This is a genomic window from Altererythrobacter rubellus (assembly GCF_030284385.1).
In the GTDB taxonomy this organism is placed as follows: Bacteria; Pseudomonadota; Alphaproteobacteria; order Sphingomonadales; family Sphingomonadaceae; genus Erythrobacter; species Erythrobacter rubellus.
Genome location: NZ_CP127221.1, coordinates 56237 through 169974 on the forward strand (window position 1 = coordinate 56237; position 113738 = coordinate 169974).

At 57.8% G+C, this 113738-nt stretch carries 106 protein-coding genes, 2 tRNA genes, 1 pseudogene and 3 riboswitches (2 of these 112 running past the window's edge); of the genes and pseudogenes, 49 read left to right on the forward strand and 60 right to left on the reverse strand.

Translation table 11 applies throughout. The features are described 5' to 3' along the window. Together QQX03_RS00290 and QQX03_RS00295 are read left to right on the forward strand one after the other, a co-directional pair. Window positions 1-1193, forward strand: partial view of an FAD-binding domain-containing protein gene (locus QQX03_RS00290; RefSeq protein WP_285975902.1) — the 3' portion only. Its footprint begins 16 nt before the window's first position; 1193 of the gene's 1209 nt are visible here — the last part of the coding sequence; its start codon lies off the left edge, out of view; the stop codon is at window positions 1191-1193. A gap of 42 nt (window positions 1194-1235) precedes the next feature. Continuing rightward, window positions 1236-1676, forward strand: coding sequence for a GFA family protein (locus tag QQX03_RS00295; protein ID WP_285975903.1), 441 nt, complete (start codon window positions 1236-1238; stop codon window positions 1674-1676). Window positions 1677-1679: 3 nt separating this feature from the next. On the opposite strand, the gene QQX03_RS00300 is transcribed toward QQX03_RS00295, so the two are convergent. Further along, on the reverse strand, window positions 1680-1991 hold the full coding sequence (locus QQX03_RS00300) for an HPF/RaiA family ribosome-associated protein (protein WP_285975904.1): 312 nt from the start codon (window positions 1989-1991) through the stop codon (window positions 1680-1682). A 383-nt stretch (window positions 1992-2374) separates the two neighbouring features. Between QQX03_RS00300 and QQX03_RS00305 the strand changes: the two genes are divergently transcribed. From QQX03_RS00305 to QQX03_RS00315, 3 genes are read left to right on the forward strand one after another with little or no spacing between them, the layout of a single operon-like run. Next, window positions 2375-2776: a hypothetical protein gene (locus QQX03_RS00305; RefSeq protein WP_285975905.1), complete on the forward strand. Its 402-nt coding sequence runs from the start codon at window positions 2375-2377 to the stop codon at window positions 2774-2776. A 25-nt stretch (window positions 2777-2801) separates the two neighbouring features. Continuing rightward, a complete protein-coding gene (locus QQX03_RS00310) occupies window positions 2802-3287 on the forward strand; it encodes a YaiI/YqxD family protein (protein WP_285975906.1) in 486 nt (161 codons plus the stop codon). A 25-nt stretch (window positions 3288-3312) separates the two neighbouring features. Then, on the forward strand, window positions 3313-3894 hold the full coding sequence (locus QQX03_RS00315; protein ID WP_285975907.1) for a lipocalin family protein: 582 nt from the start codon (window positions 3313-3315) through the stop codon (window positions 3892-3894). A gap of 129 nt (window positions 3895-4023) precedes the next feature. On the opposite strand, the gene thiC is transcribed toward QQX03_RS00315, so the two are convergent. After that, on the reverse strand, window positions 4024-5931 hold the full coding sequence (gene thiC, locus QQX03_RS00320; RefSeq protein ID WP_285975908.1) for a phosphomethylpyrimidine synthase ThiC: 1908 nt from the start codon (window positions 5929-5931) through the stop codon (window positions 4024-4026). A gap of 34 nt (window positions 5932-5965) precedes the next feature. After that, window positions 5966-6078, reverse strand: a riboswitch (TPP riboswitch). 185 nt (window positions 6079-6263) lie between these two features. Between thiC and QQX03_RS00325 the strand changes: the two genes are divergently transcribed. From QQX03_RS00325 to QQX03_RS00335, 3 genes are all read left to right on the forward strand, one after another. Next, the gene (locus QQX03_RS00325; RefSeq protein WP_285975909.1) at window positions 6264-6518 is read left to right on the forward strand and encodes a hypothetical protein; all 255 of its coding nucleotides are present in this window, start codon (window positions 6264-6266) and stop codon (window positions 6516-6518) included. Between the two features lie 147 nt (window positions 6519-6665). Then, window positions 6666-7784, forward strand: a complete 1119-nt coding sequence (locus tag QQX03_RS00330; RefSeq protein WP_285975910.1) for an NAD(P)H-dependent flavin oxidoreductase — start codon at window positions 6666-6668, stop codon at window positions 7782-7784. Next, on the forward strand, window positions 7781-9130 hold the full coding sequence (locus tag QQX03_RS00335) for a flavin-containing monooxygenase (protein WP_285975911.1): 1350 nt from the start codon (window positions 7781-7783) through the stop codon (window positions 9128-9130). Before QQX03_RS00330 ends, QQX03_RS00335 begins: the two co-directional genes overlap by 4 nt. Window positions 9131-9135: 5 nt before the next feature. On the opposite strand, the gene QQX03_RS00340 is transcribed toward QQX03_RS00335, so the two are convergent. Then, window positions 9136-10959: a DUF3604 domain-containing protein gene (locus QQX03_RS00340; RefSeq protein ID WP_285975912.1), complete on the reverse strand. Its 1824-nt coding sequence runs from the start codon at window positions 10957-10959 to the stop codon at window positions 9136-9138. An 86-nt stretch (window positions 10960-11045) separates the two neighbouring features. Further along, window positions 11046-12320, reverse strand: a complete 1275-nt coding sequence (locus QQX03_RS00345) for a metal-dependent hydrolase family protein (protein WP_285975913.1) — start codon at window positions 12318-12320, stop codon at window positions 11046-11048. Between the two features lie 140 nt (window positions 12321-12460). On the opposite strand from QQX03_RS00345, the gene QQX03_RS00350 reads away from it, so the two are divergent. The 7 genes from QQX03_RS00350 to QQX03_RS00380 all read left to right on the forward strand — a co-directional run bounded on the left by QQX03_RS00350 (window position 12461) and on the right by QQX03_RS00380 (window position 22816). Beyond that, a complete protein-coding gene (locus QQX03_RS00350) occupies window positions 12461-14530 on the forward strand; it encodes a S9 family peptidase (RefSeq protein ID WP_285975914.1) in 2070 nt (689 codons plus the stop codon). Between the two features lie 367 nt (window positions 14531-14897). After that, entirely contained in the window at window positions 14898-16106 is a 1209-nt protein-coding gene (gene crtY, locus QQX03_RS00355) for a lycopene beta-cyclase CrtY (protein ID WP_285975915.1), read from the forward strand. Then, on the forward strand, window positions 16103-17668 hold the full coding sequence (locus tag QQX03_RS00360) for a phytoene desaturase (RefSeq protein ID WP_285975916.1): 1566 nt from the start codon (window positions 16103-16105) through the stop codon (window positions 17666-17668). Before crtY ends, QQX03_RS00360 begins: the two co-directional genes overlap by 4 nt. An 8-nt stretch (window positions 17669-17676) precedes the next feature. Further along, window positions 17677-18258: an LOG family protein gene (locus QQX03_RS00365; RefSeq protein WP_285976916.1), complete on the forward strand. Its 582-nt coding sequence runs from the start codon at window positions 17677-17679 to the stop codon at window positions 18256-18258. A 121-nt stretch (window positions 18259-18379) separates the two neighbouring features. Next, entirely contained in the window at window positions 18380-19327 is a 948-nt protein-coding gene (locus tag QQX03_RS00370) for a phytoene/squalene synthase family protein (protein ID WP_285975917.1), read from the forward strand. A 10-nt stretch (window positions 19328-19337) separates the two neighbouring features. Continuing rightward, window positions 19338-21272, forward strand: a complete 1935-nt coding sequence (locus tag QQX03_RS00375) for an acetyl/propionyl/methylcrotonyl-CoA carboxylase subunit alpha (RefSeq protein WP_285975918.1) — start codon at window positions 19338-19340, stop codon at window positions 21270-21272. After that, window positions 21269-22816, forward strand: coding sequence for an acyl-CoA carboxylase subunit beta (locus QQX03_RS00380; protein ID WP_285975919.1), 1548 nt, complete (start codon window positions 21269-21271; stop codon window positions 22814-22816). Before QQX03_RS00375 ends, QQX03_RS00380 begins: the two co-directional genes overlap by 4 nt. 112 nt (window positions 22817-22928) lie before the next feature. Here QQX03_RS00380 and QQX03_RS00385 read toward each other — a convergent pair whose 3' ends face one another. After that, on the reverse strand, window positions 22929-24185 hold the full coding sequence (locus QQX03_RS00385) for a multidrug effflux MFS transporter (RefSeq protein WP_285975920.1): 1257 nt from the start codon (window positions 24183-24185) through the stop codon (window positions 22929-22931). A 112-nt stretch (window positions 24186-24297) separates the two neighbouring features. Here QQX03_RS00385 and dinB point away from each other — a divergent pair, with 112 nt between their 5' ends. Continuing rightward, window positions 24298-25431 carry a DNA polymerase IV gene (gene dinB / locus QQX03_RS00390; RefSeq protein ID WP_285975921.1) on the forward strand — a complete coding sequence of 378 codons (1134 nt, stop codon included), beginning with the start codon at window positions 24298-24300 and terminating at the stop codon, window positions 25429-25431. On the opposite strand, the gene QQX03_RS00395 is transcribed toward dinB, so the two are convergent. The 3 genes from QQX03_RS00395 to QQX03_RS00405 form a co-directional block, all read right to left on the reverse strand. Beyond that, window positions 25428-25916: an NUDIX hydrolase gene (locus QQX03_RS00395; protein ID WP_285975922.1), complete on the reverse strand. Its 489-nt coding sequence runs from the start codon at window positions 25914-25916 to the stop codon at window positions 25428-25430. The two genes, dinB and QQX03_RS00395, sit on opposite strands and share 4 nt — an antisense overlap. Next, window positions 25904-26527 carry a 6-phosphogluconolactonase gene (locus tag QQX03_RS00400; protein WP_285975923.1) on the reverse strand — a complete coding sequence of 208 codons (624 nt, stop codon included), beginning with the start codon at window positions 26525-26527 and terminating at the stop codon, window positions 25904-25906. The genes QQX03_RS00395 and QQX03_RS00400 overlap by 13 nt, the downstream gene beginning before the upstream one ends. 84 nt (window positions 26528-26611) lie before the next feature. Further along, the gene (locus QQX03_RS00405; RefSeq protein WP_285975924.1) at window positions 26612-27175 is read right to left on the reverse strand and encodes a hypothetical protein; all 564 of its coding nucleotides are present in this window, start codon (window positions 27173-27175) and stop codon (window positions 26612-26614) included. Between the two features lie 88 nt (window positions 27176-27263). Between QQX03_RS00405 and QQX03_RS00410 the strand changes: the two genes are divergently transcribed. From QQX03_RS00410 to QQX03_RS00420, 3 genes are read left to right on the forward strand one after another with little or no spacing between them, the layout of a single operon-like run. Then, window positions 27264-28058, forward strand: coding sequence for an SDR family oxidoreductase (locus QQX03_RS00410; protein WP_285975925.1), 795 nt, complete (start codon window positions 27264-27266; stop codon window positions 28056-28058). A gap of 10 nt (window positions 28059-28068) precedes the next feature. Next, complete coding sequence (locus QQX03_RS00415; protein WP_285975926.1) at window positions 28069-29136, forward strand: NAD(P)-dependent alcohol dehydrogenase; 1068 nt, start codon at window positions 28069-28071, stop codon at window positions 29134-29136. Window positions 29137-29148: 12 nt separating this feature from the next. After that, window positions 29149-29919, forward strand: a complete 771-nt coding sequence (locus QQX03_RS00420; RefSeq protein WP_285975927.1) for an enoyl-CoA hydratase-related protein — start codon at window positions 29149-29151, stop codon at window positions 29917-29919. A 2-nt stretch (window positions 29920-29921) separates the two neighbouring features. Here QQX03_RS00420 and QQX03_RS00425 read toward each other — a convergent pair. Continuing rightward, window positions 29922-29995 (reverse strand) — tRNA-Gly (locus QQX03_RS00425). Window positions 29996-30162: 167 nt separating this feature from the next. Between QQX03_RS00425 and QQX03_RS00430 the strand changes: the two genes are divergently transcribed. Genes QQX03_RS00430 through mmsB form a run of 6 tightly spaced genes read left to right on the forward strand, consistent with a single transcriptional unit; the run spans window position 30163 to window position 35930 of the window. Further along, on the forward strand, window positions 30163-31659 hold the full coding sequence (locus QQX03_RS00430; protein WP_285976917.1) for a CoA-acylating methylmalonate-semialdehyde dehydrogenase: 1497 nt from the start codon (window positions 30163-30165) through the stop codon (window positions 31657-31659). A gap of 16 nt (window positions 31660-31675) precedes the next feature. Continuing rightward, complete coding sequence (locus tag QQX03_RS00435) at window positions 31676-31990, forward strand: I78 family peptidase inhibitor (RefSeq protein WP_285975928.1); 315 nt, start codon at window positions 31676-31678, stop codon at window positions 31988-31990. Window positions 31991-32048: 58 nt separating this feature from the next. Next, a complete protein-coding gene (locus tag QQX03_RS00440; protein ID WP_285975929.1) occupies window positions 32049-33194 on the forward strand; it encodes an acyl-CoA dehydrogenase family protein in 1146 nt (381 codons plus the stop codon). After that, entirely contained in the window at window positions 33191-34237 is a 1047-nt protein-coding gene (locus QQX03_RS00445) for an enoyl-CoA hydratase/isomerase family protein (protein WP_285975930.1), read from the forward strand. Before QQX03_RS00440 ends, QQX03_RS00445 begins: the two co-directional genes overlap by 4 nt. Further along, a complete protein-coding gene (locus tag QQX03_RS00450) occupies window positions 34234-35028 on the forward strand; it encodes an enoyl-CoA hydratase-related protein (protein WP_285975931.1) in 795 nt (264 codons plus the stop codon). The genes QQX03_RS00445 and QQX03_RS00450 overlap by 4 nt, the downstream gene beginning before the upstream one ends. Before the next feature lie 35 nt (window positions 35029-35063). After that, on the forward strand, window positions 35064-35930 hold the full coding sequence (gene mmsB / locus QQX03_RS00455) for a 3-hydroxyisobutyrate dehydrogenase (protein ID WP_285975932.1): 867 nt from the start codon (window positions 35064-35066) through the stop codon (window positions 35928-35930). Here the strand turns inward: mmsB and QQX03_RS00460 are convergent, their stop codons facing one another. Further along, complete coding sequence (locus QQX03_RS00460) at window positions 35931-36683, reverse strand: Nmad3 family putative nucleotide modification protein (RefSeq protein WP_285975933.1); 753 nt, start codon at window positions 36681-36683, stop codon at window positions 35931-35933. A gap of 52 nt (window positions 36684-36735) precedes the next feature. On the opposite strand from QQX03_RS00460, the gene QQX03_RS00465 reads away from it, so the two are divergent. After that, window positions 36736-37536: an NTP transferase domain-containing protein gene (locus QQX03_RS00465; protein ID WP_285975934.1), complete on the forward strand. Its 801-nt coding sequence runs from the start codon at window positions 36736-36738 to the stop codon at window positions 37534-37536. 14 nt (window positions 37537-37550) lie between these two features. After that, window positions 37551-38861 (forward strand): lipopolysaccharide biosynthesis protein, encoded by a 1311-nt coding sequence (locus tag QQX03_RS00470; RefSeq protein WP_285975935.1) that lies wholly within the window; start codon window positions 37551-37553, stop codon window positions 38859-38861. On the opposite strand, the gene gcvPB is transcribed toward QQX03_RS00470, so the two are convergent. The 12 genes from gcvPB to QQX03_RS00530 all read right to left on the reverse strand — a co-directional run bounded on the left by gcvPB (window position 38862) and on the right by QQX03_RS00530 (window position 55953). After that, complete coding sequence (gene gcvPB / locus QQX03_RS00475) at window positions 38862-40481, reverse strand: aminomethyl-transferring glycine dehydrogenase subunit GcvPB (RefSeq protein WP_285975936.1); 1620 nt, start codon at window positions 40479-40481, stop codon at window positions 38862-38864. It lies immediately after the preceding gene. Beyond that, window positions 40478-41839 carry an aminomethyl-transferring glycine dehydrogenase subunit GcvPA gene (gene gcvPA, locus QQX03_RS00480; protein WP_285975937.1) on the reverse strand — a complete coding sequence of 454 codons (1362 nt, stop codon included), beginning with the start codon at window positions 41837-41839 and terminating at the stop codon, window positions 40478-40480. The genes gcvPB and gcvPA overlap by 4 nt, the downstream gene beginning before the upstream one ends. Before the next feature lie 22 nt (window positions 41840-41861). Next, the gene (gcvH, locus tag QQX03_RS00485; RefSeq protein WP_285975938.1) at window positions 41862-42233 is read right to left on the reverse strand and encodes a glycine cleavage system protein GcvH; all 372 of its coding nucleotides are present in this window, start codon (window positions 42231-42233) and stop codon (window positions 41862-41864) included. 3 nt (window positions 42234-42236) lie between these two features. Then, window positions 42237-43370 carry a glycine cleavage system aminomethyltransferase GcvT gene (gene gcvT / locus QQX03_RS00490; RefSeq protein WP_285975939.1) on the reverse strand — a complete coding sequence of 378 codons (1134 nt, stop codon included), beginning with the start codon at window positions 43368-43370 and terminating at the stop codon, window positions 42237-42239. 49 nt (window positions 43371-43419) lie between these two features. Beyond that, window positions 43420-43520, reverse strand: a riboswitch (glycine riboswitch). Further along, window positions 43521-43621: riboswitch (glycine riboswitch) on the reverse strand. It lies immediately after the preceding riboswitch. Between the two features lie 84 nt (window positions 43622-43705). Further along, entirely contained in the window at window positions 43706-44896 is a 1191-nt protein-coding gene (locus tag QQX03_RS00495) for a serine hydrolase domain-containing protein (protein WP_285975940.1), read from the reverse strand. A 10-nt stretch (window positions 44897-44906) separates the two neighbouring features. Next, window positions 44907-45860: a sulfite exporter TauE/SafE family protein gene (locus QQX03_RS00500; RefSeq protein WP_285975941.1), complete on the reverse strand. Its 954-nt coding sequence runs from the start codon at window positions 45858-45860 to the stop codon at window positions 44907-44909. Then, on the reverse strand, window positions 45836-48463 hold the full coding sequence (gene metH / locus QQX03_RS00505) for a methionine synthase (protein WP_285975942.1): 2628 nt from the start codon (window positions 48461-48463) through the stop codon (window positions 45836-45838). Before metH ends, QQX03_RS00500 begins: the two co-directional genes overlap by 25 nt. Then, window positions 48463-49512 carry a homocysteine S-methyltransferase family protein gene (locus QQX03_RS00510; protein WP_285976918.1) on the reverse strand — a complete coding sequence of 350 codons (1050 nt, stop codon included), beginning with the start codon at window positions 49510-49512 and terminating at the stop codon, window positions 48463-48465. The genes metH and QQX03_RS00510 overlap by 1 nt, the downstream gene beginning before the upstream one ends. After that, on the reverse strand, window positions 49512-50438 hold the full coding sequence (gene metF / locus QQX03_RS00515; protein ID WP_285975943.1) for a methylenetetrahydrofolate reductase [NAD(P)H]: 927 nt from the start codon (window positions 50436-50438) through the stop codon (window positions 49512-49514). The genes QQX03_RS00510 and metF overlap by 1 nt, the downstream gene beginning before the upstream one ends. Beyond that, window positions 50435-51424, reverse strand: coding sequence for an ArsR/SmtB family transcription factor (locus tag QQX03_RS00520; protein WP_285975944.1), 990 nt, complete (start codon window positions 51422-51424; stop codon window positions 50435-50437). The genes metF and QQX03_RS00520 overlap by 4 nt, the downstream gene beginning before the upstream one ends. Before the next feature lie 90 nt (window positions 51425-51514). Beyond that, the gene (gene ald, locus QQX03_RS00525; RefSeq protein WP_285975945.1) at window positions 51515-52600 is read right to left on the reverse strand and encodes an alanine dehydrogenase; all 1086 of its coding nucleotides are present in this window, start codon (window positions 52598-52600) and stop codon (window positions 51515-51517) included. Window positions 52601-52704: 104 nt separating this feature from the next. Continuing rightward, window positions 52705-55953 carry an amidohydrolase family protein gene (locus QQX03_RS00530; RefSeq protein ID WP_432762830.1) on the reverse strand — a complete coding sequence of 1083 codons (3249 nt, stop codon included), beginning with the start codon at window positions 55951-55953 and terminating at the stop codon, window positions 52705-52707. Window positions 55954-56084: 131 nt separating this feature from the next. On the opposite strand from QQX03_RS00530, the gene QQX03_RS00535 reads away from it, so the two are divergent. Then, window positions 56085-57392 (forward strand): APC family permease, encoded by a 1308-nt coding sequence (locus QQX03_RS00535; RefSeq protein WP_285975946.1) that lies wholly within the window; start codon window positions 56085-56087, stop codon window positions 57390-57392. A gap of 3 nt (window positions 57393-57395) precedes the next feature. Here QQX03_RS00535 and QQX03_RS00540 read toward each other — a convergent pair whose 3' ends face one another. Genes QQX03_RS00540 through QQX03_RS00550 form a run of 3 tightly spaced genes read right to left on the reverse strand, consistent with a single transcriptional unit; the run spans window position 57396 to window position 61476 of the window. Next, window positions 57396-58682, reverse strand: a complete 1287-nt coding sequence (locus tag QQX03_RS00540) for an acyl-CoA dehydrogenase family protein (protein ID WP_285975947.1) — start codon at window positions 58680-58682, stop codon at window positions 57396-57398. 3 nt (window positions 58683-58685) lie between these two features. Then, window positions 58686-60032, reverse strand: a complete 1347-nt coding sequence (locus QQX03_RS00545) for a phosphotransferase (RefSeq protein ID WP_285975948.1) — start codon at window positions 60030-60032, stop codon at window positions 58686-58688. A 16-nt stretch (window positions 60033-60048) separates the two neighbouring features. Beyond that, entirely contained in the window at window positions 60049-61476 is a 1428-nt protein-coding gene (locus QQX03_RS00550; RefSeq protein WP_285975949.1) for an aldehyde dehydrogenase family protein, read from the reverse strand. Window positions 61477-61663: 187 nt separating this feature from the next. On the opposite strand from QQX03_RS00550, the gene QQX03_RS00555 reads away from it, so the two are divergent. From QQX03_RS00555 to QQX03_RS00565, 3 genes are all read left to right on the forward strand, one after another. Then, window positions 61664-62356, forward strand: coding sequence for a glutathione S-transferase family protein (locus QQX03_RS00555; RefSeq protein WP_285975950.1), 693 nt, complete (start codon window positions 61664-61666; stop codon window positions 62354-62356). Between the two features lie 81 nt (window positions 62357-62437). Then, a complete protein-coding gene (locus QQX03_RS00560) occupies window positions 62438-63310 on the forward strand; it encodes a phosphorylase family protein (RefSeq protein ID WP_285975951.1) in 873 nt (290 codons plus the stop codon). 98 nt (window positions 63311-63408) lie between these two features. Beyond that, window positions 63409-64386 carry a quinone oxidoreductase family protein gene (locus QQX03_RS00565; RefSeq protein WP_285975952.1) on the forward strand — a complete coding sequence of 326 codons (978 nt, stop codon included), beginning with the start codon at window positions 63409-63411 and terminating at the stop codon, window positions 64384-64386. Here the strand turns inward: QQX03_RS00565 and QQX03_RS00570 are convergent. Continuing rightward, window positions 64383-64682, reverse strand: coding sequence for a YciI family protein (locus tag QQX03_RS00570; RefSeq protein ID WP_285975953.1), 300 nt, complete (start codon window positions 64680-64682; stop codon window positions 64383-64385). The genes QQX03_RS00565 and QQX03_RS00570 overlap by 4 nt on opposite strands. A gap of 166 nt (window positions 64683-64848) precedes the next feature. Further along, window positions 64849-64968: pseudogene (locus tag QQX03_RS00575) on the reverse strand (DUF6356 family protein); the annotation flags it as partial. Here QQX03_RS00575 and QQX03_RS00580 point away from each other — a divergent pair. Next, entirely contained in the window at window positions 64921-65262 is a 342-nt protein-coding gene (locus QQX03_RS00580; RefSeq protein WP_285976920.1) for an Lrp/AsnC family transcriptional regulator, read from the forward strand. The pseudogene QQX03_RS00575 and the gene QQX03_RS00580 overlap by 48 nt on opposite strands. A gap of 11 nt (window positions 65263-65273) precedes the next feature. On the opposite strand, the gene QQX03_RS00585 is transcribed toward QQX03_RS00580, so the two are convergent. Further along, window positions 65274-66356: a YeiH family protein gene (locus QQX03_RS00585; RefSeq protein ID WP_285975954.1), complete on the reverse strand. Its 1083-nt coding sequence runs from the start codon at window positions 66354-66356 to the stop codon at window positions 65274-65276. A 136-nt stretch (window positions 66357-66492) separates the two neighbouring features. Between QQX03_RS00585 and putA the strand changes: the two genes are divergently transcribed. From putA to QQX03_RS00605, 4 genes are all read left to right on the forward strand, one after another. Then, window positions 66493-69615 carry a bifunctional proline dehydrogenase/L-glutamate gamma-semialdehyde dehydrogenase PutA gene (gene putA / locus QQX03_RS00590; RefSeq protein WP_285975955.1) on the forward strand — a complete coding sequence of 1041 codons (3123 nt, stop codon included), beginning with the start codon at window positions 66493-66495 and terminating at the stop codon, window positions 69613-69615. 42 nt (window positions 69616-69657) lie between these two features. Continuing rightward, window positions 69658-70188 carry a hypothetical protein gene (locus tag QQX03_RS00595; RefSeq protein ID WP_285975956.1) on the forward strand — a complete coding sequence of 177 codons (531 nt, stop codon included), beginning with the start codon at window positions 69658-69660 and terminating at the stop codon, window positions 70186-70188. Window positions 70189-70422: 234 nt separating this feature from the next. Next, window positions 70423-70977 (forward strand): dCTP deaminase, encoded by a 555-nt coding sequence (dcd, locus tag QQX03_RS00600; protein ID WP_285975957.1) that lies wholly within the window; start codon window positions 70423-70425, stop codon window positions 70975-70977. Between the two features lie 88 nt (window positions 70978-71065). Further along, on the forward strand, window positions 71066-72247 hold the full coding sequence (locus QQX03_RS00605) for a saccharopine dehydrogenase family protein (RefSeq protein WP_285975958.1): 1182 nt from the start codon (window positions 71066-71068) through the stop codon (window positions 72245-72247). Between the two features lie 61 nt (window positions 72248-72308). Here QQX03_RS00605 and QQX03_RS00610 read toward each other — a convergent pair whose 3' ends face one another. After that, window positions 72309-74444 carry a TonB-dependent receptor gene (locus tag QQX03_RS00610; protein WP_285975959.1) on the reverse strand — a complete coding sequence of 712 codons (2136 nt, stop codon included), beginning with the start codon at window positions 74442-74444 and terminating at the stop codon, window positions 72309-72311. Window positions 74445-74617: 173 nt separating this feature from the next. Here QQX03_RS00610 and QQX03_RS00615 point away from each other — a divergent pair, with 173 nt between their 5' ends. Continuing rightward, entirely contained in the window at window positions 74618-75082 is a 465-nt protein-coding gene (locus QQX03_RS00615; protein WP_285975960.1) for a hypothetical protein, read from the forward strand. Window positions 75083-75197: 115 nt separating this feature from the next. On the opposite strand, the gene QQX03_RS00620 is transcribed toward QQX03_RS00615, so the two are convergent. The 4 genes from QQX03_RS00620 to QQX03_RS00635 all read right to left on the reverse strand — a co-directional run bounded on the left by QQX03_RS00620 (window position 75198) and on the right by QQX03_RS00635 (window position 77950). Further along, window positions 75198-75731: a hypothetical protein gene (locus QQX03_RS00620; protein ID WP_285975961.1), complete on the reverse strand. Its 534-nt coding sequence runs from the start codon at window positions 75729-75731 to the stop codon at window positions 75198-75200. Window positions 75732-76001: 270 nt separating this feature from the next. Next, the gene (locus QQX03_RS00625; protein ID WP_285975962.1) at window positions 76002-76775 is read right to left on the reverse strand and encodes a hypothetical protein; all 774 of its coding nucleotides are present in this window, start codon (window positions 76773-76775) and stop codon (window positions 76002-76004) included. A gap of 35 nt (window positions 76776-76810) precedes the next feature. Continuing rightward, entirely contained in the window at window positions 76811-77425 is a 615-nt protein-coding gene (locus QQX03_RS00630) for a hypothetical protein (RefSeq protein ID WP_285975963.1), read from the reverse strand. A gap of 90 nt (window positions 77426-77515) precedes the next feature. Next, window positions 77516-77950 (reverse strand): hypothetical protein, encoded by a 435-nt coding sequence (locus QQX03_RS00635; RefSeq protein WP_285975964.1) that lies wholly within the window; start codon window positions 77948-77950, stop codon window positions 77516-77518. 194 nt (window positions 77951-78144) lie between these two features. Here QQX03_RS00635 and QQX03_RS00640 point away from each other — a divergent pair, with 194 nt between their 5' ends. After that, on the forward strand, window positions 78145-78594 hold the full coding sequence (locus tag QQX03_RS00640) for a hypothetical protein (RefSeq protein ID WP_285975965.1): 450 nt from the start codon (window positions 78145-78147) through the stop codon (window positions 78592-78594). A 167-nt stretch (window positions 78595-78761) separates the two neighbouring features. Here the strand turns inward: QQX03_RS00640 and QQX03_RS00645 are convergent, their stop codons facing one another. Both QQX03_RS00645 and QQX03_RS00650 read right to left on the reverse strand, forming a co-directional pair. Continuing rightward, on the reverse strand, window positions 78762-80105 hold the full coding sequence (locus tag QQX03_RS00645) for a serine hydrolase domain-containing protein (protein WP_285975966.1): 1344 nt from the start codon (window positions 80103-80105) through the stop codon (window positions 78762-78764). Between the two features lie 169 nt (window positions 80106-80274). Then, window positions 80275-80349: transfer RNA gene (locus tag QQX03_RS00650), tRNA-Gly, on the reverse strand. A gap of 229 nt (window positions 80350-80578) precedes the next feature. Between QQX03_RS00650 and QQX03_RS00655 the strand changes: the two genes are divergently transcribed. From QQX03_RS00655 to QQX03_RS00670, 4 genes are all read left to right on the forward strand, one after another. Further along, window positions 80579-81487, forward strand: a complete 909-nt coding sequence (locus tag QQX03_RS00655) for a tetratricopeptide repeat protein (protein ID WP_285976921.1) — start codon at window positions 80579-80581, stop codon at window positions 81485-81487. A gap of 12 nt (window positions 81488-81499) precedes the next feature. Further along, a complete protein-coding gene (locus tag QQX03_RS00660; RefSeq protein ID WP_285975967.1) occupies window positions 81500-82105 on the forward strand; it encodes an LON peptidase substrate-binding domain-containing protein in 606 nt (201 codons plus the stop codon). 72 nt (window positions 82106-82177) lie between these two features. Then, window positions 82178-82429, forward strand: coding sequence for a TetR/AcrR family transcriptional regulator (locus tag QQX03_RS00665; RefSeq protein ID WP_285975968.1), 252 nt, complete (start codon window positions 82178-82180; stop codon window positions 82427-82429). 57 nt (window positions 82430-82486) lie between these two features. Further along, a complete protein-coding gene (locus QQX03_RS00670) occupies window positions 82487-82819 on the forward strand; it encodes a hypothetical protein (protein ID WP_285975969.1) in 333 nt (110 codons plus the stop codon). A gap of 98 nt (window positions 82820-82917) precedes the next feature. Here QQX03_RS00670 and QQX03_RS00675 read toward each other — a convergent pair whose 3' ends face one another. The 5 genes from QQX03_RS00675 to argB all read right to left on the reverse strand — a co-directional run bounded on the left by QQX03_RS00675 (window position 82918) and on the right by argB (window position 86489). Continuing rightward, entirely contained in the window at window positions 82918-83541 is a 624-nt protein-coding gene (locus tag QQX03_RS00675) for a MarC family protein (RefSeq protein WP_285976922.1), read from the reverse strand. A gap of 2 nt (window positions 83542-83543) precedes the next feature. Then, on the reverse strand, window positions 83544-84305 hold the full coding sequence (locus tag QQX03_RS00680) for a hypothetical protein (RefSeq protein WP_285975970.1): 762 nt from the start codon (window positions 84303-84305) through the stop codon (window positions 83544-83546). Next, window positions 84302-85195 carry a bifunctional methylenetetrahydrofolate dehydrogenase/methenyltetrahydrofolate cyclohydrolase FolD gene (gene folD, locus QQX03_RS00685; RefSeq protein WP_285975971.1) on the reverse strand — a complete coding sequence of 298 codons (894 nt, stop codon included), beginning with the start codon at window positions 85193-85195 and terminating at the stop codon, window positions 84302-84304. The genes QQX03_RS00680 and folD overlap by 4 nt, the downstream gene beginning before the upstream one ends. Window positions 85196-85206: 11 nt before the next feature. After that, the gene (locus QQX03_RS00690; RefSeq protein ID WP_285975972.1) at window positions 85207-85482 is read right to left on the reverse strand and encodes a YggT family protein; all 276 of its coding nucleotides are present in this window, start codon (window positions 85480-85482) and stop codon (window positions 85207-85209) included. A gap of 110 nt (window positions 85483-85592) precedes the next feature. Then, complete coding sequence (argB, locus tag QQX03_RS00695; RefSeq protein WP_285975973.1) at window positions 85593-86489, reverse strand: acetylglutamate kinase; 897 nt, start codon at window positions 86487-86489, stop codon at window positions 85593-85595. A 150-nt stretch (window positions 86490-86639) separates the two neighbouring features. Here argB and QQX03_RS00700 point away from each other — a divergent pair, with 150 nt between their 5' ends. After that, on the forward strand, window positions 86640-86849 hold the full coding sequence (locus tag QQX03_RS00700; protein WP_285975974.1) for a hypothetical protein: 210 nt from the start codon (window positions 86640-86642) through the stop codon (window positions 86847-86849). 9 nt (window positions 86850-86858) lie between these two features. On the opposite strand, the gene QQX03_RS00705 is transcribed toward QQX03_RS00700, so the two are convergent. From QQX03_RS00705 to QQX03_RS00760, 12 genes are all read right to left on the reverse strand, one after another. Next, a complete protein-coding gene (locus tag QQX03_RS00705) occupies window positions 86859-87023 on the reverse strand; it encodes a hypothetical protein (RefSeq protein WP_285975975.1) in 165 nt (54 codons plus the stop codon). A gap of 203 nt (window positions 87024-87226) precedes the next feature. Then, entirely contained in the window at window positions 87227-88285 is a 1059-nt protein-coding gene (locus QQX03_RS00710; RefSeq protein WP_285975976.1) for a ribonucleotide-diphosphate reductase subunit beta, read from the reverse strand. A 628-nt stretch (window positions 88286-88913) separates the two neighbouring features. Further along, window positions 88914-90266 carry a GntP family permease gene (locus QQX03_RS00715; RefSeq protein ID WP_285975977.1) on the reverse strand — a complete coding sequence of 451 codons (1353 nt, stop codon included), beginning with the start codon at window positions 90264-90266 and terminating at the stop codon, window positions 88914-88916. A 30-nt stretch (window positions 90267-90296) separates the two neighbouring features. Further along, complete coding sequence (locus QQX03_RS00720) at window positions 90297-90587, reverse strand: hypothetical protein (RefSeq protein ID WP_285975978.1); 291 nt, start codon at window positions 90585-90587, stop codon at window positions 90297-90299. Between the two features lie 11 nt (window positions 90588-90598). Continuing rightward, window positions 90599-90781 (reverse strand): hypothetical protein, encoded by a 183-nt coding sequence (locus QQX03_RS00725; RefSeq protein WP_285975979.1) that lies wholly within the window; start codon window positions 90779-90781, stop codon window positions 90599-90601. A gap of 29 nt (window positions 90782-90810) precedes the next feature. After that, entirely contained in the window at window positions 90811-90957 is a 147-nt protein-coding gene (locus tag QQX03_RS00730; protein ID WP_285975980.1) for a hypothetical protein, read from the reverse strand. Window positions 90958-91055: 98 nt separating this feature from the next. Continuing rightward, window positions 91056-93125, reverse strand: coding sequence for a ribonucleoside-diphosphate reductase subunit alpha (locus tag QQX03_RS00735; RefSeq protein ID WP_285975981.1), 2070 nt, complete (start codon window positions 93123-93125; stop codon window positions 91056-91058). Window positions 93126-93666: 541 nt separating this feature from the next. After that, entirely contained in the window at window positions 93667-94569 is a 903-nt protein-coding gene (locus tag QQX03_RS00740; protein WP_285975982.1) for a LysR family transcriptional regulator, read from the reverse strand. A 142-nt stretch (window positions 94570-94711) separates the two neighbouring features. Further along, window positions 94712-95596, reverse strand: a complete 885-nt coding sequence (locus tag QQX03_RS00745) for an alpha/beta fold hydrolase (protein WP_285975983.1) — start codon at window positions 95594-95596, stop codon at window positions 94712-94714. Between the two features lie 206 nt (window positions 95597-95802). Further along, window positions 95803-96255, reverse strand: coding sequence for an energy transducer TonB family protein (locus QQX03_RS00750; RefSeq protein WP_285975984.1), 453 nt, complete (start codon window positions 96253-96255; stop codon window positions 95803-95805). A gap of 272 nt (window positions 96256-96527) precedes the next feature. Beyond that, window positions 96528-98114 carry an L-aspartate oxidase gene (gene nadB, locus QQX03_RS00755; RefSeq protein ID WP_285975985.1) on the reverse strand — a complete coding sequence of 529 codons (1587 nt, stop codon included), beginning with the start codon at window positions 98112-98114 and terminating at the stop codon, window positions 96528-96530. Next, entirely contained in the window at window positions 98111-99049 is a 939-nt protein-coding gene (locus tag QQX03_RS00760) for an ABC transporter ATP-binding protein (protein ID WP_285975986.1), read from the reverse strand. Before QQX03_RS00760 ends, nadB begins: the two co-directional genes overlap by 4 nt. 91 nt (window positions 99050-99140) lie before the next feature. On the opposite strand from QQX03_RS00760, the gene QQX03_RS00765 reads away from it, so the two are divergent. After that, window positions 99141-99395, forward strand: a complete 255-nt coding sequence (locus QQX03_RS00765) for a zinc-finger domain-containing protein (protein WP_285975987.1) — start codon at window positions 99141-99143, stop codon at window positions 99393-99395. Between the two features lie 90 nt (window positions 99396-99485). Next, window positions 99486-99941 (forward strand): hypothetical protein, encoded by a 456-nt coding sequence (locus QQX03_RS00770; RefSeq protein WP_285975988.1) that lies wholly within the window; start codon window positions 99486-99488, stop codon window positions 99939-99941. 56 nt (window positions 99942-99997) lie between these two features. Here the strand turns inward: QQX03_RS00770 and QQX03_RS00775 are convergent, their stop codons facing one another. The 4 genes from QQX03_RS00775 to guaA form a co-directional block, all read right to left on the reverse strand. After that, window positions 99998-100975: an NAD(P)H-dependent flavin oxidoreductase gene (locus QQX03_RS00775; RefSeq protein ID WP_285975989.1), complete on the reverse strand. Its 978-nt coding sequence runs from the start codon at window positions 100973-100975 to the stop codon at window positions 99998-100000. Between the two features lie 98 nt (window positions 100976-101073). Further along, window positions 101074-101778 (reverse strand): endonuclease III domain-containing protein, encoded by a 705-nt coding sequence (locus tag QQX03_RS00780; protein ID WP_285975990.1) that lies wholly within the window; start codon window positions 101776-101778, stop codon window positions 101074-101076. Next, a complete protein-coding gene (locus QQX03_RS00785) occupies window positions 101756-102283 on the reverse strand; it encodes a metal-dependent hydrolase (RefSeq protein ID WP_285975991.1) in 528 nt (175 codons plus the stop codon). Before QQX03_RS00785 ends, QQX03_RS00780 begins: the two co-directional genes overlap by 23 nt. Window positions 102284-102303: 20 nt before the next feature. After that, complete coding sequence (gene guaA, locus QQX03_RS00790; protein ID WP_285975992.1) at window positions 102304-103893, reverse strand: glutamine-hydrolyzing GMP synthase; 1590 nt, start codon at window positions 103891-103893, stop codon at window positions 102304-102306. A gap of 229 nt (window positions 103894-104122) precedes the next feature. Here guaA and QQX03_RS00795 point away from each other — a divergent pair, with 229 nt between their 5' ends. Further along, window positions 104123-104425: a UrcA family protein gene (locus tag QQX03_RS00795; RefSeq protein WP_285975993.1), complete on the forward strand. Its 303-nt coding sequence runs from the start codon at window positions 104123-104125 to the stop codon at window positions 104423-104425. A 559-nt stretch (window positions 104426-104984) separates the two neighbouring features. On the opposite strand, the gene QQX03_RS00800 is transcribed toward QQX03_RS00795, so the two are convergent. Further along, the gene (locus tag QQX03_RS00800) at window positions 104985-106529 is read right to left on the reverse strand and encodes a class I adenylate-forming enzyme family protein (protein WP_285975994.1); all 1545 of its coding nucleotides are present in this window, start codon (window positions 106527-106529) and stop codon (window positions 104985-104987) included. A 157-nt stretch (window positions 106530-106686) separates the two neighbouring features. Here QQX03_RS00800 and gyrB point away from each other — a divergent pair, with 157 nt between their 5' ends. Genes gyrB through QQX03_RS00815 form a run of 3 tightly spaced genes read left to right on the forward strand, consistent with a single transcriptional unit; the run spans window position 106687 to window position 111069 of the window. Beyond that, entirely contained in the window at window positions 106687-109215 is a 2529-nt protein-coding gene (gene gyrB / locus QQX03_RS00805) for a DNA topoisomerase (ATP-hydrolyzing) subunit B (RefSeq protein WP_285975995.1), read from the forward strand. 20 nt (window positions 109216-109235) lie between these two features. Next, window positions 109236-110321, forward strand: coding sequence for an AI-2E family transporter (locus tag QQX03_RS00810; protein WP_285975996.1), 1086 nt, complete (start codon window positions 109236-109238; stop codon window positions 110319-110321). 10 nt (window positions 110322-110331) lie between these two features. After that, complete coding sequence (locus tag QQX03_RS00815; protein WP_285975997.1) at window positions 110332-111069, forward strand: M50 family metallopeptidase; 738 nt, start codon at window positions 110332-110334, stop codon at window positions 111067-111069. 21 nt (window positions 111070-111090) lie between these two features. Here QQX03_RS00815 and QQX03_RS00820 read toward each other — a convergent pair whose 3' ends face one another. The 3 genes from QQX03_RS00820 to QQX03_RS00830 form a co-directional block, all read right to left on the reverse strand. Beyond that, window positions 111091-111546, reverse strand: coding sequence for a hypothetical protein (locus QQX03_RS00820; RefSeq protein ID WP_285975998.1), 456 nt, complete (start codon window positions 111544-111546; stop codon window positions 111091-111093). Window positions 111547-111849: 303 nt separating this feature from the next. Continuing rightward, complete coding sequence (locus tag QQX03_RS00825; RefSeq protein ID WP_285975999.1) at window positions 111850-112479, reverse strand: lysophospholipid acyltransferase family protein; 630 nt, start codon at window positions 112477-112479, stop codon at window positions 111850-111852. 78 nt (window positions 112480-112557) lie between these two features. Beyond that, window positions 112558-113738, reverse strand: the 3' portion of a protein-coding gene (locus QQX03_RS00830) for a carboxyl transferase domain-containing protein (protein ID WP_285976000.1). It continues 427 nt past the right edge of the window; 1181 of the gene's 1608 nt are visible here — the last part of the coding sequence; its start codon lies beyond the right edge, outside the window — the gene reads right to left on this strand; the stop codon is at window positions 112558-112560.

A 113738-nucleotide genomic window follows, 5' to 3' on the forward strand; every position in this document is an offset into this window, starting at 1 on the left:
GGTTCACACCGAACATGGGGCGGCGCTATGCCAATCGGCGCAACCATGATGAAGGCAAAGCTGGTGGCAATGTGTCGCGGCTTTCCCCCTGGTTGCATGCTGGCGTTGTGAGCGAAGCTGAGGTGCTGCAGTCCGCACTTGGCCAGCATAGCCCAGAGGCCGCTGAGAAGTTCATAGCGGAAGTGTTCTGGCGGATCTATTTCAAAGGATATCTTGAGCAGCGGCCAAGCATTTGGCGCGCCTTTTGTGATCAGCGCGATGCGGCCCTCAGTTGCTTTGAATCGGATCCGGTCACGCATGGTTTGTTTGAGCAAGCAACAAGCGGCCAGACCGGCATACAAGCCTTTGACAATTGGGCACGCGAGCTCGGCGAGACAGGGTATCTGCATAACCATGCGCGTATGTGGTTCGCCAGCATCTGGATATTCACACTGAAGCTCGACTGGACTTTGGGTGCGGACTTCTTCCTGCGCCATTTGATCGATGGTGATGCGGCTTCAAATACGCTGAGCTGGCGCTGGATCGCGGGATTGCACACCAAAGGAAAGACGTACCTCGCTAGGCCGGATAATATCGCGCAGTACACGCAGAGCCATCCCGACGGGCCGCTATTGGCCCGCGGCCTTGCTCAAGACGCGCCGCCACTCACCGAACCTGAAAAGCACGCGCGCAGGCCTCTCGCGCTTCCTCCGGGCGCGAATACGATTCCGCAAACCTATGCGCTGTTGCTGCACGATGAAGCCGCTAGCCATGTGCCCTTCGATCTTCCGCATCCACCCGCACTAGTCATCTCCGCGGCTAGGCCTGATGACCGTTCTCCAAGACAGATCGGCGGGCTGGTTCGAGACTTTGCGATGCAATCCGTTCAGCATGGTGGTGAAGCCGCGGCAGAAACATTTGGCTGCCCACATGTCGGCTGGCAGTCCGGCAATTCACTCGCAAACATACTGGCCGATACAAAGCTCAACCACATCGTCACATCCTATCTCCCGATGGGATGGACACGCGACGCACTCTGGCCAGAACTCGCTCCACTCGCCGACAAAGGGAGTCTCATCCAGCTTACCTCCGCGCTTGAACGGGCGACCTGGCCACACGCCAAAGCCGGGTTTTTTGGCGTGAAGAAGATCATGTACAAAGCGATGCGCGAGGCGGGTGTGGCTGCGCGGCAATTGGAACTTTTCGAAGCTTGATCAATGGACTATCCTTTCGTTGAACAGAAAGGAACAAAGGCAATGTCAGGCACTCACGAACAAATCACAGGCCACTGTCTTTGCGGCGCAGTTACAGTCACCGCCACGCCCGCCAAGCCGCATCTGGAGGCATGCCATTGCGAAATGTGCCGTCGCTGGTGCGGCAGCGCCTATCTGGCCGTACAAAGCGACACCGCGCCGCGCTTCTCAGGCGAGGAGCATATTACCCGCTTCAAATCGTCAAACTGGGCAGAGCGCGGTTTCTGCAGCAAGTGCGGCAGCAACCTGTTCTACTGCTTTACCCCAACGGGCAGCTATTCCTTCCTGGCCGGTTTATTTGACGATCTTGGCGACATGACGCTGGGTGCAGAGATCTTTGTCGACGAACAGCCCGACTATTATTCCTTCGCGCAAGAGACGACCCGCAGGACCGGGCCAGAGCTGATTGCTGAAGCGAAAGAGGCCGGTTTTACCTTCGACTGATCGTTATATCACCTTGTCTGGGCGCTGATCATGCTTGTGGCGTTCTTCCCGGCCCAGCACACGTTCCAGCCGCTGTGCCATCGTATTGGCCGCCTTGCGCGCAGCCGTATCCACATCGGCCGCATGCTCGGTGACACCAATTGGCCGGTCACCGCGCGGACGCACTTCGATCGTGCATGTCTTGTCATCTGCGCCGCCTTTTCGGCCGTTTTCATCCGACACATGCACCTCGACCCGGGTTAACCGTTCTTCAAACCGCGCGAGTTTGGCACGTACCTGATTTTCGATCCGCTCTGCGACGTTGTCTGTACCCATTACGGAACTGTCCGAATTGAACTAAAATTGCATTATCTTGCGTTCCTCTCTCTAACTGCCCCTATCCTATAGATATGGGTATGAAGCGCGCCGGTTTCCAGCGATTTCGGCGGCGCGGACCCAATCCCCAATCCAACAACATGGAACACTTGGAACACTGTCCAGAGCGCAGAAAGCTCTCCGCCCGCACGAGAGGGAACGGGCCGCCACAGTAAGCCTATTGCAATCGGTTCGCAAAGAAATGACGTAGCAAGAGTCACGCCCGCATATGGGCAAATTTCGCGCGAGTAGGGAAGCCGGCGCATCCCCGGAGACGCCGCTCCATTGCGTGATTGCGGGCCAATGGCTAACGCTGGTCGCAAGCTGATAGGGGAGCTTAAACAGTGATCACCAATTTACCTGATACCTTGCTGCGTTACCGCATAGTTCTGGGTATACTTGCCTTGATCGTTTGCGCTGCCACATGGGCACTTGACCTCACTGAATTGGTCTATGAATGCCCGTTTTGCCGCGCGCAGCGCACCGTCATCGGCCTGTTAGGGCTAATCATCCTGTTGCCATGGTATCGCCATTGGCTGAGCCGCTACCTCGCCGCGATCTTCGCGGTGTTCGGCCTTGTGGTGGGATCGACGCAGCACTTTCGCGGCTGGGCACGAATTTCTGCAGGCGAATTCGAATGGGGTCAGCAGTGGTACATCAACCCATGGCTGCTGTCTGGCTGCGCGATTTTCATCATCATGGCCCTGCTTCTGTTGATCTGGCGGGACAGCCCGGCCGCTGAATAAGCCGGATTTGATGCTAGCGCGCGCCATGAACCTTCCAATCCCCGGGCCGATCACCATCCTCGTCGATGCCGATGCCTGCCCGGTGAAAGAGGAGATTTACCGCGTGGCCGACCGGTTCAAAGCCGAGGTGCGCGTGGTCAGCAACTCCCCCTTCCGCGTGCCGGTGAGCGATCGGGTGAAGCGGGTGGTCGTGAGCGATGGCTTCGACGCAGCGGATGACTGGATTGCGGAAAATGCGAACGCGCGGAGCGTGGTTGTCACCGCCGACATATTGCTGGCCGAGCGCTGCCTGAAGGCAGGCGCGAGCGTGCTCAAGCACAATGGCCAGCGGTTTGACGCCAGCTCCATCGGCAGCGCAATTGCGACCCGCGCGATCATGGAGGATTTGCGCGCCGGGATGGCCGGAATGGATGGAAGCATCGGAGGCGGCCCGCCACCCTTCAACAAGGCAGACCGCAGCCGTTTCCTGCAAGAATTGGACAATGTGCTGGTGAAACTCGCGCGGAACTAGCGCCGCCCTCACGGATTATAAAGGCATGGATCACCGGACATCACGTCAAGCCCTATTCGGCGGCGCATTCGCCGCTGCATCCTTGTTGCTGTCAGCCTGCGTCGGCTCGCCCGGTCCGGTTGGCAATGCCAGCGTGCCCGAACCGGCCAAGCCCGTCAGCCTGAGCGAATATCTCGGCAAATGGTACGAATACGGGCGCTATGAAGCACCGTTTCAAGAGGGCTGCGAAGCCGTGACGGCGGAATATTCGCTGCGCGATGATGAGAAGATCAAAGTGGTCAATTCGTGCCGCAAAGGCGCGCTTGATGGCGAGTTTGATCAGTCGACCGGCAAGGCCAAGGTGGTCGAAGGCTCGGACGGCGCGAAGCTCAAAGTGAGCTTCTTCGGCCCATTCTACGGCGATTACTGGGTGCTGGATCGCGGGGAGCCAGGCGCAGACGGGCTGTATGACTGGTCCATCGTGGGCGAGCCTAGCGGGCGGTATTTGTGGATGCTGACACGAGAGCCACAACCCGATGCAGAGCTGCGCGCGCTGCTGGAAGCGCGGGTCAAGGAATTGGGGTATGACTGGATTCTCGTGCGCCTGACACAGCAACCGGCGGGCTGATCTTCCGCGCGCAGGCAGAACAGTTTGCCGAATTCATGCGAGTTATCCGGAAAACAGGCGTAGGACGGGTGCGGGGCATTCCGCCCTTATTGGAAATGACATGGCCAAAGGCCAGTGCCAGCCTGCGCATCAGGCTTCGCCCTCCGGCAAATACAGCTTCTGGCCCATGTCCTTATACTTGGCGCTCATCTCCGCCATGCCTTTGAGTGCAGCCTGCTTGCTCGCCTCTGCCGCTTCCGCGCCTGATTGCCCGCTTTCAAGGAAGCTGTCCGCGCCCTGATTCTGCCGCCCTGCGAACTCGCGCACTTCCTGGCTGATCTTCATCGAGCAGAATTTCGGCCCGCACATGGAGCAGAAATGGGCGGTCTTCGCGCCCTCTGCCGGTAGGGTCTGATCGTGATATTGCTCGGCCGTTTCGGGATCGAGCGACAGGTTGAACTGGTCACGCCAGCGGAACTCGAACCGCGCCTTGCTCAATGCATCATCGCGCACCTTTGCCGCCGGATGCCCCTTCGCCAAATCTGCCGCGTGCGCGGCGAGCTTGTAAGTGATCACGCCGACCTTCACATCGTCCCGATCGGGCAGGCCAAGGTGTTCCTTCGGCGTGACGTAGCAAAGCATCGCTGTGCCGTACCAGCCGATTTGCGCTGCACCGATGCCGCTGGTGATGTGGTCATACCCCGGCGCAATATCGGTGACGAGCGGCCCGAGCGTGTAGAAGGGTGCTTCGCCGCACACCTCCAGCTGCTTGTCCATATTCTCCTTGATCTTGTTCATGGGCACATGGCCCGGCCCTTCGATCATGACCTGCACGTCTTCCTTCCACGCGCGGTGGGTCAGCTCGCCCAGAGTGTAGAGTTCTGCGAATTGCGCTTCGTCATTGGCGTCCGCGATGGAGCCGGGGCGCAGGCCGTCGCCCAGTGAATAGGCGATATCATAGGCCTTCATGATCTCTGTGATTTCGTCGAAATGCTCGTAAAGGAAGCTCTCCTTGTGGTGCGCAAGGCACCATTTCGCCATGATTGATCCGCCGCGGCTGACGATGCCGGTCACGCGGTTTGCGGCGAGCGGGACATAGGGCAGGCGCACACCCGCATGGATGGTGAAATAGTCGACACCTTGCTCTGCCTGTTCGATCAGCGTGTCTCGGAAGATTTCCCAGGTCAGTTCCTCGGCAATGCCGCCGACTTTCTCCAGCGCCTGATAAATCGGGACAGTGCCGATGGGCACGGGGCTGTTGCGGATGATCCATTCGCGCGTGTCGTGAATGTTGCGGCCCGTTGACAGGTCCATCACCGTGTCCGCGCCCCAACGGATTGACCAGACCATCTTGTCGACTTCGTTCGCGACGTCTGACGCGACGGCGGAGTTGCCGATATTGGCGTTGATCTTTACCAAAAAATTGCGCCCGATCGCCATCGGTTCGGTTTCGGGGTGGTTGATGTTGTTGGGGATGATCGCGCGGCCGCGCGCCACTTCATCGCGCACGAATTCCGGCGTGATCAGTTCCGGAATGCTCGCACCCCAGCTCTGCGTGCCAGCGCGGTTGGCGGCAATCAGCTCTGCGGCCATTTCGCGGCCCAGACTCTCCCGCTCGGCGACATATTCCATTTCGGGCGTGATAATGCCGCGGCGGGCATAGTGCATCTGGCTGACGTTCATACCGGCCTTAGCGCGCAGCGGGCGCTTAACCACATTTGGGAAGGCTGGCACACCGCCGCTGCGATCAGGGCCGAGCTGCCCATTATCTTCCGGCCTTACTTCGCGGCCGTCATATTCCTCCACATCACCGCGTGCCATGATCCAGTCACGTCTCAGCCCAGGCAGGCCAGCCTGAATGTCAATATTGGCTTCCTGGTCTGTGTATGGGCCGGAGGTATCGTACACCCGCAAGCTAGGTTCGCCGCCCTCAAGGTCAATCTCGCGCATCGCAACGCGGATGCCGGAGCCGGTGCGCGCGCCCACGTGGATTTTACGGCTGCCCCGAATTGACCCTGTCGTTACGCCTATTTCCAGCTTACTGTTGATATCGGCCATGCGAAGTCTCTCCTACTGACGGAGTGGGGACTTCAGGCGGGTTGCCCTCCGCTCCCTCCGCCGATGCTAATCGGTTCAGGTTCAACGAGTCGTGTGGAGCATACCCACACCTCTCAGCCATTTGTGCTGGCTCCCCGGGGATGAACTGAGTTTATACCTCTGCAAGCTCGCAGTAAAGCGTGGCCTGGGAGAGACTCTGAAAAATAGCGACAACGGCAAAGGCGGATAACCGCCCAATCGCTCCGATCGATCTAAGCTAGAATGCTCTTTATATTAATAACCGCTGGCACGCCCCCTTTGCCGAGCTACGCCGTATCGCACCGCTCAGCTACATGCCGGAAAGCCCCTTTGGCGCTTATTGGTCTGCCGCCACGCATGACCTTATCCAGCAAATCGAACTGGATCATGAGGCTTGGTCTTCATCCTGGCAGAAGGGCAATATCACGATCGCAGATGGTGTAGGCGATATCGATTTCCCCAATTTCATCGCGCAGCATCCGCCGATCGATACTGCGCAGCGCAAGGTAATCGCTCCCGGCTACACGACCCGGCCGGGGGAATTTCAGTCACCGGGCGACGTTGACTAATAATCGATGCAGCTGTGTGTCGACGGGCTGACTGGCGGGTGATCACGCTGGTCAGCCCGCTTTTTTTGCGCGCACACAACCCTCTCAAATGCGCGACTCGGCAACCTTGAATTCGCGCGCTAGTGCTATGATCCAAGGGAGAGATAAATGCCGTTTCGCATGTCAGATATGGTGGGATGTGAATTCCCGCTGTTTGCATTCTCGCATTGCCGCGACGTTGTCGCAGCGGTCAGCCGGGCCGGCGGCTTCGGCGTGCTGGGCGCGGTCAGCTTCACACCCGAACAGCTGGAGACAGAGCTTAAGTGGATCGACGACAATATCGACGGCATGCCATACGGCGTGGATGTGCTGATCCCGGAAGTGCAAGCGGTCGATCACTCAGTCACGGCTGACGAAGTTGTCGCCGCAATCCCGCAGCAATATCGCGACTTCACGCGCCAAATCCTGCGCGAGGCGGGGCTCGATGAGGGCGGCGCAGCGCCGCTAGGCGGCGCGCAACAGCCGAATACCTCTCTAGGGCAGGAACTGCTTGAGGTCAGCTTCAACCACCCTGTGCAGCTTATCGCCAATGCGCTGGGCACGGCACCGCCGCAGATGATCGAGGCAGGAAAGAAGCACGGCATTCCTGTCGCAGCGCTGGTGGGAGCCAAAGAACACGCCATGAAGCAGATCGACGCGGGCGTAGATATCATCGTCGCGCAGGGCGGCGAAGGCGGCGGACATTGCGGCGAAGTCAGCACAATAGTGCTGATCCCTGAAGTTTTGCAGGCGATCGAGGATGCCGGTGCGGATATTCCGGTGCTTGCGGCAGGCGGCATCATGAACGGGCGGCAAATGGCGGGCATGATGGCGATGGGCGCGGCGGGTGCATGGTGCGGCAGTGTGTGGCTCGCCACCACCGAAGCCGAAACGCACGAGATCTTCCGCGAGAAGATGGTTCAGGCGACCAGTCGCGACACGATCCGTTCAAAGCATCGCACCGGCAAATATTCGCGGCAATTGCGCAGCGGCTGGCACGCCATGTGGGAAGAGGCAGGCTTACCCGCACTGCCGATGCCGTTGATGATGTTGCTGTCAGAACCCGCACTTCGCACCATCGACAAGGCCGCGGTGAGTGGCAATCCGAAGGCGCAAGAGCTGTGCTCTTACTTTGTCGGGCAAGGCGTGGGGCTGGTTCGCGAAGTCACCTCCGCCGGACAGGTTGTGCAGGATTTCAAACAGGATTTCGTTGCGGGTTACGAGAACCTGGCGGGAGCGCTGGAATGAACGGTTCGCCCAAGGTCTGCATAATCGGTGCGGGTTGCAGCGGTTTCACGACTGCCAAACGGCTGAAAGATTTCGGCATACCCTTCGATGTATTCGAAGCCTCTGACGATATCGGCGGAACCTGGTATTACGACAACCCCAACGGCATGTCGGCCTGCTACAAAAGCTTGCACATCGACACGTCGAAATGGCGGCTGGCATTTGAAGATTTTCCTGTGCCCGATGATTGGCCGGACTATCCGCATCACGCGCAGCTGCTGAAGTACTTTCACGACTACGTCGATCATTTTGGCTTGCGCGAACACATCGCATTCAACACGCGAGTCGAGAAGGCGCAGCGGCGCGAGGGTGGCGGCTGGGATATCACGCTCTCGAACGGTGAGACGCGGCAGTATGACGCCTTGGCGGTTGCAAACGGCCACCACTGGGCTGCGCGGATTTCAGACTATCCGGGCGAGTTTACTGGCGAGCAATTCCATTCACACAGCTATCGCAGCCCGTTCGAACCCGCTGATTGTGTTGGCAAACGCGTGCTGGTGGTGGGCATGGGCAATTCCGCGATGGACATCGCTAGCGAGCTGTCGCAGCGCCCGATTGCTGAGCGGCTGTTTGTATCCGCGCGGCGCGGTGTGTGGGTGCTGCCCAAATATTACAACGGCCAGCCGCTCGACAAGAATCCGGCGCCTGCCTGGATGCCGAAATCGCTGAGCCAATGGCTCGGCACGCGGTTCATCAAGAAGCTGGTAGGCAAGATGAGCGATTATGGCTTGCCAGACCCCGAAATCGGCCCGTTTGAGAGCCACGCGACGGTATCGGGCGAATTCCTGCTGCGCGCGGGCTCAGGTGACATCGCGATGAAACCGGGGATCGAGCGGCTGGACGGCGATAGCGTAGTTTTCACTGATGGCTCGCGCGAACAGGTGGATGTGATCATCTGGGCGACGGGTTATGACATCAAATTCCCGTTCTTCGACGATCCCCAATTCACTGCTGACAGCGACAATCGCCCGCCGCCGCTGTTCAAGCGGATCATGAAACCCGATGCGCCAGACCTTTTTTATATGGGTCTCGCTCAGCCACTTCCGACATTGGTCAACTTTGCCGAGCAACAGTCAAAGCTGGTCGCAGCCTATCTGGCGGGCGAATATGCGCCCCCTTCCTCATCGGAAATGTATGACATTATCGCAGCGGACGAAGCCTATCACACAGGGCAATATTACGCCGCGCGGCGGCACACGATCCAGCTCGACTTTGACCACTACGTGCGCGACTTGCTCAAAGAAATCGAGCGCGGCAAGAAGCGCGCTGAAGGCGCAGGCAAACACCGATCGCTGGAATCTGCCTAAGCGGCTTAGCCGCCCACCCAAATCGGAGAGCTCCACGCGCGTTCTTGGATCGTCAGCTCCAGGCCATCACGCACAGGCAGCCCTAGCCGGTTTGCTTCCCAAGTTGACCAGCGACAAGTCGGCCGTTCGATCGCACGCAGATAGTAGAATGCGCGGCGATCAGGATTGTAATCCGGCTCTTGCCATCGCGCGGTCAATTGCGCCGCGCCATAGCTCGATGGGGTCGTGCAAGTATTGGTATCAACGCCAGAGCGCATTGCAGGGCAGCGATGCGTGCGCCTGTCCGGCGTGCCAACAGCGCAAGCAATGTCATAGACTTGTTCTTGCAGGTCGCCATCGTCATCGACCCATCCGCGAATAAGCTGCAAACGCTCCAGGCCTGCACCGTCAGGGTCTTTCATCGCTTCAGCAAGGAAGGTTGGCGCACCCTCCCCATGACTGCCCAGATCACCTCCCATGGGGACACCGCCCGCATAGGCGAGACGGGCAAAATCATCGCGATCAAAAATATCAGCAGGATAGCCATGGCCTGCAAACAACCGCGCTTTGATCCGCGGGCCGGATGTCGCGAACGTCTCTTTGCGGCGGAACGCGTCGTAGATGTCTTCGCGGTTGTTCTGCTCCGCCCAAACGCCCGCCAGCCCCGCTGCGCTCCATTTATAAAACGGCGTGGCGGCTGCACCTTCGAGCCCAAGGTCCGCATCCGATGCCACCACGCGGCGGCCCGCGGGCGTCCCGTCAAGCGCGCCGGTTTTGCCAAAGAATCGATCTTCATCGACAGGACCACCGCCATTATGTGTGTCGGAGGAACCGATCAGTCCGAACTCGTATGGGTTTACCCCCAATTGCCGCTCTAGCGTGAGGCCCCGTTGTAATGCTTGGCGAATATAGCTGCCAGACGTCCGGCCCTTGATATCGGTTCCGATCAGCGTCTCGTAGACTTCGAAATTGGCCCATTCGTCATTGGGCGAAAGCAAGGGGTGCGTGTCAGATGTGCCTTTAACCTGGCTCATCTCGACAATCGGTTCGTTGCGCATCCGCTGCCGCGCATATTCGGCCGTGATCGGGCCACCATCATAGGTCGTCATCTCGAACATCTTGCCGTTCGAGACATTGGAATTGTGCGGGATGGCGAGCCCTTCGATCCCTTTGCCACGTAAGGCATCGAGCCAGCTCCACAGACCTTCCGGATTTTGCGAATCGAAACTGTTGAACGGGAGATTGGGCCGATTCACACCACGAAACAGCACGATCCGGTGCAAATTCTGGTTGCTGGGAGCACTGGTGAACTCGTAGCCGTGAAAGGTCGTGAACTCGCCTGGCTTATAATATCGCTCTGTCGCGGCGTTGATCTCCGCCCATGTCGAACGCATCACGTCAACATCGTAAGCTTCCTCAAGCTTTTCGCCCGAACGCAGCGTACCCGCAATCTTTCCGAAAGCCTCCGAAATCTTCTCGCGAACGCTAGAGAACATGTCTGCGGCGTATTCCAGCAGCGAAAGCGGGTGGTTTTCATCATCCATCGCAGGGAGAACGCCAAGATACTCGGCGTGGTCGGTCACAGCGTAGAAATCGAGCGCGCCGCCTTTCAGCGCAATGTCGTAACCAGCCATGTGCCGGATCGTTTCCCCGCGCGCATAGCGATAGGCATCATCGGGCGTGGCACGAATGCCGAAGATGTAGGCGTCAAACGAATTGCGCGAATGAACATGCACATCGCCAAACAGTGCCTGCCTTCGTTCAGGTACATCAGCTTGCGCTGGAACGAGCGGCGTGACCATCGCAGCCCCTGCAAACAATGCTCCCGCGAAACGCATCAGGTGCGCCATTGACCCTCTCCCTTCTTCTCCCCGGAGAGAGAGTGCACTTCGCAAGAAAGATTGTCCAGCCTTTGGCTTGGCCCGGGATCAGGTGATCATTCGACCACGCGCCCTCGCACCATCACCCAATCGACATTCTCCAGCACGCTCACATCTTCAAGCGGATTGCCTTTCACTGCGATGATATCGGCTGAGAAACCCGGCGCGATGCGACCGATCTCGTCTTCCATGCCGAGCACTTCAGCGGCACCTGTGGTCGCGCTGGCAAGCACTTCCCTATCCGACATGCCACCATTGCGCATCAAGGCCAGTTCGCCTGCATTCAAGCCGTGCGAGAATACACCAGCGTCCGTGCCAAACGCCACTTTCACATCATACATGATTGCGCGCTCGATGATGCTTTCAGCAAAGGCGGCAACCTGCTGTACCTTGTCTTCTACCACTGGCGTATAAATGCCCTTGCCAAGCCTTTGCTTGATGCCCTGGAACGCCATTAACGTAGGGATCAGTACAGTCCCGTTCTCGCGCATCGCCTTGCCTGCCGCTTCATCAATATAGGTGCCATGCTCGATAGTCTGCACGCCGGCCTTTGCCGCCGCTTCGATCCCGCGTGCGCCGTGTGCGTGGGCCGCAACCTCCAGTCCCAATGAATTGGCCGCCTTTACAATCGCGCGCATCTCTGCGTCGGTAAAATGCGCTTCCAGCCCGCGGCCTTGCTGCGACAATACACCGCCGGTCGCGGTGATCTTGATCAGGTCAGCGCCATATTTCGATGCCAGCCTCACTTTCTCTGAACACTCAATCGGGCCAGTGCAGGAAAAGTCATTGTCCAGCGCATCATTCACATGCTCATTGAAGCCGTTGGTGTCTCCGTGGCCGCCAACAATTGCGATCGTACGCGTAGAGGCAATAATGCGCGGACCAGGCACAAAACCTTCAGCGGTTGCACGGCGCAAAGACTGCATCACCTGATCGCTGCGTGCACCCAGATCGCGAATGGTGGTAAATCCGGCAAGCGCTGTGATGCGCGCATTCTTGGCCGCAACAAATGAATACCATTCCGCCGGATTGACAGCAGCGTCGCGAAAATCACCACCCGGATCGCCGGATAGATGCGTATGCAGGTCGATCAGACCGGGCATGACAGTGTGTTCATCAAGATGCACCATAGTGGCGCCTTCTGGCGTTGGCGAAAAGCCATCCACAATGCTGACGATTTTTCCGTCAGTCACCGTGATCGTGGCCGGCCCGCTTGGCCGGCTATCCGCATCGGTTAGCACCGCCCCTGCATGGATAATTGTAGTGTCGGCCAGCGCCGGGCTGCTCATTAAAGCCACTGCTGCCGCCATCAGTCCCGAGAAAACACGCATATTTATCTCCCTTTCGGGACCTGTGTTGCGCGTTCTGCATTGAGGATACAAGGGGCGGATTTGCCCGTTCCGTCATTTGAATTTCCCCGCATTGCCGCTATCAGGCGCGCAACAGTCAATCACGAGAGGACAATTTTCTTATGAATCGCATGGCTTTGAGTGCTGCGACTCTGCTCGCATCTGTCTCTATTGCGGCGACCGCTTCAGCCCGCCCGATGACGCCGGAAGATGTCGCCAAGATCGAAAGCATCGGCGCTATCGCTGTGTCGCCTGATGGAACACGCATCGCTTACACTACCGCCAGCCTACCTGATGTAAGCGAAGGCGAAGACAATGGCGGCTTCGAGCAAGTCCTGAAAGTTGCAACCGGCCCGAACACGTCAACAGTATATCTGCGGGAAGATGTCAGCCCGAGTGGCGTTCAATTCAGCCCCGATGGCAGCATGGTCAGCTTCACCTGGAGCGCTGAAGGTGAAGATAACGCCGTATGGGGCGTGCCAGTAGCCGGCGGTACCTATCGCAAACTTGCGGAAATCGCTGATAGCGATGTCCTGTCTTATGTGTGGGGCCCGAATGGCAACAGCATCTTCATGCTGGCCACCGCGGAAGAAGACAAACAGCGCACCGAGCAACGTAAAGCTGGTTTCAATTCTGTCGTCTATGAAGAAGAGGCACGCCTGCGCCGCCTGTTCGAAGCCAAGGTTGGCGAAGAAGTGGACGCGGAACCACGCCAGATTCCTGTCCCTGCCTACGTGACCGGTTTCGACATCACACCCGATGGCAAGACAGGCATCGTGCAGAGCAAGCCGACCCCGCAGATCGACGACACTTACACATCATTGCGCGTCCACATCATCGACCTGGCCGATGGCAATGTGAAGGCTATCGTACCGACGCCGGGCAAGCTGGGCGACGTGGAAGTCTCACCTGACGGCACGCAACTCTCCATGATTGCTGGCGTCGACAAACACGATCCGGCGGAAACCACGCTGCATCTGGTCGATGTCGCAACCGGCAATTACCGCGCGCTCAACGAAGGCGCTGCTGAAGCAACAGTTGATGCAGAATGGATGGCCAATGGCCGCCTCGCAACCATCGTGCATGTCGGCGCGCAAAGCGTTCTGCGCATCTACAACGCCGATGGCAGCGTGCACCGAGAAGTCGATCCGGGTTCGCTGATACTGACCAGCGTCGAATCCGCCGGCGGCAAGGTTGCGGTTTCCGCCAACTCCCCCAAGCACCCTACCGAGTTGTTCGTATGGAACCCGCGCTTGCGCGCAAACGCATTCGAGCGGTGGACGTCACACAACCCGTGGCTGAGCGAGATCACCTTCGGGGAGCAGCGAATCTACACCTATACCGCGCGCGACGGACAACAGGTTCAAGGCGTACTGGTGCTGCCAGTCGGCGGTATTCCCGAGGGCGGTGCACCCACCATCATGAATGTCCATGGCGGTCCTGAGGCGCACGAATCGAACGGCTGGATTACAGCCTATTCGAAGCCGGGGCAGGTTGCCGCTGGCCAAGGCTATGCCGTGTTCCTGCCCAACTATCGCGGCTCAACCGGTTACGGCACCGCATTCTCTAAACAGCATCAGGGCAATTACACCGATCCTGAATTTGCCGACATCGTAGATGCGAAGCGGGCGCTAGTCGCCGAAGGCATTACCGATTCTGACCGCACCGGCATTACCGGCGGATCCTATGGTGGTTATGCATCGGCATGGGGCGCGACTTATCATTCTGCTGAATACGCGGCGTCTGTGATGTTCGTTGGCATTTCCAATCAGGTCAGCAAGTTCGGCACCGGCGACATCCCTTACGAGATGTACAATGTTCATAGCCGCGCTTGGCCGTGGGATGACTGGATGAAGATGCTCGAAGTGTCACCTGTCTATCACGTCGACAAGGCCAACACGCCAACACTGATCATGCATGGCGAGGAAGATACGCGCGTCGATCCGGGCCAAAGCCTGGAGCTTTATCGCGCGCTGAAGGTTCGCAAGCCTGACGTACCGGTGCGCTTGGTTTTCTATCCGGGCGAAGGTCACGGCAATCGCATGGCTGGCAGCCGCTATGACTACAATCTGCGTATGATGGAATGGTTCGAAACCTATCTCAAAACCGGCGACCGCAAGGCCGAAATGCCCGGCCCGCGCCCGCAGTTAGCGGATGGTGCCAAAGGCGCCGCAGCAGACGGTGGCGAATAGAGCGTCTCTGCACGACTAAAATCGAGGAAGGGGCGCTATCGGGCGGCCCTTTCTTTTTGGAGAACCACTAAGCTATCCAGAAAACACAGGCCACGCCGAATATGGCAGTAAACTGATCAGCTTCGCCGCGCCGCGAAGTGAAAGGCGCATCCGTAGGTCGACGGACGGTCCATATCTAGCAAGATGAACACCGCTAAGATTGAGATCGCGGCGGAGGCAAGAATCGCCTTGCGGCTGTGGATCAGTTTTCTATGATCCAAGTAAGAGGCATGGCTGCAGCGCATGCAAGGAAACCGCAGACAGGCTCTAGGGATTGCGCGCCACGCCATTGCCGCCGCATCGATGCTAGGGTAGGGGTTCTGCCACAATGAATGGGCGCGAAACCGATGTAGCAATTGTGGGCGGCGGACTCGCTGGCGGGCTGATCGCGCTGGCGCTGCATCGCGCACATCCCGAAATTCGATTCCAGCTGATAGAGGCGGGCAAGGCGCTTGGCGGGCATCACCGCTGGAGCTGGTTTGGCAGCGATCTTTCTGACGAAGGGAACTCGCTGCTGGATGGCTTTACCAAAACCGAATGGAATAATGGCTATGAAGTCGCTTTCCCTGATTATCATCGGTCAATGGAGGCAGGATACCGCTCGCTGTCCTCGGTTGACTTCGACGCTGCTTTGCGCGATCTCTTGCCTAATCAGTCCCTGCGCATTGACTGCAAAGTTAATCAGCTCGAAGCGACCGGTGTTACGCTAGAAAACGGCGAACGCGTTGCTGCCCGCGCAGTTATTGATTCTCGCAGTGTGCCGCCTTCAAAACATTTGCTGGGCGGCTGGCAGATCTTCACCGGACGTCATTTCAAATATGATCAGCCCCATGGGCTGTCGCAGCCGGTGATAATGGATGCGAGTGTCGATCAGCATACGCCAGCAGGCAATCATAGCGCCTATCGTTTTATGTATGTGCTGCCGCTGGCCAAGGATGAGCTGTTCTTGGAAGACACCTACTATGACGAGACCCGGGTACTTGACGAGGATTTGCTAAGTCGTCGGATCGATGAATATGCAGCAGAAAAGGGTTTCCGCAATGGGGTCGAGATAGGCCGTGAGAAAGGCATTTTGCCCGTCATCACTGGCGGCAATTTCGACGCCTATCGGGCCAGCATCGACATCCCGGGGGTTGCCATGGCGGGTGCGCGTGGCGGGTTCAGCCACCCGCTAACCAGCTACACTATGCCGATCGCTGTCGAGAACGCATTGGCGATCGCCTCTCATGCCCACTTGTCCGGCCCGCTGCTGGCGCATTTCGTCCGTGAACGTGCCAATAAACATTGGCGTAAGACGTCGATTTACCGCGCGCTGGGCCGAATGCTTTTCAAAGCTGCGGAACCAGAACGCCGTGTGGACATTTTTCAAAAGTTCTATCGGCTCCCACAAGATCTGATTGAGCGATTCTATGCGTGCCACACGACCTTGCCTGACAAGTTCCGCATCTTCACTGGCAAGCCGCCTGTACCTATTTCGCGTGCAATCCGCGCGCTTGCGAGCAAGGGGGATCCCTTGATCATGGAGAAAACCGAATGAACGCCGCCTCCACGCCAGTTACACCGCTGGTCCGCGCACCGCAAATAGCCGATCCTGCCAAATATGAAGGGAAGACGGCCTGCGTGATCGGATCCGGATTTGGCGGGATGGCACTTGCGATCCGGCTGCAATCAGCTGGCATCGCAACGACCGTTATTGAATCCCGCGATAAACCCGGCGGGCGGGCCTATTTCTGGGAAAAGGACGGCTTTATTTTCGATGGTGGGCCAACAGTTGTCACTGACCCCCCTTGCCTGAAAGAGCTTTGGGAAATCACCGGCCACGACATGGCCGAAGATGTTGAGCTGATGAAGGTAATGCCGTTCTACCGGCTCAACTGGCCCGACGGCACGAACTTCGATTATTCGAATGACGAAGAGAGCCTGAATGCAGAAATCGCAAAGCTCGACCCTGCCGATATCGCAGGCTATGCGGAATTCTTGGAATATGCCGCCGGCGTATACGAGGAAGGTTATCTGAAACTCGGCACCGTGCCCTTCCTCGATTTCAAAAGCATGCTGAAAGCCGCGCCCGCGCTGATCAAGAAACAGGCCTGGCGCAGCGTTTATTCCATGGTTTCAAGCTATGTAAAAAGTGAGAAGCTACGCGAAGCGCTGTCGTTCCACACGCTGCTGGTTGGCGGCAATCCGATGAACACCAGTGCGATTTACGCGCTGATTCACAAGCTGGAAAAAGATGGCGGCGTGTGGTGGACACGCGGCGGCACCAACCGCTTGATCGCCGGAATGGTGCGCCACTTCGAGCGACTAGGCGGTACGATGCGCGTGGGCGATGCCGTGACGCAGGTTCACACCATCGGCAACAAGGCGAGCGAAGTCGAAACCGCCAGCGGGTGGAAACAACGTTTTGACGCGGTCGCTTCGAATGCGGACATTATGCATTCCTATCGTGACCTGCTGAAAGGCACCAAGCGCGGCAAGGATTATGCGAAGTCTTTATCGCGCAAAAGCTTCAGCCCCGGACTGTTTGTGGTGCATTTCGGGCTTGAAGGCACATGGCCTGGCATCCCCCATCACATGATCCTGTTCGGACCGCGCTACAAAGGCCTGCTGGATGATATCTACAAGCAAGGTGTGCTGCCGCAGGATTTTAGCATCTATCTGCACCATCCCACGGTGACTGATCCCAGCATGGCGCCCAAGGGCAAGAGCACCTTCTACGCGCTGGTCCCGGTCGCTCATATGGGCAAACTGGCGGTGGATTGGGACGAAGTCGGCCCCATGCTTGAAAAGCGCATTCTGGATGAAATTGGGCGTCGTCTGATCCCTGACATCCATGACCGGATCGTGACCAAGTTCAGCTATGCACCAAATGATTTTGCGCATGACCTGAACGCCCATCTGGGCAGCGCTTTCAGCCTTGAGCCGGTGCTGTGGCAGAGCGCTTATCTGCGTGGTCACAACCGCGACGATTTGATCGACAATTTCTATCTTGTGGGCGCAGGCACGCATCCGGGTGCAGGCATTCCCGGCGTTGTCGGCAGCGCAAAAGCAACTGCGGGCTTGATGCTAGAAGACTTGGGCGTAAAGACGCCTGCGTGACTCAAAAACTGAACCGCCTAGCTGTTTATTGCGGCTCCGCCACGCCGGATGATGCACGCTATATCGAACTAGCTACTGAGGTTGGTCGCTCGCTGGCCTTGCGCGAGATTGGCGTCGTTTATGGCGGCGGGCGGCTGGGCCTGATGGGCGCGGTTGCTCGCGGTGCGCTCGATGCAGGAGGCGCAGTGATCGGCGTGATCCCCGAAGCGCTGTTTAATTCAGAGGTCGCCAATCACGATTGCACAGAGCTCTACACTGTTTCCGGCATGCATGAGCGCAAACAGCGCTTCGCCGATCTGTCGGACGGTTTCGTCACGATACCCGGCGGGGTCGGCACCATGGACGAGCTTTGGGAAGCGATGAGCTGGGCGCAGCTTGGATATCACTCCAAGCCTGTAGGCCTGCTCAACACGATGGCGTTTTTCGATCATCTGATCGCCTTCAATGAAAAGATGGCGGAAGTCGGCTTTGTTCGCCCGGCGCATCAGAACATCCTGATCCACGATACGACTATAGGCGGCCTGATTAACAAAATGACCGCGTATGAACCCCACACGCCTATCTTTCGCATGAAAGCCGAGGATCTGTGAAAAGGCGTTCTTTTTTGATGTCCGCGCCGCCTGCACCCTCCACCCTTCCACCCGGAGCCGACCGGGATACCATCCGGGTGGAAGGGTGGAGGGTGCAGGCTGGCCAGGCAGCGGGTCAACCATGACCCGTCCCGAACTAGTCGAAGCAAGCCGCCTTGCAATCAAGCGAGGTTCGAAGAGCTTCTCCGCTGCCAGCCGCTTATTCGACCGTACCACGCGAGAGCGAGTTTGGATGCTCTACGCATGGTGCCGCCGCTGCGATGACTTAACCGATGCGCAGGATATGGGCGGTGAACTGGGTGACCAATCCGATATCGCGGCCAAGGTCGAGCTTATATGCTCATTGACCGCCAAAGCCCTTGCAGGTGAGGAAACCGGCGACATTGCGTTCGACGCTTTCGGACAGGTTGCCAACGAGGTCGGGCTGACAATTGACGATGCCGAAGCCGTAATCGCAGGTTTCCAGCTTGATGCGGAAGACTGGCGCCCACGCACCGAAGCCGATCTAATGCGCTATTGCTGGCATGTCGCGGGCGCGGTTGGCGTGATGATGGCGCTAGTAATGGGTGTGAAGCGCGAAGATGCGGACACGCTGGATCGCGCTTGTGATCTAGGCCTCGCGTTTCAGCTGGCGAATATTGCACGTGATGTCGTGGAAGATGACGCCGCGGGGCGTTGCTATCTACCGGCAATCTGGCTGGTCGAGGAAGATATCGAGCCCGGTCAGCACACCAAGCCGCACTATCGGCAGGAGCTTGCCGATATGGCGGCGCGGCTTGTCCGGCGGATGCAGGTGCATGCGGCCTCTTCACGGATCGGTGCGGCAAGATTGCCGTTCCGCTGCCGTTGGGCAATACTTTCCGCGGCGCGCATCTACACTGCGATTGGCCGCGAAGTGCTGGCCAAAGGCCCCGCTGCATGGGACCACAGGGTCTACACATCCAAAGTAAAAAAGATCGGGCACGCGCTCGCCGCGTTCGCCGAAGCATTGGTCAACCGTCCGCCGCAGCTTGACGACGAGCCACGGTGGCGGCGTTCCGATCTTGCTGAGAATGCCGCCAGCGCGTAGCGTTGAGCACATGTTTTCAAAGCTTCTTATTGCCAATCGTGGCGAGATCGCATGCCGCATCATCCGCACCGCACGCGCGATGGGGATCGCGACGGTTGCAGTTTATTCCGACGCCGATGCCAAAGCGCTGCATGTGCGGCAAGCGGACGAGGCGGTGCACATTGGCCCCTCGCCAACAGCGGAAAGCTATCTCGTGGGCGAGAAGATCATCGCGGCGGCGAAAGAGACCGGCGCTGAGGCGATCCACCCGGGCTATGGATTCCTGTCTGAGAATGCGGGCTTTGCTCAGGCTGTGATCGACGCCGGGCTGATCTGGGTTGGGCCGAAGCCTGCCAGCATCGAGGCGATGGGTCTGAAAGATGCGGCGAAAGAGCGCATGATCGCCGCCGGTGTCCCTGTGACGCCGGGTTATCTGGGCGAAGACCAGTCGGCCGAGCGCCTAAAGAGAGAGGCCGATGCCATTGGCTATCCGATGTTGATAAAGGCGGTCGCAGGCGGCGGCGGCAAGGGGATGCGCAAGGTCGATGCCCCGGCCGACTTCGAAGCCGCGCTGGAGAGTTGCAAGCGCGAGGCCAAGGCGAGCTTCGGCAATGACGAAGTATTACTGGAAAAATGGATCACCTCGCCGCGCCATATAGAGGTGCAGGTGTTCGGAGATAGCCACGGCAATGTCGTCCACCTGTTCGAACGCGACTGCTCGCTCCAGCGCCGCCACCAAAAGGTGATCGAGGAAGCCCCCGCCCCCGGCATGGACGAGGCGACCCGCGAGGACATCTGCGCCGCCGCTGTGCGCGCTGCCAAGGCGGTCGATTACGAAGGCGCGGGCACGATCGAGTTTATTGCCGATGCCAGCGAAGGCCTGCGCGCCGACCGCATCTTCTTCATGGAAATGAACACGCGACTTCAGGTCGAGCATCCGGTGACCGAGGAGATCACCGGTGTCGATCTGGTGGAGTGGCAGCTGCGCGTGGCGAGCGGGGAGCCAATCCCGCTAAGCCAAGAAGAGCTGAGCATCAACGGCCACGCCATCGAAGCGCGGCTTTATGCGGAGGACCCGGCGAAAGGGTTTTTGCCGAGCATGGGGCGGCTCAATCACTTCTACCTTCGCGACTACGGTGCATCAGACCGCATCGAAACAGGCGTGGAAGAAGGCGATGAAATCAGCCCGAATTACGACCCTATGATCGCCAAACTTATAAGCCGCAGTGAAGATCGCGAAGGGGCTATTGACTCACTCCTTCACATCGTCGGACGCAGCTCAGTTTGGCCGGTCGTATCCAATGCTGCATTCCTCTTCGAATGTTTGTCGCACCCAGAATTTCGCGCGGCGAATGTCTCGACAGGCTTCATCGAAGAGCACGCCGACGATCTCACAATTTTAGACGAGCCTTCGACGGATGCGCTAGAAGACGCGATCGCGCACCTCGTCTCCGATTTTCATTCAGAGTCATACGGCGAAACCAAAGCGGAAATAGAGTTCTGGCCCTTGGGCTTTCGGCTTAACCAGCCCTCAAATGCAAAAGCCGCGGTGATGGTTGGCGGATCGACCAAAAGCGTCGTCGTCCATCCTATGTCGATTTATAACCCGCATGGCTCGAACTCTCCTTCCGTGATCCGCGAGGTTGAAGCTATCGATGCTGATCATGCTGTTGTGGTCGAACGCGGTCGCACCTTCATGCTCTCTTTGCGCTCGGATGGTGACGGCCATGCCTCAGCTGCCGACGGCGCGATCCTCGCGCCGATGCCGGGCAAGGTCATTGCCGTCAATGTAGCCGAGGGCGATGCGGTGACCGCTGGGCAGCGCCTGATGGTGCTCGAAGCGATGAAGATGGAGCACGCGCTCACCGCCCCGTTCGACGGGACCGTGACCGAACTTTCCGCCAGCGAGGGCGGGCAGGTGCAGGTCGAGGCGGTGCTGTGCGTGGTGGAGCCGTCCGAAGAGTGAGTTGGGAGCGCGAACTCGAGGAACTGCGCAAGCGCGAAGAGCTCGCCGAGCAAATGGGCGGGCCGGAAAAGGTCGCGCGGCAGCATGGTCGCGGCAAGATGGATGCCCGCGCGCGGCTGAACGCGATCTGCGACGAAGGCTCCTTCCGCGAAATTGGCAAGGTCGCCGGGAATGCGACCTATGACGAGAACGGCGATCTGGTCAGCGTGCTTCCCGCACCCTTCCTTTTCGGCAAGGCAACCGTGCATGGTCGCCCGGTGGTGGCAACCGCCGACGATTTCACCATTCGCGGCGGCGCGGCAGACGCAGGCATCAAGCGCAAGATGGTACAGGCCGAGCAGATGGCGCATGAGCTGAAGCTGCCGATCATCAAGATGATCGATGGCACGGGCGGCGGCGGATCGGTCAAAACGCTGGAAATGATCGGCGCGACCTATATTCCCGCGGTTCCCGGGTGGGGCGATACAGTCAAAAACCTAGACACTGTGCCGGTTGTCGCGTTGGCGCTGGGGCCGACAGCGGGTCTTGGCGCCGCGCGGGTCGCCGCCAGCCACTATTCAATCATGGTACGCGGCCTAAGCCAGATTTTCGCCGCTGGCCCCGCCGTGGTCGATGGATTGGGCGAAAGCTACAAGGGTTCTGACGATCACGCCCGCGCCAAGGAAGAACTCGGCGGCAGCGACATCCACACGCGCAATGGCGTGGTCGATGATGAAGTCGCATCCGAAGCTGAAGCCTTTGCCCGCGCGCGACACTTCCTCGCCTTCATGCCCGAACATGTCGGACAACTGGCGCGCCGTTCCAACTGCACCGATCCGGTTTACCGCCGCGAAGAAGCCTTGCTCTCCCTCGTCCCCCGCGAAGACAAGCAAGTCTATTCGATGCGCCGCTGCATGGACATGGTGTTCGACCAAGGCACTGTGTTCGAAATCGGCAAGATGTGGGGCCGCGCCGCGATCACGGCGCTGGCAAGGCTAGACGGATGGCCGGTCGCCGTGGTGGCCAGCGATCCCAGCTTCCTTGGCGGGTCGTGGGATGCGAAGACCAGCGAGAAGGTAGAGCGCTTTGTCAAACTCGCGGACCAGTTCCGCCTGCCAATCGTCCATCTGGTCGACAATCCCGGCTTCATGATCGGCCGCGAAGCCGAAATGGCAGGCACAATCCGCTATGGCGTGCAGGCCATGAACGCGATCTACAAAGCGACTGTGCCACTAGCGAGCATCGTATTGCGGCGCGCCTATGGCATTGCCGGCAGCGCGATGAGCAATGCAGACCTCTACCAATACCGATTCTGCTGGCCGTCAGGTGATTGGGGAAGTCTGCCAATCGCTGGCGGGCTGGAAGTGGCTTACAAGTCAGAGCTGGTAGCAGCCGATGATCCAGAGGCGCTGCTTGAAGAGATCAAGGAACGGCTAAACAAGGTAACGTCACCGTTCCGAAGCGCTGAACGCTTCAATGTCGAGGATATCATCGACCCGCGCGATACGCGGCCATTGCTGTGCGAATTTGCAGATCTGGCTTGGCGGAAACTGAATTCTGATTAAGCCTGGCCACCCGGATTGCCACTCCTGAGTAGGATCCGAGTGGAAGGGTGTAGGGAGCGGGTGGCTCGGTAAAGGTCAGGACGGATGTTCTGACGGCACGCAACAAAACGCCTCAATAATTCTTATGCATCTGCATATAACGCCGCGCCTCTCCGGGTGCGCGGAACAGCTTTCCGCGCTCACTATAGAGGATGCAGGCCAAGCCAAGGCAGGAACAGATCACCATCGCTGTCGCCAATGGCCCCGCAGTGCCATCATAAGCCTGGCCGATCAGAGCCCCCATCACCGCGCCGGTGGTCATGCGAATGCTGGTCTGGATCGATGATGCAGCGCCTGCGATATGCTGGAAAGGTTGCATCGCGATTGCGCCAAAGTTCGCGCCGACAAAGCCAAGGCACGCCATCGACATGCTGAGTAGCGGGACGAATTCCCAAAGCGTCTGTTCCTCGCTTCTCGCCGACCACAATTGAACCACACTGACCAGCAGAAAGCCGATCAGCGCCGCATGCCCCACGCGCCGCGCGCCATATTTCTCGACAATCCGTGAATTGAGGAAGTTTGCCAGCACCATGCCGATGATCGAAGCACCAAAGATCAGCGCGAAATAGTCGCCCGCGCCAAAGCTCTCTGCGATCAATTGTTGCGAGGAATTGAGGAATCCGAACAACGATCCGAACACCAGCGCGCTGCCGATGACATAGCCAACCGATTCTCGCTTCGCGAGCGCCTCTTTCATATTGCGCAGGATCGTGATCGGTTGGATGTCTTGCTCGTTCGCTTCGGTCAGCGTTTCGGGCAGGCGCAGCCACACCCACAGCGCGACACCCAACCCCATTACGGCCATCGCAACGAATATCACACGCCAATCTGCCACCATGAGGATCAACTGCCCGATCGCAGGTGCGACGATAGGCACGACCAAGAATACCATCATGATCAGGCTCATCAACCGTGCCATCCGGTCTCCGCCTACATGATCGCGCACGATCGCAGCGGGCACAACGCTAAGGCCCGCGCATGAGATTCCCTGGATAAGCCGCAAGCCGATCAGCCACCAAAAATCGGTCACAATCGCGCAGGCGAGCGACAAGAATATGTAAGAGGCAAGTCCCACAAACAGCACAGGACGCCTTCCAAACTTGTCTGCAAACGCACCAGGGAAGAATGCACCCAGGCCTGCACCAAGGAAGTAGCTGCTGATAACATATTGCCGGTCATTCCCGGCTGCGCCCAGTTCCTCTGCCATCACGCCAAGCGCGGGCAGCATGGAATCGATCCCGAACGCCTGCAAGCTCATCAATAGTGCCATCAGTGTGACAAGTTCACGTTCACCCAATTTGGATGATGCAGAGGCGGCTGTCATCTTCATGGCCATGCTCTTGGCCGGATAGATGCGTGAAAGAAAGCAGCAATTTGGCCAGTGATGCATTTTCGCCTGTGCGTGCTTTCGCTGCACCGCCGCTGGGCGTAAGGCTAGCGATATGGCGGAATCACCTGACAGTGATGAGAGCGAGAGCGGCGGGGATTCGCTTGGCCTGCGCAAGATCATCCATGTCGATATGGATGCCTTTTTTGCCAGCGTTGAACAGCGCGACAACCCCGATCTGCGCGGCAAGCCGGTTGCAGTGGGCGGTGCGGGCGGGCGAGGCGTGGTGGCCGCTGCAAGTTATGAAGCCCGCAAATTCGGCGTGCGCAGCGCGATGCCATCCGTCACCGCCAAGCGGCTCTGCCCCGACCTGATTTTCGTGCGCCATCGCTTCGATGCGTATAAAGAAGCCAGCCAGACGATCCGAAAGATATTTGAGCATTATACGCCGCATGTCGAACCGCTGAGCCTGGACGAAGCCTATTTGGATGTGACCAATGATTTGCTGGGCATCGGCTCTGCCACGCGCATTGCCGAACTGATCAGGCAGGAAATCAAAGCGAAGACGCGGCTGACGGCCAGCGCCGGGGTTTCCTACAACAAGTTCCTCGCCAAGATCGCCAGCGACCAGAACAAGCCCGACGGCATATGCGTGATCCGACCTGGCGAAGGCGCGGATTTTGTCGCAGGCCTTCCGGTGCGCCGTTTTCATGGCGTTGGGCCAAAGGGAGCGGAGAAGATGGCGAAGCTTGGGATAGCAACCGGAGCCGATCTTGCGGCGAAAGACATTGAGTTCCTGCAGGCCAATTTCGGGAGCATGGGCGACTATCTCTATCGAGCCGCCCGCGGCATTGATCTGCGCAGGGTCAGTGCACACAGGGTTCGCAAGTCTGTCGGGGGCGAGCGTACCTTCAGCGAGGATATCTCCTCTGGGCCAGCGCTACGCGAAACACTCGACAATATCATCGACATTGTGTGGGACAGTATCGAGCGATCAGAGGCCAAGGGGCGCACGGTAACGCTCAAGATGAAATACAGCGATTTTCAAAATGTCACCCGCGCCCAAACAGTCGATCATCCGGTCGCGGACAAGCAGGAATTCGCGCGGATTTCGCGCGCACTGCTCGATGAATTGCTGCCGTTGCCTTTACCGATCAGGCTTATGGGGTTGACGCTTTCGAAACTGGAAGGCGAAAGCGGTGCCAAGCAAGCCGCGCCGCGCGACGATGCGCAGTTATCACTGCTCTAAGTAGGCCCGCGCCCTTCCTTCCAATGCGAAAGTGCACGCCTTGTCGAAACACCAAGAGGTTGAGGCAGCGAATGCGTCGGGAAAAATCGCGCTTCTGTGACCTCGCGATTATCTGGTCGAGGCTGTTTGTCGATCACGGCAGCAAAGAGATACATGGTATGTGGTGAGCCCGAAATTTCACCTTCAAGCTCCCCGATCGGCGTCAGCTTCTTAGTCTCGAGGCCCAATTCTTCCTTCAGTTCTCGGCTTGCGGCATCTGCTGGGTGTTCGCCACGATCAACACCTCCACCGGGCAAGAGCCAGTCCTGCGGCCCGTAACTGTGCTTGAGCAGCAAGAGGTCACCCTGGAAATCGGTCAAAATGATGTTGCAACCGACAATCGGCACTTTGCGCCATCTTCGCCATTGATTTCGCAGCGGAAAAATGATCCTCAGCGCGAGCCGATGCAAAGGTGCAGGCAGCATCCGCTCGATCAAGCGAAGCATGTGACCGGTTGGGTGGCAGCGCTGAGAAGCCGAGCGATTGGGAGGTCATGATCGGCGCGGATGGCAGCATCGAATACCTGCCGTTTGTCCGGGTTTCCGCCTAGCGTAAAGAGGAGCGCATCTGACTTGAGCAATGCCGGGATGGTCAGTGTAATCCTGTCAAAGGGCGCATGCGGCGGAAGCGGATCCGGCGTCAACCTGCGAACCAGCTGAGGATCGTCAACTTGCGGATCGGTGTTAGGAAACAGCGACGCAATGTGGCCATCGTCTCCCATGCCCAGCCATGCCATTGCGAAATGTGGCGGCGGAACATGCTGGTCCAATGCCTGAACCTTTGCACCCACAGGCTCGAACAGTGCGCGAACTTTGCCTGTATTCGAAGATTCGTGATCTTCGGGCACAATACGGTCATCGCCCGGCCAGACTTCCAGGCGCGACCAATCCAGATCACTCATTACCAATTGCTGCATGATCGGAAAAGGCGTCGATCCACCGGGCACTGTAATGGCGACCAGACCTTCGTTGGCTTCCAGCGCGCTAGAGATGCACGCATCAAGCCAATCGGCAATCACGCCGGCGCCCACACTTTCTATCGCATCAACCGCTTTCATGATCCAACCATAGCCATAGCACCGGCCACTAAATAGCGAAAAGCGCGTGCTAAAATGTAAAACTTAGTATGCATAGCCCAATGGCTAACGACCAGCCGCTATGCCAACCCACAAAACGAACGCGGCAACAGCCAATGCCAACATTGCCAGCACGATCCTGAGTATGCACAATTTGGAGGTGTGTCGGCCCATTTCTGGAGCGATCCATGCACTCAACAACGCCGCAGCAGAGCCGAAAGTTACGCCGAGAGCAATGCCAAGCGGCTCAGTGATGGCAGCCCCTGCCGCGAAAGCCAGCCAGCGCGGCGCGTCCAAAGCCTGCTTGCCTGAAAGCGCCATGAAGATTGCCCCTATAGAACGGGTTGGTTCGCGGATGGGCACGAATGGCTCACTCCGAAACAGAGTGATCGCAGCAAGCAGCAACCCACCCGCCACAAGCAGTGCGCATGGTAACCCGATGAAATGTGCAGACAGCCAGAAACCGAGATAGGCCATGGTAAACGCTGTCAAAACGCTCGTCAAAACCACCAGGCTTGGGAGGATCGGGGAATTGGGCAATGTGCCAGCCAAGCCACTAACAATCTGCTGCGCACCGCCGCCCATTGTTGCCAAGAAGCAAGCGAGCATGATGATCAGCGGCAAGTCCATTGCGCAGCCATGCACCATTTGGGGAGGGGAATTAAGCCATCATTTAGGCCAGAAGAGATCTCAATGAACAATTCAGCGGGAGCAGGACATGAAACTCGAAAGCGGAATGGCGGCAGTGGTAACCGGCGGCGCATCGGGACTGGGGCGTGCAAGCGCGCAGGCGCTGGCCGATCAAGGGCTGAAAGTCGCGATCTTCGATATCAATGACGAAGACGGCAAAGCGCATGCCAAGGCGATTGGCGGCACTTTCCACCGTGTCGACATCATGGATGAGCAGTCGGTTGAAGACGGCTTCGCCGCAGCGCGCGAAGCAAACGGCCAGGAACGCGTGACCGTGCATTGCGCCATGGCCAGCAGGCGCGGCAAGACGCTGGGCTGGGACAAGGAAAACGGCCGGTACAAGCGCTTGCCGACAGAGGATTACGCCTTTGGCGCAGAAGGTATCCTGATCGCAAGCTATCGCATCGCCAGTATCTCCGCCCTGGGCATGGCCAACAGCGAACCGCTAAATGAAGATGGTGAGCGCGGTTGCATCACACTGACCGCCAGTGTCGCGGCACAAGACGGGCAGATCGGACAAGTCATCTACGGCAGTTGCAAGTCAGGCGTGAACGGTCTGGTGCTACCGATGGCGCGCGACTTGATGGACATCGGCATCCGTGTGAATTCTGTAATGCCGGGCATTTTTGCGACCCCGTTGATGCTGGGGATGAAAGATCGCAATCCGGCCATGTGGGCGCAACTAAACGCCAGCGTACCTTTCCCCAAGCGGCTCGGCCATCCAGAGGAATTCGCATCGCTGATCTGCGAGATCGCCCGTAACAGCTACATAAACGGGCACCAGTTCCGCCTCGATGGCGCGATCAGAATGCCGCCCAAATAGGAGAGACAACATGGCAACAGCCACCAATGAATATCCGACCAAGGCCTATGGCACTTCCGCTCCGGATTCTCCTGTCGGGCCGATGGACATCACGCGCCGCGGCCTTCGCGAAGATGATGTTCTGATCGACATCACTCATTGCGGCATCTGCCATTCGGACCTGCACACGGCGCGTAACGATTGGGGCCGCACGACTTATCCTGTCGTGCCTGGGCACGAGATTGTCGGCACGATTGCGGCCATTGGCGAGAACGTGACCCGGCACGAGGTAGGTGATCGCGTTGCCATCGGCTGCATGGTCGATAGCTGCATGGAATGCCGGCACTGTGATCAGGATCTGGAACAATACTGCGTCAACGGGATGGTCGGCACCTATAACGGCAAGGATTTGCGAGACGGCACGCCCACCTTTGGCGGCTATTCCGAGCGGATCGTTTGCCGCGAAGAGTTTGTGCTCAAAGTTCCGGACGCGATGCCGATGGCTGAGGCTGCGCCGCTTCTGTGCGCGGGCATCACCACATACTCGCCATTGCGCACCTGGAAGATCGGCCCGGGCAGCAAGGTCGCCGTCGCGGGGTTGGGCGGGCTCGGCCATATGGGTGTGAAGCTGGCTGCCGCGATGGGCGCGGAAGTTACCGTGCTGAGCCGCAGTGAAAGCAAGCGTGAGGATGCCGAAAAGCTAGGCGCGCACGCATTTCTTAACACGTCAGACAAGGACGCGATGAAAGCCAAGGCCGGCTACTTTGACATGGTCCTGAACACTATCCCGGTGCGCCATGACATTACCCCATACCTGCACCTGCTGAAGATCGATGGCGTGCAAGTTCTGGTAGGCGTGATCGATATGTTGCCGGAAATGCATTCCGGTATTCTACTGGGCCGCAAGGTGTTGACCGGCAGCGGGATTGGCGGATTGGCAGAGACGCAGGAAATGCTCGATTTCTGCGCAGAGCATGATGTGCTGCCAGAGATCGAGATCATCCGCATGCAGGAAGTGAACGATGCCTATGACCGGATGGAAAAAAGTGACGTGAAATATCGCTTCGTCATCGATATGGGCAGCCTCAAAGAAACTTGAGGACCCCCCTTTATGACTGACCATATCCGCATCGAGCAAAGCGACCGCCTGATCACGGTTGCGTTCAACCGCCCAGACAAGCGCAACGCAATCACTCAAGACATGTATCAAGCGATGACCGATGCGGTGAATGCCTATGCCGTGGATGATGAAAACCGCGCGCTTATGATTACAGCGGACGGTGCCGGTGACGGGGCATATTTCACCGCTGGCAATGATTTGCAGGATTTTGCCATGGGTCCGCGCGGTGAGAACAATCCGCCGGTCATCCAGTTTCTCCACGCGATCAAGGATTGCCCCAAACCTTTGATCGCTGCGGTGAATGGGCCAGCTATTGGTGTGGGCCTTACGCTGACACTGCATTGCGATCTGGTTTATGCCGCACAATCGGCGACGTTCAGCGCGCCTTTTGTGAAGTTGGGATTGGTGCCAGAAGCAGCCTCTTCTCTGCTGCTGCCAGAAGCTATCGGCATGGCCGCGGCGATGGACGTGTTCATGACCGGGCGCACGCTGACTTCGGAAGAGGCGCTGCGCATGGGGCTGATCTCCCGCATGTTTGATGACGCTGAATTTGACGCCCGCGCGCGCGAACTTGCCATGGTTGTCGCGAATGCCGCGCCCAATGCGATGCGCCATGCAAAGGCGCTGGTCCGAAACCGCAATGCCGAGATCACAGATCGCATGATGGCCGAAAGCGTGCATTTCGCAAACCAGCTGCAATCGCCCGAATTCGGTGAAAGCGTTGCGGCAATGATGGCGAAGCGCCCGGCGTTCTATCCCTAATCTGGAGCGGGTGAAGGGAATCGAACCCTCGTCGTCAGCTTGGGAAGCTGCTGCTCTACCATTGAGCTACACCCGCACCCCGATCCGGGCTCGCGCATTGCCGCAAAGGCCAAAGATGGTCAATCAGATAGGTGAAGCGGACATGCGCGGCTAGTATCACACACATGAACGCGGCTTGGCTTGGATTCGCAACTGCGAAGAGGTAGAGCGCGCGAAAGATTCGAAGGTTCGAGAGGAATAATGATGCGGCAAGTTGATCATTTTCTAGCCGGAGGGGAGAGCGTTCCCTCTACACGCAAGCACCAGATCTGGAATCCCTCAACCGGCGAAGTTCAAGCCGAAGTTGCCCTGGGCGATGCGGCTCTGCTCGATAAAGCGGTGGCGACAGCAAAGGCGGTCCAGCCCGGCTGGGCGGCGACCAATCCGCAAAAGCGCGCACGTGTGATGTTCAAGTTCAAGGAATTGATCGAACATAACATGCAGGAGCTTGCCGAACTGCTTAGCTCCGAGCACGGCAAGGTGATCGACGATGCGAAAGGCGACGTTCAACGCGGGCTGGAAGTGATCGAATATGCTTGCGGTATCCCGCAGGCTCTCAAGGGCGAGTACACCCAAGGCGCCGGGCCGGGTATCGATGTCTATTCCATGCGTCAGCCGCTCGGCATCGGTGCAGGCATCACACCGTTCAACTTCCCAGCGATGATCCCGATGTGGATGTTCGGTATGGCATGTGCGGCCGGAAATGCCTTTATTCTGAAGCCGTCAGAGCGCGATCCCTCAGTCCCCGTCCGCCTCGCGGAGCTGTTTCTGGAAGCAGGTGCGCCAGACGGTTTGCTGCAAGTGGTTCACGGCGACAAGGAAATGGTCGACGCGATCCTTGACCATCCGGATATCCCCGCGATCAGCTTTGTCGGCAGCTCTGACATCGCGCAATATATCTACTCACGCGGCAGTGCGAATGCAAAGCGCATACAGGCATTCGGCGGCGCGAAAAACCACGGCATTGTGATGCCTGACGCGGATCTGGATCAAGTGGTCAATGATCTGGCAGGCGCGGCATTTGGCAGCGCAGGCGAGCGGTGCATGGCATTGCCTGTCGTCGTACCGGTTGGCGAAGACACCGCCAATCGTTTGCGCGAAAAGCTGATCCCGGCAATCAACGCATTGCGCATTGGTGTTTCGAACGATCCGGACGCGCATTACGGCCCGGTTGTAACGCCCGAGCACAAAGCGCGGGTCGAAGGCTGGATCGATACGGCTGAAGCCGAAGGTGCAGAAATCGTGATCGATGGCCGCGGGTTCACACTGCAAGGGCATGAGAACGGCTTCTTCGTCGGTCCGACCCTGATCGACCGCGTTACGCCGCGGATGGAAAGCTACAAGGAAGAGATTTTCGGCCCTGTGCTGCAGATCGTGCGCGCCAACGACTTCGAAGACGCGGTTCGACTACCAAGCGAGCATCAGTACGGCAATGGCGTTGCGATCTTTACGCGCAACGGACACGCCGCGCGCGAATTCGCCAGCCGGGTGAACGTGGGCATGGTCGGCGTGAACGTGCCGATCCCTGTACCGGTCAGCTATCACAGCTTCGGCGGGTGGAAACGCTCCGGCTTTGGCGACATCGATCAGTACGGCATGGAAGGCCTGAAGTTCTGGACCAAGAACAAGAAGATTACTCAGCGCTGGCCCGATGGCGGGGGCGATGGATCGAATGCCTTTGTCATTCCAACGATGGGGTGAAGTAGGGGATGAAACTATGAGACTGATTGCGACTCCACTATTCGCTCTGCCGTTGGTTGCCTGTGCTGGATATGCTGACCCGGAACCAGCGCCTCCCGCGCCAGAGGTTACCACAGCGCCAGCAGAATATGTCTGCGATGTAGCGCCTGCGGAGTATCACGTTGGCCACGATGCGACTGCGGAAATGGGCGCGGCCATTCTGCGCGAAAGCGGGTCACGCACACTGCGATGGGGTCCCCCGCGTACCGCATGGACGATGGATTATCGCCAGGATCGCGTGAATGTCCGCTATGACGACAACATGAAGATAACCGAAGTCAGCTGCGGGTAAGCAGCGTTATAAAGCAGGACGCTTTGCCAAGCGATCAAGAGGGGCTATTGCGCACGCCATGACAGGACAATTTGCATTAACTGACGACCAACTCGCCATTCAGGAAATGGCGCAGCGTTTCACTGCAGACAATATCACACCCTTCGCGGGCGAATGGGACGAGAAGAGCCACTTTCCGCGCGATGTAATCCAGCAGACGGGCGAACTGGGCTTTGGCGCGATCTACGTTTCCGAGGAATCGGGCGGGATCAACCTTGGCCGGCTTGAAGCCGCACTGATCATGGAAGCCATGGCCTATGGCTGCCCCGCGACCAGCGCCTATATCTCGATCCACAATATGGCCGCATGGATGATCGACCGCTTCGGCGGAGACGAGCTGAAAGCACGCTACCTGCCCAAGCTGGTGACGATGGAACACATCGCCAGCTATGCGCTGACGGAACCCGGCTCAGGCTCGGACGCAGCGGGCCTTAAGACCAGCGCCGTGCTGGACGGCGACCACTATGTCATAAATGGCACCAAGCAATTTATCTCGGGCAGCGGCTTCAACGACATCTATGTCGTCATGGTCCGCACCGGAGAGCACAAGTCAAAGGGCATCACCTGCCTTGTGATCGAGAAAGACACGCCGGGCCTCAGCTTCGGCAAGCCTGAAAAGAAGCTTGGCTGGAATGCTTCGCCCACAGCGCAGCTGATATTCGAGGATTGCCGCGTTCCGGTTGCCAACCGCGTTGGCGCAGAGGGCGAAGGCTTCCGCTTTGCCATGGCCGGATTGGATGGCGGGCGCATCAATATCGGCGCATGTTCGCTGGGCGGCGCGCAACGCTGCCTGGACGAAGCGGTGAAATACACCAAGGAACGCAGGCAGTTCGATACGCCTGTGGCCGATTTCCAGAACACACAATTCATGCTGGCCGACATGGCGACCGAGCTGGAGGCGGCGCGCGCGCTGCTCTATCTCGCGGCGGCGAAAGTGACCGAGAATGCGCCGGACAAGACGCGCTTTTCCGCCATGGCCAAGCGGCTCGCGACTGATAGCGGCAGCAACGTGGTCAACAACGCGCTGCAACTGTTCGGCGGTTATGGCTATCTGAAGGAATATCCGATCGAACGCTTCTGGCGCGATTTGCGCGTGCATTCGATCCTGGAGGGCACCAATCAGGTCATGCGGATGATCGTAGGACGGGATCTGACACACCAATGACTCAAGAATTGCTGACATCTATTGAAGGGGCGGCAGGAAAACTGTCCCTCAATCGCCCCAACGCGCTGCATTCGCTCACTCTGGATATGTGCCATGCGATGAGCTCGGCGCTAACCGCGTGGGCGAGCGACGACGCGGTGAAAGCTGCGATCCTCGACCATGCCGAGGGGCGCGGGTTTTGCGCGGGTGGCGATATCAACCTGCTGCGCGAAAGCGCTTTGAATGATGGTGGAGTTTCGGGCCGCAAGTTCTTCCATGACGAGTATCAATTGAACCATCAGATGTTCACCTATGAAAAGCCGATCGTGGCGTTCATGGACGGCATCACCATGGGCGGCGGTGTTGGCATTTCACAGCCCTGCAAATTCCGTGTCGCGACGGAGAAAACGCGTTTCGCCATGCCGGAAACGGGCATCGGCCTGTTCCCCGACGTTGGCGGCGGCTGGTATCTCTCGCGACTGGGTGGGCGTTTGGGACAGTTCCTAGCACTCACCGGCGCACGGCTGGATGGGGCAGAATGCCTTTGGACCGGCCTCGCGACCCATTACCTGCCAACCGAAAAGCTGGAAGAAGCCAAGGCCCGGATCGCAGAACATCCCGAACGCATCGCCGGGATTCTCGGCGAGTTATCTGCGCCAACACCCGAAGCCCGTATCGCAGGCAATGCGGACAAGATCGCCAAACATTTCGCATCGGATCGCTATGAAGACATACTTGCTTCGCTAGACGCCGATGAAAGCGAATGGGCGGCGAAGGAACGCCGCACGCTGGGCACCAAAAGCCCGCAGACCTGCAAGGTCGCGCTGCGCCAGTTGGCTGAAAGCGAGAAGCTGACTGATTTTGCCGACAATATGGCGATGGAATATCGCATCGCTTCGCGCGTGCTGACCCGCCCCGATTTTGCTGAAGGCGTGCGCGCGGTAATCGTTGAGAAAACGCATGATCCCGAGTGGGATCCCGCTACTCCTGAAGGCGTGAGTGACGAGCTGATCGATCAGATTTTCGCGCCCTTGCCTGCCGATGAGGAATGGAAACCCCTATGACCTACGAAACCATCACCGCCGAAAAAGATGCCCACGGCACCAAAGGTGTCACGCTGCTGACGATCAACCGTCCGCAGGCACTGAACGCGCTCAATTCCAAGGTGCTGGAAGAGCTGATCGAAGCCTTCGCCGACTATCAGGCAGACGAGAGCCAGCTATGCGCCATCCTGACAGGCTCCGGCGAGAAAGCCTTCGCGGCAGGCGCGGACATCAAGGAAATGAGCGAGAAAGCGGCGGCCGATTTCTATCTCGACGATTTCTTTTCGCCCTGGACCAGCGAGATCGTTAAGAAGACCCGCAAGCCGTGGATTGCTGCGGTCAATGGCTTTGCACTGGGCGGCGGATGCGAGCTGGCGATGATGGCAGACTTCATCATCGCATCGGACAATGCCAAATTCGGTCAGCCGGAGATCAAACTGGGCGTAGCCCCGGGCATGGGCGGTTCGCAGCGGCTGACGCGCGCAATCGGCAAGTCAAAGAGCATGGAAATGTGTCTGACCGGCCGGATGATGAGCGCCGAGGAAGCCGAGCGGTCGAACCTGATCGTGCGTGTTGTGCCTCAGGCGGATTTGATCGCAGACGTGCTCAAGACCGCTGCGACCATTGCCAGCATGCCTCCTATGGCGACCATCGCGAACAAGGAAATGGTCAATTCGGCTTTCGAAATGACGCTGGATCAGGGGCTGATTGTTGAGCGCCGTATCTTCCAGATCCTGACCGCGAGCGAAGACAAGGCCGAAGGCATGGCCGCCTTTATCGAGAAGCGCGAAGGCCAGTGGAAGGGGCGCTAGTCTTGGATTGAACCAAGCCCCCAAAGGAGAGACACATGAAAATCGCATTTATTGGCCTCGGCAATATGGGCGGCGGGATGGCCGCAAATCTTGTGAAAGCCGGGCACCACGTCCGCGCGTTCGATCTGTCCAAGGATGCGCTGGCCCGCGCCAAGGAAGCTGGCTGCGAAACCTTCACCAATGTCCGCGATGCTGTGAAAGACGCCCAAGCGGTTGTCTCCATGCTGCCCAACGGGGCCATCGTAAAATCGGTCTACACCAGCGACGTTATCGGCCACACGCCGCATGCCGCAACGCTGATCGATTGTTCGACCATCGATGTCGCCACTGCGCGCGAAGTTGCCGATGCGGCACACGCAGAAGGCTACAAGATTGTCGATGCACCCGTTTCTGGCGGCATCGCGGCGGCGAATGCCGGCACGCTGACCTTCATGGTCGGCGGAGAAATCCACGCCTTTGAGGCAGCCAAGCCGGTGCTTGAAGCGATGGGTAAGGCCGTGATCCACGCCGGCGGTATCGGCAATGGTCAGGCCGCGAAAATCTGCAACAACATGCTGCTCGCGATCCATATGATCGGCACGTGTGAAGCCTTCTCCATGGCGGAGAAACTGGGCCTTGACGCGCAGACTTTCTATGACATTTCCAGCGTATCTTCGGGCCAGAACTGGTCAATGACCAGCTATTGCCCGGTACCGGGGGTTGGCCCGCAAAGCCCGAGTGACAATGACTATCAGGGCGGATTTGCCACCGTGCTGATGCTGAAAGACCTGAAGCTGGCGATGGAGGCGGCGGAAAGCGCAGGTGCAACCACCGCGCTGGGCCGCCATGCCCAGGAAATCTACGAAGCCTTTGCTGAGCAGAACGGTTCGGTTGATTTCTCCGGCGTCATCAAGACGCTCTAGTCATTTCCTTCGGATTTCGTCCAGAATTCGCGCGAGCCATTCGCGCGGTGCAGATCTGCGCCCGATATCGGCGACGAATTCCTGACCGCGCGCGACACTGCGCAACTTGCCGCCGCGCAGCCAGCGATCGGGCCTGTCGTGGTAACTTAGCCCGCCGCGCTTGAGCCATTCGGGCCTGTCCCACAGCGTCACCGGACCGCCGGGAACGGTTAGCTGCAAGGCATCGCATGCGCGCGATGCCTGCACACCCGGCCCGCGATAGATCACATCATTCTTGTGATGCATCGCCAGCGCGTGGGGATGCGCCAGATCAGCGAGCTTTTGCGGTGGGCCGTCGGCAAGCGGGATTACCTCTTCGACTTCAAGATAGGCGAAGATGCGGTGATGCGGCTTGCCGCCATGATCCCAGTCTCGGAATAGCCCGAAAAACAGGAACACATCGCCTAAACCCACGCCTTGGCGTTCCAGATGCGTTTGCGCCGCACCGCATTGCCCGAACAGGCACTCTCCCGCGTCAGTGAACATCGGATCGTGATGACATGGGTCATCCGCATCAAGCTTCCCCCGACTTGAGCGAGCGGCATGTTCGCCCAAGCCTAGATCCCCGTAAGTAGTACGCGAAGCAGCCCCCGCGGGAATCGGCAATGTCACAGGCCGACCGGCCACAATCGGCGACGGGCCACCTCCCGAGCCGCTATCAAAACCCTTGCGAGACAAGATAATGCGCATCGCTGCACCTGCTGCACGGCTCATCTTCGCATGACAAGAGTTTGCGTTCTGGCAATTCGGGACTATTTGCCTGCCCATGGACGGAAAAATCACAGCACTTATCATGGCCGGCAAGCGTTCCGGCATTATGGACCCCTTGGCGACCCGGGCCGGCGTATCGCAAAAGTGTGTCGCGCCTGTGCTGGGCGTACCCATGGTCGAGCGCGTGCTGAAAGAGGTTGCCGGATGTGACCGGATCGGCGCGATCCATATCGTTGCGCACGAAGCAGACGAGATCAAAGCTTTGCCCACCGCGCAAATGCTGACCGCGGAAGGCAGGCTGCACTTCAAAGAAGGCAAGTTCAACATCGTCGACAGCGTGTTCTCAGGGGCGGAAGGCGCCAGCTTCCCGCTGATGATTACAACCGCGGACAATTGCCTGGTTACGTCAGACGGCTATGCAGAGTTCATCGACAAGGCGTTGGCGGCGGATGCGGGTGCAGCAGCTGCGCTTGCGCGCAAGCAGGATGTGCAAGCGGCCGATCCCGAAGGCCAGAAGAAATTCTACGAATTCACTGACGGCGGCTATTCCAACTGCAACACCTATTGGATGGGCAGCGAGGAGGCGCTTAGCGCAGCAGAGATCATGCGCGAAGGCGGACAGTTCGTAAAGTTCCCTAAACGCATCGCCAAGGCGTTCGGCCTGATGAACCTGATCCGGTTTTACTTCGGTTGGGGCAGCAAAGAGAAGATTTTCGAGCAGGTCTCCAACCGTTTTGGCTTCAAGCTGGTGCCGATTGTCATGTCCAACGGCGAATTCGCGATCGATGTCGACAATGAGCGTACATTCGAAGTGACCGAACGGCTGCTGAAAAAACGCGAAGGCGCCGCGGGTTAGGCCCGGCGCGCATTATGAAACGTCTCTGGCAGAATATTGGCTGGTTACTGGGCGGGCGCGGCTTCAACGCCGTGATGAGCCTTGTCTATCTCGCTATAGCCACACGCACACTTGGACTAGAGGGCTTTGGCTACTTCGCGATTATCATCGCATTGGGACAGACAGTCACAGGTCTCGCCAATTTCCAGACCTGGCAATTTGTTGTCAGGTGGGGAGCGAATGGCAGCGGGCCTGCAGATGCAACCGGGTTTGCCATCGCGCTTGATCTGATGTCCGTCGTGATGGGTACAGTGGCGGCCGCGATACTGGTCTGGACGGCGCAGTTGTGGCTGCCCCTGCCCGATGAACTGCTGTGGCTAACTTTCGGCTATTGTGTCATCTCGCTCCTTTCTATCCGCACGACGCCCACCGGGTTGCTGCGCCTAAGGTTCAAATTTGCCAAAGCGACCGCAGCCGAAGCAGTGCAGCCAGCAATCCGGGCGGCCGGCGCGATCCTGGCTTTGTTCTTCATGCCGAATGTAACAGGGTTTGTGCTCGCCTGGGCTGCATCCGAAGTGGCAGTTGCGCTGGCACTCTGGATAATTGCTGCACGCGACGAGAGGATCGACCTGTCGCGCGTTAGCCTTAGACGCATTCCTTCCGCGCATCCCGATGCATGGCGCTTTGTCTGGTCGACCAATATGTCCGGCTCTCTGTCCATCGCCGGAAAGCAAGTCATGATCCTGATGGTTGGCTCCATAGGCGGCGAGGCACTTGCTGGTGGCTTCCGCGTCGCAAGCCAGTTGGGCCAGGCTTTGGTTGTGCTTGCGCAAACTGTATCCAAAGCGATCTATCCCGAGCTGGTACATGCAAAGGACGAAGCCCTGCAGATGGCCCGCCGAATGGCGAACATCGCACTGATCGGCGGGTTTCTTGCCGTGATGGTGGCGCTGTTCGCTGGTCGTTGGGGCCTTACGGCAATAGCGGGGGCTGAGTTCGCGGGCTTTTATTGGGCGATGGTAATCCTCGCGATCGCAGGTGCGGTTGAACTGGTCGGCGCGAGCCTGGAATCGCTGCTGGTCAGCGCTGGCAAGGCGCATACCGCCTTTCTCGTGCGGGCAGTGCCGACGGTGTTGGCGCTGGTTCTGCTTGATGCAGCGATCGACTGGAATGGCGCGAAGGGTGCCGCCATGGCAGTGCTGGGGTCTAGCTCGCTTGCTGTGATCGGCTTCTACGTTACGATCCTCAACCTTCAGCAGATCCGCATCCGGATTGATCCGCACCCGGAGGAAACTGTGCCGCCGCCAGAGGCCGCGACAAGCACTCCCGCTGTGCTACGCGACTGATCAATCGTCTTCAGGTTCTGCCCACGCCAAATTTGGTTTGCGCGCAGCCTGCGTTTCATCAAGCCTGCGGCGCGGCGCATAGTAAGGCGCTTGCTTCATTGCCTCGTCGCCCGCGTTCGCACGTTCGACCAGCGAACGGAAGGCCGCGATGAACTGATCCAGCGTTGCCTTGCTTTCAGTCTCGGTTGGTTCGACCAGCATGGCGCCGTGCAATACAAGCGGGAAATACACCGTCATCGGGTGATACCCTTCATCGATCATGGATTTCGCGAGATCAAGCGTTGATAGATCGCCGCCAAAATCTCTGTCTCCGAACAATGCTTCATGCATGCAGGGCCCACTTGCCGCGTAAGGCGCATGGAGGATGTCTTCCATGCTGCGCAGAATGTAGTTGGCGTTGAGCACGGCGTCTTCTGCCACCTGCCGCAAACCGTCTGCACCGTGGCTGAGCATATAGGTCAGCGCGCGCGTGAACATGCCCATCTGGCCGTGAAACGCAGTCATCCGGCCAAAGCTTTGCATCACCCCGCCGAAATGTTCTTTGGAAAACGCGTCTGCGCTTTCTTCCTCGACCAGATGCACCACGCCGTCTGCGGTGCGCGCTGTGTAAGGGAGCGGGCCGAAGGGGCTGAGCGCCTCTGACAAGACCACCGGGCCTGAGCCTGGTCCGCCGCCGCCATGCGGGGTGGAGAATGTCTTGTGCAGATTGATGTGCATCGCATCGACGCCAAGATCGCCCGGGCGCACCTTCCCAACGATCGCATTGAAGTTTGCACCGTCGCAATAAACGAAGCCGCCCGCTTCATGGACTGCGTCAGAAATCTTCTTCATGTCGCGTTCGAACAAGCCGCAAGTATTCGGATTGGTGATCATCACCGCGGCCACATCAGGGCCAAGCCGCGCCTTGAGCGCCTCCAGATCCACCCGGCCTTCATCCGTCGCGGGGATATTCTCTACCCGGTACCCGGCAAAGGCAGCTGTCGCCGGATTGGTGCCATGCGCGCTTTCCGGCACCAGCACCACTTCACGCGCATCGCCACGTGCTTCCAGCGCGGCACGGATACACAGGATGCCACACAATTCGCCATGCGCGCCTGCCTTTGGGCTCATCGCCACGCCATGCATACCCGTGAGCGTGATCAGCCAATGTGCCAACTCGTTGATGACTTCGAACGCACCTTGCACCGTTTCGCGCGGTTGCAACGGATGGACATCCGCAAAGCCGGGCATCCGCGCCACTTTCTCATTCAGCCGCGGGTTGTGCTTCATCGTGCAGCTGCCCAGCGGGAAGAAGCCCAGATCGATGCCGTAATTCTGGCGGCTGAGGCGCGTGTAATGTCGCACGGTTTCCGGTTCTGTCAGACCGGGCAGACCAATCGGTTCTGCACGCTCCAGACCGCCCAAACGGTTTGGCGCATCCGTGTTCACTTCCGGCAGATCAACGCCGGTCACATTGGTGCGGCCGATTTCAAACAGCAGCGGTTCTTCCAGCATCAAGGCGCGATTTCCGGTAGCCGTTGCTGGGCCCCAATAACCTTTGGCGTGCAGCCCGTCTTCGCTCGCTGGCGTCATTTCAGGCTTCCAGCCCGATGCATTGGGGGTTTTGGTGGTCGCGTTCATGACAACACCTCCTCAAGAGCATTGGTCAGGGCCTCGATATCCTCCTCGCTCGTGGTCTCCGTCACTGCCACCAGCAGGCCTTCGGACAAGCGATCTACGCCCGGATAAAGCCGCCCAAGCGACACGCCGCCCAGCACACCCTTGGCTGCCAGCTTGTGCACCACTTCACGCGCATCCTGCCCCACCATCAGCGTGAATTCGTTGAAGTAATTGTCGTTGAGCACGGACACGCCGGGAACCTTGGCCAAGCGGTCAGCCGCCTGGCAGGCAAGCCGGTGATTTTCCGCAGCCAGTTGGCGCAGGCCCTTCTCACCCAGCAACGTCATATGAACATTGAATGCCAGCGCGCACAGGCCAGAGTTAGTGCAAATGTTGGACGTCGCTTTCTCGCGCCGGATGTGCTGCTCACGCGTCGAGAGCGTCAGCACGAACCCGCGCTTGCCCTCTGCATCAACGGTTTCACCGCACAGGCGCCCAGGCATCTGGCGAACATGTTTGGGATCGCGCACGGCGAAGAGGCCCAGATAGGGCCCGCCGAACTGTAACCCTACGCCCAGCGCCTGACCTTCACCGACAACGATGTCTGCGCCCATCTCTCCAGGTGACTTGATCGCACCCAGAGCAACCGGTTCTGTATTCACAACCACCAGCAAAGCGCCCTTCGCGTGCGCGGCTTCGGCTACTTCAGACAAATCCGTGATGCGGCCCAGAATATCGGGATATTGCACCACCACGCAGCTGGTCTGATCATCAATGCGCGATATCAGCCCCGCGTTGTCCGGAGTGGACTGGATCGCAGGCTCTGCTCCGGCGATCTCGTCACTTGTGAACTTCGCCATCGTCTTGACGACTTCGGCGTAATGCGGGTGCAGCGCGCCTGACAGGACCACATGGTCGCGGCGAGTGATGCGGCTCGCCATCGCAACCGCTTCCCAGCATGCCGTCGATCCATCATAAAGTGACGCATTGGCCACTGCACAGCCATACAGCCGCGCTACCTGCGTTTGAAATTCAAACAGCATCTGCAGCGTGCCTTGCGCGATTTCCGGCTGGTAGGGTGTATAGGCCGTCAGAAATTCGCCGCGCTGGATGATTTGATCGACGCTGGATGGCACGTGGTGGCGATAGGCCCCTGCCCCGAGGAAGAATGGCGCGTCCGCTGCCGCCAGGTTCTTCTTCGACAATTTGCGCATATGCTTTTCGACCGCCATTTCGCTGGCATGCATCGGCAAGCCGCGAATAGGGCCATCGAGCCGCGCTTCTTCTGGCACATCGACAAACAGATCATCGATGGTGCCAGCGCCGATTTTGGCAAGCATTTCGCCGCGATCGGCGTCGGTCAGGGGTAGGTAACGCATCTATTCAATTCCCGTTTGGGGTTTAGAGGCCGTCGACAAACGCCTTATAGCCCTTGTCATCCATCAGCCCTTCAAGCTCGGACTTGTCGCCAATGGTCATGCGGAAGAACCAGCCGTCTTCCTCTGGCGAGGTATTGACCAGCGCAGGATCATCTTCCAGCGCGCCATTGGTTTCTGTCACTTCGCCGGTGATCGGAGCGTAGACATCGCTTGCCGCTTTCACACTTTCGACCACGGCTGCATCGCCCGCCTTGTCCAGCATCGCGCCCACATCGGGCAGTTCGACGAAAACAATGTCACCCAACTGTTCCTGAGCATAATCAGTAATGCCGACGGTGGCGGTGTCGCCTTCGATGTCGATCCATTCGTGTTCATCAGTGAAATAACGCGGCATCTATCAGCTCCCTCGGTAGTAATTATGCGGCACAAAAGGCATGGGTGAAACGGTCGCGGGCAAACGCTTGCCCCGCACTTCGATTTCGAGCACGGTGCCTTCAGCAGCCTGCGCGATATCGACATAAGCCATCGCAATCGGTTGCCCCAGCGTGGGCGAAAAACCGCCGCTGGTGACTGTGCCGACTTTGGTTTCGCCGGAATAAACTTCCGCGCCTTCGCGCGCGGGCATGCGGCCATCAAGCTTCAGCCCGACGCGCTTGGTTGCCGGGCCATCGTCGAGTACCGGCACAAGCGCTTCGTGCCCCATCCAGCCGCCGGCCTCGCGACGCTTCTTGGTCAACGCAAAGATCAGATCGGCACTGACCGGATCAGTTTGAGTGGTCAGATCATGCCCGTAAAGCGGCAGGCCCGCCTCCAGCCGTAAAGAGTCCCGCGCGCCCAGCCCTGCCGGCTTAACGCGTTCATCCGCAACAAGCGCATCTGCAAGCTGCTCGACATGTGTCGCAGGCACGGAAATTTCGAAGCCATCCTCGCCAGTATAGCCCGCGCGGCTAACCCAGAGGTAGGTACCTTCCCATTCGAACAGTCCGGCCGTCATGAAGGTGAGCGCACCTGTGCCGTGCAGCAGCGCTTCAAGAACTTCGCCAGCCTTGGGTCCCTGTAAAGCCAGCAAACCATAATCATCGTGATGGGTCAGCGTGATCTCATCAGGCAGATACTCGCGCAGATGCGCGATATCATCCCATTTGCACGCGCCATTCACCACCAGCGCAAAATGCGGGCCGGTATTCGTGACCATCAGATCGTCAATGATCCCGCCATCCTCATTCAACAGCAGAGAATACCGCATACGCCCGGCTTTCAGGCTGGTGATCGCGCCGGGCAGCAGCTTTTCCAGCTCTTCACCGGCATTTTCGCCACTGACGGTCAGCTGGCCCATATGGAAGACATCGAACAGACTGGCGCTTTCCCGCGTCCAATTATGTTCCGCAACGATGCCCCCGAACGGGCCGGTGTACTGGATCGGCATTTCATAGCCAGCGAACGGCACCATGCGCACGCCCTGCGCACGATGCCAGGCGTCGAGCGGCAGCTTTTCCAAAGGCAATTCTTCGAATGTTTCGTCTTCGCTCAAAATCAGTCCCCGCACAGAAGGTGCAACGCTCCGAGACGAAGCGATGTTCCACACCCCCTCTGTCGGGTGACCTGAGAGCTTAGCTCGGCTGTTGCCGAGCCTTCCCCTTCGGTGGTTTCCGCAACTCGCAGAAACGCTTTCCAGAGTGCCGATCACACTGCGGTCCGTGGGCCTGAGAGTTTCCGGGGTGGTTGCTCCTTCGGCGCCGATTGGCCCTGAGGGGCTTCACGAACTCTCCCGCTGGTGTGTCTACAGAATCGCTTCTGCAGCAGCACGATTGGTCTGCGCGATTCCTTTGGGAGCGTCAATCGCACAATTGTGCGGTGCAGCGTTTTTCACCGGCCAGCTTCAATCAGCTCTTGCGCTTTGGCCATCAGCTCGATTTCGCGGGGGTCGAACCCGCCTTCATCCTCGGCCGACTGGCGCGGGGGAACGGCAGTGGTGAAATAGGCAAAGCCTTTGTTGGTAGCCCGCGAATACCACAGTCCGGATCGCAACCCATAAGCTTCGCCGGCATGACCAATGCGTGCAAGTCCATCGCTGAATAGCCTGTCCTGACACTCTACGTCCGACACCTCAATCTGGTGCATTGCAAGGCCGTATTCGCAAAAAAATTCCTGTCTCACTGGAGCATTGAAAACAATGTGCATGGCGATCTCATGCTGCGCCGATTCCGAGAGAAATTCCGAGTTGAGTGGCAGAAAGGCCTGCCCAATCTTCGCCAGGTCCATCATCCCGATCCGAACTCCGCCTTGCGGCGAGAAGATCGAGCCATTGGTACCTGGCACGTAATTGTCGAGACTGCATTTCACGCCCTCCGCCACCGGGATCGTACAATTGGGCGGCAGGTCGGCCGCATCATCGCGCGCGACTTCGCCGGTGTCGCGATAAAGCACGACGGCTCGCGCGATTTGCTCTTCGCTGCATCCGATCCAGTTAAGGCAAGCCTCGACCTCCAACGGGGCGAAGATCGTGCGCTCCATGATATGATCAAAGCGTTCGCCTGTCGCCGCTTCGAGCACTGTTGCCACCACTGGCGAGCCCAGATTGGCATATTCGAACGGCGCTTCGCCGGGTGGCGCGTCGGCGTACCAAGCCTTGGGATCGCTCAGCTTTGCCTGCAGGCTCTCTCCCAGCGGAATCACATAGCCTGCATTGTCACGCAGGCCGGAGCGGTGGCTGAGCAATTGGGCAAGCGTGACCTTGGCATCGGGGAAATTTGGAGAGCGTAGGTGCCATCCCAAATAGTCCGAGACGTCCGCGTTCAGATCGACCTTGCCCTCGTCGACCAGCCGCAATGTCGCCAACGCCATGATCAGTTTGGAAATGCTGGCGATCCGCACCGGATCATTCGCTTCGACCGCGCGACCTGTCTCGCGATCCACCTCGCCTTCGACGATGAGCGGACGGATGCTGTCGCGGTCAAAGGCGACAACCACAGTGGCTGGTGCTGGCGGAAGAGCTTCTTGAGCGCTGGCACAAGTTGCCAGTGCGACAAGCGGAGTTGCGAGGATTTTCCTGAACATGGTCAGTCCCTTACCAATTCGGCCAGAGCAGATATAGTGCTGACCCGACGATCCAGATTGCGCCTAAGGTCTTCAGCTTGCGGGGCCCCAGCCACAGCGCAATTGGCCGCGCGAGGAAGGCGCCAAACATCGCGCCCGGTGCGGCGAGCAGTACGACTTCCCATTGGACAGTGCCCGCATCGACATGCCAAATAAGACCTGCCGCGACGCTGATTGCAGAGATCACACAGGCCGTGCCGACGCTTAGCAGAATGGGGTAGTGGCGCAGGAAAAGGTAGAACGCCACCAGCTCGCCTATGCCGACCGAGAACAGCGCAGTTATCGCGCCGCCAGGGATCGAGATCAGCGCAAGCATCGCGATATCGACGGGCTCTAACCGGGTGCGCTCTGGGATGTCGCGATTAAATGTCCACGTCGCGATCAGGAGCGCGACCCCCAGCACGATCGAGAAGCTCTTGTAGCCCAGCAAAACCGCTTGCCCGTCGAATGAAAACAGGCGCTGCGTAGCGAGCAGAGCGGGGACAGACAGGAGCAGAACAAGTCCACATACGAGCCAGTAATCGCGCATGCGGGTTTGAGCTTCTAGATCGGAGGGAGGCTTCTGGTGATAGAGGCGGTCGGTCCAGCGCAGCGCGCCCACGCTCATCCCGAATGCCTGAATGCCCATCGAGACCGCTGTGACTCGCAAAGGGTCGAGATCCATTGCGCCCAGATCGCGCATCGCGTTGAATACAGGGACGAACACTACCCCGCCGCCTGTCCCGCTGGCATTGGCGATGATTGCGCCCACCACCCCGACACCCGGCAGGAACCACAGCTGTGTTAGGAGCGCTGGGTTGGTCTCAACCAGCAACCAGACCAGCACATATAACGCTGCCAGCAATGTGCCGCCGACAATCGCCAGCCGCGAACTGTGCGCCAGCGTTGGCTGGACAGTATTTAATCGAGGTTCGGGCGTAGCCATCGTTCGGCTGTCGCCATATCGACCCCGCTCCGCTTCGCATAGTCCTCCAACTGATCGCGACCGATCCGCGCGACCCCGAAATACTCGGCTTCGGGGTGGCCAAAGTAGAAGCCGCTTACCGCCGCAGTCGGATACATGGCGAAGTTTTCCGTCAGCGTCAGGCCGACATTTTTCTCTGCATCAAGCAGTTCGAACAGAATCGGCTTCAAAGAGTGATCCGGACACGCCGGATACCCCGGCGCCGGGCGAATGCCGCGATATTGTTCCTTGATCAATGCCTCATTGCCAAGCTGCTCATCCGGTGCATAGCCCCACAAATCGGTGCGAGTGTGCTTATGCAGCCGCTCGGCAAAGGCTTCTGCAAAACGGTCTGCCAAAGCCTTCAGCAGTATATCCGAATAATCGTCCTTGTCGGCAAGGAAGCGCTGCGAATGCGGCTCGATCCCGTGAATGCCAACCGCAAAGCCGCCAATCCAGTCGCCCGCCGGATCGATAAAGTCTGCCAGGCACATGTTCGCCCGGTCACGGCTCTTCTTCACTTGCTGGCGCAGGAAAGGCAGCACGACATGCTCTTCACGGTTGACCAGGTGGATCGTAACGTCGTCACCATCCCTTGCGCAGGGCCAGAATCCTGCAACGCCGCGCGCGGTCAGCCATTTCTCAGCCACGATCTTGTCGAGCATGGCATCCGCATCGGCCTTTAGTTGTCGCGCGGTCTCGCCCACCACATCATCGTCGAGGATGGCAGGATAATTGCCATGCAATTCCCATGCGCGAAAGAACGGCGTCCAGTCGATATACTCGCGCAGATCCGCCAGGTCCCAATCGTCGAAAACATGTACGCCCGGCTGCAGTGGGGGCGCTGGCTTATCGCTCAAATAGGCATCGTAATAATTCGCGCGCGCCTCCTCCAGACTCAGCAGAACACTGGGCGTTTTGCCGGCGCGCGCATCGCGCACCCTGGTGTATTCTTTCGCGGTTTCATCAACGAATTCATCGCGCTGCGTGTCGGACAGCAGCTTTGATGCCACGCCCACCGCGCGGCTCGCGTCGAGCACGTGGATGACCGGGCCCGGATAGGCTGGATCAATCCGCAGCGCGGTATGCACCTTGCTGGTGGTCGCACCGCCGATCAGAAGCGGCATGGTGAACTCGCTACGGCTCATCTCTTCCGCAACTGTCACCATTTCATCAAGCGAAGGCGTGATCAGGCCCGACAGACCGATCATATCAGCCTTGTTGTCATTGGCCGATTTCAGAATGTCTTGCCATGGCACCATCACGCCAAGATCAATCACGTCATAGCCATTGCACTGCAATACCACGCCGACGATGTTCTTGCCGATATCGTGAACGTCGCCCTTTACCGTCGCCATCACGATCTTGCCCTTGGCCTTGCGTTCCTCCTCGGGCAGCAAATCCTTCTCCGCCTCGATAAAGGGGATGAGATGCGCGACCGCTTTCTTCATCACGCGGGCTGATTTGACCACCTGCGGCAGGAACATCTTGCCGCTGCCGAACAGGTCACCGACGACATTCATTCCGTCCATCAGCGGGCCTTCGATCACTTCGATCGGGCGGCCACCATTGGCCGCTAGCGCGGCGCGCGCTTCCTCGGTGTCGTCGACGACATGAGCATCAATGCCCTTGACCAGCGCATGCTCAAGCCGCCTCTCGACCGCCCAACCGCGCCATTCTTCTGCCGCCTTTTCATCGGCGACAGACTTGCCCTTGTAGCTCTCCGCAAGGTCGATCAACCGCTCGGTTGCGTCCGGCCTGCGCATCAGGGTCACGTCTTCGCATGCCTCGCGCAGTTCCGCGTCGATATCATCATAGATATCGAGCTGGCCCGCATTGACGATCGCCATGTCGAGCCCGGCGGGGATCGCGTGATAAAGGAAGACCGAATGCATCGCGCGGCGCACAGTCTCATTGCCACGGAAGCTGAACGACAGGTTCGATAGCCCGCCAGACGTCTTCGCATGTGGGCAATTGGCCTTGATTTCCTGCACAGCTTCAATGAAATCGAGGCCGTAGCGGTCATGCTCCTCAATGCCCGTTGCGACCGCGAAGATATTCGGGTCAAAGATGATATCTTCCGGCGGAAAACCTATCCCGGTCAACAGTTTATAGGCACGCGAGCAAATCTCGACCTTGCGATCCTTGGTATCGGCCTGCCCCGTTTCGTCGAAGGCCATCACAACCGCCGCGGCACCATATGCCATGCACAACCGTGCATGTTTGAGAAATTCCTCCTCGCCTTCCTTCATCGAAATCGAGTTGACGATCGGCTTGCCTGACACGCATTTGAGGCCCGCCTCGATCACTTCCCATTTGGAACTGTCGACCATGACCGGCACCCGCGCGATATCCGGTTCGGCAGAGATCAACTTGAGGAAAGTTGTCATGGCGAGGGTCGCGTCGAGCAGGCCTTCGTCCATGTTAACGTCGATCACTTGCGCGCCGTTCTCCACCTGCTGGCGCGCCACCTCCACGGCGGAGGTGTAATCGCCCGCCATGATCAGCTTCTTGAACCGGGCAGAGCCGGTCACATTGGTGCGTTCGCCGATATTGACGAAACGGGCGGTTGTGATTTCAGTCATCAGGCAGCAATCGTAAAAGGTTCAAGGCCGGCAAGGCGCATTTCGGACTTAAGCTTAGGCACTTCGCGCGGGGCCAGCCCTTCAACCGCCTTCGCCATGGCGCCGATATGTTGAGGCGTATTCCCGCAACAACCGCCAAGAATGTTGACCTGGCCGCTGTCGGCCCATTGGCGAACGAGGCTGGCGGTTGTGTCAGGAAGCTCGTCATATTCGCCCAGCTCATTAGGCAAGCCCGCATTGGGATAAGCCATCAGAAGCGTATCTGCGATGCCGGACAATAGCTTCACATGCGGGCGCAACTGTTCAGCGCCGAAGCTGCAATTGAGGCCAATTGTCACAGGCTTTGCGTGCCGCACCGCATACCAGAATGCCTCTACCGTGTGCCCCGACAGGTTGCGTCCGGACAGGTCTGTCAGCGTGAGCGAAATCATCAGCGGTATGTCTTCGCCGCGCTCTGCCTCCAGCTCTTTCACCGCCATGATCGCGGCTTTGCAGTTGAGCGTGTCGAAAACCGTCTCAATCAGGATAAAGTCCGCGCCACCTTCGATCAGTGCAGCGGCCTGTTCACGGTAGACGTCCTTCACTTCGTCAAAGGTGACTTCGCGAAAGCCCGGGTCTTCGACATTGGGCGAGAGCGACAGGGTCTTGTTAGTCGGCCCCATTGCGCCGCACACAAAGCGTGGCTTGCCGTCCTTTGCCGTCGCCTCATCACAGGTTTCGCGGATGATCCTTGCGGCAGAGATATTGATCTCGCGAACTAGGCCTTCCGCGCCATAGTCCGCCTGGCTGATGCGATTGGCGTTGAATGTATTCGTCGCGAGCACGGTTGCACCAGAAGCGATATACTGATCACAGATCGAACGAATCACTTGCGGCTGTGTCAGGTTCACAAGGTCATTATTGCCCTTCTGGTCCTGCGTCAGTCCGGTGTTGCCTGCGTATTTTTCTGCCGTGAGCTTCGCGTTCTGGATCGCCGTGCCATAGGGGCCATCCTTGATCAGGATGCTTTCCGCCGCAGCTGTCTGCAACTTCTCGCGCGCGCTGGCCATCATGAACCGCCTTTAGGGCGCATGCCCAGCATGTGGCAGATCGCATAGCTTAGCTCTGCCCGGTTCAATGTGTAGAAATGGAACTGGCGCACGCCACCCGCATAAAGCCGGCGGCACAGTTCAGCGGCGATGGTTGCGCTCACCAGCTGGCGCGCTTCGGGCCGGTCATCCAGCCCTTCGAAAAGTCCCTCCATCCAATGCGGGATCTCGGTGCCGCAAAGGCCACTCATCCGCTGGACAGCGGCAAAGCTGATTACGGGCATGATGCCGGGCACGATTTCGCCATTGATGCCAGCAGCAGCTGCCTTGTCACGAAATTCGAAGAAACAGCGCGTGTTGAAGAAGAACTGCGTGATCGCGCGGGTCGCACCTGCATCAAACTTGGCCTTCAGGTTGTCAAGGTCGCTTTGCGCATCGGGGCTGTCCGGGTGAACTTCGGGGTAAGCCGCTACCGAAATCTCGAAATCGGCCACTTCCTTCAGACCTGCGATCAGTTCCACTGCATTGGCATAGCCGCCAGGATGCGGGGTATAATGTCCGCCACCCTCGGGCGAATCGCCGCGTAGCGCGACGATATGGCGGATACCGCTCTCCCAATAATGGCGTGCGACTTCGTTGACCTCTTCCTTGGTCGCGGCGACGCAAGTGAGGTGCGCAGCAGCCGGAATGCCTGCTTCGTTCTGAATTCGTACGACTTGCTCATGCGTGCGGGTGCGGGTCGACCCGCCTGCGCCATAAGTGACCGACGCGAACCGCGGACCAAGCGGCTTCAGCGTTTCAACACTCTGCCATAGCGTTTCGCCCATCTTCTCCGTCTTGGGCGGAAAGAATTCGAACGACACTTCGATATCGCCTGGCAACCCTTTGAACAGCGGGCTGTCGAGCGCGGTGCGCGCTTCGTGCATTTGATCGAGCGTCGGGCTCATGCCAGAGATTCCTTCGTTTTCGATTGGCCTGCCGGCGCGCCTTTGCGCTCACCAATCCAGATTTTGACAACCAGTTCCCCGCCTTCAAGCGCCACCGGCGGCTTTGCTGTGTAGCCCGCATCGCGAAGCATCTGCCTGAGCTGGCCATCTGCAAAGCCAAGCCGCGCGTGGGCATGTCGGGTGCGCAGTTCTTCGCGGCTGTGCGCAGCAAAGTCGACAATCGCGATCCGTCCGCCGGGACGCGTGACCCGCGCGGCCTCCTGCAACACAAGCTCCGGCTCTTGCGCGAAATGCAGCACTTGATGCAGCAATACCGTGTCAAACTGCGCTTCGCCGAACGGCAAGTCAGTGAAGTCCCCTTGAACCAGCTCGATCTTGTCTGTCGGCAAATGCTGCAGCTTTGCGCGTGCCAGCTTGAGCATCTCCAGACTCTTGTCGAGGGCCACCACACGCGATGCGTGATCGGCAAGCAGTTCGGCAACCCGGCCGGTCCCCGTCCCGATATCGAGCAGGTCACCCACCGGCGCATCGCCTAACGCTGTCGCAAGCGCTTGCTCCACTTGCTTGTCCGGGCTATGCAATTGGCGAAGCTCGTCCCATTCACCGGCGTGCCGTTTGAAGTAAGCCTGCGCTGCGTCTTCGCGGGCAGAGCGGATCGCGGAGAGCTTGCGACGATCATCGAGGCATTGACGCGCAAATACCGGATCTTCCCGCTCGGCTATTTCAAGCAGCCCGATGATAGCGCGCGTCAGCGGCGCATGCTCACCCGAGGTGCTTAGCGCATGCAGGAATACCCAGCTGCCTTCACGCCGACGCTCAGCCAAACCTGCATCGTACAAAATGCCGACGTGGCGCGAGACGCGCGGCTGGCTCTGCTGGAGCACTTGCGCCAGCTCACCAACCGCCAGCTCCATCGCGGCGAGCAAGCGCATGATGCGCAGCCGCGTAGGGTCCGCCAGCGCCTTTATGATGGTTTCGGTCTGCATCGAAACCATGGATATAAAGATTCTTTTATATCTGTAAATAGAGTCCAGCTAGCAGCTGCCCAAGCAGCGCTTGCCGCCCTGCCCACATAGTCAACTGAAACCGAGGCTTTCTGCCACTGCCTCGTTCACGATCCGTCCGCCGTGCACATTCAGGCCCGGCTTGAGATGCGGATCTGCGTCACACGCCGCAATACCCTTGTTTGCGAGCGCAAGGCCAAAAGGCAAAGTCGCGTTGTTGAGCGCATAGCTGGACGTATGCGGCACCGCGCCTGGCATATTTGCCACGCAATAGTGGATGATGTCATCAACCAGATAGGTCGGGTCTTCGTGCGTGGTCGGCTTCGAAGTTTCGAAGCAGCCACCCTGATCGATTGCTACATCGATCAACACGGCGCGATGCTGCATCAGGCCAAGCATGCCGCGAGACACCAGCTTCGGTGCGCTTGCACCGGGGATCAGCACAGCGCCCACAACTACGTCTGCGTCGGTGATCGCGTTCTCGATTGTGCCGGCGTTGGAATAGCGTGTTGTGACGCGGCCCTGGAACATATCGTCAAGCTCGCGAATGCGCGGTAGCGAGCGGTCGAGAATCTCGACATTCGCACCGAGCCCCGCCGCCATGCGCGCGGCTTGCGTTCCAACAACACCGCCGCCGATCACAACAACCTTTGCTGGAAGCACGCCCGGCACGCCGCCCATCAGGATACCGCGCCCGCCATTGACCTTGTGGCTAGCCTGCGCACTCGCTTCGATCGAGAGTCGCCCGGCGACTTCGCTCATCGGCGCGAGCAGCGGCAAGCCGCCGTCACGATCGGTCACGGTTTCATATGCGACCGCTGAAACGCCACTTTCCATCAGCCCTTTGGCTTGCTCCGGATCGGGCGCAAGATGCAGATAGGTGAACAGGATCTGGCCTTCGCGCAGTTGCACCCACTCGTTCGGTTGCGGTTCCTTGACCTTCACCACCATCTCTGCGCGCGCGAATATTTCTTCCGCCGTATCGACAATTTCGGCCCCGATGGCGCGATAGTCATCGTCGGTCTTGGTGATGCCCAGCCCCGCACCGCTTTCGACGATGACCGAGTGACCGCACACGATGTACTCTCGCGCAGCTTCCGGCGTCAGACCGACGCGGTATTCGTGGTTCTTGATTTCCTTAGGGACACCGACGAGCATGGGGGAACCTCTCAAACAGACTCGGATGACGTTGGAGGAACGTCATATAGCACAGGCAAGAAAGTTACAAAGGAAACTAATTTTGTTTTGTGGCGGGAGCGTCTTCACTCCCACCAGTATTTCCGTCGCTCGATATTCCCCGTCTCGACCTCTTTCATCGTCGCTGCATCATACAGCCGCCCGCCGAGCATCACCTGGTCGATCTTGTCCGAATTGGCGATGTCCTCGCTGGGATCGGCACTCAGCACCACCAGATCCGCCAGCTTGCCTGCTTCGATTGAGCCGATGTCATCGGCCATGCCCAGCGAATGCGCCGGCTCGATCGTGCCGGCCCGCAAGGCCTCAACCGCGGTCATTCCGCCGCGGGCAAAGCTCCATAGTTCCCAATGAGCCGCGATCCCGGCCTGCTGACCATGCGCACCGATGCTTACCCGCACACCGCGCTTTGCCAGCTTGGCTGCTTCACGCGCGGCATCATCATCAACAAAGGCCCAGTCGGGCGCCTTGGTCCGGCGCGCAGTTGCTGCCAGCAATTGCTTGGGCGGAGTGTGCACCATCAGCGGATTGGCAAACACATCTGTCGCCTGTCGCCAATAGGGATCGCCTGCCAGACCGCCATAGGTCACGCCTAGCGTAGGAGTGTAGTTTGACTGTGACTGGCCAAAGAACTGCAGCACATCTTCGTAGAAAAACTCGCCCGGCACATTGTGTTCGACGGTCGAGTTGCCGTCCGCCACAAGGTTCATATCCATGCCGAACAGCGAACCGCCTTCGGCCACCACCAGCATGCCTTCTTCTGCCGCGGCGCGCGCCACCATCTGGCGCTGCTCGCGGCGTGGCTGGTTGTAGTTCTTCACTGAAATGCCGCCTTGCGCCTTGATCCGGCGAACATGGGCCAGCGCGTCATCATAGGTATCAATCCGGGCGAAGAAGCCAGGGGCCTTTGCGCCATAGATCACTTCGCCGGTCGAGAAGATGCGCGGAGCCGTAATCAGGCCCGCCTGCTGGCGCTCTGCCGCGGCGAAGACCATGCTGGCGCTGGAGGATGGGTTGTGGATCGTAGTGACCCCCATCGCCAGATCCTGAAGCAAGGTCCAGTTCTGCTGCGGGATCAGATCGCCCGTGCCATAGGGACCGTGCGCATGCGCATCGACGAGGCCGGGCATGATCACCTTGCCCGTCACATCGACCACTGTCGCGCCATCCGGAATCGCGGTTTCTCCAGCCGGGCCAACCGCGCGGATCCGGTCACCGCTGATGACAATCGTGGCGTTATCGATCGCACCTACGCCATCGCCGGCCATAGTGAGAACACGAGCACCGGTAAGCGCCACGGTACCGCTCGGCTTGGCGGCATCAACTGTCAGGGCGAGCGAGACACCGATCTCTGGCGGCGTGAAGCCTTCGCTATCGTCCCCTTCCCCCTTGGGCGCGTTGGGGAACAGGTCTGCCACTTGCGCGGTCTTGAGCATTGGACCGATGGACCAGTTGATCATCGCGCCATCGCGTGACCAGCCGATGTAGTCTGCACCGCCTTCGCTGACCTTGGTAACCGGGACAAAGCCGCCCTTTTCGCTGACGCTGACGGGCTTACCACCCGGCATCAGCGGCATGGCGAAGACTTCGTAGTTCTGGCGAAATGCTACAGTCTGCCCGTCGGGCGATACGCGAAATTCACTGGCCAGATCGCCCTCGGCATGGGTGCGCTCGTCCTCACCATCAAGATCCATCGAGACGAGCGACAGCTTGTCACCGCCAAAGCGGGTGACGAACAACCGGTCACTGGAATCGCCGAATTGCGGATCAGACCCGCTGCGGGTGACCAGTGTTGGCGTGCCGCCGCTGGCGCTGACCACATAAATGCCGGGGTTTTCCGAATATTCGGGTGCCGTCAAATAGCCGCCGCTGCGCTTCTCAAACGCAATGGTGCGTCCATCGCGGCTGAAGCGCGGCACGGCATAGTGGCCGGGCTGGCTTGTGATCACGCGCGGGTTACGGCCATTGGCCTCCGCGACCACAATCTCGCCCAGCCCTTCATCGCTCCAGCGGACATAGGCAAGCTTGCTGCCATCGCGGCTATAAGCAGGCCATAACTCAAGCTTGTCACCGCTCTCGCCGGTTAATCGGGTGGGGTAATCGCGCCCGCGGAAGCTCTTGGTGTAGAGTTTGCCCAGGCTTTCGAAGACCACACGGCCGCCGTCAGGGCTGATCGTGGCAAAACGCGGCATAGTGGTGGCGAACCGGTCTGGAGACACTTCGATCGCGGGATGCGGCGCATCGGCTATGCCGCGCGTATCATTGATCGCGAAAGGGATCACCGCAGCGCCGCTGCCGTCTGCATTGACCCGGCGGATCTTGCCGCCAGCCCAGAATACAATGGAATTGCCGTCTGGTGTCCAGTCCATGTTCGGATAGACTCCCGTCACCGCCCAGGTTTCCTGCATGTCCATGTCCAGCTCGCCATAGATCATGCGTTCTTCGCCGCTGGCGATGTTCTTGACCCATAGCTGGCTCTTATCCTTGTCGCGCCGGACAAAGGCGATTTCCTTGCCGTCGGGCGAAGGTGCCGGGCGCACCGCGCCGCCATAACCATCGACCGCTGTGGTCACTTCGCCTGTCGCAATATCATAGCGCTCAATGGCAAAGATGCCGCTGTTCGAATCCTGCGCGTAGATGAAGGTGTTCCCTGGCGTGGTGTTGCGCGTGTAGTAGATCGCGCTGCCATCAGGCGCGTAGATCGGCTCGCCCAATTCCTTCTGCAACGCTTCGCTGGCACGCTTGACCAATTGCACACCGCCGCCACCAGAGACGTGGTACATCCAGATCTCGCCCGTGCCGAGCGAGCGTCCGGTTGTGAAGTGCTTCTTCGCGACGATGAACTTTCCGTCCGGCGACCATGTCGGCTGGTTGAGCAGGCGGAAGTCTTCTTTCGTCACCTGGCGCTTGTCCGAGCCATCGGCATTCATCACCCAGATATTGTCTGCGCCCCCACGGTCAGACGTGAAGGCGATGCGGCTGCCATCGGGTGAGAAGCGCGGGTGCACTTCCCACGCCATACCTTCGGAAATCCGCGTCGGGGTGCCGCCTGATATCGGCATGGTGTAAATGTCACCCAGCAGCGTGAAAGCGATGGTGCTGCCATCGGGCGAGAGATCGACATCCATCCATGTGCCTTCGTCCGTCTGGATCGCTACCTGCTGGATCGTCGCTCCCTTGGGCGCTTCGATATCCCACTTCCCGTCATCACCACCAGCTTCGGCATCGTCCTGCGCGGTCAGCGGGCTGGCAATCATCGCGGCTCCGGCGAGCAGCGCGGCGGCAAGAGTGCGGGTCGTGGTGGTGTGATGGCGCATTGAAGGGTCCCCTGTTGAATTGCGCGCGACATTAGCAAGGCGGGTCAATTATGCTAGCGCTGGTATACCAAGCACTTGATTGACTCGGCGAATGTTCCTGTCACTTTGCGCGCCAAGGGGAAGTTGACAGCATGACAATGACTTTGGGGGTGACACCGCCGCGCGCCATTAGCCTTGGCGGAGCAGTGCTGATCAATGTAAACGCCGCGATTGGTGCAGGGATATTCGCCCTTCCCGCGCTGTTATATGCCGGTGCGGGCAATTTTGCCCCGCTCGCGATTATGGGCTTTGCATTCGCTTACGCCTGTCTTGCCGGGGTCTTTGCCAAGCTTTCGACCATGTTCGAACAGTCTGGCGGGCCGCAGCTCTATGCAGAGCATGTGTTCGGGCGCTTTGCCGGCTTTCAGGTCGGATGGTTTGTGGTCTGTGCGAATTTCGCTGGCCGGGCAGCCAATTTCCACGTGCTGGTTGCCTACCTCGCAGCGCTTTTCCCGGTCTTTGGTGGCGATGTAGCCCGGCTGGTAACTGTCATTGCCCTGATCGCGCTAGCCACATTTATCTCTGTCATCGGAACGTGCCGAGCAATTGGCGCGATGTGGGTGGGGACAGCACTCAAGCTTGCGCCCATCTTGCTGCTGGCAGGTTATGGCCTCATTGCCAACGGTTTGCCGGGAGCAGTTGCCCTGCCTGAATTCAGCGAGGGGGAGTCGGTGATCTTGCTAATCGCTTACGCCTTCTCCGGCGTAGGTGTGGCGATGATCTCTGCCGGTGAAACCAAGGCGCCGACCACCACGATCTACCGCTCGATCTTCCTCAGCCTCGGCTTTGTTACGGCACTCTACGTGCTGATCCAATTGGCCTACAGCGTGACCGTGATCGAGCAGGACAATCCCGATGTGCCGCTGGCGGCGATGGGCGAGGCCTTGTTGGGCCAGACGGGCGTGACCATGATCAGCCTGGCGGCGATATTCTCAATCGCGACCAACCAACTGGCGGGCTTCGTGGTGATCCCGCGCATCCTGTTCGGCATGGGACGGCGCGGGCTATTGCCGCCGGTTTTCGCGCATGTTTCGCCGCGCTTCCAAACGCCGTCCGTGGCAATCACTTTCTTCGGCGCAGTGGTGGCGCTGCTTGCCGCGTCGGGCACATTCGCCAGACTTGCGACGATGCTGGTTGCGGCAGAGCAGATTTTTATCGCCGCATGCATTCTTGCGCTCATCATATTGTGGCGGCGCGGCGAAGGGCGCGTAGCGCAGACGATGGGGCCGCGCTGGCTCGCGATCATCGGTATGGCAATTGTGCTGACGATCTGGCTGACCTCGCAAGTGCCGATCAACGCCGCACTGTCGACCGGGCTTCTGGCGGGCGTGGGAACGCTGCTCTATTTCCTCGCAGGGGCCAATACACGCGAAGGCGAGGCAACGCGTTTTGTGGGTTAGCTCCTAACCGAACTGGCCGCGTTTCGGGCCCAGATAGCCGAACAAATACGCCGCGACCTTGCGCATCTGGATTTCCTCTGCGCCTTCGGTTATGCGATAGCGACGGTGGTGGCGATAAATATGCTCGAACGGCTTATGCCGCGAATAACCGATCCCGCCATGCACCTGCATCGCGCGGTCCGCCGCCTGGCACACCAGCCGGTTCGCCCAGTAATTGCACATCGAAACCTTGTCAGAGATCGTCTTCTCGATCTCCTCATGCGGCATATTGTCCATTTCCCACGCGGTCTTGTAGATCAGCAGGCGCAACATTTCGCATTGCGTCGCAAGCTCTACAAGCGGGAACTGGATCGCCTGATTCTTCGCCAGCTCCTCCCCGAACGGCTTGCGCTGGCGCGCATACTTGACGCTTTCATTGACGCAGAATTGCGCCGCACCAAGCGAGCTTGCCGCCTGCCGGATGCGGTTCTGGTGGACGAAGCTCTGCGCCAGCGACAGCCCGCGCCCTTCGACGCCCAGCATCGCACCTTCAGGCACCCACACGTTGTTCACTGAAAGGCGCGGGTGATCGGTGGGCATGTTGAAGGTCCACATCCACTCTTCGATCTCCAGCCCTTCGGTCGGGTTGGGCACGAGCAGACAGGTGATCCCGCTGGCATCGCCATCTTCGCCACTGGTGCGGCAGAACATCGCGCAATGGGTGGCCACATGCATGCCGGTGATCCACATCTTATCGCCATTGATGAGCCAGCCGTCGACCCCGTCGCGCGTTTCGCGCACCGCGCGAGTTTCCATATGCGTCGCGTCAGAGCCGTGGTCAGGTTCGGTGAGGCCAAAGGCAACGCGGCGCGTACCTTCGAACCCGCCCAGGATGAATTCCTGTTTCTGTTCCTCTGTCCCCCACTGTTCGAACATTTCGACGAAGGGGAAATTTCCGACAATGCTGTGCTCGTTCTGCAGATCGTTGTGCAGCCCCAGTCCGCGCTGCGCAAACCGATCACGGATCACTGCCATCCAGAGGTTGCTGCCATCCTTGCCGCCATATTTCTTCGGCGCGGTGAAGCGCCAATGCCCCGCCTTGTCCGCGCGTTTTTTCGCTTCCCACAGTAACTCTTCCCATTCTTCACGCGGCAAGCCGCCCGCCTCGAAATCGGTGCGCGCATATTCGCGCCGGTGGTCGAAGAAGCGGATATTGTCATCCTGCTGTTCAAGCGGAGTGATCTCATCCGCGATGAATTTCTCTAACTGGGCGTAGTAGTCTTCGAGCCCCTGCGGGATGGTGAAATCCATTTCCTATTCCTCTCCGGTCCATTTTTTTCGAGCGACAGCGAGTGCGGCGTATTTGGGAACGTCTGCCGAAACCTTCTCTAGCGCGGCTTCCTTCATTTCGCGCAGCAGGCCGGGACTGGCGAGTGTCTCCGCACCATCCAGTATCGCTTGCGCCAGGTCAGGCTCTGTTACACGCGGCGCAATATCGTCTTCCCGCGTGATCATGCCTAGCGCATTGCGCGCAACCGCCAGCTGGAAGCGGTTGTGTCCTTGCATGAGCGGCTTGAGGGTTTCGAGCCATTCGGAAACCGCAGCGGCAATCTCTCCGTTTGTTGCTTCACCGTGGTTTTCATCAGGCTCGATCAGTGGTTCCGCTGGCAGTGCCCGCTCTTCTTCGGGCGCATCCTTCTCCAGCAGCATCAGCAGGTCCAATTCCTGCTCGCTGGTACGGCGCGAGATCACCACGCGCTCGAGCATCCGGTCCGATCCATCGCGCCACACCTTCGCGCATTTGAGGCAACCCATCGCCCACCACACCGTGCGGTGGATCAGCCAGTAACGGAAACGCTCGCGATCAACTGTGCGGCCTGATTCCGCCTCATACGCGGCGAAATAATCCTCCAGCGAGCCCAGCCCCAGCGCGGGCCGGTCATATCGCGCAAAGCGCCACACCGCCATGCAACCGAACGCCAGGTCTTCGTGCGGGTCGCCGAAATGCGCCAACTCCCAGTCGAGCACGCCCGTTAGATGCCCGTCTGCGGCGAGCACATTACCCATGCGATAATCGCCATGATTGAGCACTGGCGCGCAAGGATCGGGGCAATTGTCCTCCATCCATTTGAGGCCGAGCGCGATGATCGGGCGATCGCCGCCTGCTTCCTCAAACTGCGCGCGCAAGTCCGCAATTGCCGCGCGATAGTCCATCACCGGCACATCTCTGGGCAAGTCTTCGCGCTTGAGCAAATGGATGCGGGCAAGATCGCGCGCGGCCTCGCGCAGGATCGTGTCCGCGCCCTCCATCGCGAGGATTTCCCTCGGGTTCGGCGTTCCGGGCAGCGCGCGCATGATGAAGCCGCTTCCGATACCGTCATCGGGCTCAAGCACGGTCAGCACTTCCGGCGCGGTAACCCCAGCCTTGCGCGCGGATTCGATGATTGCGGCCTCGGTCGCATGACCGAACGGGCGACCTTCCATAAAGGCGAGGCTAGGTGCGCGGCGCAGCACGAAGCCGTCTCCGCCACTGGAAAACCGCCAGCTTTCCATCGTCGCGCCGCCGGTGAGCCGCGTCAGGCCTTCAGGTACAGAAAGGCCGACCCGCGCACATGCACGGGCCAGCCCTTCATTCAGTTCTTCTGCAGTAACGTCACCCACAGATCAGGCCCAAAGATCAAGCCACGACGGCGTCTTTCTTGACCGTGATAACCTGCGGATAGGTGAACTCTTTCAAGCCCTCCTGCCCGTATTCCGCGCCAAAGCCCGATTGCTTGTGTCCGCCGAACGGCGCGAAGGGCGAGAGGTGCAGATATTCGTTGATCCAAACTGTGCCGGTCTCGAGCTGCTCTGCGATCTCGACACCCTTTTCAGGGTTGCCGGTCCACACAGCGCCGGCAAGGCCATATTCGGAATTGTTGGCACGCGCGATCACCTCTTCCTCGGAAGAGAATTTCATCAGCGGCATAACCGGCCCGAACTGTTCCTCTGCAACGATCCGCGCATCTTCCGGCGGATTGTCCATGATCGTGATCGGCACGTAGTAGCCTGTGCCCGATGGATCGGCATCACCGCCAATCAGGAAGTTATAGCCATTATCCTTGGCGTCCTGGATCAGCTCGAGCACACGCTCATACTGCTTCTTGTTCTGGATCGGGCCGACACCGGTACCTTGCTGCGCGCCATCGCCCACAACCACGGTCTTGGCATATTCGACCAGCGCGGCGGCCAGTTCATCATAGATATCCTCGTGGATATAGATGCGCTTTGCGGCAACGCAGATCTGGCCTGCGTTGGAGAAGCTGGACCAGAACAATTGCTCCGCCACCTTCTTCGGATCGGCATCAGGCAGAACGATTGACGCGTCATTACCGCCCAGTTCCAGCGTGATGCGCTTCAGATCTTTCGACGCGCCCTCCATGATCTTCTTGCCGGTCGCGGTCGAGCCGGTGAAGGTGATCTTGTCAATATCAGGATGCGATGTAATCAACGGGCCAAGCGAATCTTCGCCAGTGATAATGTTGACCACGCCAGCAGGAACCACGTCCTTGATCAGCTCTGCCAGACGCAGCGTGGTGAGCGGCGTGAACGGCGAAGGCTTGAGCACAATGGTGCAACCAGACAGCATTGCCGGCGCGATTTTCTGCATCGCCATCATGACCGGGAAATTCCACGGCACAATGCCGCCGACCACGCCCACGGGGACGCGGCGCGTGCGGCTGAGGCGCTGATCGGAATCTTCGTTGATCACATCGTCCAGCTGAAGCGTAGCCTGGCTGCCAGCCATATAGGCCGCGCCCATGATCTCGCCCTTGGCTTGCTCATGCGGCTTGCCCTGCTCAGCGGTGAGCAAACGGTAGAGCTCTTCGTGATTTTCCTGGATGACTTTCGCCACGGCCTGAATCGTCGCGCGGCGCTCTTCTATCGGGGTCTTGGACCAGGTCTTGAATGCTGCGCGCGCTGCCGCGACTGCTTGGTCCAGCTCGGCCGCACCGCAAGATGGCACCTGACCGATCACTTCTTCCGTCGCGGGATTGACGACGTCGCACCATTCGCCAGTGTCGATCGTCTGTCCGTTGATCAGGTTTTTATATTGGGTCGCCATGATAGGCCTCTCTCCAGTCTGATTTGAAAACTCTCGAGCCGCCAAGATGGGGCGCAACGGTCCCAAGGGCAATCGAATTCTGCGAGAATATAGAACGAGAGTTGGCGTCGCGCGCCTATCGATTGCGCTATGCAACTGAATGTCGCAGAGAAGCTATCACACAGTCGAGCAAGAGAGGAATTTTTCGATGGCCGATCTCGTCCTTTACGGCAGCCCCGTTTCACCCTTTGTCCGCAAGGCCGCAGCGTTTTGCATAGAGAAGGGCGTCGATTTCGAACTCGAATCGGTGAATGTGTTCGATCCGCCGGACTGGTTCCACGAGATTTCGCCTATGAAGCGCATCCCGGTGCTGCGCGACCGCTCTATCGCTGAAGAGGGCATCCCTGGCACGATCGCCGATAGCTCCGCAATCTGCGGCTATATCGAGAAAAAGCATCCGGACGTTCCGATGTACCCGGCTGAGCCTTATGCCTATGGCCGCGCACTATGGATAGAAGAGTATGCCGACAGCCATTTGGCTGCAACCGGTGGATTGGGCATTTTTCGCGCGATTGCCTTTGCCGCAATGAACGGGAAAGAGCCTGACCTCGACACAGCGCGCGCAACCTGGGCGGAAAAGATGCCGCCCATCCTGGCCTATCTTGACGGCGCATTGGGCGATGGTGAGTTCCATGCCGGAGACGCACTATCGATCGCGGACATCACAGTTACGACCTGTTTGATGCAGATCGACCTTGCTGCCAATGCCCCGCTCGATAGCTATCCCGCGCTGGCAGCGCATCAGAAGCGCATGCGCGCGCGCGAGTCGATTGCCCGTCCTTTCGCAAAGGCTGAAGCTTTCATCCGGAAAGCGGTGCCTAAACCCTTTGATATCGCCTGAGAGGCGTTTGCTAACTTTATCTTTGCCTTCGCGCGGCATAGCGCCTTAAACCATATGCCAAGGCGTGCAGGGGGAGACTAAATGACCAGCCCGTGGACAATCGGGATCATCGGCGGATCGGGGCTTTATGCCATCGAAGGGCTTGAAGACGCGCAGTGGATCGCGATCGAAAGCCCGTGGGGCAAGCCGTCTGACGAAGTGCTATGCGGGCGCATCGGGGATGTGCGCGTGCGGTTCCTTCCGCGCCACGGCCGTGGCCATCCGATCGGCCCGGACGAGCTCAATTCGCGCGCCAATATTGACGTGTTGAAGCGTGCTGGCTGCACCGATATTCTCGCGATTTCAGCGGTAGGGTCACTGCGCGAGGAAATCGAACCCGGCCGCTTTGCGATTGTCGAACAATTCATTGACCGCTCCAACCGCAAGCCGAACAGCTTTTTCGGTAGCGGTCTGGTGGCGCATGTCTCGATGGCCGATCCGGTCTGTCCGCGCTTGTCCGAAATGGCAGCAGCAGCCGTCAAGGGGGCCAAGGGCAAACTTGCGACCGGTGCGACCTATCTGGCAATGGAAGGACCGCAATTCTCCACCCGAGCGGAAAGCCGGATGTACCGCGAATGGGGTGCTGATGTGATCGGCATGACCGCCATGCCTGAGGCCAAGCTCGCGCGTGAAGCCGAAATGCCTTACGCGTTGATCGGCATGGTGACAGACTATGATTGCTGGCGCGACGGCGAAGCAGTGGATGTTGGTCAGGTTGTCGCGCAAATGCAGATCAACAGCCAGATCGCGCGTGATGCAGTTGTGCGTTTCATCAATGCATTGCCAGAGGGCCGTCAGTCATCTCCGATCGATTATGCATTGGAAGATGCCGTGATTACTGCCCCCGACCAACATGATGCGAACCTGATCGCAAAGCTGGATGCGGTAGCCGGTCGTTTGCTTAGCCAGAGCTGAACTTCGACAGCGTAACACCTCATTGCAATAGCCAGTAGTCATCACCAAGCGGGTAGCGCATAGGTGCTGGGCACCTGACCTGGATTGAGAGACACCAAATGAATTTTATCAGCGCACGGATCACACAGCTGGGCGGTCCCGAAGCGATCGAATGGGTCGAGGGCGACGTGCCTTCTCCTGGCCCCGGTGAAGTCCTGATCGAACATACAGCGATAGGTCTCAATTTCATTGATACCTATCATCGCGGCGGGCTGTATCCGATTGAACTGCCCAGCGGTCTGGGGCTTGAAGCGGCCGGACGCATCATCGCGATCGGCGAAGGCGTGAGCGGCTATCACGAGGGAGATCGCGTTGCCTCTATGGGGCCGGGGCTTGGTGCTTATGCCACGCACCGCGTGATGCCCGCCGATGCGATGTTCAAACTTCCTGATGACGTATCTGACGACATCGCCGCAGCAGCCATCCTGAAAGCCGCGACCACAGAGGGGCTTGTCGAGCGATGTGCCGATGTAAAGCCGGGTGACACAATACTTGTGCATGCAGCGGCGGGCGGTGTGGGCCTGATCATGGTGCAATGGCTCAAGGCCAAGGGGGTGCGCGTAATCGGCACAGTGTCTTCGGACACCAAAGAGAAGCTTGCCCGCAATGCCGGCTGTGACCTTGTGATCCGCTATGACCAGGTGGAAATCGCTCCGCTGGTGCGCGAATTCACCCATGGTGCAGGCGTGCCTGTGGTATTTGACGGAGTGGGCAAAGATACCTTTGAAGCCTCGCTCGATAGCATGAGCCCGCGCGGCTTGCTTGTCAGCTTTGGCAACGCTTCTGGCCCGGTAGACGGAGTGAACCTTGGCATATTGGCGCAGAAGGGGTCATTGTTCGTCACGCGCCCGACTTTGATGCATTACTACATGACGCCGGAAGATCGAAGCGCGGGAATCGCGCGCGTTTGGGACATGTTGGGCAGCGGGAAGGTCAAAGTCACAATAGGCCAGACTTACGCGCTGAGGGATGCGGCCCAAGCGCATATCGATCTGGAAGCGCGCCGAACCACAGGCTCGACCATTCTCAAGCCTTAATCGCTCAGATGTTTTGACCAGTCACCGAAGCGTGGTTGGAACTCGTCGGCGCGGATCGATTGCCAAACGCCAATCTCGAAATAGGGGATCGCTTCCAGTTTCTCTCGCGCCGCGGCTTCGTCCCCGGCTTTGATGACGAGCAGCGAACCAACGATTTTCTCGCCTGATACCATCGGACCCGCAACCGCAAAATCATCGCCATGCTTGTCGAAATGGTCGAGCAAAGCCTCATAGCCATGCTCGCGGAACATTGCACTGTGTTCACCATCCCGGCAGTAAAATGCAAATAGCTTCATTCAGCCATTGTAGCGGGTTTGCAGCGCAGTGGGAGAGTTTCTTTGATCTTCCGACCTTGGATCAGATCACGAAATCGATTGGCGCGGGCAGCTTGCTGCGATTGACCACCATTTTGCCATGCAGCGTTTCGATCTGCTTGCTACCGGTTTTCACGAACAGGAACGGCAGTAAACCGTGTAGCACGCAGGCAAGCCCGCCCAGCACCATCCTGACCCCGAAGCCGGAAGCGTGAACGAGATGTTCGAAATAGGTCTCACCGACACTTTGCGGGTGGCGCTGCTCAATGCGGCGAAACTAGGGTTCACCACAAGCGTATTCGTTGCCATCCGCACCCGTCGGCATGATGCCGAATGGTTGTCCGCGTTCGACATAGCAATTGCCGGGATCGATGAGATAGCCGAGTGTCACCGGATGGCAGGCGACATTGATTATATCCTGAAACTGAGGGTGCGCGATATCGCGGATTATGACCGGATCTATCAGCGTTTGATCAAACGCATTCCGGATCTGGCCGATGTCACCGCGAGCTTTTCCATGGAAGAAATGAAAAGCACGACCGCACTGCCCCGGCCAGCCTAGGCAGGCCCTTGCTAGATCAGCATAGTAGCGACGAATAGCGCCATTGCGAAGGATGCCAGCGTTGCTGTGATAACAGGCGCCATCGGCCTCCAGCCTGCTTCCAGCAAGAGCGAGAGGCGCGAACGCATTGCGGTTGCGGTCACAGCCAGCAGTAACAGGAATTTGGAAACGGCCAGCCCGTTCTCCGCAACGCCGCCCGGCATGCTGACGAAACTGTTGACGAGCACCAGTGAGAGGAAGGCGATAATAAACCACGGCATGGAGACGCGTCGCCACATCGGCTTGCGAGACTCGCCAGACGCGCCCGCTTCGCCGAGCCACAACGCCACCAGTGCAACTACCGGCGCCAGCAACGCTACCCGTGCGAGCTTGATGATCGTCGCTTGCGCACCTGCCGCGTCGGAAATCGCATAGCCACCGCCGATGGCCTGCGCGACATCATGGATCGAAGCGCCCACCAGATAGCCCGCCGCGACCTCATCCAGCCCAAGCGTCTCCGCGATCAGTGGGTAGGCCGAAAGCGCCAGGGCACTGGCAAGAGCCACCCCCACCAATGTGATCGTGAAGCGAGCCTGATCGAGCCTATCGCGCCCGATCACACTGTATAGCGCCAAGGCCGCCGACGCACCGCAGATAGCGGTGGCTCCACCCGCCAGAATCCCAGCATAGCGGCCTTGCCCCGACAGTTTCGCGCCGAGCATTCCCGCACCGAATGCGGCCGCCATGATTGCCAAAAGGCCCGCAAATGGCAGCCAGCCTATCGCACCAATCTGCATCAGCGTGACTTGCAATCCCAACAGCACGATCCCGATACGCAGGAAATGCCGCGCGGCGAAATCCAGTCCAGCGCCCAATGCAGGATGCTCTGACAGAAAATGCAGCGCCAGCCCGATCAACAGGCCCAGCAAGATCGCGGGAAAACCATAATGCTCTGACAGCCACATCGCCGCAAGCGACGCGATCAGGCATGTCACCAATCCAGGCAATAGCACGCCCAGCGTTACGCGCGGTGGCTTCGTAACCAATTCGGCCTGATAGACTTCGCCGAACAGATCGCCTGCGAAAAGTCCTGGATCGGGTGTTTTTGAACTCATGGTTTGCGACTAGCGGTTATGCGCCCAGAACTGCAAGCTTGCAGCGCACTCGGGCGTGTTCACAAAACTTGATTACATATGAAACCGGGTTCAAGGGCGATCTCCCTAACGCCAATTTCGCAGGAGTCGCGCTGCCGTGTCCTCGCACGATCTGATTGACCGTTCCGCTATTCGTCGCGCCTATCGTGAAACGGAAGAGGTCTGTGTCAACGAACGACTCAAACAAGCTCAACCTGCCTCTGCGTTGCATGCTGAGGCAGGAGAGCTGGCCGCCAAGCTGATTACGGATGCGCGCAAGACCAAGGCGAGCGGCATCGATGCGTTCCTGCATCAATATGGGCTGGACACTGAAGAAGGCATCGCTCTGATGTGCCTTGCAGAGGCATTGCTACGCGTGCCCGATGCAGAGACTGCAGACCTCCTGATCCGCGACAAGCTGAGCGAGATAGACTGGGGTGAACATCTAGGCGAAAGCTCATCCACCTTCGTCAACGCCGCGACATTCTCGCTTATGCTAACCGGCGAAGTGCTCGATCCCCCTGAAGCGAAGCAACGCGGCATGGGCGCGACGTTGAAGCGCACGATGAACCGTCTGGGCGAGCCAGTTGTGCGCAAGGCAACGCTTCAGGCGATGAAGATCCTGGGCGGGCAATTCGTGTTTGGTCGCACTATCGACGAAGCGCTCGACCGTGCGAAGCCTGAACGCAAGATGGGGCTTACGCACAGCTTCGATATGCTGGGCGAAGCCGCCATGACCTATGCCGATGCAGGCCGCTATGCGCAGGCCTATCATCGAGCGCTTGATCGCCTCTCTAGCGAGGCTGCGGGCGGCGTTGCCAATTCGCCAGGAATTTCAGTGAAGCTCTCTGCGCTGCACCCGAAGTACAATTTCCTGCATGCAGACCAGGCGCGGACTGAACTGGTGCCGATCGTCCGCGATCTTGCGATCAAAGCGCGCGATGCCGACATTCATTTCACGATTGATGCCGAAGAAGCCGAACGGCTTGAGCTGTCGATGGATATCATCGAAGAGCTGGCATCGGACGACGCCCTTTTCCTCCGGCCCGATGGATCGCAATGGCAAGGGTTCGGTCTGGCCATCCAAGCCTATCAGAAACGCGGCGTGCCATTGTGCGATTGGGCCGCAAAGCTTGCCCGGCGCAACAACCGCCGCTTCTTTGTGCGGTTGGTCAAAGGCGCATATTGGGACACGGAAATCAAGCTGAGCCAGGTTGGCGGATATGATGATTTCCCGGTGTTCACCCGCAAGGTGGCCACCGATGTGTCCTATCTCGCCTGTGCCGCCCGCCTGTTTGAACACAGCGATGTCATCTTGCCCGCCTTTGCCACGCATAACGCGCTGACCATCGGGTCGATCAAAGCGCTGGCGGCTGGGCGTGCTTTCGAATTTCAGCGCCTGCATGGCATGGGTGAGGAAGTCTATGACGCGCTCGCAAAGGCGGAAGGCAATGATCGCACCAATGTTCGGATTTACGCGCCCGTAGGCGGGCACAAGGAACTGCTCGCATATCTGGTCCGCCGGCTTCTGGAGAACGGCGCGAACACCAGCTTCGTCAACCGCATGGCCGATGCGGACATTCCGGTCGAAGAGATGACCGGCGATCCCGTGACCGAACTTGTGGCGCTGGATCCCAAGCGCAATCCGGCGATCCCGCTGCCGGCTAACATTTTCAGCAGCCGCATTAATAGCGCGGGCGTGGATCTTGCCGATCCGCTTGTACTTGCGCCTTTGCAGGATCAGCTTGCCGCGATTGGGACAAAGCACTGGTATGCCGCGCCAACATTTGCAGGCGAAGAAGCGGGCAAAGAGGCTCCGATCAATGCACCGCAAGATTTAACGCATGAGGTCGGCACACGCCGCGATTCCACCGAGCAAGAGGTTGCCGATGCGATCACCCGTGCGCTCGATATTCAACCCGGTTGGGATGCATTGGGCGGACAGAAACGCGCGGTAATACTGGAAGCCGCGGCTGAGCTGTTCGAAGACCATACAGTAGAGTTTTTGTCGCTGTGCCAGCGTGAAGCTGGCAAGACGCTGGTCGATGCTGTGCTGGAATTGCGCGAGGCCGTTGATTTCCTGCGCTATTACGCGGTTGAAGCGCGGCGCCAGTTTTCCGGCCCGATCACTTTACCGGGGCCGACCGGAGAGGAAAACCTATTGCAGATGCATGGACGCGGCGTCTTTGCCACGATCAGCCCATGGAACTTCCCGCTCGCCATCTTCATCGGTCCGGCAGCCGCCGCGCTTGCAGCAGGAAATACGATTGTTGCCAAGCCGGCTGAACAAACCCCGTTGATCGCTGCACTTGCAGTCAGGCTCTGCCACGAGGCGGGCATGCCCGAAGAAGCATTCCAATTGCTACCCGGCGCAGGCGATGTTGGGCAAATGATCACTAGCGACCCGCGCATAGCCGGCGTTGCCTTCACCGGCTCAACCGAGACCGCCCAGGCCATCAACCGCTCGCTGGCCGCACGAGAAGGCCCGATCGCGACCTTTATCGCGGAGACCGGCGGCCAGAATGCGATGATTGTCGACAGCTCGGCCTTGCCCGAGCAAGTGGTGCGTGACGTTCTGGCCAGCGCTTTCCAGAGTGCGGGCCAACGCTGTTCGGCGCAGCGCATGCTGTACATTCAGGATGACGTGTACGACGAAATGCTGGAAATGATCCGCGGAGCATTTGATGCGCTGAATGTCGGTGATCCGGTCTTGATGCACACCGATGTCGGCCCGGTGATCGATCCCGATGCCAAAGCCGCGCTGGAACGCCACGTTGCGCGCCGCAAGAAAAGCGGTGCGAATGTGTGGCGGCACAAACTGCCGCGAGGCACCAGCAAGGGTTGTTTCGTCGCGCCAGCGATCATCGAGGTCAATTCAATCCTCGATCTCAAGCGCGAGAACTTCGGCCCAATCCTGCATGTTGCAAGGTTTGCGTCCGAAGATCTTGGCAAGGTTATCGGCGATATCAATGCGACCGGGTTTGGCCTGACACTTGGCCTGCACAGCCGCATTGCGGCAACCAAGCGTTTTATTGAACAGCGCGCGCGTGTGGGGAATTTCTACGTTAATCGCAACCAGATTGGCGCGGTGGTGGAGAGCCAGCCATTCGGCGGCGAAGGCCTGTCGGGCACGGGCCCCAAGGCAGGTGGGCCGCATTATTTGGCGCGCTTTGCCACAGAACGGGTCACTTGCGTCGACACGACCGCGGCGGGCGGCAATGCGAGCCTGCTGGCAGGCTAAACCGCCTTGCTCCTCCGCAAAGCCACGCTAAAACAGCGCGCTATGGGGCGCTACCTCTCGATCTTGCTCGCATTGCTCACATTCGGCTGGGCATCACCAGCGCTGGCTGATGTCCAGCTCAGCTTTCACAGTTTCAACGGCTCGGTGCTGTTCGGGCGGTACCCGCATGCATTCATTGTGCTGGAGGGCGAGCTTGAGAGTTCAGGCGAAGTCATCAACGAGAATTACGGGTTTACCGCCAAAACGGTCAGCACCCGGATTCTGAACGGGCCGGTGGAGCACGATATCTCTATCGAAGAGCCAAAGTACATCAGGAAGACCAACCGGCACTTCACAATCACCATAACGGACGCGCAATATCGCGAAGTCATCGCTCTCATGCGCGCCTGGCGCGATGCGCCTGGCAAATATTACGATCTCGACAAGCGCAATTGCATCCATTTCGTTGGTGAGATCGCCAAGATAATCGGCCTGAGGGTTGAGTATCCTGAAAATATGCTGCGTCGCCCGAAGAAATGGCTCAATCACGTTACCAGCCTCAATCCGCAATTGGGCGCGGAGGTAATCAATTGAGTCAACCAGCAGGTAATGGGAAGACGCCAGCGAAGCACCGACGGCCGTATTCCGGATCGGAAGCTGACACTTAAGATTGTCAGTTGCTGTCACAAATATCGCAGATTGGACGATCTTCTCTCACATAACCTTCGCCGAAGCCAACGGTCCGTTTTCAGCGCGATACGAAAGACTCCCCCAGATAAATTCGCGGCCCTGCTTGCCCCGCGCGCGGCCTTCGGGAATCACTCGGTTATGGCGATTCTTTCAGATAAATGGATTCGGGAACAGGCCCAGACAAATGGCATGATTGAGCCATTTGTAGAGGCGCAACGCCGCGAAGGCTGCATTTCCTATGGCCTTAGCTCTTTCGGCTATGACGCGCGGGTTGCACCCGAGTTCAAGATCTTCACTAACGTCAATTCGGCGACTGTTGATCCGAAGAAGTTCGATGCGGAAAGCCTGGTGGATCGCGAAACCGACGTTTGCATCATCCCGCCCAATAGTTTCGCGCTCGCGCGCACGGTCGAATACTTCCGCATTCCTGAAGATGTGCTGGTAATCTGCCTTGGAAAGAGCACCTATGCCCGCTGCGGCATCATCGTGAATGTCACGCCGCTGGAGCCGGGCTGGGAAGGTCATGTGACGCTGGAATTTTCCAACACCACGCCGCTGCCGGCCAAGATCTACGCCAACGAAGGCGCATGCCAGTTTCTATTCCTCAAAGGCAATGAACGGCCCGAAGTCACCTATGCCGATCGCGCGGGCAAATACATGGGGCAGCGCGGCGTGACCTTACCCCGCCTTTAAAATCGCGATTCCGCGGAACCGCTGTTCCGTAACGGCTTTGACTCTCTGAAGCATGGCGCGCATCAAGCCAGCTTAAAGGAGAGCAAATATGTCCAAGGACAATCGCGAATTCGATATCATCGTCTATGGAGCAACCGGTTATACTGGCCGTCTGGTCGCCGAATATCTCGATCAGCACTACGGCAACCGCGAAGATTGCCCCAGCTGGGCGATGGCCGGTCGCAGTCTGGACAAGCTGGAGGCTGTGCGCGACGAGATTGGCGCACCGGACACAACCCCGCTGGTGGTTGCCGATGCGAACGATCCGGCTAGCCTTGAGACCATGTGCAATCGCACCCGCGTGGTGCTGACAACAGTCGGCCCGTATCAGCTCTATGGCGATGCGCTGGTCGAAGCCTGTGTGAAGACCGGCACTGACTATGCGGATCTGTGCGGAGAACCAGGTTGGATGCGCGAGATGATCGACGAGCATCACGAAGCCGCCAAGGCATCTGGCGCGCGGATCTGTTTCTCAAGCGGGTTCGATTCTATCCCGTTCGACCTCGGCGTGATGATGACTCAGAAAGAAGTCGAGAAGCGTACCGGGAAACCGTCGCCGCGTATTCGCGGGCGTGTCCGCGCGATGCAGGGCACTTTCTCAGGCGGGACAGCGGCCAGCCTGACTGAGACAATGAAGGCGGTTGCGCGCAAGCCCACACTGCTTGCCGTGTTGCGTTCTTCATTCGGCCTTACTCCGGGCTTTGAAGGGCCCGAGCAGCCATCGGGCATGATTCCGCACTATGAAAAGGATTTGGACAAATGGGCCGCGCCATTCGTGATGGCACCGATCAATACCAAGAATGTCCACCGCACCAATTTTCTGGCCGGTTTCCCCTATGGTGAGGACTTCGTTTATGACGAAATGATGCTGACCAGTCCGGGCGAGGCAGGCAAGGCCGCAGCAAATGCGGTGGCGGAAATGATGAAGAACCCCTTCGGCGCAAAGCCGCCGAAGCCGGGCGAGGGGCCCAGCAAGGAAGAACGCGAGAACGGCTTCTATGATGTGCTGTTCGTGGCCGATCTGCCCGATGGCGAGACCCTGCATTTCGGCGTCAAAGGCAAGTATGATCCGGGCTATGGCTCGACCAGCCGTATGCTGACCGAAACCGGCATTGCGCTGTTATCCTGCGACAAGTCAGGTGGCGTTGGCACGCCGGGCTCATTCCTGGGCGAGGCCCTGGTTGACCGTTTACAGGAACACGCCGATCTGACGTTCGCAGTCGAGAGCTAAGCCGCAAAAGGGGGGAACGGCACGGCGCCATTCCCCCTGTTCGGATCGTTCCGTTAAAGCGTTAGAAACTGAAGCGGACGCTAGCTTTGATGTTGCGGCCAGCCAGCGGTAAGAATTCCTTCGTAAAGCTGGAATGGCGGCGGCCCGTCGTATCGAAAAGGTTTTCACCGGCAAGCTGTACCACGACATTCTGATTGTCAGAAAGCGGGCGCCAGGAGAGGAACAGATTTACAAAGGCAAAGTCGTCTGTCGGAGTTTCAAATTCGGCAACATTGTTTTGCTCACCAAACCACTGCACCTCGCTGCGAACAGTGAAAGCAGAAAAATCCGATTCAAGTGCAGCAAGCACACTTACCGGGGGGATTCGGGGTACATTACCTCCATTGTCAAGGTCTGCAGAGACATAGGATGCTCGCAAATCTGCAGTCAGATTGTAGGAGTCGTTGTCAATCAGCGGGACAACAAGATCGGCTTCGAAGCCAAAGAAGTCCGCGTCATCCTGCAGGAACTCAAACACCGGCAACTCATCTTCTTCTTCTCCTGTCGGAGAGAGATAGATGAAGTCATCGAATGATTGGTAGTAAACCGAAGCACCGAACTGCGCTGCGCCGATTCCGGCACGCGCGAACAGTTCGACACCAAGTGCACTTTCCTTGTCCAGGTTCGGATCGCCAATTTCAAAGGCTTGCGTCGCGATATGCGGACCGTCCGCGAAGAGTTCTTCGCCAGCCGGTGCGCGCTCTGCCCGAGACCCTGTGATCCCGAAGCGTGCTCCGCCTTCAGTCTCACGGACCAGCGACAACGCACCCGAGAACAGGCTGAAATCACGCTCAAGTCCGAGCGGCCCTGACTCGACATCGACTTGCTCGAAGCGGCCAGCAGCTTCGATCTGGAATCCGTCCAAATCGAATTCCTGTACAGTGAAGAGTGCAAACTGCGTTGTCTCGTTGGGCGATACAAATGCTTCTTCTCCGACGGCAGAGAAGTCACGCGATGTGAATTGCGCTCCGATGACACCGCCAGTGGTTTGAACCAGCTCTGCACGCGCTTCGATCGTTTCTGTATCGAAGACTGTTCCGACTTCTGTGCCTTCGAACTCTATATGGGTGTAGTCAGAATAGCCACCGCGCAGCTTCAGGCGAGAGAAGAGGCCATCGCCGAGCGTGATATCGCCGCGCAAATCGACGCGAAGCTGTTCAAGGCCGATGGAGACAGTTTCTTCCTCTTCACCCTCTTCCTCTTCCACTTCGCCTTCTTCGCCGTGGTGGTGGCCGCCTTCGGGATTACCGACCAGACCATAGCTGGTGTCGTAGTAACCTACCGACGCGCCGAAAGTTGATTCGCCCACAATGAGGCCAATCCCGCCGTTTACGGTCCACGTTTCTGTCGCGCTGTTAGGTACAAAGCCGCGCTGTTCAGCAGCTTCGCGAAGCTCTTCAGCTTCTTCGAGCTCCCCTTCGTCTTCCTCTTCATCCGCATCTGCCAAAAGGTCCAAACGCAGGTCTTCGGAAAGCTGGAAACCTGGAATCTCAAGATCGTCAGTCTCACGGTATGAGCCGTCAAAGTGCACGACGAGGTTTTCGCCAATTCCGGCATCAACAGAAAGCCCGCCGCTGCGCAGCTCACTAGCTGTGTCAAACGCTGTCAGGCCTTCAATGTGCAAGCCATGCTCTGGCATAGCGACTGGCATGCGGCGATCGATCACGTTCACCACACCACCGATGGCCTGGCTGCCGTAAAGCAGCGCAGCCGGGCCGCGCAGCACTTCGACGCGCTCAACGGTCAGCGGATCAATCGACGTCGCGTGGTCGGCAGAGGTGTTGCCAACGTCAGCTGTGCCCAATCCGTCGATGAGAACGCGGACGCGTTCACCATCCAGACCGCGCAGGATCGGGCGCGATGAACCAGGGGAAAAACTGGTTGCCGAAACACCAGGCACTTTGACGAGAAGATCACCCAATTGACCCGTCAAGTCGCGCTGGATCTCCTCAACTTCGATCACGTCCTGACCAGCAATGAAGTCCAGTTCGCTTAACGCGTCGGCAGAAACGATAATGGTTCCGCGGTCATGCGGATCGGTCTCTGTGCCTTCACCAGATGCATTGTCCTGCGCATATGCCGGGGCAGACACAGCCGTCAAAGCCAGTGCAGTTGCAATTGCGCTTTGCGAAACAAGGTTCGCTCCATTGATTTTCATGGGCTTTTCCCTCGTTAGCTCTAATTGCCCAAGGTGATCCCCACCTTGTATGTAATGATGTAACATTGCGTTTAGCAAATTGTTGTCGTGGCGCAAGCAAAGAATTTGTGTTAGGCAGGCTATTCGAGTTAACTGCGTGATCTTTTTGAACGCACCTGACTGTAGAGTGAAAAATGAAAATTCGCCAAATTACCTTTTCTGCGGGTATTATAGCCTTAATTCTATCGAGTGCGACCTCAGCACAAGAGGTCACTCAGAATCCCAGTTTTGGATCGACTAGTTTAGATGCTGGGTTCAGACCTGACCCCTACACAGTAAACTTAAGATCGGGCGGCAACATCGATGCAAAAGACTTGGGCGGAGATTGCGCCGGCTGGATTGCAGATGCCCCAGATTATCGCCTCATTTATAAAGCTGGTGCTTTGCCGTTGATCATTACCGTGGAATCCGATGTAGACACCACACTTATCATCAATACTCCGAATGGAAATTGGCTTTGCGATGATGACGGCGGTGGCGACCTTGACCCTGAGGTCAAGCTATCAAAACCTCAAAGCGGACAGTATGATATTTGGGTTGGGACGTACAACAACAGCAGCGTTGAACCTGCGATCTTGAAGTTCTCTGAGGTTGAATAGCAAGGAAGCGAAAGCTTTAACGGCTAGCCCTAGGTATATTAAAACCAAAGATTATCACACGACTTGTTTGCCCGGTCGCTCGGGCTCGTTTTCATATTCATTCCAGCATCACTGCTTATTGAACTATAAACATGTTCGTGGTGAGATCTTCAACAGAACCGCAAACCTCTGCCATTTCCTTAAAAAGAGATTGCCAACGCTCGTCAGAATTTTGCCAAGTCATGGCCTGTTCCATTGAATTTTTTGAGGTATGAACATCGATAGAAACCAATGCCCCATCCTGGTGTATCGCCGGTGCAGCTGAGTATGGATGAGGAGATGCATCTCGCTCATAAGATATCATTGTTTTAAGAAGAGAAAGTCCAATTTCCGTATTGGCGCAGGGCCAGTGGTATACGATTACGATTTGGCCGGATAAAGCTGCTGGCGCCACCCGATTAGCCGTTTCATTATGACCGGAATGTGCGTGATCTTCAGCATTCGCGACGCCTGACATGCTCATACTTGCCGCTATGGCAGCTACCGCCGTGATTGCCATCTTCGGTGCTCGAACCATCTTAATTCCCTTCCAGTATTTCCGTTCTCGATTAGCATGGGGTGGCCACAAATCAAAGCAAGAGATATCCCAATTTATCAAGATGAGTTGCATGTGCGGTCCTCTACACTGCCGAAGAAGCCGAGATCCTGTCTAAACCCTCAACAACTACGACACTACCTCGATGCGTACTAGCCGCCACCATGACAAAAGATTTTACCTAGCCCTAATGTACCGCCTCACGCTAAACCCGAAGCCGGTCAACTATAGCCATTAGAACCCCAATTTGAGCCGTATCCTACCTTAATGGGGCACGTCATTTGTGAATAAAATGACGCCGCCCACTTGGACGGCGCCTTTGTATGCGACTTTGGCTTTGAGAGCTTAGCGGTTTGGACCTCTTGCCAAGGTAGCGTTGTATACACGCTCGCTGTTACATTCCATGATAGGATTAAACGTTTGGAACGCACGCATCCATCCACCTTCGTTAGCTATTATGTCCTCGAAGCGGCCCTTCTCTTGCATGTCAGGAAACCATGTGGAGATTTTAACACCGTATTCATTATCAGGGTCTTCCCCGGCCCCTGGCAGATGGTAAGCAACGGTCGCCTTTACCTCGTTCTCGTCGAGATATTCAAACCACGATTTCTGTACGGCGAATAAATCAAGCACAGATTTTCCATCCTTGAAGGTGCAATCAGTAAAGTCCACGACCGCCGTGCTGCTTGGCGTAGGAGGCTGTGGCCGCACAATCATGCTGGTGCTGAGTGATTGGGAGCCGCAGGTCCAAACCTCATTGAATTCAGATAGAACTTCTCCGCCATTGGCGACCCAGTCATCCTTGGCTTGACCCATTGCTTCAGCACTGGGGGATGCACCAAACCAAAACGCGGTCCTCCCGCCATTTAACTCGGAGTGATAATGAGGCGTTAGGACCCAAGCAAAATAATTGTTGAGGTCTTGTTCATTTGACCAGCTGTTCCATTTGGAAACCACATCCATCAGGTCCACAAGAGATTTGCCGTCATTATACTGGCAGGCAATAGTCTCGACTTTGCCCCAACTAGGTGCGGACATGTGGTCGTCTGCAGACACTGGTGCTGCTAACATTGTTGCAGCCATAGCCGAAGCCGCCAAAAGATTTATTTTAAGTTTCATGTAAGTATGCCTCCCAACACTTCGCAAGATTCAAATTAATTTTGAAAATCGTAGTACCCTTCCAAAGGGATCATCAAATGATCAAAGCCGGTGCCCTTAAACATCAAATAGGGCGCGCCGCTGGTAAAATCAGTAGTGGTATTCGCGATAGTAGAAACGTCTGCAGGCATCATCATAAGATGGGGACCGCTAACGATCCAATGCGCCGGATTAGCTTCTTCGATAGACATAGCAGTGTGGTCAAAGTTGTCTGCACCCATGTCGCCATGGAGCATCCACATCCAGCCATCTGTCTCTAAAGCAGGTTGTTCGCCTGCCATATAGGCCTTCATCCAAGCTTGAGCCGCTTCATCCGAGCAAGCCGGGACGGCCTCCCGAACAGTTGCATAACCAGTGTCAGGCATTGGCATTGGACTAGCTGACTGGCATGTCCATCCGTTGGTACCTTCTTGCAAAACCGTTCCATCAGGTGCGATAACAGTTGCGTTGTCTCCGATGAATGAAGGAGCCGCTGTAGTAAGCGCCCACAAAATCCATTCACTTTCATTGTGCGCCACAGCAGGCTCCCCCGTACCCCCCGGAGCTTCTGCATTGTTAGCAGAGCACGCGGCAAGCAGGGTCGCAACAAACGCAAGGATCATCTTTTTCATGTGAGATCTCTCTGACTTTCTCTATCCCAATATTTGCTACGGAATGAAAATTAGTTGGAAAACGAGTCGTGTGAAAATGAGCTGATCTACTTAGAGCTTTAGTTCGGAGACATCGAATCTCGCTGTCTTGTTGACGAAATCAATTTCACCAATAGCAAAATTAAGTTTACCATTTGATACCGCATCGAAAGTATAAAGCTTAAATACCTTTCCAGCTTTCACCCAAACACCTTGAAGGGTACCCGTTACGATCTCTTCTCCATTTTGCGTCCAAGCGAACCCTGTGAATTCACCCATGGTGTCTAAATTCTGTTTGTTCGTAAAATCATATGACAAATAAACGCGGCCATAAGGACCTGCCTCTCCAGACAGCGAGGCTTTGAATGTTTCCGCATCGACATCCACAGCATCAATTTCGAATTCAGCCACGAATTGCTCATTAACATCAAGAGATTGCGCCAGGGCCGCGGAGCCCGGCATTACAGTTAAAAGCAAAGTTCCAAATATAACTGATAGAAAACGCATTTGACGCTCCTTTATTCAAGATCTTGAAATTTGTGAATGTATCCAATTTTATTTCTAATCGATTCGAGATGCTAAGATCTAAATATTTCATGTCAATGACAATTTTTATGTTCAATTTTTGATTATCAAGGCAATTAGAAAATTCTTGATAGTGATTCCTTATCTGTATATATTAATGCAATATAGAGAAAAAAATGATATTTTACAAGGATTTAACTATGAAAAAATTCTTTTTGGCCAGTTTATTCATTTTGGCAGCGCCTGCGGCAGCTAGCGGTCATAGCGAACTTGGTTTGGAAAAGCGGCAACCAGACACAGCTATGAACGTAACGTCAGTTGTTTTGGGTCAAGAGGTGACATCGATCAGTGCCGAAGGTGACATGGAGGGGTATGGGAAAGTTTATGCCACTTACCACCTTACATACGATCCTCAGAGGACCAGTGGTACTGTGGACGGTCAAGGACGAGGGTTCACCGCTGATGGATTTGCATCCGGAAGATTTCAGGGGTTCTGGCAACTAGTTGACGGTGTGGTTGTAATGCGGAATGTCGTGAAAATTACCGATGATACGATGAATTTAGACGTAATCAGATTTAATCCGCTCTCAAGAGATTTAATCGTTCAGGCGTACATCTTAAAGTAAATCGAAAAGGCCTGCTCTAGCAGGGGCCTTTTGCGCTGCCGGAGGCGAGCCCATCGCCGGTCACTGCGCCGTGTGAAACACAACGGTAGCGAGTGGGTCTCCAAATACGAGTATTGCGACCGAGCGATTTACAAGAACAGATCTGGGAAATGGGTCGAGCGGCCGACTTAGTTCACAACTGCTTCGCTGACTAAATCGAGGAATTTGCGAAAGTCGTACTCTGCATAATATTCAGCTCCCGAACCCCGCGGCAAACTAGCAAGCCAGTTACTTTGTTGCGTTGCGTCGAGATCCAAGAGCATCGAACGCTCGCCCGTAGCATTTAGGATCGGCTCATATAAGCTTGATCGAACGACGACAATTTGACGCTCGACATCAACTGCTATCATCTGACCGTCAAAGCCAAGTGCTACGATAAAACGTCGACCACTTTGGGTGTCAGTGAACCAAAATTGGGAAAAATAGAATGCCTGCGGTTGTTTAGCGGCCTCGACGATAGAGTCGATATAGCTTCGCGAAATCACTTGTTTACCGCCGTATGAGCCCCGATTGAGAATTAACTGCCCCAAGCGCGCAAAGTCCCTCGGCTTCGCATCAAGGCAGCAGTAGCTGAGGATGTTCCCTGCTCTCTCTTGGGAATTATCTGTCCACCATTCCGCGTCCATTCCAATTAGTGAGAATAGGTTACGCTCAGCCCATTCAGAAAGGTGATCGCTTTGCCCGCGAGAGAGAACCTCTCCTAATATCATGGTGTCACAATTAGAATAAACCCATGCTCGATCTGGATAGGGAGCTGTGCCGTTTTGCCACCATGGGTACTGGTTTCCAGGCTGTGCCAAACCTCTGGTAAGGCATGGTGTCATTTGATCATCAACCCATATTAGGTTGCCGCCATTTGCATACTCTGAACCGCACTCGTTCGCCTGCCTGCTCGTAGGATCAGAGCAAATCGGAACCAGTCCAGAGCGCATATCAAGAACATCTCTCAGAGTTATGCTTGATCTTGCATCCGTTGCTAGTTCATTCAGATATAGCCCAGCGGTGTCTTGGGTAGATCGGACAATCCCCTTATCAATGCCAATTCCCAAAAGTATCGAGGTGAAGGATTTTGCTACCGACCAAGATGTTGCAGGGCTATCTTTGTCGCGATCCCCATACCTACTCACCAAATCAGCAGCAGAGAGTTCCACGATCCTAGAAGCTGCAAAGTCTGCTTCCTGCTGTGAGATGCCGCGATATTTTTCGAACGCAATTTTGCCGTTTTTTACTACGATAAAGGCTTGTCCATAGGTTCCGTCTCGAAGCGCGAGACTTGCTGCCTCCTCTAATTTTTCTGAGGAAAGACCAACCTCTTCCGGGGTCACCTCTTGCCACGCCAGTGGGTCTGGAGACGTTGATGCGATTGGCGCTGGCTGTGGGCTTTCGGAGTTATCTTCTCCACCACAAGCAGACAGAGACAGGAATGCAAGCGCTGAAAAAAAGAGATTTCGACACCCCCGATTCTTTAACATCACCTAACCTCCTGATCGCACAAAGCTAACTTGAAATTTAAACTTTCGATAATCCCCCAGGGCAGCGGTTTCCATCCTGAAGCGATGTTATCCGGATATCCGTATATGATCCGTATATTGTTTATTTTGGGATTTTTGGAGATAGGGTTCGTCTAAACCCTTGAAATTATGGAGCGGGCGAGGCGATTCGAACGCCCGACCCCAACCTTGGCAAGGTTGTGCTCTACCCCTGAGCTACGCCCGCTCACTGACGCTCCGCAGATTCGGCCAATTGGCATCTCTCTGCTGGGGAGGCGGCGCGATTAGCAGCGCTAGTGCGGCCCGGCAAGCGGAAAATGCTAAGCTTGCACACGCGGCCCATCGCCGCCAATGTCCCCCTTCACATTTGCGCAGCATTCCCCACATAAAGGCGGCGTAGGCGGAGCGGTAAATGCTCCGTACAAACCGTATCAGGAGCAGTTACCTTGGCAAGCATGAGCCTCAATCTTGAAGAACAGAAAGCTGTCGACCGCTTCAAGACCAATGTCGTCGAACCGTCGATGACCAAGTTGGTGATCGTCGATTTCTGGGCCGAATGGTGCGGGCCATGTAAGCAGCTGACCCCGGTGCTGGAGAAAGTTGCAGCAGAATACGCGGACAAGGGCGTTGTGCTAGTCAAGGTTAACGTCGATGAAGAGAAATTCATCGCATCACAGTTCCAGGTCAAATCGATCCCCACGGTTTACGCCATGTTCCAGGGACAACCGGTGGCCGATATGACGCCGGCACGCACCGAAGGCCAGATCAAGCAGATGCTCGACCAGATTCTGGCACAGGTTGCGGTGCAAGCCGGCGCTGATGGTGAACAGCCACAACAGGATGTCAGCCAATTCATAGATATGGCAGAGCAAGTGCTTGCCGACGGCGATGCTACGCGGGCTGTGACCATCTTTGCGCAAGTGGTCGAAATGGCACCCGACAGCGTCAACGCCCACGCCGGTTTAATTCGTGCATTGATTTCTGCAGGTGAAGCGCAACAGGCGCAGCAGATCTTTGATGCACTGATGCCAGAGATTCAGAATGATCCCGGCCTCACGCCGGCCAAAAATGCGCTGGAACTGTCCGCAAGCCAGGTCGATGACAGCGAGCTGGCTGCACTGCGCGATGCTGCCAGCTCTAACCCCGATGACATGGATGCTGGATTTGCATTCGCCGAAGCTGCTTTCGCTGCCGGCCAGCGTGACGAAGCCGCAGACACGTTGCTTTCCTTGATCGCCAAGGACATCGAATGGAATGAAGGCGCCGCCAAGGCGAAGCTGCTGCAGATATTCGAGGTGGTTGGCCTGGAAGATCCGTGGGTTGTCGCCAATCGCCGCAAGCTTTCACACATCCTGTTCGGCTGAACCTGAGTGAGCGTGCGGCTTTCTGTATTTCCCTTACCGGGCGTGATCCTTTTTCCGGGATTGCAATTGCCGCTGCATATATTCGAGCCGCGATATCGCGCGCTGGTGGGTGACGCGCTCGTTCGCAACCGTCAGATTGCCATTATCCAGCCGAAGAAGCCGGTGGATGGCGCACCGCTGTACGAGATCGGTTGCGTAGGCCGCATCGGCGACATCGAGGCCATAGACGACGGGCGATATAATCTCGTGCTAGAAGGGCAAGCGCGCTTCCGCGTCATTCGCGAGCTTGATGTTACAACCGCTTTCCGACAGGTCGAAGCCGAACTGATCGAAGAAGACGAAGACGCTATACTTTCTGCCGTCGAGCGAGCCGGTTTTGAACGCGAGGCACGACGCTTTGCCGATAATCAGGGGTACAGTGTAGACTGGAGCTCTATCGAGCGGCTCGACAATGAATCGTTGATCAATGGCGTGTCGCAGATCGCGCCATTTGATCCAGCGTCAAAGCAGGCGCTGCTCGAAGCGCCGGATATACCCGCAAGGTGCGAACTGCTGATCCAGCTCATGTACTTCTTCGGCCGCCGCGATGGTGACGATGACCGGGTTACATTGCAATAAACAACTGAACTGCAACCTCGAGTTGCGTTTCCAGGCTTTGCACCTGCAGCAAAACTAACTATTCGGTGAGTTATGAACTTCGTAGCTTTTCCTACCAAAGGCGAACGCAAAAGGCCGCGCATTGTCGCTAACGCGGCTGAGCTGCTCTGGGAACGTAGCTTTAACGGTGTATCAGTTGACGAAATCGGCAGCGCAGCCGGGATTAACAAAGCAACAGTGTATCGATACTTTGCTGACAAGGGCGAACTTGCTTTGGCATCCGCGCGCGACCATGGCATCCGCACGCTTGAGGAAATGTTCGAACACAGCTTCAGGCAGCATTGAACGCCTGACCAACGCCTCGCAGCGATTTACAATTACGCCTATTTCGCAAATGTAGAGATGAATAAGGCCAAGGACGACGTTCTTGGCTACCCGATTATCGGTTTAGTCTTGGAGCTGAATTTTGAAATGCCTCAGATCCGCGATGAGGCCGCGAGCATCTTCCTGCAAATCGAAGGTTATATTGAAGAGATTGCACGCGACGCGATCACTGCAGGACGGGTGATCGGCTCTGCAAAGGTTATCATACGCTCTCTGATGCAGCTCCTCCAAGGCGCATTTTCGTCATCTCGGATAGCTTCTGAGCCTGAGCAGATTCTCGATGCCGGCCACACCTCGCTGGCCATCATCGGATACCCCGAAACCCGCGTCCAAGCATTGGATTACGGTTAACTACCACCCTAATCGTCGAGTCAGTCCGGGCAGCCTGTCGGGTCAAAAACTTTTGACAGGTGCGGATTTCGGGGACTTTTTGTCCCGACAATTGAAGTTTAAATGCCGAAGCTGCCCTTGAGGCCATCGATGACATATTGCGCGGCAAGTGCGGCGAGAAGCACGCCCAATAGCCGTGTGATTACCGCCTCTACCCGATCTCCCAACAAGCGGATCAGTGGCCCCGCAGCGACCAATGCCAGCGCGGCAATCAGCAGAACGGCGCCAAGCGCGGCCATCACCGCCAAAGTCTCTTCCGTGCTGTTCGCCTCATTTTGGAGCAGCATGATCGCGGCAATCGCGCCCGGCCCCGCCAGCATCGGCATGGCCATCGGGAAAACCGACACATCTTCAAATTCGGGCGTAGCTCTCACCTTCTCAGCCCGTTCCTCGCGGCGCTGCTGGCGTTTCTCGAACACCATTTCGAATGCAATCCAGAACAGCATCAAACCGCCCGCTATGCGAAAGCTATCAAGCTGGATGTGCAAAGCGCCGAGCAGTTCTTCACCAAATAGCGCGAAGAACAGCAGGATTGTCGATGCAATTGCAGTGGCCCGCAACGCCATATTGCGCGCCATTATGGGCGGCGCGTTCTTCGTAAGACCCGCATAGATTGGCGCGCACCCGGGCGGGTCAATCACAACAAACAGCGTGATAAAGGCGGATATAAATAGCTCTGTCATCATTACTCAGCTGGCGATGTCAGCTCTTCTTCAATCGCGGTTTGCCACTCTCCCTGATAGAGATACTCGGCCATAATATGCTTGGTGCCATCAGCTTTGTGCTCCCAGCGCCAACGCAAGGTGCCATCGGGTGACATGCCGCCGCCTCCAGGGTTGTCTTCAGCCAGCAACACCGCTAGCGGGGCCGGAACAGCCTCACCGCGTTTCGGGCAATCAGCGATCATGCCTTGCACTGAATCGATAGCAGTCACGATGATCGCGCCTTTTTCCAGATCCTCGATTTCGCGCTTGGCAGGCTGGGGAACATCCGGGCCATCCACACCGTAGATCCAGAGGTATTCGCGTTCTGGGCCACGCTCCCATACGGTCACATAGTTGCCAACGATACCCTGCGGTTCTTGATAGCGGCCTTGGCTGACCGCCAGTGTCGCATCGCAGCTGATTACAACCGCCTTCGGTCCCCAGGCTACGCTGGTTTCCGGATCACCGCCCAGGGTACCAAGCATTGCTGCGGCCGAAACCGGGCCATTGCGCCCGTGATAGACAGCGCCGGGCGCCACAAACTGGCCCGCAGCTGTGTATTGGCCGAGTTCCTTGGCCGCGCGTGCATATTCGAGCTCTCTTGCAACGACCTTGCTCGGTTGCGCTTCGCCTGGCGCACCCCGCAAGGCGCGGTCAATCACGTCCGGGCGCGGTCCGCGCGGTTGGTTTCCAGCACAAGCACTCAATGTGAGTGCGAGCATCAGGGCTGCGGCAATTTTCATAGCGATTCCGGCACATCGAGGCCCGCGTTGCGGTAAGCCGCAACGAGCGTGTTCCTCAGCAACACAGCAATTGTCATTGGACCGACGCCGCCGGGTACCGGGGTGATCGCACTCGCAACTTCGCTCGCACCGCCAAAATCGACGTCCCCGACAAGCCTGCCCTTTTCCTTACCCGGTTCTGGTGGTAGTCGATTGATCCCGACATCGATCACCGTCGCACCGGGTTTGAGCCATTGGGCCTTGACCATTTCTGCTCTGCCTACCGCAGCCACAACGATATCTGCGCGGCGTACGACAGCGGGCAGATCCTTGGTCCGACTGTGCGCTATCGTCACTGTCGCATTAGCATCGAGCAACAGCTGCGCCATCGGCTTTCCGACAATGTTGGAGCGGCCAATGACAACCGCCTCAAGGCCTGACAGATCACCCAATCTGTCTGTCAGCAGCATGATACAGCCAAGCGGCGTGCAAGGGACAAACCCTTTCTGCCCGACCGACAATCGGCCTGCGTTGATCACATGGAAGCCATCGACATCTTTGTCAGGGCTGATCGCGGAGATGATGGCTTGCTCGTCCAGATGATCGGGCAGCGGCAATTGCACCAGAATGCCATCGACGGCCGGATCATTGTTGAGCTGTTCGACCAGCACGAGCAAGTCTGCCTCACTCGTGTCATCAGGCAGACGATGCTCGAAACTCGCCATATTGGCGGCGAGCGTAGCCTTGCCCTTGCTGCCAACATAAACCTGGCTTGCGGGGTCATCACCGACCAGCACAACTGCAAGTCCGGCCTTGTAGCCAGCCGCGGCTTCAAATTCGGCTGCCATCACCCCCACACGCTCCCGCAAGTTCGCAGCGAAGGCTTTTCCGTCAATCCTTGTCGCGCTCATAGAGTTGGCACCTAAACCGCGCTGCGCACGACCACCATCAGGATCTGCATCCCTATGATCAGAACCAGCGGAGAGAAATCAATCGCACCTGTTTGCGGCAAGACATTACGGATCGGGCGCAGCACCGGATCCAGCAAGCGTTGGATCGAATTGTAGAATGCCATCAGAAAATCGTTCGACGCATTCACTACATTGAAGGCAAACAGCAACCCGATGATAAACTGTATGATGATCAGCATGATCAGTGCTGAAGTGAGGATCGAAAGTATCTCGTAAATGACAAGCATCTATCGTCTTTCCGTTGTTTGCGTCCCGCAATGCGTGTTACACAAGTAATACGCCTACGGCTAGTGTTTCCAGCCCATTATCCCGGTATCTTGCCCAGCTAGCCGATTGCTCAGGCGCGCACCAGTGTGCCCGCACCGCGCGCTGTGAAGAATTCGAGCAACATTGCATGCGGAACGCGTCCGTCGAGAACGACCGCCGCTTCACAACCAGCTTTTACCGCTGACACGCAGGTTTCCAGCTTCGGAATCATCCCGCCGAAGATTGTGCCGTCCTCCTTGAGGCTGGCGATGTCAGCCGGCGACAAATCGGTCAGCAAGGCGCCGCCTTTGTCGAGCACGCCCGCTACATCGGTCAGCAGCAACAACCGCGCTGCGCCCAGCGCCGATGCAATCGCGCCGGCCATGGTGTCCGCATTGATGTTATAGGTATTGCCTTCAGCATCGGCCGCGATAGGCGCGATCACCGGGATCATGCCCGATGCAACAGCGGTGTCGATAATTGAGGTATCGACATGCTCGGGCTCTCCGACAAAACCCAAATCCACCGCCCGCTCGATATTGCTATCGGGATCGCGGGTGGTCCGTTCCACCTTTTTCGCGCGAACAAGATTGCCGTCCTTGCCGGAAATTCCAATTGCTTTGCCGCCAGCGCTGGCCAGCCAGCCAACCAATTTTTTGTTGATCGCGCCGGACAAGACCATTTCAGCTACCTCGGCAGTCGCCTTGTCAGTGACCCTCAAGCCGTCGACGAATGTGGATTCAACGCCTAGCTTCGCGAGCATCGCGCCGATTTGGGGTCCGCCGCCGTGCACCACCACAGGATTGATGCCGACTGCCCTGAGCAAGACGATATCCTCTGCGAAATCACGCGCAGCCTCCGGATCGCCCATCGCGTGCCCGCCATACTTCACCACGAAGGTACGGCCGGCATAACGCTGAAAATAGGGCAGCGCTTCGATCAGCACTTCCGCCTTTGCCAGCATGTTGGAATCGCTACTCGCGCTCATCGCGCTTCTCCTACCCTGAAATTCGCTTGGGTGACCTAGCTTTGCGCTTAGCTGTTTGCAGAAAAAGTGCAAAGCATGATCATAGCCAGTAACTTTTCATAAGGGGCTGGCGAATTGCCAGATGTCTGTCCCGCTTCGGGATATCGTGACTTGAAAATCCAAAGGAATGATACCACGAAAACCCAACAGATCAAAGGTGGCTTTGCAGTCGCTATGGCCGCTGGTCTTGCTGCGGCACGTTCACCAGCAGCTAAAAATGCTGACACTAGCGCATACGCGACCATCGTGGCTGGAGAAGCAACCCAAGTCGCTGTTTCTGACGTCAGCTTTAAAAGCGATGGTAAGCCCGACAAATGCTAAGGCATCTCGCTAGCCCGCCAGATTGATTGCGACGCCAACCCCGGCACATGCTACGCTGGCACCAGCACTGTCGATCACCTTTCGGGCAGGCGAAAAGAGCAAACCGCCTTCAAACCATTCGGTTTCGCTTAGCTCTCTCGGTTTCGATGTGTTCAGCTTATGCGGATCGCGCATGCGCCATAAGTAGTGCTAGAGCGTTCACGAACCGTATTTTCGATGCGCGCACGGTAGGTATTCACAGTTGTCGCTAGGTGGGTGTTAGATGAACCGAAATAGCCCCGCCCCTGACAAGACCGCGACACAATTTCCAACTGCACTGGCATTCGAATGTTCAACACATTTCTGTTCGGACTTTCGTGCCGCGCCCGGCCTTTCCTTCACTCCGCCGCTTGCATCCCTTCGGCACCTTCGAACATATCGGGGCCGTTATCGACTGACTCTTCGTCGTTCGTGGCTTTTGCCTTCTGGCGCTTGTCGAAGTTTGACCACACGTCCTGCCAATTGCCTTTCGTTGCACCCTTCGAATATTCGGTTGCGCGGGTTTCGAAGAAGTTTGCATGCTCCACGCCGTTGATCAGCGGGGCGAGCCACGGCAGCGGGTGATCCTCCACCATATAGATCGGCTGCAGGCCCAGCTGGCCCAGGCGCCAGTCCGCAATATAGCGGATGTACTTCTTGATTTCCTTCGCGGTCATCCCGCTAACCGGGCCCATTTCAAAGGCGAGATCGATGAAGTTGTCTTCTAGACGCACCGACTTCTGGCAGATGTCGATAATGTCTTCTTTCACCGCCTTGGTGTAGCAATCGCGTTCCTTCACGAATTCGTGGAACATGCGGATGATGCCTTCGCAATGCAGGCTTTCATCGCGGATCGACCAGCTGACGATCTGCCCCATGCCCTTCATCTTGTTGAAGCGCGGGAAGTTCATCAGCATGGCGAAGCTCGCGAATAGCTGCATGCCTTCAGTAAAGCCGCCAAACATCGCAAGCGTGCGGGCAATATCCTCGTCCGTGTCAACGCCGAATTGCTGCATGTAATTGTGCTTGTCAGCCATTTCCTCATACTCGAGGAAGGCGCTGTATTCGCTTTCAGGCATGCCGATCGTGTCGAGCAGATGCGAATAGGCCGCGATATGCACTGTTTCCATATTGGAGAACGCCGTCAGCATCATCTTGATTTCGGTCGGCTTGAACACGCGGCCGTATTTGTCGTGGTAGCAATCCTGCACCTCGACATCGGCCTGTGTGAAGAAGCGGAAGATCTGCGTGAGCAGATTGCGCTCATGCTCGGTGATCTTCTGCGCCCAGTCACGGCAGTCTTCGCCCAGCGGTACTTCTTCCGGCATCCAGTGGATCTGTTGCTGGCGTTTCCAGAACTCGTAAGCCCATGGATATTCAAAGGGCTTGTAGGTCTTACGAGCTTCGAGCAACGACATGTGGTGTTCTCCGATGAAATAGTGCGAATGACCCGTATAGGGAATCATCTGCGCAAGTCGATAGCAAGAGGCACGTATCTGCTGGGGATAGAACGTGCTTTTTTTGAGTCGAAATGCGGCGAGTTGCAGGCTGTGCAATGGCGTGCGTTGCATCTGAAGCAAGGTGCGGTGCGAGCCGAGGTATCGGGCGAACGGAAACCGAAATGAGACACTGATTCGCAATCCTTATATTCGTGTTAACCACTACTCGCGGTTTGGAGCCTCATGCTAACCATAGAAAACTCCAGAAATCCTGCATTTTCGGGGCTTTAGGAGATGTTTAATGGGTCTGACGGTAAGAAATTGGCATCGCACGCAAAGCATCACCACACACCTTTGCATTGCGCGAAGAAATTGACACGGCTCTTAGAAGCAAGGTCGATTTCGATTCGTGGTCGGCGCAGCTGAAAGAAGCGCAAGCGTATCGCACTCGCAAAGACGAATTTACCCTACTGCGGTTCCAGTTGATCGTAGGTCTGGTAATCAGTGCACTCACACTGATGTGGGGCTGGTTTGCAGTGCCCGGCCAGTTCGACGATGATTTTCAGACTTACTGCAGGGGGAACGTCGCCGCGCCTGACCGTGTTACTCAGACGGCCAAGGCCAGTAAAATGGTTGCAAGAGTGGCGACGATCGGCACCACCACTGTCACCACGCCCACATCCTTGTAAGCCTGCTTGTGGGTCAATTGCGTGATGGTCAGCATCGCGATCACCGCACCGCAATGGGGCAGCGAGTCGAGCCCGCCGCTTGCCATTGCCGCCAGCCGGTGCAATTCTTCAGGCGCGATTCCGAGCGCTAGAAAGTCATCAGCCAGTGTCGCCATGAAAATCTGCAATCCACCCGAAGATGAGCCGGTGATCCCAGACACGGTGCTGGCAGCGGCGAACATCGACATCATCGGCGGCAGATCGAGGCCGAGCACAGTTTCTGTAAAAAGCGCAAATCCGCCAGTTTGTGCCACGACGCCGCCGAAACCGATAACTGCGCTGGTCGCCATTAGCGGCATGATCGAATCTTGCGTGCCATCACCCAGCAGGCGCATGGGTGCACGCCGCGCCGCTGGAAACAGCACCAGCGCAACAAGGCTGGCCAGAACCAGTGCAAAGCTGGGCCAGATCACAGGCTGGGCATTAGCAAAGGCGATGACGGCGTTGTCGCTTTCAGCCCCGCCCAGCAGGCGCGGCGCAAGAATTGTCGCAATCACCAGCGACAGCGGGAAGATGGCCAGCGGCCAAGGAGGCATGTCATGGGCGATATCGTTCAGATCCGGAATGACATCTCGCGGACCGGCTTCAAACCCTTCGCCATTCGCGCGAGCCTTGACCCGCTCCCGCTCGAGATAGGCCATGCCCAGCAAGAACATGAGCGCGCCTCCGAAAATGCCCAGCAGCGGAGCCGCAAATAGATCGGTGCCCAGCTTCAATGTGGGGATCACATTGTGGATTGATGGCGTGCCGGGAAACGCGGTCAAGGTGAACGTGCCCGCACCCAGTGCGAGCGCACCGCAAAGCAATCGCTTGGGAATGTCCGCTTCTTTCATCAACCGGAGGCCAAGCGGATACATTGCAAAGATCACCACGAATACGACCACGCCGCCATAGGTCAGGAGGGCGCAAGCCAGCACTGCGATCCACAGCGCACGATGCGCACCCAGCGCACGCACCATCGCCATGGCGATCGATGTCGCCGCGTGACTTTCGCCCATGATCTTACCGAATACAGCGCCCGCAGCAAACAGCAGGAAGAACCGCCCGGCAAAGGTGAACGCGCCCAGATTTCCGGAGAGGTAGCCATCGGTTATGCTGTCCGCGACCGGGAGCGCATTAGTCACTATCACCACCAGTGCACAGAGTATCGAAGCAAAGATGATGTTCACATCGCGCAGCGCCAGCCAGATCAGCAGGCCAAGGCCCGCGATGAGTCCCAACAATCCGATCATCGCATTCCCCTCAGCGGCTATTGGCCGATATTATTTGGATCTCTTCTTCGAGCTAAACCAGCTGCCGCCACCCAGTACCGTTACGCCAATGAAAAAACCAAAGTCGTACCAGCCGCCATTATTGGGCACGGCATAAACCGCGATATCGGGATCGAACAACGAACCGATCCAGGCAAACGGGAAAACAAAGCCGTGCCATAGTCCCCACAAGAAGCCTGGCGAACCGCCTTCGCGCATGACACCTTCGTCGATCTGGCTAGCACATGCAGACACCAGAAGAGCGATCATGCAGGCTGTGACAATTCTCGAGGTTTTGGTCATATCGATTGCTCTTATGCGGCGGGCATGAGCCGCAGGATGATGAACCAGATCACGCTAATCATCATGACGGCCATAATGGCGTACATCATCATCATGCCGCGGCCCTTTTGCTGCCCGCGTATGGTTTGCACGGCTTTTCCCATGATCACTAATGCGATGATTGTGCCGACAACGCCGATCCAGAACGGGTCCAACTGCTTCTCCCCTCAATACCGGGGCGCAGTCAGAACATCTGAACCGCGCCGGCACCCGGTACGATAACGGTCAGAATAATATAGGCAAGCGGGGGATGCGAAACTGACACCAGCGCGAGCAGATTGAACAGGCTTTCGCTGATCTCGCCGCGCGCCAGCCTCATGCGGAATGCCATCAGATCGATGATCGCGACTGCCGCGAGGATGAGGGGTAGGAAGAAGCCCCCGCAAGCATTGCTTGTGGGGGCTTGAATTCTGAACGGTCAAGAAAGAACTACTGACAGGCTAGGCATTCCTCGTAATCGGTCTGCTGCTCGCCAAGTTCAGCTTTCAGTTCGATCTTCTGCGCGTGCGAGGTGTTGTCCGCTTCCACGCCGCCAGCAAAGCCAGCGCGCTGAACCGACTTCGAACGGAGATAGTACAGCGACTTGATGCCCTTCTCCCACGCCTGGAAGTGCAGCTGCATCAGATCCCATTTCTCGACATCGGCCGGAATGAACAGGTTCAGCGACTGCGCCTGATCAACATAAGGCGCGCGATCGGCGGCGAATTCCAGCAGCCAGCGCTGATCGATTTCGAAGCTGGTCCTGAAGGTCGCCTTTTCTTCCACGCTGAGGAAATCGAGATGCTGAACGCTGCCGCCCTTCTCAAGAATCGAGTTCCATACGGCGACCGAATCCTTGCTCTTCTCGCGCAGGACTTTCTCGAGATAGGGGTTCTTCACGATGAAGCTGCCCGACAGGGTTTTGTGCGTATAGATATTCGCCGGGATCGGCTCGATACATGCGCTGGTGCCGCCGCAGATGATGCTGATAGACGCGGTCGGTGCGATCGCCATCTTGCAGCTGAAACGCTCCATCGCGCCCATTTCTTCCGCATCCGGACACGCGCCGCGTTCCTGCGCCAGCAGCATGCTGGCTTCTGATGCCTTGCCCTGAATATGCTTGAACATCTTCAGGTTCCACACTTTCGCCATCGGGCTTTCGAAACCGATGTTCTTGGACTGGAGGAAAGAGTGGAAGCCCATCACGCCAAGGCCAACCGAACGTTCCCGCTCGGCCGAATATTTCGCGCGCGCCATCTCGTCAGGGGCGCGGTCGATATAGTCCTGCAGGACATTGTCGAGAAAACGCATTACGTCCTCGATGAAGGTCTTGTTGCCTTCCCACTCTTCCCACTTTTCAAGGTTGAGTGACGAAAGGCAGCATACCGCCGTGCGGTCATTGCCCAAGTGATCGATACCGGTTGGCAGCGTGATTTCCGAACACAGGTTCGACGTTGAAACCTTGAGGCCCAATTCGCGATGATGCTTGGGCATCATGCGGTTCACTGTGTCAGAGAACACGATGTAAGGCTCGCCAGTTGCAAGACGTGTCTCGACCAGCTTCTGGAACAACGAGCGCGCATCGACTGTGGCGCGAACGCTGCCATCGCGCGGTGACTTCAGATCGAACTCTGCGCCATCGCGCACAGCTTCCATGAATTCATCGGTCAGCAGCACGCCGTGGTGCAGGTTCAGCGCTTTGCGGTTGAAGTCACCGGAGGGTTTACGGATCTCGAGAAATTCTTCGATCTCCGGATGCGATACATCCAGATAGCAAGCGGCCGAGCCGCGCCGTAGCGAGCCTTGCGAAATCGCAAGGGTCAGCGAATCCATCACACGCACGAAAGGAATGATGCCGCTGGTCTTGCCGTTGAGGCCAACCGGCTCACCAATGCCGCGCACGTGGCCCCAATAGGTGCCGATGCCGCCGCCCTTGGACGCGAGCCATACATTCTCGTTCCAGGTGCCAACGATGCCATCCAGACTGTCGCTGACAGAGTTCAGATAACAGCTGATCGGCAGACCGCGTGTGGTGCCGCCATTCGACAGCACTGGCGTCGCCGGCATGAACCACAAATTCGAAATATAGTCATAGAGACGCTGAGCGTGCTCCTGATCATCGGCGTAAGCATCTGCAACGCGCGCAAACAGATCCTGATAGCTTTCTCCGGGCAGGAGGTAGCGATCGGTCAAAGTCTCCTTGCCGAATTCGGTCAGGTTCGCGTCGCGTGCATCGTCTGTGACGATTGTGAAGCGGCGATCATTGACCTTCTTGCTGTCAATATCGCCTGCCGCATTGCTCGCCACAGCTGCCATGGCGCCAGCCAGCACTTCGCCCGCCTTCTCCGCGACCAGCGCGTCTGTACCCTTGTCTTCGCTTTCAATTGCCACTGCCTTTTTGGCCTTATCTGCCTTGCCGGAGGTCGAGGCCTTTGCCTTGCTCTTGGTTTCTGTATCCACGGCGTTGTCCGCGTCCTGATCCAGTCCCATTGCTGCCTCGTCGCCAGTCCGAAAATCCATTCTCTGCCCCGCCCCTAATCGCGTTGTTTTACCCTCATGCGGTTCCCGCTCACTACGTTGAGCGATGTTCCGCTTGTGTTCGATTCGGCGGGAAGCATCCCACCTACCAATTTCGCAGGGCTTTGGGGGATTTAGTTTTCCCCTTTTTCCCCACAGTTCCTCTCGATTGCACGACCCGAAAGACCCGAATCCCCCCCGCCTTCGGAAATAGTGTTTCCGGAGCGAATAACTAGCTCTTGTAGGTGTCCCCAGGTTTGGAACCACTAGATACTGAATCAGAGCGCGGTTTCACGCAAGAGGGTAAATGCGGATTTAACATGCAAACTGACTGGATTTATCCAGTGTGTTACCCGCGCGTGACACCGCGACGCGCGGGAAATCCTAGGGTCTTTGAACGCGCAACCCCTAAAATGAATCTGGGAAAAAATTTTTGCGGGCAAAACGGGTATAGGGGACTTGTGAATCATTCGAATCGGGATGCGCAATTTTTGAATCAAGCGAAGCCATTGGAACGCGATAAATGCACTGCCCCGATCTGGCTTCACACAAACAGCTTGTCGCCCTTGAGCGATTTGGTCAGCGCATCGATAAATGCACGCGCGCGCGCATTGGGCGTGCGGCTTTCAGGATAGGCGAGATGGATCGGCAGAACGCCGCCAGTCCATTGTGGCAGCAGCCGCCACAACTTTCCCTGCTTGATCGCGTCCTGCACCAGCCATAGTGGCACCAGGCCAATCCCGGCACTTTCCACCAAAGCGGCAAGCACCGCCTCCGAGCTATCGCTGCGCAGCCGGGCGTCCGGCACGATCTCGCGGATCTCTGCCCCCCGTTCCAGCCGCCAATTATCATGCACCATGTCCGGCCCGATAAAGACCACCGCTGGCAAGTTTGAGATCTGGTCAATGCGGCGCGGTGTGCCGTGGTCTCGGATCAGCTCGGGCGAGCCGCATAACACCAACGGGACATCGCCAAGCTTGCGCGCACGATCGCTGCGGCGGCGCGGGAACCCGACGGATAGCGCGACATCGATCCCGCTTTCAACCAGATCAACCGGCTGGTCAGACAAAAGAAGATCGGCCTCGATATCGGGATGCTTTTCAAGAAAGCGGCACAACAGCGGTGCCAGGACGACCCGGCCCAATGATACAGGCGCGAAGATTCGCAATCGGCCCGAGAGCGCTTGGGCGCGCGCGCCCACCGATTGTTCGGCATCATCGACCAGCCGTAAAATCTCACGCGCCTTGGCCAGAAATTCCTGCCCCTCATCCGTCAGCGAAAGCGAGCGCGTGGTTCGGCTGATCAGCTTGGAGCCAAGGTAATCCTCCAGCTCTGCCAAGCGCCGGCTGACAGTTGGCTGGCTCTGCTGAAGCTCGCGCGCGACCGCGCTGAAGCTGCCCCGCTCGGCCAGCCGGACAAAAATGCGATAAGCGGCGATGACGTCCATATGACGGCCAATTTATCCAATTTATGGATAAAAGCCACATGAATCATGCAGATTGGGCGAAGGCCCGAAATAACCTACTCAAATCCTAACGGATTCCCGGAGCAATTTGGCAAGCTTTTGGTATGGTTTCAGGCGGCCGCCATCACGCTCTTTTGGTATGTTCTGCGACATCATCCGCTATCGTTTCGACCAGCTCTTGCGGCAGATCATGGCCCCACCCGGGGTAGGTCTTAATCCTGGCGCCCGGGATCGCATCGGCTGTCGCTCGGCCACCCTCGACCTTGACAAGCGGATCATCTTCGCCATGCAAAACCAGCGTTGGCGTGGTCACTGATTTCAGGCGCTGGGTCCGGTCACCATCATTGATGATGGCGGCCATCTGGCGGTGCAGGCCAGCCGGATAGACCGACCGGCGAACGCTTTCGATCACGCGCTGGCGCTGAGATTCCGGGTCAGGGCGATAGCCCGGGCTGCCGATGGCGTTAGAGATTTTGATGCCGTGTTCGACCAGCACATGCTCATCCATCGATTCTGGAGGATTGGCGAGCGGCTCGATCGCGGCCTTGTCTGCCTGAGGTAGTTTCGGATTGCCTGTGGTTGAGAAGATCGACGTAAAGCTAAGCAAACGGTGGCCGTGTTCGACCGCCATCAGCTGGCCGATCATTCCGCCCATAGACGCGCCAACCACATGGGCTTTATCGATGCCGAGCGCGTCCAGTACGCCCACTCCATCCGCCGCCATATCTGAAAGTGTGTAAGGGACTCTGGGCGGAAAACCGAAACGGGTGCGGATCACATGCCACATCACACCGGGCACTTTCTCGCCTTCGAATTTCTGGCTTAGGCCAATGTCGCGATTGTCATAGCGGATCACGTAAAATCCGCGGTCCGCCAGCGCCTGAACCAACTCGATAGGCCACAATGTCATCTGCGCGCCCAAACCCATCACCAACAGCATCGGCGGATTGTCGGGATCGCCATGCGTATCGTATTCGAGGGTGATGCCGTTGGCGGTGACTTGAGGCATTAGTGGGGCTCCCTGATTGTTTGATCGTGCTTGTGTCGCAGCGCGGCGACCTGCGCAAGTGTTCAAACAATCATCCACGCAAACCAAAGCGGCAGACCCGTGAAGGCCTGCCGCTCGCGTCAAGGAACCCGTGGGCCCCTAAATTTCGGGTCCGAAGCAGAACCCGATTAAAGCCCGAAGCTGATGACCCCGCGTTCGCTGTCAGCCTAAGCCATGCGGACTTTTTCCGATTTCGCCAGGGCCTTGGCGAGCTTGCTGTAAGTCACCTCATCGTCAGCAAAGATGATGTTCGCCTGGAACGTTTGCGACGAGGCATCGGCGACCGGCGCTTCGGCCAGTTGCGACAGGCCGCTTACGGCGCGCTTGGCAACCAGATCCGTGCAAATGTCACCGGAACCGTTTAGTACTTCAATGTCATGAGCCTTGCCCGATGCATCCAAAGTGAAACGAAGCTGCACAATGCTGCTCACCGGATCGGTGCGTGTTTGCTTGGTCGCGGTGGCCAGGCGGCGATCGAGCGATCTGCCGACATCTTGTTGCCATTCCTGCATCGCGCTTTCGGATTCGACGACAATGGTGCCTTGCTCGCTAGCAATTGCGGGGGAGAATGCCGCGATACTCAACGCGGCAGCGAGTGTGGTTGTCGTAAGAGTTTTCATTAGATCATCCTCAATAAAATTCGCATGGATGATCGGCCATTTGACCAAGGCCAGCGAGCACAGTCCCAACACTCGTGCCGCGGTTGAATTGGTCGATCAGGAAGCAAGGCCGCTCGGGATATTGCGGGGGTTTGCGAACCTCGCTTCCTGTTTATGAAAATGACGTCTGCAGCCGAATTCTCAATCGATGTTCGGCGAGCGACTGCGCATTTCAGATCGATAGCAAGACCATCCGATGAACGGCATATCGGCTTCGATCAGCGGGAAAATGCTCAGGGCACCAGCACTGTATCGCGCGCTTCGTCGAGCGTCGCGGGATAGTCGAGCGTGTAGTGGAGGCCGCGGCTCTCATGCCGCCGCAACGCGCTGGTGACAATAAGTTCGGCCGCTTTCAACAGGTTACGCAGTTCGATCAGATCGGTCGTCACGACAAAGCTGCCGTAATAATCCTCAACCTCGTCCTGCAGCATCCGGATCCGGTTGGCCGCACGCTCCAGCCGCTTTGTGGTGCGGACAATACCGACATAGTTCCACATGAAGCGGCGGATCTCAGTCCAGTTCTGCTTGATAACAACCTGCTCGTCCGAATCCGAAACACGGGTCGCGTCCCATTCCTTGATCGCAGGCGGAGTATCGAGAGCATCCCAGTTTCCCAGTATATCCTTCGCTGCGGCTTCGCCGAAAACGAAGCACTCGAGCAAAGAGTTGGATGCAAGACGGTTCGCGCCGTGCAAGCCGCTTTCCGTGCATTCGCCAGCCGCCCACAGGCCCGGCAAATCGGTACGCGCATCCAGCCCAACCAGCACACCGCCACAAGTATAGTGCTGCGCCGGCACAACCGGGATAGGCTGCTTGGTCATATCGATGCCAAGGCCCATCAGCTTGTCATAGATTGTCGGGAAATGCTCACGCACGAATTCGGGCGGCTGGTGGCTGATATCCAGATGGACATAGTCGAGGCCATCGCGCTTGATCTGGTCATCGATCGCACGCGCCACCACATCGCGCGGGGCCAACTCCATCCGCTCCGGATCGTAATCCGCCATGAAGCGATGTCCTGTTTCCGGGTGCAACAAATGCCCACCCTCTCCGCGCACCGCCTCTGTGATGAGGAAATTCTTGACCTCGAGGTTGTACAGGCACGTCGGGTGAAACTGCATCATCTCCATATTGGAAACACGGCATCCAGCACGCCAAGCCATTGCGATCCCGTCCCCCGTGGCACCGCGCGGAGCGGTAGAGAACAGGTAACAGCGCCCAGCGCCACCCGCCGCTAGCACGGTTGCCTTGGCGACATGTTTCTCGACCTCGCCGGTCGCTTCATTCAGCGCATAGGCGCCCCACACCCGGCCGCCGCCAGAGAATCGCTCTGCATTGCGCCCTGTAATCAGGTCGATACAGCTGCGCCCGGGCAGCATGGTGATATTGGGGTTGGCCTCTGCTGCCTTGAGCAAAGCGGATTGAACGGCCCAGCCTGTAGCATCATTGACATGTACAATCCGGCGATGACTGTGCCCGCCTTCGCGCGTCAGGTGCAGATCTTCGCCTTCGCTGTTAAAAGGCACGCCCAGCTCGACCAGCCTTTGAATCGATTGCGGCGCATTCTCGATCACGAACTCGACCGTTTCGCGGCGGTTGAGGCCGGCGCCCGCCACCATAGTGTCACGGATGTGGTTTTCGAACGTGTCTCCTGCATCGAGAACGGCCGCGATGCCACCCTGCGCCCAGGCCGTGCTGCCCCCGGTGAGCGAACCCTTGGCTAGCACCAGCACTTTTTTTGTTTCAGCCAACGCCAATGCGGCGGTGAGCCCGGCGGCGCCGGAACCGATAATCAGGACATCGTGCTTGACCGCATTCATGTGTCAGAACTCGTCAATTGGACAAACACATCCTCAAGGTCCGGCTCGCGCGTTGTCACGTCTTCGATTGTGTAGCCGTGCTCCTGTATCTTCAGGAGAACTTGCCCGGCGCTGGCCTGATCACGGTCATATGTGATCTCAAGCACACGCGGATCGATCAGCTCTGCCTTTGTGAAGCCCGGCTCCATGATCGGGCCGGCCAGATCCCGGTCAACAGTGACCTTTACAATCTTCTCGCGCGCCATCTCGATCAATTCGCGCGTCGGCTTCTTCGCGATCAGCTCGCCATGATTAATGATCGCGATCTGGTCACACAGCTCTTCAGCCTCTTCGAGGTAGTGTGTCGTCAGGACGATCGTCACGCCGTCATTGTTCAACTGCGTGACAAGATCCCACAGCTGCTTGCGCAACTCGACATCGACGCCCGCGGTCGGCTCATCGAGTACCAGGATCGGCGGCGAATGCACCATCGCTTTAGCCACCATCAACCGCCGCTTCATCCCGCCAGAGAGCGTGCGCGCATAGGCGTCGCGCTTGTCCGAAAGGCGTACCGCTTCGAGCAATTCCTCGCTGCGGCGCAGTGCCTTCGTGATACCATAGAAACCGCCCTGGTTTTCCAGCACTTCAAACGGCGTAAAGAAAGGATCGAACACGATTTCCTGCGGGACGATCCCGATCGAACGGCTGGCATTGCGGCGCTGTTCGTCAATATCAAAGCCCCAGATCTCCGCGCTGCCACTGGTCTTGTTGACCAGGCCCGCCAGAATGTTGATCAGGGTCGACTTGCCCGCACCATTGGGGCCCAGCAGGCCGAAAATCTCGCCTTCGGGTACATCAAAGCTCACGCCTTTCAATGCTTCCTTGCCAGGTTGGCCTTTGGCCCCGGCATAGGTTTTCTTGATATCGCGGATCGAAATGGCTGGTGGTATAGTCATCGGATAAGCGCCCTAAGACCTTATGCCGAGTCTGCAAAGGGGTGAGGTGCACCGTTGCGAATCTGACAGTTCCACATTATCGGCAAGGACCATGAACATAGACACACCAGAAGTGATCACTGTCGAGACCAAGCGCGTCAGCTGTGACGGAGCAAGCGCCATTCGCGGAGGCGCCAACTATCGCCCTGCTGCACTCGGCCATCCGAAGATTTATCTCGAGATTGACGAGCATGGATATGTCGATTGCGGCTATTGTGACAGGCAGTTTGTTTTGAAGGGCGGACCGGCCGATGGTGCTGACCATTCGCAGCTACCCGACATCTCGGAGGGGGCAAGTCCCCAATAGTCTTGCGCTTCGCGCGACTCATCGCGGGTTCATCAGGGGCTGATAGCTTAAAAAGTCCTGATGGGAGACTCGCGCCTTAGGAGAGAAGCCATGACTAAACTGTTCCGACCTGCATTGCTTTACGCTGCTTCGCTTGCCTTGCTCGCTGCGCCGACATTGGCGCAAGACGGGGAACGGGCTGATGAAGAGCAAACCGAGCAAACCAAAGGCGAGAAGGAGCTGGCAAAACTTCTCGAAGGCCGTGTAGCGGGCGAACCGACATCATGCATCCGAACGCCCCCGAATGACCGAGTGCGGGTCATTGATGACACCGCGATTGTGTATGGTGGAGGAAAGACGATCTACGTCAATCGCACCTCTCGTCCCTCAGACATCGATGATCGCGACACTATGGTCATACGCCGCTTCAGCGGTTCGCAACTGTGCAAGACCGACACTGTCACAACGATTGATCGCGGCAGCCAGATGTTCTCCGGTGTGATTTTCCTCAGCGAATTTGTGCCCTACACCAGGGTGGAAACAAACGCTGCTGCGGAAGGCAGCTGACTGATCGCGCTTCGTCCTGCTCTCTGCCGGGTCCAGCGAATATGCGTGGAAGCCCGTCAGCCTGCAGCCGCGTAGCCATTCATCCGCGCTAGGATATCCTCCGCCTGCTGCATGATCCCGTCGATCAATTCCTTGCAGGTAGGGATATCATTGATGAGGCCCGCGACCATGCCGCAAGACCATGCGCCTGCGTCCATATCGCCTTCCATCATGATGCGCGGATATACGCCAGCGACTTGTTCGATGATGTCTTCGAACTTGAGATCGGCGCCCTTTTCCTTCTCGATCCGCAGCAGTTCTTCCACCGCATCATTAGTCATTACGCGTTCGGTATTGCGAAGCGGGCGCATGACCAACCGCGTGTCTAGCTCAGACGCTGCGACGATCGCCGCTTTCACATTCTCATGCACCGGCGCTTCCTTGGTCGCGATAAAGCGCGTGCCCATATTCATGCCCTGCGCACCCAATGCGAGCGATGCAACAAGGCTGCGCCCGTCTGCCATACCGCCCGAGGAAACGAACGGAATTTCCAGCTCGTCCGCTGCGCGTGGCAACAGGATGAAGTTCGGGATATCGTCTTCACCCGGGTGGCCGCCGCATTCGAACCCGTCGACAGAGACTGCGTCGCAGCCGATGCTTTGCGCTTTCAAGGCGTGCCGCACCGCAGTGCATTTGTGGATCACTTTGATCCCGGCATCTTTTAGATAGGGCAGCACTTGCACTGGATTGTTACCTGCGGTCTCCACCACGGTAACGCCGCCTTCGATAATCGCCTTGATAATCGCCGGGTAATCGGGCGCATTCACGGTCGGCAGGAACGTCACATTCACGCCAATAGGCTTGTCGGTCATATCCTTGCACCGCGCGATCTCATTCGTGAGATCAGCCGGGGTCTTTTGCGTCAGCGCGGTGATGATGCCAAGCCCACCAGCATTGGAAACTGCCGCCGCCATTTCGGCAAAACCGACATAGTGCATGCCGCCCTGGATAATCGGATGCTCAATGCCGAACATTTCTGTGATGGCGGTTTTCATGGCGAATCTCCCTGCTGATCGCATCTGGTTTTGAACTTACCTTGCGGAGAAATACCCGCTGTGCAAGCGTCGCTTTTGCGAGCAGGCATGCCGTAGCGTCAGCGGAAAGCCTGACCAGTCTTGCAGTATGTACAGGCAAAGCAGCTCGCACAATCGGGAGCGCGCGGGCGGCAATAGGTCTGCCCCAACTTCTTCAGCAACAGATGATGCTCGTCCATATCCTCAGCTGACCACTCTTCGGGCAGGATCGGCATCAGCGCATTATAGGTTTTCGCTGTATCCGCCTTGGCCGGTACAATTCCCATGCGCTGCATGATGCGGCGGTGATGCCCGTCTATCACCATGGCTTTGCGATTGAAGGTGGAGGCATTCATCACCCCGGCAGAGTTCTTGCGCGCAACGCCGGGCAATCGCTCCAGCCAGACAAGCGCATCTTCCAACGGCAAATTGCCCAGGTGGCGCAAGTCCACCGCGCCGCGCTCAGCGATAATCGCGCCCAGACAAGCCTTGAGCCGCTTTGCCGCAACGGATGGAAAGGTCTGGCGCTTCAGCCGTGCTTCCAATTCCTCGACCGGGACACCCGCAACTGCTTCCCAGCTGCCATATTCAGCTAGCAAGCGGTCGGTGGAGGCATTGCTAGCTGCCGTCTTTGTCTGCGCGCCGATCACGCCATGCACCAACACCCACTCAGGGCTGCGGCGCTTTTCCGGTGGGCGAATGATCCGCCCGAACGCAGCGATCATGCTGGCCTGTAAGCGGCACAGAATTTCGGTGCGGGGATCAGTCCCGAAGGGTAGTTGCACGACGGGCCATCCATCCGACAAGCGCAATTCCAAGGCAAGGTAGCCAAATCCCCTTGAGCTCTGAAATGAACGTCTCGAGGCCGCGCATTGAGAAGAATCCGGCTCCGATTGGTGAAACCCTGATTGGAGTCTCGGGCGCAAATATGCGTGCATTATCGAACGGCCACCATATTGCCGCGCCCAATCCGCCATCGGTCAACGTATCGAGCAACCCGTGGCTCGCCATTGCAAGGGTCAGGAATGCAAATCCGGCGAGACTTCGCGCTTCCCTCCAGGTCAACGAAATGAACCCTGCAAATAGAGCTGCGAAAACCAATGAATGCGTTGCGCCGCGATGCCCCCACCCGTCGGCATATTCAATACCGAACCGGAACCCGATCACATCAGCGTCAGGAATGACGGTCAAGACAGCCCCCGCAATGGCAAGCTTCGGCGAAATGACTCCGCGCCCCGCTGCCGCAGCGAATGCAAGTGGAACGATTGCGTGTGTGAAGACGGTGGGCATTCAGGACTCCAGCCCTACCATCACTCCCATTCGATCGTGCCCGGTGGCTTTGACGTGTAGTCGTAGACCACGCGGTTGATGCCCTGCACTTCGTTGACGATGCGCGTTGCGCACTGGGTCAGGAAGCTCGCGTCGAAGGGATAGACATCCGCCGTCATGCCGTCGGTGCTGGTTACCGCGCGCAGGCCGCACACGCTGTCATAGGTGCGCCCGTCGCCCATCACGCCGACGGTCTTGACCGGCAGCAGCACCGCAAACGCCTGCCAGATCGCATCATAGAGACCCGCATTGCGGATTTCATCGAGATAGATCGCGTCCGCCTTGCGCAGGATGTCACAACGCTCCTTACTCACTTCACCGGGGATTCGGATCGCGAGGCCCGGCCCGGGGAAGGGATGCCGACCGACGAATTGCTCATTGAGGCCAAGCTCCCGCCCTAGTTCGCGCACTTCATCCTTGAACAATTCGCGCAGCGGCTCGACCAGTTCCATGTTCATGCGTTCAGGCAGGCCGCCAACATTGTGGTGGCTCTTGATTGTGACCGATGGCCCGCCAGTGAAGCTGACGCTCTCGATCACGTCCGGGTACAGCGTGCCTTGCGCGAGGAAGTCTGCGCCACCCAGCTTGTTCGCCTCTTCCTCGAACACCGCGATGAACTCTGCGCCGATGAATTTGCGCTTCTTCTCTGGATCGGTGACGCCCGCGAGCCCCGCCATGAAGCGTTCCTCTGCATCCACCACTACCAGCGGAATATTGTAGTGATCGCGGAACAGGCTTTCGACCTGCTCGCGCTCATTAAGCCGCAGCAGGCCATGATCGACGAACACGCAAGTCAGTTGATCGCCAATCGCTTCGTGGATCAGGATCGCTGCAACCGAGCTGTCGACCCCACCGGACAATCCGCAGATCACACGGCCATCACCAACCTGTTCACGGATCTCGGCAACCTTGGTGTCGCGATAGGCGGCCATGGTCCAGTCGCCCGTCAGCCCGCACACCTTGTGGACGAAATTGGCGAGCAGTTTGGCGCCGTCTAGTGTGTGGACCACTTCAGGGTGGAACTGCGTGCCGTAATATTGACGTTCTTCGTCAGCGATAACCGCAAAAGGTGCCCCGTCGCTGGTGGCGACAATTTCGAAGCCCGGCGCAAACTTGGTGACCTTGTCGCCATGGCTCATCCAGACCTGATGACGTTCGCCTTCGTTCCATAGGCCATCGAACAAGGCGCAGGACTTCGTGACAGTCAGGTAAGCGCGGCCAAACTCACCACCATCTCCAGTCTCGTGACCGGGTCGAACTTCACCGCCCAATTGCTGGCTCATAACCTGTTGGCCATAACAGATGCCAAGGATCGGCAGACCGCTGTCGAATAACACCTGTGGTGCGCGCGGGCTGTCGTCATCGCAAACACTGGCTGGCGAACCGGACAGGATGATGCCCTTGGGCTTCATCCGGTGGAATGCCTTTTCCGCTTCACTAAACGGCGCGATTTCGGAATAGACGCCGGCTTCGCGCACGCGGCGCGCAATCAGCTGCGTCACCTGGCTGCCGAAATCGACGATCAGAACTGAGTCTGGGAGGATGGAATCGGGAATGTGCTGTGGGTCCATGTGCGCCGATTAAGGATGCATGCCCGCGCTGGCAAGCGGGCAAGGGCCGACTATTCACGGACGCGGGCAGAAGTGGCTAGCCGCAGCCAAGGCAAGCAATGATGCATTGCACGCAACCATCGTGCGATTCTTCGCAACTGCAGCATTGGGAACGTTGCACTGCACCATAGGTAGTAGATTGCAACCCGTTTATGTTTGCAAACGGATTACTGTTTCAAGGAGAATAATCATGCGTACTATCCTCGCTTCTGCCGCCGCTGTTCTGGCAATCGTAGCAAGTCCCGCTGTTGCCAACACCGAAACCGTTGAAATTCGTGTGTCGGTTGCCGACCTCGACCTCAACACAGCGGCTGGTCGTACCGCGCTTGAAGAGCGTGTAGCGCGCGAAGCCCGCAAGGCCTGCAAAATCGAAGCTGCATTCGACCGCGCACCTGAGAAAACCGACTGGGACTGCGTAGAAGCCGCCAAGAGCGCCGCTTTAGCCAAGGTAGATCGTGATCAGAACACAGACGTAGCGATGGCGGCTGAGTAAGCCGACTCGCTTTCAAATGAAGACTTTCAGGCCGGCCCCTGCTCGCATGAGCGGGGGCCGGTTTTGCATTTGCGAATAGGCGGGAATGGGCTCGCCCTATGTGTTGCATTTCACGCAACACATCTCCGTGTTTTCTCATTTGTGTTTAATGTTGAGCAACATTATCTCACTGGCATCGCGGCGGTCCGGAACTCTCCCCCTCCCCCCAATCCGGTCGCATGCGAGCCCAAGGTCTTCCGGATCCTCTCCCCCGGAATTCCGCAAGCGCCCCGGCTGGATGACAGGCTCCCGGAGCCGCCCAGCCTTAGGGCAGCGAGCGAGACGCGGTCACCAGTTCCCAATACCTTAAAGTGACCGCGTCTCCATCGCACACTTGTCAGCTCGTATGAATTTTTCGCTGACTGCGTAACCAAACAGCATTGGCCAGCGAACTTCCATTTGACACTGCAACTGCCTGAGCGCCCCCTCAGGCATGCGAGGCGCGGCTAGCGTGCGATATTGACCCCTCCCCCCTGAACGGACGGTGGTCGCGCCTCCAGTCTGCTGCAGAATGTGTGAGTCAGAAAGTCTTGCCGCTCGCAGCGGCCCGGTCTCGCAGTTCGGTCTTCAACAGCTTGCCAATATGGCTGCGTGGCATCTCGGTGATGGCTTCAAGTTTCGAAAGCCTTTGCGTCTTTCCAAGCCGCGCGTTGACCGTGCCCAGAATGTCCTCGACTTCTTGTGCTGCAACTCCAGGCATCAGCCGCACGAAGCCGTAGGGCGTTTCGCCCCAGCGTTCGGATGGTACTCCGATCACTGCAGCTTCGGCCACGCGCGGGTCCTTCTCCAGCTCGACTTCAAGATCGCTCGGGTAGATGTTGAACCCACCAGAGATGATCATGTCCTTGGCGCGGCCAACAAGCTCGACAAAGCCATCCTTATCGACCCGGCCGATATCGCCCATGCGCTGCCACACTTCGCCTGTCTCGAGATCGGTCCAGTACCCTTCGCGCGTCTTGCCCGGCTGGTTCTTGTAACCGCTCATCATGGTCTGGCTGCGCCCGATCAGATTGCCCGGTGTGCCCGGCGCTACAGGCTTATCGTCATCGTCTAGAACCTTCAGCTCGCTGCCCGGTGCCGGCCGCCCCACAGTGTGCAGCTTATCCGGGAATTCATGCGCTGCAAGCAAGCACACCACACCGCCTTCGGTCATGGAATATATCTCGATCAACCCACCGGGCATTCGCTTCAGAACTTCGGCTTTCAGTTCGGCTGAGAAGGGGGCGCTGGTGCAATATTTTAGCACAAGTGATGACAGATCGAATTCATCAAAACGCGGCTCCGCCATCAGTCGCTGATATTGCACCGGCACCAGCATCGTTATCGACACACCGAACCGTTGCGCGGTCATGAGCCAGCCGATTGTGTTGAATTTCCCCATGACATTGACCGTTCCGCCAGCAAGCAAGACAGGCAAGAACGCGACCATAGTGGTGTTTGAATATAGCGGCGTCGAAGCGAGCGAGACAACGGGGATGCCAGCCTCCAGATAACTTGATGCAGTGCTCGCAAACTGCCGCCAACGCATCAGATGGGAATGCACAATCCCCTTGGGTATGCCGGTGGTGCCGGAAGAATAGATAATGTTGAACGGGGCTTCTGGAGCCGGCTGCACATCGGGCGCGCGCGTGCCGTCCGGTGCCATCCAGTTGTCGATTTCTTCCAGAGCAATGTGATCAAGTTCCGACAGGAAATCTTCAGTGAGCTCCGCCGATTTCACGCCGTCGATAAACAGATGCATCGCGCAGCTGTCGCGCGCCATGCCGATCAGCTGATCTTTAGAAGCACTGGTGGTCAGCGGCGCAGCAACTCCCCCCGCACGCACCGCCGCCAGAAAAACCAGTGCATAGTTGATGCAGCTTGTGCCGAGAATCGCGACTGATTGCCCCTGCTGCAAACCGGTTTCGATGAGCCGTGCGGCCAGCCGCTCAACCTTGTCATGAAGTTCAGCCCAGCTGAGCTCCGACTGTTCGTCGCGCAGCGCGATCTTGTCCGGCTGCTGCTTGGCCCATTGCGCCAGAATATCCGAATAGCTGGCGAATTCCGCCTTCAGTTTTTCCAGCACGCAATCACTCTCCTCAATGCAAATCCCATGGCTCCATCTCTTTGTTTGCCTAAGGGCTAAATCAGGCCATGTCGAGCAAACGCGCAAGCGGTGGAAAAGCCCCGCCCATAGCGCAGCAGAGCTTGGGTTTTGCCCCTTCAACGCCTATATGATGGCTATGTCAAAAACACCCGAAAATACCCCAGAAAAAACCGTCCAGATGGGCGAGTATGGTGCCGATTCTATCAAGGTACTCAAAGGCCTGGATGCCGTGCGCAAGCGCCCAGGCATGTATATCGGCGATACAGATGACGGCTCCGGCTTGCATCATATGGTGTTCGAGGTCTCCGACAATGCCATTGACGAGGCGCTGGCGGGCCATTGCGACCTGGTTCTGATCGAACTCAACTCTGATGGCAGCGTCTCAGTCGAAGACAATGGGCGCGGCATCCCTGTGGGCATGCACAAGGAAGAGGGCGTGTCCGCAGCCGAAGTCATCATGACCCAGCTGCACGCGGGCGGTAAGTTTGAAAACACGTCGGACGACAATGCCTATAAGGTCTCAGGCGGCCTGCACGGCGTAGGTGTCTCTGTTGTAAACGCGCTCAGCGAATGGCTGGAGCTGGTGATCTGGCGCGAAGGCAAAGAACATTGGATGCGCTTTGAGCACGGCGATGCTGTGAATTCACTGGAGGTGAGAGGTGACGCGCCTCCGGTTGATTCCAACGGAGATAGCAACGGCCTCAAGAAGGGCACGCGGGTCACATTCATGGCGAGCCATGACACCTTTAAGAATGTGACGGAGTTCGATTTTGACAAGCTTGAACACCGCTATCGCGAACTCGCTTTCCTGAATTCCGGCGTGCGCATTCTGTTGCGCGACAATCGCCACGAAGAGCCGCTTGAGCATGATCTGTTTTACGAAGGCGGTATCGGCGCATTCGTGAAATATCTCGACCGCAACAAGCAACCGCTGGTGGCCGAGCCGATTTCGGTGAGCGCGGAAAAAGATGGCATCGGCATCGATGTCGCGCTGCAGTGGAATGACAGCTATTACGAGAACGTCCTTACCTTCACCAACAACATCCCGCAGCGCGATGGCGGCACGCATTTGGCGGCGTTCCGCGCCGCGCTGACCCGCACGCTTAACAATTACGCGTCGAGTTCCGGCCTGTTGAAGAAGGAAAAGGTCAGCCTGTCGGGCGAAGATATGCGCGAAGGGCTGACCGCAATTGTCAGCGTCAAGCTGCCCGACCCCAAGTTCGGCAGCCAGACCAAGGACAAACTGGTTTCGTCCGAGGTTCGCCAGCCGCTGGAATCGCTGATGGGCGAGAAGATGAGCGAATGGCTCGAAGAGAATCCGAACGATGCCAAGGCGATCATCCAGAAGATCATTGATGCGGCCGCTGCGCGCGAAGCAGCACGCCGGGCTCGCGAAATGAGCCGCAAAGGTGCGATGAGCGTCGCATCGCTACCTGGCAAGCTGGCTGACTGTCAGGAGCGTGACGCGACCAAGGCTGAGCTGTTCCTCGTGGAGGGCGACTCCGCGGGCGGCTCAGCCAAACAGGGGCGCGACCGCAAAACGCAGGCCATTCTGCCGCTCAAAGGCAAGATCCTGAACGTCGAGCGCGCCCGGTTTGACCGGATCATCAGTTCTAAAGAAGTCGGAACCCTGATCCAGGCGATGGGCACCGGTATCCGCGACGAGTTCAATCTTGAAAAGCTGCGTTATCACAAGATCGTGATCATGACGGACGCCGATGTCGACGGCGCGCACATCCGGACCTTGCTGCTGACATTCTTCCATCGCCAGATGCCGGAGATTGTAAAGGCAGGGCACCTCTTCATCGCGCAGCCGCCGCTTTACAAGGTGAGCAAGGGCCGCAGCGAAGTCTATCTGAAGGATAATGCCGCGCTCGATCGTTATCTGGTCGACGCAGGTCTGTCCGGTCGCGTGCTCGAGACAGCCGGCGGTTCGCGATCAGGCGAAGATTTGCGCGGCCTCGTTGAGCATGCGCTGCGTTTTCGCAACCTGCTCGCCTTTGTGCCGCGCCGCTATGACATTGCGATTATCGAGCAGATGGCGCTGTCGGGCGCGCTTGACCCGTCGCTTGATCGCGAGACGCGGATCAAAGCGCTGGAGTTTACCGCGCGGCGGATTGGTCTGGGCGACAAGGAGGCCAAATGGTCTGCTTACATTGGCGAAGACGGCAATGTTCGTTTCGAAAGACTGTGGCGCGGTGTAACCGACGTACACGAAATCGAGGCCAAGTTCCTTGTCAGCGCGGAGGCGCACAAGCTGCACGCCCTCGCCGGAAGCGAGGCGGAAACCTACGCGCAGCCCGCATTCCTTGTGAAGACGTCGGTTGAAGCGGACACAGTGCCTGACGACGACACGCAAGAGGACGAGGCACTCGTTGTCAGCAGCGAAGACGGCATCATGCGCCCAACGCAATTGCTTGATGCCGTGCTTGCAGTGGGCCGTAAGGGCCTTTCGATTGCGCGCTACAAGGGCTTGGGAGAAATGAATGCCGAACAGCTTTGGGAAACCACGCTCGATCCAGAAGCGCGCATATTGCTGCAAGTGAAAGTCGAAGACGCCGATGTGACCGACGAGATATTTACCCGCTTGATGGGCGACGTGGTTGAGCCGCGGCGCGAATTCATCCAGGATAATGCACTGAACGTCGCCAACCTCGACGTTTGATCAAGGAGCACACATCCCGCATGCCGCAAGACCCCGAAGCTGACAGCTACGAACATCTTGGCTTCCTGCTGCTGCTGGGCTTGCTGACGGTTGGCGTCGTCTTTGTGGTCTGGCCATTTGCGACACCGCTGCTGTGGGCAGCGTTGGCGGCGATCATGTTCCAGCCGCTGTTCCAATGGTTTCTCGTCCGGCTCGCCAATGGTCCCAATAAAGCTGCGATTGCAACGCTGTTGTTCATCACTTTTGTCGTTCTTTTGCCCGGGTTCTTCATTGGCAGCATGATTGTCGAACAGGCAGCAGGCGTCGTGCGCGCGTTCCAGCAAGGCGATTTGGAGGTTGCCTCTTGGGGCGACCAGATTCTTGGCGCGTTGCCAGCTGTCATTCGCGAACAAATGGACGCATACGGACTGGCTGATTTACAGGACGTGCAAGCGCGCGCGCAGGAGCTTTTAACCGAAAGCGCCGGTTTGATCGCGCAACAAGCCATTGCCATTGGTGGCGGAGTGTTCAGTTTTGTCCTGTCTTTCCTGATGGGGCTTTACGTCGCTTACTTCCTGCTGCGCGATGGCAAGAAGATCGGCGAAGCGATCCAGTGCGGGCTCCCACTGGATAATTCGATTGCCGCAAAGCTGGCTGAGCGGTTCCTGCTGATTGTGCGCGCAACGATCAAGGGATCGGTGGTGGTAGGCTTGGTTCAAGGCGGATTGGGTGCAATAACATTCTGGATCGTCGGGATCGAGGCAGCCTTGCTGCTCGGCTTGCTGATGGCGATATTTTCGCTTCTGCCAGCAGTCGGAACGGGCATCGTTTGGCTTCCGATGTCGATCTTTCTGCTCACGTCAGGCTATATTTGGGAAGGCGTGTTTGTGATTGTCTCAGGCGTGGCCGTGATAGGCATGGCGGACAATGTTCTGCGCCCGATTCTGGTAGGCCGGGATACCGGAATCCCTGACTGGATCATCCTGGTCACGACACTGGGTGGCATCGCGACTATGGGCCTGTCCGGCGTGGTGCTTGGCCCGCTGCTCGCCGGGCTCTTCCTGGCCGGGTGGGGCATCGCGCAGGAATATTTGCTGCACCACAATTCACCACCAGTAGAAAGCTGAGGGCAGCGCGATGCACCGCGTAGCGCCGGGGTCGCAAGCTGAACAAGTCGGACGCTTGCTGATTGCCGCAGTGCTGGTGGTGTTCGCCCCGCTACTTCCCTTTGGCAATTATCTGATCTATCCGTTCATGATACTGGGCACGTGGTTTCACGAAATGGGTCATGGGCTCACCGCAATTATATTCGGCTATGACTTCGAGCGGCTGATCATCTATTCAACCGGATCGGGTGTCGCAGAAAGCAGCATGCCCGCAGACGCCTCGCGCTTCTCGCGCGCAATGATCGCAGCAGGCGGGCCCTTGGGGCCCAGTTTCATTGGATCGGCGCTCATCCTGGCCAGCGCGAAAACCCGATTGTGGCGCCCCGCACTAATCACGCTCTCATTGATCATCACAATCTCGACAGTGATTTGGGTGCGTTCGAGCACTGGCTGGATCGTGTTGCCCGCAATCGCGGTCGGGTTGGCCTTGCTCGCATGGAAAGCAAGCGCTGGCTGGGTGCGGTTTACGCTGCAATTCCTCGGCATGCTGGCAGCGCTGAGCATGTTCATGAGCTGGGACTATCTGTTCATGGAGCAAGCCAACATAGGCGGGCAGTTAATCCTGTCAGACACAGGTGCGATCGAGGCAAATCTGTTGCTGCCGCACTGGTTCTGGGCGCTGGCACTGATTGCCGCAGCCACGCTGATGATCGGCACAAGCCTTAGGTACGCATTGCGCGAAGACGGCAGCGGTATCGGCTGGAGATAACCCTCGGCCAGAGCCGAAATCTCAGGTCGCGATACGCAGTGTGTTCACACCACGCGCTCCGCCGTCTTCGGATGACAGACCGATAAAGATCGTATCGATAATGCGCGCCAGCTTGTCTTCGTTCAGCCGCTCTTCGATGTAAATGAGCCCGTCCGGGATGGTGTAGCTGCTCACCATCTGGTTGATCAGCGAAAGACACTGGTCGATTTCAAGTCCGGCGAAATAACCATCGTGCTGCGCCTGAGCGATCAGTTCCGAAAGATAGTGATCGGCCAGGTCGACAAAGCCGCGCGCACGCTCGAAGCGGGCTGCGCCTGCCTCACACATGCGAGCAAATGCGATCGGGTCAGCCCGATAGCGCTCTCTATTGACTGCGAAACGACGGGCAAAGAACTCGTACATCTTGCGGTTCGAGGGAAGATCGCTGCTGACCACTTCTTCCATGATCGCGACATGCGGCTCAAACCACAGTTCCACGGTCGCTTCGAACAAATCATCGTCGCTTTCAAAAAGTTCGTCCAGCTTGCGCCGCGAAATGCGCCCGGTGGCCGCTACATCGGTCAGCCGGATTTCTTAGCCACGCTCTTCGAACAGCTCACGCGCAACCAAGGCGGCGTTCCGGCGCGCAACAGGGATTTCTTCAGCAGTCATTGGTGGGGAGGCTCCTCTGCTGCCGTGTTATCTAGACACTGCAGAGCGCCGCTTAAACCCGTTTCATTCGAATTCTTTGCAAAACAGCGCGCAAAAACCACACAAGAACTTCGATTGAACGCACAATCATCAAGCTTTGCGGTCTTCCGCGATAATCGCGCGAGCTTGCGCTTCGAGCACTTTGAAGCGTTCATTGTTGGGCAGTTTGACCCGGAACCATGCACACAATTGCAGCAAGTCTTCCCCATAATTTCCGGTTGGATAGAATGGCTCGCCAAAGCCGATGACCATGTGTTCATTGTCAGCGATTGCCGGGACAATGGGCACATCGGCTGCCTGTGCGATACGATAGAAACCCGACTTCCAGCTACCGTCGGTTGAGCGCGTGCCCTCAACCGCGATCACCAATGCCAATTCGCTGCGTCTTTCGAATTCAGCCTGCATCTGTTCGATGACGCCGCCCGGCGCGCTGCGATCGACCGGTATACCGCCCATATCGAGCATGAAATTGCGCATGATCCCTTCAAACAGCGTGTGCTTTCCCATGAAATTGGGCTGCACTTGCTCATGCTTGGTGGCGCCGGCAAAAAACACGAAGTCCCAGTTGGATGTATGCGGCGCGCCAGCGATCACATATTTTTTGATGTCTTTGGGCAGATGCCCTTCGATCTTCCAGCCCTTCCACTTGTAAAGGAACAGGATGATCCGGTTCACCAGCCGCGAAAGCAGCGTGACGTTACGGGTTTCATTATGTCGCAATGTTTGGTCTCTCCCCTGCGTGTTTCTCTGCCCTCAATCAGGTGACTTACGCAAGCGAAAGGGTGAATGGCTCGTCCATCACATCCTGAACACGCCGAACGCGGGCCGCTCTGCAATCGGCGCTTCAAGCGTTGCGGCGAAGGCCAGCCCCAGCACATCGCGGGTCTGAACCGGATCGATCACGCCATCGTCCCACATCCGCGCGGTGGCGTAATAGGGATTGCCTTCATCCTCGTATTTCTGGCGGATCGGTGCCTTGAAGGCCTCTGCCTCATCGGGAGTCCAGCTGTCGGCATCGCGATGCACTGTTGCGAGGACGCTGGCCGCCTGTTCGCCGCCCATCACGCTGATGCGCGCATTTGGCCAGGTGAACAGGAAGCGCGGGGAATAGGCGCGCCCGCACATGCCGTAATTGCCCGCGCCAAAGCTGCCGCCGATCACCACGGTGACCTTGGGCACGGTGGCGGTCGCAACGGCAGTAACCAGCTTCGCGCCATGCTTGGCAATACCCTCGGCTTCGTATTTTCCGCCGACCATGAAGCCGGAGATATTTTGTAGGAACAACAGCGGGATACGGCGCTGACACGCCAGTTCGATAAAGTGTGCGCCCTTTTGCGCGCTCTCGGAAAACAGCACGCCATTATTGGCGAGGATCGCGACCGGCATCCCCCAGATATGCGCAAAACCGCACACTAGCGTCGAACCGTAATGCGCCTTGAACTCATGGAACTCGCTGCCGTCGACCAGCCGCGCGATCACTTCCTTCACGTCATAAGGCGCACGCACATCCTTGGGCACCAGAGCATACAGATCGTCCGCATCGAATTTGGGTGGGCGCGGATCTCTCAGCGCGACATCCTTTGCCGCAGCCGTGTTCGCGCCTAGCTGGCTCACGATATCGCGCACGATGGTGAGCGCGTGCTCGTCGTTCTCCGCCAAGTGATCGACCACGCCCGATTTCTTGGCGTGGAGATCGCCACCGCCCAGATCCTCTGCGCTGATCTCCTCGCCCGTCGCGGCCTTTACCAGTGGAGGCCCGGCAAGGAAGATCGTGCCCTGATTGCGCACGATCACCGTCTCGTCGCTCATGGCGGGAACGTAAGCCCCACCTGCGGTGCAGCTGCCCATCACGCAGGCGATCTGCGGAATACCGAGCGCGCTCATATTCGCCTGATTGAAGAAAATCCGCCCGAAGTGTTCGCGATCAGGGAAGACCTCGGCCTGATAGGGCAGGTTCGCCCCGCCGCTATCGACGAGAT

What these genes read in the sequence shown, in the direction of transcription:
- QQX03_RS00295 (WP_285975903.1), top strand. Translation starts at nt 1,236, where the DNA reads ATGTCAGGCACTCACGAACAAATCACAGGCCACTGTCTTTGCGGCGCA.
- QQX03_RS00300 (WP_285975904.1), bottom strand. Translation starts at nt 1,991, where the DNA reads ATGGGTACAGACAACGTCGCAGAGCGGATCGAAAATCAGGTACGTGCC.
- QQX03_RS00310 (WP_285975906.1), top strand. Translation starts at nt 2,802, where the DNA reads ATGAACCTTCCAATCCCCGGGCCGATCACCATCCTCGTCGATGCCGAT.
- QQX03_RS00315 (WP_285975907.1), top strand. Translation starts at nt 3,313, where the DNA reads ATGGATCACCGGACATCACGTCAAGCCCTATTCGGCGGCGCATTCGCC.
- thiC (WP_285975908.1), bottom strand. Translation starts at nt 5,931, where the DNA reads ATGGCCGATATCAACAGTAAGCTGGAAATAGGCGTAACGACAGGGTCA.
- QQX03_RS00325 (WP_285975909.1), top strand. Translation starts at nt 6,264, where the DNA reads ATGCCGGAAAGCCCCTTTGGCGCTTATTGGTCTGCCGCCACGCATGAC.
- QQX03_RS00330 (WP_285975910.1), top strand. Translation starts at nt 6,666, where the DNA reads ATGCCGTTTCGCATGTCAGATATGGTGGGATGTGAATTCCCGCTGTTT.
- QQX03_RS00335 (WP_285975911.1), top strand. Translation starts at nt 7,781, where the DNA reads ATGAACGGTTCGCCCAAGGTCTGCATAATCGGTGCGGGTTGCAGCGGT.
- QQX03_RS00340 (WP_285975912.1), bottom strand. Translation starts at nt 10,959, where the DNA reads ATGGCGCACCTGATGCGTTTCGCGGGAGCATTGTTTGCAGGGGCTGCG.
- QQX03_RS00345 (WP_285975913.1), bottom strand. Translation starts at nt 12,320, where the DNA reads ATGCGTGTTTTCTCGGGACTGATGGCGGCAGCAGTGGCTTTAATGAGC.
- QQX03_RS00350 (WP_285975914.1), top strand. Translation starts at nt 12,461, where the DNA reads ATGAATCGCATGGCTTTGAGTGCTGCGACTCTGCTCGCATCTGTCTCT.
- crtY (WP_285975915.1), top strand. Translation starts at nt 14,898, where the DNA reads ATGAATGGGCGCGAAACCGATGTAGCAATTGTGGGCGGCGGACTCGCT.
- QQX03_RS00360 (WP_285975916.1), top strand. Translation starts at nt 16,103, where the DNA reads ATGAACGCCGCCTCCACGCCAGTTACACCGCTGGTCCGCGCACCGCAA.
- QQX03_RS00370 (WP_285975917.1), top strand. Translation starts at nt 18,380, where the DNA reads ATGACCCGTCCCGAACTAGTCGAAGCAAGCCGCCTTGCAATCAAGCGA.
- QQX03_RS00375 (WP_285975918.1), top strand. Translation starts at nt 19,338, where the DNA reads ATGTTTTCAAAGCTTCTTATTGCCAATCGTGGCGAGATCGCATGCCGC.
- QQX03_RS00385 (WP_285975920.1), bottom strand. Translation starts at nt 24,185, where the DNA reads ATGAAGATGACAGCCGCCTCTGCATCATCCAAATTGGGTGAACGTGAA.
- dinB (WP_285975921.1), top strand. Translation starts at nt 24,298, where the DNA reads ATGGCGGAATCACCTGACAGTGATGAGAGCGAGAGCGGCGGGGATTCG.
- QQX03_RS00395 (WP_285975922.1), bottom strand. Translation starts at nt 25,916, where the DNA reads ATGCTTCGCTTGATCGAGCGGATGCTGCCTGCACCTTTGCATCGGCTC.
- QQX03_RS00400 (WP_285975923.1), bottom strand. Translation starts at nt 26,527, where the DNA reads ATGAAAGCGGTTGATGCGATAGAAAGTGTGGGCGCCGGCGTGATTGCC.
- QQX03_RS00405 (WP_285975924.1), bottom strand. Translation starts at nt 27,175, where the DNA reads ATGGACTTGCCGCTGATCATCATGCTCGCTTGCTTCTTGGCAACAATG.
- QQX03_RS00410 (WP_285975925.1), top strand. Translation starts at nt 27,264, where the DNA reads ATGAAACTCGAAAGCGGAATGGCGGCAGTGGTAACCGGCGGCGCATCG.
- QQX03_RS00415 (WP_285975926.1), top strand. Translation starts at nt 28,069, where the DNA reads ATGGCAACAGCCACCAATGAATATCCGACCAAGGCCTATGGCACTTCC.
- QQX03_RS00420 (WP_285975927.1), top strand. Translation starts at nt 29,149, where the DNA reads ATGACTGACCATATCCGCATCGAGCAAAGCGACCGCCTGATCACGGTT.
- QQX03_RS00430 (WP_285976917.1), top strand. Translation starts at nt 30,163, where the DNA reads ATGCGGCAAGTTGATCATTTTCTAGCCGGAGGGGAGAGCGTTCCCTCT.
- QQX03_RS00435 (WP_285975928.1), top strand. Translation starts at nt 31,676, where the DNA reads ATGAGACTGATTGCGACTCCACTATTCGCTCTGCCGTTGGTTGCCTGT.
- QQX03_RS00440 (WP_285975929.1), top strand. Translation starts at nt 32,049, where the DNA reads ATGACAGGACAATTTGCATTAACTGACGACCAACTCGCCATTCAGGAA.
- QQX03_RS00445 (WP_285975930.1), top strand. Translation starts at nt 33,191, where the DNA reads ATGACTCAAGAATTGCTGACATCTATTGAAGGGGCGGCAGGAAAACTG.
- QQX03_RS00450 (WP_285975931.1), top strand. Translation starts at nt 34,234, where the DNA reads ATGACCTACGAAACCATCACCGCCGAAAAAGATGCCCACGGCACCAAA.
- mmsB (WP_285975932.1), top strand. Translation starts at nt 35,064, where the DNA reads ATGAAAATCGCATTTATTGGCCTCGGCAATATGGGCGGCGGGATGGCC.
- QQX03_RS00460 (WP_285975933.1), bottom strand. Translation starts at nt 36,683, where the DNA reads ATGAGCCGTGCAGCAGGTGCAGCGATGCGCATTATCTTGTCTCGCAAG.
- QQX03_RS00465 (WP_285975934.1), top strand. Translation starts at nt 36,736, where the DNA reads ATGGACGGAAAAATCACAGCACTTATCATGGCCGGCAAGCGTTCCGGC.
- QQX03_RS00470 (WP_285975935.1), top strand. Translation starts at nt 37,551, where the DNA reads ATGAAACGTCTCTGGCAGAATATTGGCTGGTTACTGGGCGGGCGCGGC.
- gcvPB (WP_285975936.1), bottom strand. Translation starts at nt 40,481, where the DNA reads ATGAACGCGACCACCAAAACCCCCAATGCATCGGGCTGGAAGCCTGAA.
- gcvPA (WP_285975937.1), bottom strand. Translation starts at nt 41,839, where the DNA reads ATGCGTTACCTACCCCTGACCGACGCCGATCGCGGCGAAATGCTTGCC.
- gcvH (WP_285975938.1), bottom strand. Translation starts at nt 42,233, where the DNA reads ATGCCGCGTTATTTCACTGATGAACACGAATGGATCGACATCGAAGGC.
- QQX03_RS00495 (WP_285975940.1), bottom strand. Translation starts at nt 44,896, where the DNA reads ATGTTCAGGAAAATCCTCGCAACTCCGCTTGTCGCACTGGCAACTTGT.
- QQX03_RS00500 (WP_285975941.1), bottom strand. Translation starts at nt 45,860, where the DNA reads ATGGCTACGCCCGAACCTCGATTAAATACTGTCCAGCCAACGCTGGCG.
- metH (WP_285975942.1), bottom strand. Translation starts at nt 48,463, where the DNA reads ATGACTGAAATCACAACCGCCCGTTTCGTCAATATCGGCGAACGCACC.
- QQX03_RS00510 (WP_285976918.1), bottom strand. Translation starts at nt 49,512, where the DNA reads ATGGCCAGCGCGCGCGAGAAGTTGCAGACAGCTGCGGCGGAAAGCATC.
- metF (WP_285975943.1), bottom strand. Translation starts at nt 50,438, where the DNA reads ATGAGCCCGACGCTCGATCAAATGCACGAAGCGCGCACCGCGCTCGAC.
- QQX03_RS00520 (WP_285975944.1), bottom strand. Translation starts at nt 51,424, where the DNA reads ATGCAGACCGAAACCATCATAAAGGCGCTGGCGGACCCTACGCGGCTG.
- ald (WP_285975945.1), bottom strand. Translation starts at nt 52,600, where the DNA reads ATGCTCGTCGGTGTCCCTAAGGAAATCAAGAACCACGAATACCGCGTC.
- QQX03_RS00530 (WP_432762830.1), bottom strand. Translation starts at nt 55,953, where the DNA reads ATGCGCCATCACACCACCACGACCCGCACTCTTGCCGCCGCGCTGCTC.
- QQX03_RS00535 (WP_285975946.1), top strand. Translation starts at nt 56,085, where the DNA reads ATGACAATGACTTTGGGGGTGACACCGCCGCGCGCCATTAGCCTTGGC.
- QQX03_RS00540 (WP_285975947.1), bottom strand. Translation starts at nt 58,682, where the DNA reads ATGGATTTCACCATCCCGCAGGGGCTCGAAGACTACTACGCCCAGTTA.
- QQX03_RS00550 (WP_285975949.1), bottom strand. Translation starts at nt 61,476, where the DNA reads ATGGCGACCCAATATAAAAACCTGATCAACGGACAGACGATCGACACT.
- QQX03_RS00555 (WP_285975950.1), top strand. Translation starts at nt 61,664, where the DNA reads ATGGCCGATCTCGTCCTTTACGGCAGCCCCGTTTCACCCTTTGTCCGC.
- QQX03_RS00560 (WP_285975951.1), top strand. Translation starts at nt 62,438, where the DNA reads ATGACCAGCCCGTGGACAATCGGGATCATCGGCGGATCGGGGCTTTAT.
- QQX03_RS00565 (WP_285975952.1), top strand. Translation starts at nt 63,409, where the DNA reads ATGAATTTTATCAGCGCACGGATCACACAGCTGGGCGGTCCCGAAGCG.
- QQX03_RS00570 (WP_285975953.1), bottom strand. Translation starts at nt 64,682, where the DNA reads ATGAAGCTATTTGCATTTTACTGCCGGGATGGTGAACACAGTGCAATG.
- QQX03_RS00580 (WP_285976920.1), top strand. Translation starts at nt 64,921, where the DNA reads ATGTTCGAAATAGGTCTCACCGACACTTTGCGGGTGGCGCTGCTCAAT.
- QQX03_RS00585 (WP_285975954.1), bottom strand. Translation starts at nt 66,356, where the DNA reads ATGAGTTCAAAAACACCCGATCCAGGACTTTTCGCAGGCGATCTGTTC.
- QQX03_RS00595 (WP_285975956.1), top strand. Translation starts at nt 69,658, where the DNA reads ATGGGGCGCTACCTCTCGATCTTGCTCGCATTGCTCACATTCGGCTGG.
- dcd (WP_285975957.1), top strand. Translation starts at nt 70,423, where the DNA reads ATGGCGATTCTTTCAGATAAATGGATTCGGGAACAGGCCCAGACAAAT.
- QQX03_RS00605 (WP_285975958.1), top strand. Translation starts at nt 71,066, where the DNA reads ATGTCCAAGGACAATCGCGAATTCGATATCATCGTCTATGGAGCAACC.
- QQX03_RS00610 (WP_285975959.1), bottom strand. Translation starts at nt 74,444, where the DNA reads ATGAAAATCAATGGAGCGAACCTTGTTTCGCAAAGCGCAATTGCAACT.
- QQX03_RS00615 (WP_285975960.1), top strand. Translation starts at nt 74,618, where the DNA reads ATGAAAATTCGCCAAATTACCTTTTCTGCGGGTATTATAGCCTTAATT.
- QQX03_RS00620 (WP_285975961.1), bottom strand. Translation starts at nt 75,731, where the DNA reads ATGCAACTCATCTTGATAAATTGGGATATCTCTTGCTTTGATTTGTGG.
- QQX03_RS00625 (WP_285975962.1), bottom strand. Translation starts at nt 76,775, where the DNA reads ATGAAACTTAAAATAAATCTTTTGGCGGCTTCGGCTATGGCTGCAACA.
- QQX03_RS00630 (WP_285975963.1), bottom strand. Translation starts at nt 77,425, where the DNA reads ATGAAAAAGATGATCCTTGCGTTTGTTGCGACCCTGCTTGCCGCGTGC.
- QQX03_RS00635 (WP_285975964.1), bottom strand. Translation starts at nt 77,950, where the DNA reads ATGCGTTTTCTATCAGTTATATTTGGAACTTTGCTTTTAACTGTAATG.
- QQX03_RS00640 (WP_285975965.1), top strand. Translation starts at nt 78,145, where the DNA reads ATGATATTTTACAAGGATTTAACTATGAAAAAATTCTTTTTGGCCAGT.
- QQX03_RS00645 (WP_285975966.1), bottom strand. Translation starts at nt 80,105, where the DNA reads ATGTTAAAGAATCGGGGGTGTCGAAATCTCTTTTTTTCAGCGCTTGCA.
- QQX03_RS00655 (WP_285976921.1), top strand. Translation starts at nt 80,579, where the DNA reads ATGAGCCTCAATCTTGAAGAACAGAAAGCTGTCGACCGCTTCAAGACC.
- QQX03_RS00665 (WP_285975968.1), top strand. Translation starts at nt 82,178, where the DNA reads ATGAACTTCGTAGCTTTTCCTACCAAAGGCGAACGCAAAAGGCCGCGC.
- QQX03_RS00670 (WP_285975969.1), top strand. Translation starts at nt 82,487, where the DNA reads ATGAATAAGGCCAAGGACGACGTTCTTGGCTACCCGATTATCGGTTTA.
- QQX03_RS00675 (WP_285976922.1), bottom strand. Translation starts at nt 83,541, where the DNA reads ATGACAGAGCTATTTATATCCGCCTTTATCACGCTGTTTGTTGTGATT.
- QQX03_RS00680 (WP_285975970.1), bottom strand. Translation starts at nt 84,305, where the DNA reads ATGAAAATTGCCGCAGCCCTGATGCTCGCACTCACATTGAGTGCTTGT.
- folD (WP_285975971.1), bottom strand. Translation starts at nt 85,195, where the DNA reads ATGAGCGCGACAAGGATTGACGGAAAAGCCTTCGCTGCGAACTTGCGG.
- QQX03_RS00690 (WP_285975972.1), bottom strand. Translation starts at nt 85,482, where the DNA reads ATGCTTGTCATTTACGAGATACTTTCGATCCTCACTTCAGCACTGATC.
- argB (WP_285975973.1), bottom strand. Translation starts at nt 86,489, where the DNA reads ATGAGCGCGAGTAGCGATTCCAACATGCTGGCAAAGGCGGAAGTGCTG.
- QQX03_RS00705 (WP_285975975.1), bottom strand. Translation starts at nt 87,023, where the DNA reads ATGCGCGATCCGCATAAGCTGAACACATCGAAACCGAGAGAGCTAAGC.
- QQX03_RS00710 (WP_285975976.1), bottom strand. Translation starts at nt 88,285, where the DNA reads ATGTCGTTGCTCGAAGCTCGTAAGACCTACAAGCCCTTTGAATATCCA.
- QQX03_RS00715 (WP_285975977.1), bottom strand. Translation starts at nt 90,266, where the DNA reads ATGATCGGATTGTTGGGACTCATCGCGGGCCTTGGCCTGCTGATCTGG.
- QQX03_RS00720 (WP_285975978.1), bottom strand. Translation starts at nt 90,587, where the DNA reads ATGACCAAAACCTCGAGAATTGTCACAGCCTGCATGATCGCTCTTCTG.
- QQX03_RS00730 (WP_285975980.1), bottom strand. Translation starts at nt 90,957, where the DNA reads ATGGCATTCCGCATGAGGCTGGCGCGCGGCGAGATCAGCGAAAGCCTG.
- QQX03_RS00735 (WP_285975981.1), bottom strand. Translation starts at nt 93,125, where the DNA reads ATGGATTTTCGGACTGGCGACGAGGCAGCAATGGGACTGGATCAGGAC.
- QQX03_RS00740 (WP_285975982.1), bottom strand. Translation starts at nt 94,569, where the DNA reads ATGGACGTCATCGCCGCTTATCGCATTTTTGTCCGGCTGGCCGAGCGG.
- QQX03_RS00745 (WP_285975983.1), bottom strand. Translation starts at nt 95,596, where the DNA reads ATGCCTCAAGTCACCGCCAACGGCATCACCCTCGAATACGATACGCAT.
- QQX03_RS00750 (WP_285975984.1), bottom strand. Translation starts at nt 96,255, where the DNA reads ATGAAAACTCTTACGACAACCACACTCGCTGCCGCGTTGAGTATCGCG.
- nadB (WP_285975985.1), bottom strand. Translation starts at nt 98,114, where the DNA reads ATGAATGCGGTCAAGCACGATGTCCTGATTATCGGTTCCGGCGCCGCC.
- QQX03_RS00760 (WP_285975986.1), bottom strand. Translation starts at nt 99,049, where the DNA reads ATGACTATACCACCAGCCATTTCGATCCGCGATATCAAGAAAACCTAT.
- QQX03_RS00765 (WP_285975987.1), top strand. Translation starts at nt 99,141, where the DNA reads ATGAACATAGACACACCAGAAGTGATCACTGTCGAGACCAAGCGCGTC.
- QQX03_RS00770 (WP_285975988.1), top strand. Translation starts at nt 99,486, where the DNA reads ATGACTAAACTGTTCCGACCTGCATTGCTTTACGCTGCTTCGCTTGCC.
- QQX03_RS00775 (WP_285975989.1), bottom strand. Translation starts at nt 100,975, where the DNA reads ATGAAAACCGCCATCACAGAAATGTTCGGCATTGAGCATCCGATTATC.
- QQX03_RS00785 (WP_285975991.1), bottom strand. Translation starts at nt 102,283, where the DNA reads ATGCCCACCGTCTTCACACACGCAATCGTTCCACTTGCATTCGCTGCG.
- guaA (WP_285975992.1), bottom strand. Translation starts at nt 103,893, where the DNA reads ATGGACCCACAGCACATTCCCGATTCCATCCTCCCAGACTCAGTTCTG.
- QQX03_RS00795 (WP_285975993.1), top strand. Translation starts at nt 104,123, where the DNA reads ATGCGTACTATCCTCGCTTCTGCCGCCGCTGTTCTGGCAATCGTAGCA.
- gyrB (WP_285975995.1), top strand. Translation starts at nt 106,687, where the DNA reads ATGTCAAAAACACCCGAAAATACCCCAGAAAAAACCGTCCAGATGGGC.
- QQX03_RS00810 (WP_285975996.1), top strand. Translation starts at nt 109,236, where the DNA reads ATGCCGCAAGACCCCGAAGCTGACAGCTACGAACATCTTGGCTTCCTG.
- QQX03_RS00815 (WP_285975997.1), top strand. Translation starts at nt 110,332, where the DNA reads ATGCACCGCGTAGCGCCGGGGTCGCAAGCTGAACAAGTCGGACGCTTG.